This window comes from Paenibacillus cymbidii, assembly GCF_004764705.1.
GTDB classification, from domain to species: domain Bacteria; phylum Bacillota; class Bacilli; order Paenibacillales; family NBRC-103111; genus Paenibacillus_AN; species Paenibacillus_AN cymbidii.
The window spans coordinates 115,343-230,685 of the sequence record NZ_SHLX01000002.1; the positions used below are offsets into that span (position 1 = coordinate 115,343).

Annotated in this window: 86 protein-coding genes (2 of these 86 running past the window's edge); 23 read left to right on the top strand and 63 right to left on the bottom strand. The window is 60.8% G+C overall.

Translation table 11 applies throughout. The annotated features are described in order from the left end of the window. Positions 1 to 121, bottom strand: the 5' end (the start) of a protein-coding gene (gene ileS, locus EXY20_RS03850) for an isoleucine--tRNA ligase (RefSeq protein ID WP_135547860.1). The gene continues 2,963 nt to the left of window position 1, outside the view; only the first 121 of its 3,084 coding nucleotides appear in the window; the start codon lies at positions 119 to 121; the stop codon falls past the left edge of the window. A gap of 517 nt (positions 122 to 638) precedes the next feature. Between ileS and EXY20_RS03855 the strand changes: the two genes are divergently transcribed. Then, a complete protein-coding gene (locus EXY20_RS03855; protein ID WP_135547862.1) occupies positions 639 to 1,310 on the top strand; it encodes an SIMPL domain-containing protein in 672 nt (223 codons plus the stop codon). 16 nt (positions 1,311 to 1,326) lie between these two features. Here the strand turns inward: EXY20_RS03855 and EXY20_RS03860 are convergent, their stop codons facing one another. From EXY20_RS03860 to kdgD, 8 genes are all read right to left on the bottom strand, one after another. After that, the gene (locus EXY20_RS03860) at positions 1,327 to 2,319 is read right to left on the bottom strand and encodes a hypothetical protein (RefSeq protein ID WP_135547864.1); all 993 of its coding nucleotides are present in this window, start codon (positions 2,317 to 2,319) and stop codon (positions 1,327 to 1,329) included. 368 nt (positions 2,320 to 2,687) lie between these two features. Continuing rightward, positions 2,688 to 4,673: a hypothetical protein gene (locus EXY20_RS03865; protein ID WP_135547866.1), complete on the bottom strand. Its 1,986-nt coding sequence runs from the start codon at positions 4,671 to 4,673 to the stop codon at positions 2,688 to 2,690. A 111-nt stretch (positions 4,674 to 4,784) separates the two neighbouring features. Further along, complete coding sequence (locus EXY20_RS03870; RefSeq protein WP_167858968.1) at positions 4,785 to 5,474, bottom strand: FBP domain-containing protein; 690 nt, start codon at positions 5,472 to 5,474, stop codon at positions 4,785 to 4,787. A 247-nt stretch (positions 5,475 to 5,721) separates the two neighbouring features. Next, a complete protein-coding gene (locus tag EXY20_RS03875; protein WP_135547870.1) occupies positions 5,722 to 7,002 on the bottom strand; it encodes an MFS transporter in 1,281 nt (426 codons plus the stop codon). A gap of 117 nt (positions 7,003 to 7,119) precedes the next feature. Beyond that, positions 7,120 to 7,542, bottom strand: coding sequence for a MarR family winged helix-turn-helix transcriptional regulator (locus tag EXY20_RS03880; RefSeq protein WP_135547872.1), 423 nt, complete (start codon positions 7,540 to 7,542; stop codon positions 7,120 to 7,122). 95 nt (positions 7,543 to 7,637) lie between these two features. Beyond that, positions 7,638 to 8,093, bottom strand: a complete 456-nt coding sequence (locus EXY20_RS03885; protein ID WP_135547874.1) for an 8-oxo-dGTP diphosphatase — start codon at positions 8,091 to 8,093, stop codon at positions 7,638 to 7,640. A gap of 72 nt (positions 8,094 to 8,165) precedes the next feature. Beyond that, a complete protein-coding gene (locus tag EXY20_RS03890; RefSeq protein WP_135547876.1) occupies positions 8,166 to 9,506 on the bottom strand; it encodes an enolase C-terminal domain-like protein in 1,341 nt (446 codons plus the stop codon). Between the two features lie 27 nt (positions 9,507 to 9,533). Next, entirely contained in the window at positions 9,534 to 10,442 is a 909-nt protein-coding gene (kdgD, locus tag EXY20_RS03895) for a 5-dehydro-4-deoxyglucarate dehydratase (protein ID WP_135547878.1), read from the bottom strand. Between the two features lie 270 nt (positions 10,443 to 10,712). Between kdgD and EXY20_RS03900 the strand changes: the two genes are divergently transcribed. Further along, the gene (locus EXY20_RS03900) at positions 10,713 to 11,765 is read left to right on the top strand and encodes an AraC family transcriptional regulator (RefSeq protein WP_235885365.1); all 1,053 of its coding nucleotides are present in this window, start codon (positions 10,713 to 10,715) and stop codon (positions 11,763 to 11,765) included. Between the two features lie 4 nt (positions 11,766 to 11,769). On the opposite strand, the gene EXY20_RS03905 is transcribed toward EXY20_RS03900, so the two are convergent. The 3 genes from EXY20_RS03905 to EXY20_RS03915 all read right to left on the bottom strand — a co-directional run bounded on the left by EXY20_RS03905 (position 11,770) and on the right by EXY20_RS03915 (position 15,721). After that, a complete protein-coding gene (locus EXY20_RS03905) occupies positions 11,770 to 12,768 on the bottom strand; it encodes a mannonate dehydratase (RefSeq protein WP_135547882.1) in 999 nt (332 codons plus the stop codon). Positions 12,769 to 13,210: 442 nt separating this feature from the next. Continuing rightward, on the bottom strand, positions 13,211 to 14,047 hold the full coding sequence (locus EXY20_RS03910) for a sugar phosphate isomerase/epimerase family protein (protein ID WP_135547884.1): 837 nt from the start codon (positions 14,045 to 14,047) through the stop codon (positions 13,211 to 13,213). Positions 14,048 to 14,191: 144 nt separating this feature from the next. Beyond that, positions 14,192 to 15,721 (bottom strand): glutamate synthase-related protein, encoded by a 1,530-nt coding sequence (locus EXY20_RS03915; RefSeq protein WP_135548424.1) that lies wholly within the window; start codon positions 15,719 to 15,721, stop codon positions 14,192 to 14,194. Between the two features lie 287 nt (positions 15,722 to 16,008). Between EXY20_RS03915 and EXY20_RS03920 the strand changes: the two genes are divergently transcribed. The 7 genes from EXY20_RS03920 (at position 16,009) to EXY20_RS03950 (ending at position 25,937) form a co-directional block, all read left to right on the top strand. Beyond that, positions 16,009 to 16,962: an aldo/keto reductase gene (locus tag EXY20_RS03920; RefSeq protein WP_135547887.1), complete on the top strand. Its 954-nt coding sequence runs from the start codon at positions 16,009 to 16,011 to the stop codon at positions 16,960 to 16,962. Positions 16,963 to 17,536: 574 nt separating this feature from the next. Then, positions 17,537 to 19,231 (top strand): type 2 periplasmic-binding domain-containing protein, encoded by a 1,695-nt coding sequence (locus EXY20_RS03925; protein ID WP_135547889.1) that lies wholly within the window; start codon positions 17,537 to 17,539, stop codon positions 19,229 to 19,231. Positions 19,232 to 19,356: 125 nt separating this feature from the next. Beyond that, positions 19,357 to 20,262, top strand: coding sequence for an ABC transporter permease (locus tag EXY20_RS03930; RefSeq protein ID WP_407944889.1), 906 nt, complete (start codon positions 19,357 to 19,359; stop codon positions 20,260 to 20,262). Positions 20,263 to 20,275: 13 nt separating this feature from the next. Then, on the top strand, positions 20,276 to 21,169 hold the full coding sequence (locus EXY20_RS03935; protein ID WP_235885344.1) for a carbohydrate ABC transporter permease: 894 nt from the start codon (positions 20,276 to 20,278) through the stop codon (positions 21,167 to 21,169). 30 nt (positions 21,170 to 21,199) lie between these two features. Then, a complete protein-coding gene (locus EXY20_RS03940) occupies positions 21,200 to 21,946 on the top strand; it encodes an amidohydrolase family protein (protein WP_135547895.1) in 747 nt (248 codons plus the stop codon). A gap of 3 nt (positions 21,947 to 21,949) precedes the next feature. Then, positions 21,950 to 22,774, top strand: a complete 825-nt coding sequence (locus EXY20_RS03945; protein ID WP_135547897.1) for an amidohydrolase family protein — start codon at positions 21,950 to 21,952, stop codon at positions 22,772 to 22,774. A gap of 79 nt (positions 22,775 to 22,853) precedes the next feature. Continuing rightward, positions 22,854 to 25,937: a DUF4082 domain-containing protein gene (locus tag EXY20_RS03950; RefSeq protein ID WP_135547899.1), complete on the top strand. Its 3,084-nt coding sequence runs from the start codon at positions 22,854 to 22,856 to the stop codon at positions 25,935 to 25,937. Between the two features lie 269 nt (positions 25,938 to 26,206). Here EXY20_RS03950 and EXY20_RS03955 read toward each other — a convergent pair whose 3' ends face one another. The 3 genes from EXY20_RS03955 to EXY20_RS03965 form a co-directional block, all read right to left on the bottom strand. Next, positions 26,207 to 26,389, bottom strand: a complete 183-nt coding sequence (locus EXY20_RS03955; protein ID WP_135547901.1) for a hypothetical protein — start codon at positions 26,387 to 26,389, stop codon at positions 26,207 to 26,209. A gap of 156 nt (positions 26,390 to 26,545) precedes the next feature. After that, positions 26,546 to 27,490, bottom strand: coding sequence for an acetamidase/formamidase family protein (locus EXY20_RS03960; protein ID WP_135547903.1), 945 nt, complete (start codon positions 27,488 to 27,490; stop codon positions 26,546 to 26,548). A 17-nt stretch (positions 27,491 to 27,507) separates the two neighbouring features. Next, entirely contained in the window at positions 27,508 to 29,388 is a 1,881-nt protein-coding gene (locus EXY20_RS03965; protein ID WP_135547905.1) for a glycoside hydrolase family protein, read from the bottom strand. A 120-nt stretch (positions 29,389 to 29,508) separates the two neighbouring features. Between EXY20_RS03965 and EXY20_RS03970 the strand changes: the two genes are divergently transcribed. Then, a complete protein-coding gene (locus EXY20_RS03970) occupies positions 29,509 to 30,210 on the top strand; it encodes a PIG-L deacetylase family protein (RefSeq protein WP_135547907.1) in 702 nt (233 codons plus the stop codon). 17 nt (positions 30,211 to 30,227) lie between these two features. On the opposite strand, the gene EXY20_RS03975 is transcribed toward EXY20_RS03970, so the two are convergent. The 7 genes from EXY20_RS03975 to EXY20_RS04005 form a co-directional block, all read right to left on the bottom strand. After that, the gene (locus EXY20_RS03975) at positions 30,228 to 31,235 is read right to left on the bottom strand and encodes a zinc-dependent alcohol dehydrogenase (protein WP_167858969.1); all 1,008 of its coding nucleotides are present in this window, start codon (positions 31,233 to 31,235) and stop codon (positions 30,228 to 30,230) included. A 648-nt stretch (positions 31,236 to 31,883) separates the two neighbouring features. Next, entirely contained in the window at positions 31,884 to 33,557 is a 1,674-nt protein-coding gene (locus EXY20_RS03980; protein WP_135547911.1) for a response regulator transcription factor, read from the bottom strand. Continuing rightward, positions 33,535 to 35,304 carry a sensor histidine kinase gene (locus tag EXY20_RS03985; protein WP_135547913.1) on the bottom strand — a complete coding sequence of 590 codons (1,770 nt, stop codon included), beginning with the start codon at positions 35,302 to 35,304 and terminating at the stop codon, positions 33,535 to 33,537. The genes EXY20_RS03980 and EXY20_RS03985 overlap by 23 nt, the downstream gene beginning before the upstream one ends. A gap of 138 nt (positions 35,305 to 35,442) precedes the next feature. After that, entirely contained in the window at positions 35,443 to 37,218 is a 1,776-nt protein-coding gene (locus tag EXY20_RS03990) for a glycoside hydrolase family 2 protein (RefSeq protein WP_135547915.1), read from the bottom strand. Positions 37,219 to 37,263: 45 nt separating this feature from the next. Next, positions 37,264 to 38,121, bottom strand: a complete 858-nt coding sequence (locus EXY20_RS03995) for an amidohydrolase family protein (RefSeq protein ID WP_135547917.1) — start codon at positions 38,119 to 38,121, stop codon at positions 37,264 to 37,266. After that, positions 38,118 to 39,275, bottom strand: coding sequence for a mandelate racemase/muconate lactonizing enzyme family protein (locus EXY20_RS04000; protein WP_135547920.1), 1,158 nt, complete (start codon positions 39,273 to 39,275; stop codon positions 38,118 to 38,120). Before EXY20_RS04000 ends, EXY20_RS03995 begins: the two co-directional genes overlap by 4 nt. Positions 39,276 to 39,291: 16 nt before the next feature. Beyond that, positions 39,292 to 39,969 carry an RraA family protein gene (locus tag EXY20_RS04005; RefSeq protein ID WP_207671219.1) on the bottom strand — a complete coding sequence of 226 codons (678 nt, stop codon included), beginning with the start codon at positions 39,967 to 39,969 and terminating at the stop codon, positions 39,292 to 39,294. A gap of 208 nt (positions 39,970 to 40,177) precedes the next feature. Between EXY20_RS04005 and EXY20_RS04010 the strand changes: the two genes are divergently transcribed. Then, positions 40,178 to 41,032 carry an AraC family transcriptional regulator gene (locus tag EXY20_RS04010; protein ID WP_167858970.1) on the top strand — a complete coding sequence of 285 codons (855 nt, stop codon included), beginning with the start codon at positions 40,178 to 40,180 and terminating at the stop codon, positions 41,030 to 41,032. Positions 41,033 to 41,137: 105 nt separating this feature from the next. Here the strand turns inward: EXY20_RS04010 and EXY20_RS04015 are convergent, their stop codons facing one another. The 3 genes from EXY20_RS04015 to aroA all read right to left on the bottom strand — a co-directional run bounded on the left by EXY20_RS04015 (position 41,138) and on the right by aroA (position 44,981). Then, positions 41,138 to 42,316 carry a Gfo/Idh/MocA family protein gene (locus EXY20_RS04015; protein WP_135547924.1) on the bottom strand — a complete coding sequence of 393 codons (1,179 nt, stop codon included), beginning with the start codon at positions 42,314 to 42,316 and terminating at the stop codon, positions 41,138 to 41,140. Positions 42,317 to 42,544: 228 nt separating this feature from the next. Further along, entirely contained in the window at positions 42,545 to 43,603 is a 1,059-nt protein-coding gene (gene aroC / locus EXY20_RS04020; protein ID WP_135547926.1) for a chorismate synthase, read from the bottom strand. Positions 43,604 to 43,619: 16 nt separating this feature from the next. Then, positions 43,620 to 44,981, bottom strand: coding sequence for a 3-phosphoshikimate 1-carboxyvinyltransferase (aroA, locus tag EXY20_RS04025; RefSeq protein ID WP_135547928.1), 1,362 nt, complete (start codon positions 44,979 to 44,981; stop codon positions 43,620 to 43,622). 108 nt (positions 44,982 to 45,089) lie between these two features. On the opposite strand from aroA, the gene EXY20_RS04030 reads away from it, so the two are divergent. Further along, positions 45,090 to 45,998: a LysR family transcriptional regulator gene (locus EXY20_RS04030; RefSeq protein ID WP_135547930.1), complete on the top strand. Its 909-nt coding sequence runs from the start codon at positions 45,090 to 45,092 to the stop codon at positions 45,996 to 45,998. Positions 45,999 to 46,052: 54 nt separating this feature from the next. Here EXY20_RS04030 and EXY20_RS04035 read toward each other — a convergent pair whose 3' ends face one another. Continuing rightward, positions 46,053 to 48,560 carry a glycoside hydrolase family 38 N-terminal domain-containing protein gene (locus EXY20_RS04035; protein WP_135547932.1) on the bottom strand — a complete coding sequence of 836 codons (2,508 nt, stop codon included), beginning with the start codon at positions 48,558 to 48,560 and terminating at the stop codon, positions 46,053 to 46,055. 172 nt (positions 48,561 to 48,732) lie between these two features. On the opposite strand from EXY20_RS04035, the gene EXY20_RS04040 reads away from it, so the two are divergent. The 4 genes from EXY20_RS04040 to EXY20_RS04055 all read left to right on the top strand — a co-directional run bounded on the left by EXY20_RS04040 (position 48,733) and on the right by EXY20_RS04055 (position 52,379). Next, a complete protein-coding gene (locus EXY20_RS04040; protein WP_135547934.1) occupies positions 48,733 to 49,746 on the top strand; it encodes a MerR family transcriptional regulator in 1,014 nt (337 codons plus the stop codon). 87 nt (positions 49,747 to 49,833) lie between these two features. Next, positions 49,834 to 50,523, top strand: coding sequence for a class I SAM-dependent methyltransferase (locus EXY20_RS04045; protein WP_135547936.1), 690 nt, complete (start codon positions 49,834 to 49,836; stop codon positions 50,521 to 50,523). A gap of 43 nt (positions 50,524 to 50,566) precedes the next feature. Then, entirely contained in the window at positions 50,567 to 51,478 is a 912-nt protein-coding gene (locus EXY20_RS04050; protein WP_135547938.1) for a helix-turn-helix transcriptional regulator, read from the top strand. Positions 51,479 to 51,530: 52 nt separating this feature from the next. Then, on the top strand, positions 51,531 to 52,379 hold the full coding sequence (locus EXY20_RS04055) for a pentapeptide repeat-containing protein (RefSeq protein ID WP_135548429.1): 849 nt from the start codon (positions 51,531 to 51,533) through the stop codon (positions 52,377 to 52,379). Positions 52,380 to 53,101: 722 nt separating this feature from the next. Here the strand turns inward: EXY20_RS04055 and EXY20_RS04060 are convergent. The 6 genes from EXY20_RS04060 to EXY20_RS04085 all read right to left on the bottom strand — a co-directional run bounded on the left by EXY20_RS04060 (position 53,102) and on the right by EXY20_RS04085 (position 63,458). Continuing rightward, positions 53,102 to 54,976 carry an S-layer homology domain-containing protein gene (locus EXY20_RS04060; protein WP_135547940.1) on the bottom strand — a complete coding sequence of 625 codons (1,875 nt, stop codon included), beginning with the start codon at positions 54,974 to 54,976 and terminating at the stop codon, positions 53,102 to 53,104. An 83-nt stretch (positions 54,977 to 55,059) separates the two neighbouring features. Further along, entirely contained in the window at positions 55,060 to 59,658 is a 4,599-nt protein-coding gene (locus tag EXY20_RS04065; RefSeq protein ID WP_167858971.1) for a CBM96 family carbohydrate-binding protein, read from the bottom strand. Positions 59,659 to 59,812: 154 nt separating this feature from the next. Next, positions 59,813 to 60,706, bottom strand: coding sequence for a sugar phosphate isomerase/epimerase family protein (locus tag EXY20_RS04070; RefSeq protein WP_135547944.1), 894 nt, complete (start codon positions 60,704 to 60,706; stop codon positions 59,813 to 59,815). 14 nt (positions 60,707 to 60,720) lie between these two features. After that, entirely contained in the window at positions 60,721 to 61,764 is a 1,044-nt protein-coding gene (locus EXY20_RS04075) for a Gfo/Idh/MocA family protein (protein WP_135547946.1), read from the bottom strand. A gap of 46 nt (positions 61,765 to 61,810) precedes the next feature. Continuing rightward, a complete protein-coding gene (locus EXY20_RS04080; protein WP_135547948.1) occupies positions 61,811 to 62,629 on the bottom strand; it encodes a PIG-L deacetylase family protein in 819 nt (272 codons plus the stop codon). A gap of 19 nt (positions 62,630 to 62,648) precedes the next feature. Further along, entirely contained in the window at positions 62,649 to 63,458 is an 810-nt protein-coding gene (locus tag EXY20_RS04085; protein ID WP_135547950.1) for a M55 family metallopeptidase, read from the bottom strand. Positions 63,459 to 63,680: 222 nt separating this feature from the next. Between EXY20_RS04085 and EXY20_RS04090 the strand changes: the two genes are divergently transcribed. Then, positions 63,681 to 66,107: a helix-turn-helix domain-containing protein gene (locus tag EXY20_RS04090; protein WP_135547952.1), complete on the top strand. Its 2,427-nt coding sequence runs from the start codon at positions 63,681 to 63,683 to the stop codon at positions 66,105 to 66,107. Between the two features lie 708 nt (positions 66,108 to 66,815). Here the strand turns inward: EXY20_RS04090 and EXY20_RS04095 are convergent. The 7 genes from EXY20_RS04095 to EXY20_RS04125 all read right to left on the bottom strand — a co-directional run bounded on the left by EXY20_RS04095 (position 66,816) and on the right by EXY20_RS04125 (position 74,952). Then, positions 66,816 to 67,640, bottom strand: a complete 825-nt coding sequence (locus EXY20_RS04095) for a sugar phosphate isomerase/epimerase family protein (protein ID WP_135547953.1) — start codon at positions 67,638 to 67,640, stop codon at positions 66,816 to 66,818. Beyond that, positions 67,637 to 69,175 carry an ABC transporter substrate-binding protein gene (locus EXY20_RS04100; protein WP_167858972.1) on the bottom strand — a complete coding sequence of 513 codons (1,539 nt, stop codon included), beginning with the start codon at positions 69,173 to 69,175 and terminating at the stop codon, positions 67,637 to 67,639. Before EXY20_RS04100 ends, EXY20_RS04095 begins: the two co-directional genes overlap by 4 nt. Positions 69,176 to 69,276: 101 nt before the next feature. Continuing rightward, a complete protein-coding gene (locus tag EXY20_RS04105; RefSeq protein WP_135547957.1) occupies positions 69,277 to 70,512 on the bottom strand; it encodes an MFS transporter in 1,236 nt (411 codons plus the stop codon). Beyond that, positions 70,512 to 71,342, bottom strand: a complete 831-nt coding sequence (gene dat / locus EXY20_RS04110) for a D-amino-acid transaminase (RefSeq protein WP_135547959.1) — start codon at positions 71,340 to 71,342, stop codon at positions 70,512 to 70,514. Before dat ends, EXY20_RS04105 begins: the two co-directional genes overlap by 1 nt. A gap of 76 nt (positions 71,343 to 71,418) precedes the next feature. After that, positions 71,419 to 72,987, bottom strand: coding sequence for an ABC transporter substrate-binding protein (locus EXY20_RS04115; RefSeq protein WP_135547961.1), 1,569 nt, complete (start codon positions 72,985 to 72,987; stop codon positions 71,419 to 71,421). Positions 72,988 to 73,089: 102 nt separating this feature from the next. Beyond that, entirely contained in the window at positions 73,090 to 73,950 is an 861-nt protein-coding gene (locus EXY20_RS04120; protein WP_135547963.1) for a carbohydrate ABC transporter permease, read from the bottom strand. A 9-nt stretch (positions 73,951 to 73,959) separates the two neighbouring features. Continuing rightward, complete coding sequence (locus EXY20_RS04125) at positions 73,960 to 74,952, bottom strand: ABC transporter permease (protein ID WP_135547965.1); 993 nt, start codon at positions 74,950 to 74,952, stop codon at positions 73,960 to 73,962. Positions 74,953 to 75,286: 334 nt separating this feature from the next. Here EXY20_RS04125 and EXY20_RS04130 point away from each other — a divergent pair, with 334 nt between their 5' ends. From EXY20_RS04130 to EXY20_RS04155, 6 genes are all read left to right on the top strand, one after another. After that, positions 75,287 to 77,230, top strand: a complete 1,944-nt coding sequence (locus EXY20_RS04130) for an AAA family ATPase (RefSeq protein ID WP_135547967.1) — start codon at positions 75,287 to 75,289, stop codon at positions 77,228 to 77,230. Continuing rightward, the gene (locus EXY20_RS04135; protein WP_135547969.1) at positions 77,214 to 78,134 is read left to right on the top strand and encodes a hypothetical protein; all 921 of its coding nucleotides are present in this window, start codon (positions 77,214 to 77,216) and stop codon (positions 78,132 to 78,134) included. The genes EXY20_RS04130 and EXY20_RS04135 overlap by 17 nt, the downstream gene beginning before the upstream one ends. A gap of 76 nt (positions 78,135 to 78,210) precedes the next feature. Then, a complete protein-coding gene (locus tag EXY20_RS04140; protein WP_135547971.1) occupies positions 78,211 to 79,749 on the top strand; it encodes a sigma-70 family RNA polymerase sigma factor in 1,539 nt (512 codons plus the stop codon). A gap of 192 nt (positions 79,750 to 79,941) precedes the next feature. Then, positions 79,942 to 80,727: a LytTR family transcriptional regulator DNA-binding domain-containing protein gene (locus EXY20_RS04145; protein ID WP_235885345.1), complete on the top strand. Its 786-nt coding sequence runs from the start codon at positions 79,942 to 79,944 to the stop codon at positions 80,725 to 80,727. Positions 80,728 to 80,865: 138 nt separating this feature from the next. Then, the gene (locus EXY20_RS04150; protein ID WP_135547975.1) at positions 80,866 to 81,711 is read left to right on the top strand and encodes an ABC transporter ATP-binding protein; all 846 of its coding nucleotides are present in this window, start codon (positions 80,866 to 80,868) and stop codon (positions 81,709 to 81,711) included. Beyond that, entirely contained in the window at positions 81,708 to 82,415 is a 708-nt protein-coding gene (locus EXY20_RS04155; protein ID WP_135547977.1) for an ABC transporter permease, read from the top strand. The genes EXY20_RS04150 and EXY20_RS04155 overlap by 4 nt, the downstream gene beginning before the upstream one ends. A gap of 39 nt (positions 82,416 to 82,454) precedes the next feature. Here EXY20_RS04155 and EXY20_RS04160 read toward each other — a convergent pair whose 3' ends face one another. The 24 genes from EXY20_RS04160 to EXY20_RS04275 all read right to left on the bottom strand — a co-directional run. Then, positions 82,455 to 83,237, bottom strand: coding sequence for an alpha/beta fold hydrolase (locus EXY20_RS04160; protein ID WP_135547979.1), 783 nt, complete (start codon positions 83,235 to 83,237; stop codon positions 82,455 to 82,457). A gap of 551 nt (positions 83,238 to 83,788) precedes the next feature. Next, positions 83,789 to 84,658, bottom strand: coding sequence for a sugar phosphate isomerase/epimerase family protein (locus EXY20_RS04165; protein ID WP_135547981.1), 870 nt, complete (start codon positions 84,656 to 84,658; stop codon positions 83,789 to 83,791). A gap of 49 nt (positions 84,659 to 84,707) precedes the next feature. Then, complete coding sequence (locus tag EXY20_RS04170) at positions 84,708 to 86,024, bottom strand: SGNH/GDSL hydrolase family protein (RefSeq protein ID WP_135547984.1); 1,317 nt, start codon at positions 86,022 to 86,024, stop codon at positions 84,708 to 84,710. A gap of 167 nt (positions 86,025 to 86,191) precedes the next feature. After that, positions 86,192 to 86,803, bottom strand: coding sequence for a flavin reductase family protein (locus EXY20_RS04175; protein WP_135547986.1), 612 nt, complete (start codon positions 86,801 to 86,803; stop codon positions 86,192 to 86,194). Continuing rightward, positions 86,800 to 87,411, bottom strand: a complete 612-nt coding sequence (locus EXY20_RS04180) for an alpha/beta hydrolase (protein WP_135547988.1) — start codon at positions 87,409 to 87,411, stop codon at positions 86,800 to 86,802. The genes EXY20_RS04175 and EXY20_RS04180 overlap by 4 nt, the downstream gene beginning before the upstream one ends. Next, positions 87,408 to 88,358, bottom strand: a complete 951-nt coding sequence (locus EXY20_RS04185) for a ring-cleaving dioxygenase (RefSeq protein WP_135547990.1) — start codon at positions 88,356 to 88,358, stop codon at positions 87,408 to 87,410. Before EXY20_RS04185 ends, EXY20_RS04180 begins: the two co-directional genes overlap by 4 nt. 293 nt (positions 88,359 to 88,651) lie before the next feature. Further along, positions 88,652 to 89,335, bottom strand: coding sequence for a ribose-5-phosphate isomerase RpiA (gene rpiA, locus EXY20_RS04190; protein WP_135547992.1), 684 nt, complete (start codon positions 89,333 to 89,335; stop codon positions 88,652 to 88,654). Positions 89,336 to 89,388: 53 nt separating this feature from the next. Next, positions 89,389 to 89,835 (bottom strand): MarR family winged helix-turn-helix transcriptional regulator, encoded by a 447-nt coding sequence (locus tag EXY20_RS04195; RefSeq protein ID WP_135547994.1) that lies wholly within the window; start codon positions 89,833 to 89,835, stop codon positions 89,389 to 89,391. A 34-nt stretch (positions 89,836 to 89,869) separates the two neighbouring features. Further along, positions 89,870 to 90,640 carry an SDR family oxidoreductase gene (locus EXY20_RS04200; RefSeq protein ID WP_135547996.1) on the bottom strand — a complete coding sequence of 257 codons (771 nt, stop codon included), beginning with the start codon at positions 90,638 to 90,640 and terminating at the stop codon, positions 89,870 to 89,872. Between the two features lie 795 nt (positions 90,641 to 91,435). Further along, positions 91,436 to 94,114, bottom strand: a complete 2,679-nt coding sequence (locus EXY20_RS04205; RefSeq protein WP_135547998.1) for a GH116 family glycosyl-hydrolase — start codon at positions 94,112 to 94,114, stop codon at positions 91,436 to 91,438. Continuing rightward, positions 94,111 to 95,376, bottom strand: a complete 1,266-nt coding sequence (locus tag EXY20_RS04210; protein WP_135548000.1) for a sialidase family protein — start codon at positions 95,374 to 95,376, stop codon at positions 94,111 to 94,113. Before EXY20_RS04210 ends, EXY20_RS04205 begins: the two co-directional genes overlap by 4 nt. Before the next feature lie 15 nt (positions 95,377 to 95,391). Continuing rightward, a complete protein-coding gene (locus tag EXY20_RS04215) occupies positions 95,392 to 98,250 on the bottom strand; it encodes a golvesin C-terminal-like domain-containing protein (RefSeq protein ID WP_135548002.1) in 2,859 nt (952 codons plus the stop codon). A gap of 76 nt (positions 98,251 to 98,326) precedes the next feature. Further along, entirely contained in the window at positions 98,327 to 99,166 is an 840-nt protein-coding gene (locus tag EXY20_RS04220) for a carbohydrate ABC transporter permease (RefSeq protein ID WP_135548004.1), read from the bottom strand. A 5-nt stretch (positions 99,167 to 99,171) separates the two neighbouring features. Continuing rightward, a complete protein-coding gene (locus EXY20_RS04225; RefSeq protein WP_167858973.1) occupies positions 99,172 to 100,125 on the bottom strand; it encodes a carbohydrate ABC transporter permease in 954 nt (317 codons plus the stop codon). Positions 100,126 to 100,207: 82 nt separating this feature from the next. Continuing rightward, positions 100,208 to 101,626, bottom strand: coding sequence for an ABC transporter substrate-binding protein (locus EXY20_RS04230; protein ID WP_167858974.1), 1,419 nt, complete (start codon positions 101,624 to 101,626; stop codon positions 100,208 to 100,210). Between the two features lie 100 nt (positions 101,627 to 101,726). Next, positions 101,727 to 104,582 (bottom strand): sensor histidine kinase, encoded by a 2,856-nt coding sequence (locus tag EXY20_RS04235; protein ID WP_135548010.1) that lies wholly within the window; start codon positions 104,580 to 104,582, stop codon positions 101,727 to 101,729. Further along, entirely contained in the window at positions 104,579 to 105,901 is a 1,323-nt protein-coding gene (locus tag EXY20_RS04240) for a response regulator (RefSeq protein ID WP_167858975.1), read from the bottom strand. Before EXY20_RS04240 ends, EXY20_RS04235 begins: the two co-directional genes overlap by 4 nt. Before the next feature lie 713 nt (positions 105,902 to 106,614). Then, positions 106,615 to 108,207, bottom strand: a complete 1,593-nt coding sequence (locus EXY20_RS38775) for an alpha-amylase family protein (protein ID WP_167858976.1) — start codon at positions 108,205 to 108,207, stop codon at positions 106,615 to 106,617. Positions 108,208 to 108,308: 101 nt separating this feature from the next. Then, a complete protein-coding gene (locus tag EXY20_RS04250) occupies positions 108,309 to 109,922 on the bottom strand; it encodes an extracellular solute-binding protein (RefSeq protein WP_135548014.1) in 1,614 nt (537 codons plus the stop codon). A 40-nt stretch (positions 109,923 to 109,962) separates the two neighbouring features. Further along, positions 109,963 to 110,850 (bottom strand): carbohydrate ABC transporter permease, encoded by an 888-nt coding sequence (locus tag EXY20_RS04255; RefSeq protein ID WP_167858977.1) that lies wholly within the window; start codon positions 110,848 to 110,850, stop codon positions 109,963 to 109,965. Between the two features lie 15 nt (positions 110,851 to 110,865). Next, positions 110,866 to 111,816 carry an ABC transporter permease gene (locus tag EXY20_RS04260; RefSeq protein WP_135548018.1) on the bottom strand — a complete coding sequence of 317 codons (951 nt, stop codon included), beginning with the start codon at positions 111,814 to 111,816 and terminating at the stop codon, positions 110,866 to 110,868. 113 nt (positions 111,817 to 111,929) lie between these two features. Next, the gene (locus tag EXY20_RS04265; RefSeq protein WP_135548020.1) at positions 111,930 to 113,657 is read right to left on the bottom strand and encodes a cache domain-containing sensor histidine kinase; all 1,728 of its coding nucleotides are present in this window, start codon (positions 113,655 to 113,657) and stop codon (positions 111,930 to 111,932) included. Beyond that, entirely contained in the window at positions 113,654 to 114,442 is a 789-nt protein-coding gene (locus EXY20_RS04270; RefSeq protein ID WP_135548022.1) for a response regulator transcription factor, read from the bottom strand. The genes EXY20_RS04265 and EXY20_RS04270 overlap by 4 nt, the downstream gene beginning before the upstream one ends. 279 nt (positions 114,443 to 114,721) lie before the next feature. Next, on the bottom strand, positions 114,722 to 115,343 hold the 3' end of the coding sequence (locus EXY20_RS04275; protein WP_135548024.1) for a neutral/alkaline non-lysosomal ceramidase N-terminal domain-containing protein. It continues 725 nt past the right edge of the window; 622 of the gene's 1,347 nt are visible here — the last part of the coding sequence; its start codon lies beyond the right edge, outside the window; it ends in the stop codon at positions 114,722 to 114,724.

Here is a 115,343-nt window from a genome sequence, read left to right on the forward strand (position 1 = left end):
CGAAGTTCGGCCGCCCTTCGCGGTTCGCGATCGACTTGCGGAACGTATCGTCCCGCTTCCACTGCTCCAGAATGCGCAGCTCGCGCGTCCGCGCTTTTTCTTTGACATCCACTTTTCTCATCGTTACCCGACCTCCGCCTGCAATCTCATATTGGCAAAAAAACGCAAAAAATCCCGTCCCCTAAGGGACGAGATCCGATTCTCGCGCTACCACCCTCGTTCCGCATCCGTACCTGCCTCATGGCAGCACCTTGCGGCTTCTCGATTCGCGCACGCATGCGTGCGCGTCCCTTGTAACGGCGGGCTCCCGGGACAGCTTACTGCTTAGGGCGTGTGTGAAAACCCGCTCAGGTTCTCAAACATTCCCTGGTTCGGCTGTCCTTCTCGGAGAGGATATTCCGCTGCTGCCCGAACGTCGGCTTTCAGCTCCCGGGGCCGACTCTCTGGGGATCAAGCGATCAGCGTACTCGTTCTCGTCAACGAAGTTGTGCGATGCCATATGTAATCCATTATTACACCATTTCAAATCATTAGTCAACATCGCGGCTTCGCGGCCGCGGCCGACCGTCATGTTCGCGAACGAGGCACATACATTAGGCATATACACCGATTCAGCAAAAAGCGAAAGGAGCGCCGCCATGATGCAATCGCCGCTGCTGCAGCAACAACCGGCGTCCGCCCAGCGGACCGGCCATCCTTCCTTCATCGAAGTTACAGGCACCGGCACGCTTGCGGCAGAGCCGGATCGTGCCGTCATAACGCTCGGAGCCGTCACGGAAGGCATGATGCTGCAAAAAGTTCAGCTCGACAACGCCTCGATCATCGCCGCCGTGATCGGCGCCTTGATCGAAAAAGGAGTGCCGCGCAACCAAATCCAAACGAACGAGTTTCGCATCGACATCGTCTACGACTATGCGGACGGCAAACAGACGTTTCGCGGCTACAAAGTGACCCACCTGCTGCAAATTACGACCGACCGCGTCCGCGAAACCGGCCTGCTCGTCGACGCGGCGGTCGCCGCGGGCGCCAATACCGTAACCGGCATCCGCTTCCAGACCTCGCAGCCGGACGCTTACCTCGCCCGCGCGCTGGTACTTGCCGTGCGCAGCGCACAAGTGAAAGCACAGGCCATCGCCGGCGCGATCGGCGCCATCCTGCCTGCGGCTCCGAGCGAAGTGATCGAGCTGCCGCGGCCGGGCGAGCCGATCCCGTACCAGGCGGCCATGTTCAAAAGCGGAGGCGGCACGCCGATCGAGCCCGGCATGCTGACGATCGAAGCTTCGGTCAGGGTGCGGTACTCGCTCGCTTGAGCCGCGCGCGCCGCGGCTATTTCGGCGCCTTCTCCACCGTGCGGCGCAGCAGCACTTCGTTGTCGAGCACCAGATTGCTCGTCCAGATGAAGGAGCCTTTGCCGAATGCGCTGCGGTAATTGGTGTATTCTTTTTTGTTGTCGACGCCGACCGTTTGCTCGGAATAGGTGACGGCGTTCGGCCAGCGGGAATCGTCGAACGACGCGGCGTACCACCCGTCCGGCACGGCAAAATGCGCGGCATAACAATCCGTGCCGCATGCCGGAGGCGACGACGTTTGCGGCGAGAGACGCTGCTCCTTGCCGTCTTTCTCCTCCAACCGGAGCGAGTCCTTGCTCGTCAGCGGCGCGATGTAGAAAGTTTGCGCCTTCCACGAGGCATCCGTCGCGGTGCCGTCGCTGAAGACGGCCACGATGCCCGCGTCGCCCGGGGCAAACTTGCTTCCTTTGTTGTCCTCGGTGCCTTGCCCGAGATTTTCCTCCCAATCGACGCCGTGGATTGCATACGTCATCGGGTACTTGGCTTTGAACCGAACGATCGACGCGTTGAACGGCGTATACGGAACCGGGTCTTTGGCTACCGGCTTGCCGCCCACGTACAGCTCGAAGTAATTGTCGGCGTAAATATAACCGGTGATGACGACGCCGTCCGGGTCGATTTCGACGACCGGTACGTTGTCCAGGTTGACGTCGGTCAAGCTGCGGTTTTCAATCCGTGTGCACGGGTTGGACAAGTCCCCTGCACTGGTCATCCCGGTTGCGATTTTTGCCGGTACGACCCATTTGACGCCGTCCTCGGACGTCACTTCTCCGATCGCGCTGACGCGGCCGCCGGGGCAATCGAGCAGCCGTGGCGTCGTGACTGTGCCGAGCCCTTTGGAGAAGCTGACTCCCCCCGCGGCAGTCGAAGACGAAGACGGCTGCGCTGTCGACGTTGCGGCCGGAACCGCGTCGCTGCCGTTCGAGCAAGCAACAAGCAAGCCGAACAAGAGCAGCATCATTTTCCACATAAACGATTCACTCCCTTTACGATACGCTACGGCAATAACCATACCGCATGAAAAAGAAAATTTGGTGAAAACGCCCCCCGCTGCACAAAAAAAAGCCCCTGGTTGGGGCCTTCACTGCCGCTCCGAGGAAGCGTCTTTGCAAATAGGCCCTGTTTTATTGCCTATTTCCGCAAAAACGGCCAGCCGCGCCGAAATAGCCAGTGAAATCACTGGCTATTTCGGTCAAAACGCCTTATTCGGGGCCGATTGGAGCGAATAAGCCATGTTTTCACTGGCTATTTCCGACGAGTCGCCCCAAATCGGGCAAATAAGCCATTTTTCACTGGCTATTTTCGCTGCCCGGCCTGGCACGATGTCCCTAGCCGCCGCTACTCCGCCGTCACGTGGAACGTCTGCCGCCACACGATGCGTTCGCCGACCCGCAGCGTCGCATCAATCTGATGCGGCCCCGGCGCCAGCGTCCGCTCCGCATGGAGGCGCATCAGCGTCAGCGCGCCCGTCGCGTCGTTCGCGGGCAGCGCCAGCTGCTCCGCAAAAGCCGCGCCGCCGTCGCCGTTCTCCTCCAGCGACAAGCGCAGCGGCAGCCTGCTTTGCGCCCATGCCGTACGGTTAACCGCCTCGTACACGAAGGCGTTCAGCACCAGCTTCCCGCCTTTCGCTACCGTCGGCAGCGCTCCCAGCTCCACCCGGTACTGCGCCGCGACCAGGTCCGTATAGCTGGCGTTGGCATACTGCGCCAAGCCGAACAACTCGCGCGCGTCTTCCTTGTCCATGTACCACGCGGCGTCGTCATGGCGGGGAAGCTGCCGCAGCTGCTTCGTGCCGACCATCGTGCCGTGCCAGTAAAGATGCGCCTCGCGCGTGCCCGCCTGCAGCACGAAGGAGTAATCGTTTTGGCTGATCTCCACCGCTTCGACATACGGCAGCCGCTCCGATTTGAACCGCAGAATGGAGGCCAACAGAATCGAATCGAGAAACAGGCCGTCGCTGTCGCGATACCCGATGGCCGTGCCGTCAAACAGCGTCTCTTTGCCGTCCGCTGTACGTTCCATGCCCGCGTTATACATTTCGGCCTGCATGATCTGCAAGGCCGTGCCGGCGTCCTCGTCCCAAATGCGGTCCCCGCCGCCCGTCCATACCGCGAACCAGCCCGTCGTGCCGTCGACCGTCGCTTTAAGCCAAATCCTCGCTTCGCCGGGATCGGCCCAAGCCGCCGTCGCCTCTACCGTCCGGTTGCCGATCGTCGGCTCCGCGCCCGATTGCGCGAACGGCACGTCGGGATAGCGCTGCAGCGCCCTTTCATAGGCGAGATCGACCCGCCAATGCACCGGCCGGGCAGCGGACGGCTCGCCGTACAGCGGGTTGATCCATCCCGTGCCTTGCGGCGTGCGCACATGATACCACGGCCCGTTGTACCAAACCGGCGGAATGCCGCGATAGAAGCCGGCGGAAAGCGGTCCTTCCACTTTTTCGAATACCGTCGCCTTGCCGCCTTTCAACACGGCAGTTTCTTTCCTTGCGCTGTCCCAAATATCGGCCAGAAGCGGCGTTTCCGATTGCAGCTCGATCGTTTCGTCAACCGGCAGCAGCGGGAAGCCTCGGTCCTGCGTCCACGTCGGGCCGGATGCGGTCTGCACCTGGTAAGCCCGCCCGTATATCGTCGTGTACTCGCGGGCAACGGCGAAATCGCCGCCCGGCAGCATATCCTGCGCCGGCGACGCCACGCCCATGGCGCTCGCCAGACTGCCTTCATCCGGCAGCCAGTAATAATGGGCCTTCCGCTCCAATGGCTGCTCAGTGCCGATCTTGTTGACCGGAATGTGCGCCCACAGGTCGCCCATCCAGGTAGTATGAATTTGAATCCACGCCGGACGGTTCGGATCGTTCGTATAAAACCATTGCTTCTCCGCCCCCGTCACTTTCACTTCCTGCGGCGCCAATGCCGCAACGGGACCGCCGCTTTCGTCCGCGCGGCGATACAGCGGCGTTTCCTCCAGCAGCGTAATCGCGGAAGGCGGCGCGATGTCAATCTCCCATGGTTTCGGCCGAATCCAGCGCGGTCCGAACATCGTTTCGATTTCCCATGTCGCCTGTCCGATCGACCAGGAGCTTTGCGTGCGGATGACGCGCACCGTCTGCGGGGCGAACGCCCCTTCCGGCTCGTCCGCCGGCTGGTCGGGCGACGCATAATACGGCGTATTCGCAAGCAGCTCGATCGTGGCGGGGAAACGCAAGCCGTCCGGCTCGTAGTTGCCGACATAGAGCGGCTCTGCCGCAGCCTTTGTCGCAAACGCGCCACAGCAAACAATCGCCGTGCCGAGCGCAACCGCCGCCAGCGTCCACTTGTTGTTCATCTTCAGCACTTCCTCGCGTCCATTATGGCGTTGCTATCCGCCTCAATAGACGCTGTACATTGCCAAAAGTTGCATACCCGGCGCCTTCCCGGGCAACGGTCCGGCCCGGCTTCAGCCGATGTCAATCCATTTGGTGTTGGCCTGTTCCGCCAAATAGTCCAGATAGTCCGGTTCGGTCAACTGGCTGTTGCAAGCGGCGGCGTCCAGGCAAATGTAGTTGCCGACCGCCTTGAAGTAGTCGGCCGACGCCTGCGCCGGCGGCTTGCAGACGATCGAAAGGAAGCCGATCGCGTCCGGCGCTTGCGGCGTCTTGCAGATGGCGCATACGTGGTGGCTTTTGGCCGCCGAGAATGTGCCCATCATCCCGATCAACCGCCCGTTATGGCCATAGACAAGGTGGTACTTCGAAGTGGCGGTATCCGTCCACCCCCAGTAAGTCAAACTCCCGCCCGGCTGCACGTCCGCTTGCGGCAGCTTCAGCTTCTTCGCCTTCGGAAACAGCTTCTTCAGCAGCCCATCCGTCAGCGGCATCGCAGGCAGACGCAGCTGCTTAAGCCGCTCCTTGTAAGCGGCAAACGCTTCCGCTTCCGCGGCGCCGCGGAACGACAGCAGTTCGCGCTTCTGCGCGTCGTCCGCTCCCGACTCCGCCGCCAGCGCCGCCAAATCAAGCTCCGCCTGCGTTCGCAACGCTTCGATTACTTTGCGGTCGGCCGCGTGTTTGACTGCTTGGGCGATCTTGTCGACTTGTCGCCGCGCAATATTATAGTGATGATTGGCCAGAAATGGCTGTATGGTGTCCATGTGAATTTGCTCCTGTCTTGCGATAGTACGCATTTTTCAATTATTACCGCATTGGACCGCTCCTCAGGTCCAATCGGCATTGATTTTCACCGCTAGCGCCGGGCCTTCATCGCTGAGTTACATCGACCCATAAAATCATTATACCCCTACGCAGCCGCAAGCGCTCGAGCCAAAATGGTTGAAAACGGAACTCGCCGCCGCCTCTCAGGAGCGGTTAGCGTTTGTTTCATGCGCTGAGGCACTCGCCTTACCCTGCCGGTTGCAGCGGCAATTGCCGCTTGGCGATGCGAATCGCCATGACTGCGGCGAGAAGGCAGATCAGGCCGGCAATCCAGAATGCGGACGAATAGCTGCCGGTCGTATCGCGCAGCATTCCGGCCAAATAGGCGGCGGTAGAAGCGCCGATCTGGTGCGCGACGACGACCCAGCCGAACACCATGCCGGCTTTCTCCTTGCCGAATTCCTGCGCGGCAAGCTTCACCGTCGGCGGCACTGTCGCGATCCAGTCGAGCCCGTAGAACACCGAAAACACGAGCAGCGCCGTCGACCCGGCATCCACCGCGTACGGCAGAAACAAGAGCGACAGGCCGCGCAGGCCGTAATACCAGAAAAGCAGCTTGCGCGCGTCGAACCGGTCCGTCAGCCAGCCGGACATCGTCGTGCCGATCAGGTCGAACATCCCCATCAGCGCGAGCAACCCGGCGGCCACCACTTCCGTAATGCCGTGATCGCCGCAGAACGAAATCAGGTGCGTGCCGATCAATCCGTTGGTCGAAAAGCCGCAGAAAAAAAACGTGCCCGCCAGCAGCCAAAACGTACGATTCGTCAGCGCGCTGCGCAGCGTAAGCAGCGGAGTCGCAAACACGCTGCCGCGGAACGGCTCAGGCGGAGCGGCCTCTTGCGCCCCGTAGGCGGCGGCGCCAATGTCGTGCGGGTGATTGCGCATCCACACCGCCACGACGACAAGCGCAACGGCGATCGCGCCTACCGCGGCGTAGACCGCCGAATGCCAGCCGCTGCCCGTCGTCATGCGGGCAAACAGCGGCAGGAACAGCAGTTGGCCGGTAGCGGCGCTGGCCGTCAACAGGCCGACGACGAGTCCGCGGCGCTCCGCAAACCAACGGTTCGCCACGGTGACGCCAAGCACATTGGCCATCATGCCGGTAGCGAAGCCGGATACGACGCCCCACAGCAGCTCGAACTGCCACAGACGCGTCATGTGCGGCGTCAGCGCCAGGCTAGCAGCCAGCACGAGCAAAGACAGCACCAGTACCCGGCGAATGCCGAACTTGGCGAGAATCGCCGCCGAGAACGGGCCAACTGCCCCATACAGGAAAATGCCGAGCGAAATCACGCTGGAAATCGCGCTGCGGCTCCAGCCAAACTCCCGCTCGAACGGCAGGATGAGCACGCTGGGCATGGAGCGGATGCCGGCGGAGACGAGCAGCGTGACGAACGTCGCAAGCACGACGATCCATCCGTAGTGGAGCCTGGGCGATGCTTTCGTAGTGTTGGCCGAGTGGGACATGAAAGTTTCTCCTCTTCGTTAGTTGTACAAGCAAATAAACAACGGCGATCGGAAATCACACAACAACCGGCCGCAGACCGAACCCGATCTGTTTCCGCCTGCCGCATTCGTTCCGCGCTACCGCTCCAACCGTTCGCTTGCCTCCTCCAGCTCTCGCGAAAGCAGTGTCGACGCTTCGCCGCCCAACACTTCCTCGTAACGCTGCTTCAGCTTCTTCGAGGCGAGGCGAATCTGCTCCTCCAGGGCGATGCCCTTGTCCGTCGGATACACCAGCACCGACTTGCCCTGCACCTTGCGCTCCACCAGCTTCTTCCCTTCCAGCTTGTCAATGAATCGCGTCAGCGTGGACGCGGCGATGTACAGCTTCTCGGCCAGTTCCTTCTGCGCAATGCCGGGGCTGCCGTTCACGATGCGGATCAGATACCCGTACATCGGCGTCAGCCCGGTGCCGGCGAATTCTTCCTCCGCCATCTTCGTAATGTTCCGACTGAGCCGGTTCGTGGTGAAGAACAAACAGGTATGCAAAAAATCGTGCTCCATGTCCATTCCCTCCAACCTTTTAATTTGTATGTACAACTAATCCTAATCCAAGGATGGCGCGTTTGTCAACTGCCAGCACGCCATCTCCCTCGCCTTTATTGCCACTTCATCGTGTTGCCGCCTTCGACGTTCCAAATCCCGAACCCTTCGGAATGCGCCCTGTCGAAAAACATCGGCAGCCGCTGCCCGAACCCTTCCGCAAGCGGCAGCAACGCCAGTTCCTCCCTGTCCGTCCAGAACAGCTCGCCTTCGTCCGTCTGCTCCAGCAGCTCGCCGCTGAATACGGAAGTGCGGTAGCAGAAAACGATGTATTTGTCGCCGGTCCCGCCGTTGTGCCAATGCACGATGCCGCACAGCTCCAGCGCCGCAACCGTAAGCCCCGTCTCCTCTTTCACTTCCCGGACGGTGGAGTCGACGATGCTTTCTCCGTCCTCCACCTTCCCGCCCGGGAACGCAATCCCTTTCCACGACTTGACGCGGCGCTGCGCCAACACTTTGCCCGTCGTTTCGTCGCAGATCATGCACATGTTCGTCAATTCCGTCCTGGCCAACTCCGTCGCCTCCCGATTTCCGCATCTTCATGGATTCGACGGTTTTGGCATACTTCCTCCCCGCAAGCCCCTTTACCGAACCAAACAAGGCCGTTTCGGGTCAAACTTCCAGCCCGGCAGCAAATACTGCATGGCGACCGCGTCGTCCCTTGCGCCGAGCCCCATCGACAAATACAGCCGGTGCGCCTGCTCCAACTGCTCCATGTCAATGTCGATGCCCAGGCCCGGACGGTCCGGCACAGCGATGGCGCCGTCCGCGATGCGCAGCGGCTCCTTCGTCAGCCGCTGGCCGTCCTGCCAGATCCAGTGCGTATCGATCGCCGTGATCGTGCCCGGCGCGGCGGCCGCCGCCTGCGTAAACATCGCCAGCGAAATATCGAAATGGTTGTTCGAATGCGAGCCCCACGTCAAGCCGCGGTCGCTGCACATCTGGGCGACGCGCACGGAGCCCTGCAGCGTCCAGAAGTGCGGATCGGCCAGCGGAATATCGACCGCGTTCAGTTGGAACGCGTGCGCGAGCTGGCGCCAATCGCAGGCGATCATGTTCGTGGCGGTCGGCAAGTCGGTTGCGCGGCGGAACTCCGCCATGATCTCGCGGCCGGAATAGCCGTCTTCGGCGCCGCACGGATCTTCGGCGTAAGCAAGCACATCGCCCTTGTTTTTGCACAGGGCGATCGCCTCGCGCAGCGACCAGGCGCCGTTCGGATCGAGCGTGATGCGCGCCTGCGGAAACCGCCGCTTCAACAGCGCGGCGGCTTCCATCTCCGCTTCGCCGCCAAGCACGCCGCCCTTCAGCTTGAAATCGCGGAAGCCGTACCGCTCCTCCGCCGCTTCCGCGAGCCGCACGATCGCCTCCGGCGTCATCGCTTCCTCGTGGCGCAGACGCAGCCAGCCGTCCGACGCGCCGTCGCCGCTTTCGTAAGGCAAGTCGGTCAGGCGGCGGTCGCCGACGAAGAACAGATAGCCGAGCACGGGGACCGCTTGCCGCTGCTGCCCTTCGCCGAGCAGCGCGGCCACCGGCACGCCGAGGTGCTGGCCGAGCAAGTCGAGCAGCGCGGTTTCGACGGCCGTCTCCGCATGGATCGCCACGCGCTGGTCGAACGTCTGCTGCCCTCTGCCGCCGGCGTCGCGACCCGAGAACCGGCTCCGCATCTCGCCCAGCACCCGTCGATACGCGCCGATGGAACTCCCGACAACAAGCGGCTCCGCCTCCTCGAGCGTGCGCCGGATCGCCTCGCCGCCGGGCACCTCGCTGACGCCCGTCCGGCCGGCGCTGTCCTGCAGCACGACCACATTGCGGGTGAAATACGGTCCGTGCGCGCCGCTTAAATTGAGCAGCATGCTGTCATGGCCCGCTACCGGAATAACGCGCATGGCGCGTACGACCGGCGTGGCAGTTGGCTCGTTCTTCATCGCAAACTCCCCTTCCCCGTGCGGCGGTTACGGCCGCGGAAATTTATCCAGCGCATGCCGGATCACTTGCTCCAGCTGCTTGTAATGCTCCGTTTCCACTTCGATAAGAGGAGCGCGCACGGCTGCTCCCACAGGCAAGCCGACGATGTCCATGCCCGCCTTGATCAGCGAAACCGCGTACCCTTTCCGCTGCTTGCGGATGCGGTTGATCGGCAGCAGCACTTCCGCGTACAGCGTCTGCAGCAGCTCCCGGTCCCCGCCGCGCAAGGCGTTGAAATACAGCCGGGATACATGCGGCAAATAGTTGGACATCGCCGAAGAGTAGCACTCGAAGCCGAGTCCGGCATACGCCGGCATCGTAATTTCCGCGAACGGCATGCCGTTCATCCACTGCAGCCGCGAGCCGATCGTGCGGGTCAATTCGACGTTCAGCTCCATGTTGCCGAAGCCGTCCTTGAAGCCGACGATCTGCGGCAGCTCGCACAGCCGCTGCACCGTCGCCGGCTGGAACACCGCGTTGTCGCGCTGGTACAGGATGCTGGGCAGCCCGGCGCTTTCGACAATCGTGCGGTAGTAGCGGTACAACCCTTCCTGCTCGGGCGAAATCAGATACGGGGGCAAAATAAGCAATCCATCCGCCCCGTTAATACGGGCGAGGTCGGACAGCACGACCGCATGCTGCAGATTGCCTCCCGTTCCCGCATATACAGGCACGCGGCCGGCCGTTACGGAAACGGCCATCGCCACCATCTGCTCGTATTCGGCAACCGACAGCGACTGAAATTCGCCCGAACCCGCGCAGATAAAAATCGCATCCAGCCCGGAATCGAGCAGGAAGCGGATATTCGCTTCGAGCGCCCGCTCGTCGATGTTGTCGCTGCGGTCGAAAGGGGCGACCGGAAACCCGAGTATGCCCTGCACGCCTTGTTTGGCCATATCCTTCTGTTCCTGCCTTTCTGTTTGTTATAATGAAGCTAACTATCGATGCAAATCAACGTAGCGGACCCGGTGTCTGAGGTAACCTTCATTGCCGATTGGATCGGAGAGCGATCCAATGCGGTAATGAAGCTAACTATCGATGCAAATCAACGTAGCGGACCCGGTGTCTGAGGTAACTTTCATTGCCGATTGGATCGGAGATCGATCCAATGCGGTAATGAATCATCATGCTGTGTTTGCCGAGGGGAGGACGACGCCTTGCCGGATATGCCTAGGACGACAAACCAATCGCCAGCAACGCCCGCGCCGGAAGCCGCTGCCGACACGGCGGCAGAAGCCGCGGCAGCGGCCGGCCTGCCGAATACCGCCGTCATGCAGAAAAGCAACCTGTACCTGAACCGGTTCGCCACGCGGCTCGCCTATCCTCCCTCCGCCTTCAACGTCCGCTATTGGGGCGGCAGGCCGGGGCATCGCGGCAATGCGGAGCATTCGCACACGTTTCTCGAAATTTGTTATGTCGCCGGCGGCGAAGGCAGCTATCTGAACAATGGCGTCCGTTATCCGCTCAAGCAAGGCACATTGTACGCGGCCAGACCGGGCAGCCGCCACCGGTTCGAAAGCGTCGACGGCATGGTGCTGTGGTTCGTCGCCTTCGACATGGACCGGGAGAGTTCCTCCCCGGACAGCTGCCGCATGTACGAAAGCCTGTGCGAGCTGGAGCACCTGTTCCTTCCGAACGCGGGACAAACGGCGGTTGTCCACTTGTGGCAGTCGCTCGTGCTGCTGTCCGGCGACGCCGACGCGCCGCCCGATCCGGACGTGATCGCCCGAATCGCCCATTCGCTGCTTTATGCGGCGATCCGTTTTTTTGCCGAGCGTCACGGTTCCCTGCATCAGCGCCAATCGGGCGACAACATCCCGGCCGCCTCCGCCGCGCTGGCCAAAGCCGAGCGCTACATCCAGGAGCGCATGTCACGCAAGCTGACCCTGAAGGAAGTGGCGCAGGCGCTTTACTTGTCCGAGCGGCAGCTGTCGCGGACGATCGCCGAAGGACTCGGCCAGACGTTCCCCGTCTGGCTCCGCACCGAACGCGTCCGGCGCGCCGCCTATCTGCTCGCTTACACCGACCAGAGCATCAGCCGCATCGCCGAAGACACCGGCTTCGATACGATCAGCTACTTCAACCGCGTGTTCGTGCAGACGCTCGGCATCACGCCAGGCAAGTTCCGCAAGCAGGCGGGCTCGGACGAGCAGGACGCGCAGGCGGTCATGCAGCAATATTTGCACCTGCTGGTCGCGCGGCACAAAAAGCAGCCCTAGCTGCTTAGCCGGCGAACTCGTCCATCGCGGCGAACAGCCCTTTCAGGTAGCCGATCGAATACGACCAGCCGGCCCGATTGTTGCGCCAGCCGCCGTTCGGATGCGCCTCGCGGGGGTAACCTTCTTCCAGCTGCAGCATATGATCGGGATTGATGCAGCCGTCGAAACCGACTTTGCGCAGCGCGAGCAGGATTTTCGGCATATTCAGATCGCCGTCGTCCAGCATCGCTTCCTCGAAGGCCGCCGCCGTCGCCAGACTGCCCCGCACATTGCGCAGATGGACGAGGAAAATGCGGCCCTTCCGCCCGAACTGGTGAATTTCGTCGAGCACAAGCGCGCTGCCTCCCGCTTCCGCCCGCGTCCCGACGCAGTACACAAGACCGACCTGCCGGCTTGGGAACATGTCGATCACCCGATGCATGCCGATGCCGTCGAACGGCGTTCCCGGATGCGGCGTATCGGACGGGTGAATCGTCAGCTTCGTGCCGTACTGCTCCGCGATCGGCACGAGCTTCTCGTACACCGTGCGGAACTTGCCCCACCAGCGCTCCGTCTCCTCCAGGCTCGGCACGTTTCGCCCCGCCTGGTCGGCTGCCCGCTCGCCTCGTGCGATGGCGCCGCCGCGGTGAACGGCTTTGTAGATGTGCGTCGACTCGGGGATCACGTCCCCGGCAAAACGCAGCCGCGCGATCGGCATCCGCGCCTCGCCGAACACCTTCATCGCCGCGCAAACGTTGTCCAGCTCGCGTTCGGCCCCGTCGCTATCGTACATGAACGCGTGCGTCATGTCGGGCAGCGTGACCCGGTTGATGTCCATTCCCCACGAGCGGATCCGGGCGCGAAGCTTGAGCAGTCGGTCGAGGTCCGGATAGCCTTGTTCGTCGACGCCGGGAAACATCGATCCGATGACAAGGTCGAGGCAGTCGACGCCAAGCTGGCTCATCAGCTTCAAATCCTGCTCCGGTATATCGCAGGTCGTCACTTGTATGGCAATTTTCATCATGCGTACAGTTCCTCCTTTTGGATAGCTGCGACACAATTCCAGTATAAGGGGCACTGAAAGCGCCGTCTTTTTAAAATGACGCCGATCTTTTTCACTTTTTGTCACTCGAAACGGTCCCGCTGGTTTGCGAATGCTTAAGTGTATAAATACACTTAACATTCCGCAGTTGAGCTTTATTTCGGGTTTTACCGTCAGGCTTAATGCACAAATACATTTAAACATGTGAAAGCGAAAAAAATGAACCACTTTAAATGCATTAATGCATTTAAGCTTAGGCGGGAGCTGTTTCGAGAGGCGTGACTGGCCACTGATGGCGGGGCTCGCGACTGATACAAACTGGCTTCTGGCGCGCTCCCTTACCACAAATCCGCGGCAAAAAGCCGTCGCCATTGGCGACGGCTTCGTCCCTTGCGTTCTCCCGCGACGGCGCAACGTCACGCCGTCATTCGGCGGCGGCGCGGGCGCGGCCGTCCCGCACGAACTGCGCCGTTGCGGCCATTTGCGCCGCGTCGACCGCTTCGAGCGTGACGAACCCGCGCGGCTTCGTCTCCTCCAGCAGGCGCCAAAACTGCGCATAATCGAGCCCGCCCAAGCCGGCTGCCGTTTCGGCAATGCCGCCGTTCGGCTCGCGCCGCCAATCTTTCGCATGCGCGCTGACAATGCGCGGGCCCAGCAGCCGGAACGCTTCAGCGACGATTTCCCGCTGGTTGTCGACATTGCCCGCGCTCAGCAGGTTGCACGGATCGAGCACAACCCCGACGCACGACGACGGGAACCGTTCGATCGTTTCCGCCAGTTTGCCGGCCGTATCGATCAGGTGCGTTTGCGCCGCCTCGAGTCCGATCGTCACGCCCCACCGCTCCGCTTCCTCCACAAGCTCCTCCAGCGCACGGTCCAGCCGTTGCCAATGGCGCGCAAGCAGCGCCGGGTCGTCCGTCGCCGGCACGCCGACCTCCGTCGCCACCGTCGGCGCGCCGAAATGCCGCGCATGCCGCAGATGCTCCTTGAACCGGTCGACATTGTAGCGATACGTCGCGTCGTCCAGGTCGATCAGGCTCGCATAACAGCCAAGCACGGCGATGCCGACGCCGGCGCGGTCGAACGCGCCGCCTACTTCGTTCGCCAGCCCCGGGCTGAGCTTGCCGAGCGAAAAGTCGATGCCGTCGATCGCTTTGGCAAGCGCCAACTGCACGTAGTCAAATTTGCGGGAAGCGATTTGCGCGGCCAGTTCCTTTACGGGAAGCTTGCCGGCCAGATGGGCCAAAATACCGACAGTCATTGGGTTCACCTTTCATTCGCGCGGATTTGGTCTATTTGCCGCTGCCCGGCACGGCCCCGGTTTCCTTCGGCGGACAAGCGGGGACAAGCGGTTCCCTTCAGTATACCGGATTTTTGAAGGATGTTCCCTGCGCGTTGTTTAAATTCATACCGATTGGCGATCATGCGCGTACCCCTGGCTCCGCTGCGGGTAAGGGAACAACTCGTCCACGCGGACGCTGTGGCCGGTTTCGTTCGTGAAGACGACATGCTCGCGCCGGAACTGGCGCGGGCTTTCCAGGCCGCATGCCGCCGCAAGCGAAAACAGCCCTTCCCGCAGCTGCAAAATGTAGTTCATCACGCGCCACATTTTCTCCTCGGGGGCGAGCGCCGCCTGGAATTTGCTGTCGGTCGTCGTGATCCCGGTCGGGCATTTGCCGGTGTGGCACTGCATCGCCATGATGCAGCCATTCGCCATCATGAAGCCGCGCGCGGAATTGACGCAGTCCGCTCCCATCGCCAGCGCGATCGCGACTTTGTCCGGGGTCACAAGCTTGCCGGAAGCGAAAATGAGAAACCGCTCGCGCACGCCGAATTTGCGCGCCGTATCGTCCAGGATGAGCAGCGCGCTGTACAACGGCAGCCCCATTCCGTCCGCCATCGCTTTGAACGTGGCGCCGGAGCCGCCTTCCGACCCGTCGACCGTAATGAAGTCCGGGCAAATGTCAAGGTCGAGCATCGCCTGAAAAAAAGGCTCCAGCCGCTTCGGGTCGCCGACGACGATTTTGACGCCGACCGGCTTGCCGCCCTCCTCCTGCAGCGTGGCGATGAAGCGGAGCGCTTCCTCCGGATTGGTCAGAAACTCGAAGCGGTTCGGCGAGTTGACCGTCAGGCCGACCGGGACGAGGCGCGCCTTGGCGACCGGTTCGGTCACCTTGCTGCCTTCGAGATGGCCGCCGCGAATTTTGGCGCCCTGGTGGAACTTCAGTTCGAACGCCTTGATGTTCGCGATCGTTGCCTTCTGGCGGAACGCTTCGATCGAGAAACGGCCCGTTTCGTCGCGGAAGCCGAACAGGCCCGGGCCGATCTGCGCGATGACGTCGGCGTCGGACTCGAGATGCACGCCGGCCACGCCGCCTTCGCCGGTATTGATCCAGGAGCCGCCGGCCATGCGCGCGCCGTTGCCCGTCGACTGGATGTAGTTCTCCCCGACGGCGCCGAACGACGTGGCGGACGCGCCGAACATGCCTTTGAGCCGCCACGGGATGCGGCGGTCCGGTCCGACGACGATGGCGTCTTCGTCATGAAGCAGCCACGGTTTCACCTGCTCCTTGACGAACGCTTCCTTGCGGGTGAACAACCCTTCGTCGGTGATGACGTACTTCTGGCCGGGGAGCAGCGAGGCGTTGTCGACCTTCAGCTCGCTCGTCAGCTTGGGGAACATCGCGTTCGACAAATAGAAGCCGGGCTTCTCGTAATCGCGCCGGCCGCCGAACGAAATGAGGTCGGTCCGGTACTTGGCGGCGTACACGATGCCGATAAAGTCGGCGCGCGGGAACGGCCGGCCTTCCGTGTCATTGTCGAACCAGTACTGACGAAATTCCGGACCGAGCTTCTCGAGCAGGTAACGCAGCCAGCCGAGAAACGGGTGGGAACGGATGATCGAATGTTTTGGCCGTTTGGACAGGACGTACATGTAACCGAAAAAAAACGCCACGGGGAGAACGACGACAATGGCTACGATGGCAAGTACAATTTTCACCCACACTGGTTAAAGCCCTCCCGACTTCGTCAAGGTTGTTTGCGGCGCTTCGCCTACGGAGGCGCCGCTGCACCAGTAGTATACCATGAACTGCCAGAGGCATTCGATTGAATCTCGCTTGTGCGGTGCGTATCGCTTGAGCGTCTGACCGTACCTGATCTTTCGTGCTATAATTGGGGGCGACAAGCAAGTCGACTATAGAGCGAACGGGAGGCGTACGAATGCGATACCGCAATTTGGGGAAAAGCGGCCTGGAAGTGTCGGTGCTCGGGCTCGGAACGAATGCGTTCGGCGGACGCGCGGACAAGGAAACGTCGATTCGCGTGCTGCATCGCGCCGCGGACCTTGGCATCACGTTTTTCGACACCGCCAATATTTATACCGGCACCAAGTCGGAGGAAATTATCGGCGAAGCGTTCGAGGGCCGGCGGCACGAGGTTTTGCTGGCGACGAAAGCCGGCATCAGGCGGGGAGAGGGCCCGAACAGCAGGGGCGCCTCGCGGCAGCATATTTTGCGGGAAATCGAAGGCAGCCTGCGCCGGCTGCGGACGGACTACATCGACTTGTACCAGATCCACACGTTCGATCCGCAGACCCCGCTCGAGGAAACGCTGCGCGTGCTCGACGACCTGGTTACCGCAGGCAAGGTGCGCTACGTGGGCGCGTCGAACTATGCGGCGTGGCAAATGATGAAATCGCTCGCCGTCAGCGACAGCCGGCAGTTGGTCAAGTTCGTGTCCGTCCAGCCCGGCTATTCGCTGGTCGATCGCGGTGCGGAGCGGGAGCTCGTTCCGTTCTGCGTCGATCAGGGGATCGGGCTGATTCCGTATTTTCCGCTGGCAGGGGGCATCCTGACGGGCAAATACGCGGGCGGCGCCGTGCCAAGCGGCTCGCAGCTCGACCACAACCCGCGCTTCTCGCAGCGGATGAACGCCGCGCGGCTGGAAACGGGCGAATTTGTGGCCAAGCTGGCGGCAGAAATCGGCACAACCGCCACGGCGCTGTCGCTCGCCTGGCTCATGCGCCGTCCAGCCGTCAGCACCGTGATCGCCGGCGCCACCCGTGAAGCGCAAATCGACGACAACTTGCGGGCGGTCGACCTCGAACTGTCGGAAGACGTCGTGCGCGCGCTCGATGATGCAAGCAAAGAATTCGTTTATTCGCCGCCGTTCTGACACCGCTTTCCGCGGCAGCCGGCCCCCCGCACGCATGCGCGGGCCCGGCTGCCGCCCCTCTCATCCAATACCCCTTATTTGCCTGCTTCTTTTGTCCGCTATCCCCTTCGCTCAATCTCAAGCATCAACGACTTTAACTTTTATCCCATTTCTGGAAAAATTCCCCTTCGATGCAGCGACACCATTCAAGTGGTACGCTTCCAAACTCGATACAACCAACCGCCAACTTGAGCCAACGGGATAACCGACAGATACGAACTGACGCGACTTCTCACTCGTTCTCTCTCCCGGCACGTTCGCCGCCGCACCAGTTTGAGCCAACGGGATAACCGACAGACACGTGTTTCAGTTGACCACTTTAGACCTGACAAAATCGCCCTCGCCCCCCACGCCTCACCTCTCGCCCCGCTCCTCCCCGCGCCGCTCCCCCGGCAGCCCGTCCCGGCGCACATGCGCGAAACACGCAGAGTAACCGATTGTAACGTGGTAAGCAATTGAATCTTGTTGCAGGCGAAGCCGGCAACGTACACTGAAGCTGCGAGACGAAAACGCAAATCGAGGGGGCGTTTGCACAATGAACAAGTTTTGGCGCGGCACAGCCGCAACCGGCCTCGGCCTCGTGCTGGCCGTCACGGCCGCCTGCACCGCAAGCAAGAAGGACACGGCGACCAGCCCGTCGCCCACGGCGCCGCAGCAATCAAGCGCCGCTTCCGCCAGTCCCGCACCGTCGGGTGCGGCGAACAGCGGCAAGTACAACCCGCCGATCGAGCTGACAACGGTGCGGATGGTGCAGCCGAACCAGCATTTCGACGCCGGAGAAAATATCGACCGCAACGCGATCTACGACTACTACCTCGAGAAGCTCGGCATCAAGGTGGTCAACAAATGGACGGTCACCGGCGAATACAACTCGAAGGTGAAAATCGCGATTGCCGCCAACGACCTGCCCGACTTCCTGAAGGTGTCGGATGCCGACCTTCAGGAGTTGGTCAACAACAACATGGTCATGGACCTGACGCAGTTGTGGGACAAGTACGCCTCCGAGGATACGAAGCGGGAGTTCACCTACGACGGCGGCAAACAAATCAAATCGGGCACGTTCAACGGCAAAATGATGGCGATCCCGGAAACGCGCAACCCGTACAGCAAAACGATGTTCGTCTGGGTGCGCAAGGATTGGCTGAAGGAGCTGAACCTGCCGGAGCCAAAAACGATGAACGACCTGGTAGCCATTTCCGACGCGTTCTCGAAACGGGACACGAAGGGCAAAGGCAAAGCGTACGGCTTGTTCCTCGACAAGGACCTGGCCGACTACAAAGGCTTTTTCAACAGCTTCCACGCTTACCCCGGCATCTGGGTGAAGGACGCGTCGGGCAAGCTGACGTACGGCAGCCTCGATCCGCAAATGAAAGCGGCGCTGAAGCAGCTGCAGGACATGTTCAAGGCCGGGCAGATCGATCCCGAATTCGGCGTCAAGGATTTCGACAAGGCGGCGGAGCTGATCGCCAGCGACCGCATCGGCCTGATGTACGGCACGTTCGCCAACAGCCTCTCGCTCGCCGCCGGGGCGGTAAAGGACGGAAAAATTTTGCAGGATTGGGAAGCGTACATGATCCCGTCGATCGACGACAAACCCGCGCTGAACCCGGCGCTGCCAACCGTCAAGACGTACTACGTCGTGAACAAAAACGCCAAGCACCCGGAAGCGGTCATCAAGCTGCTGAACGAATGGACCGCCTCGGCCGTCAAGTCGACGGAGGAGAACAGCATCCTGCTGCTGGGCAAAGCGCGCAAGCCGAGCGACTTCTCCTACTACGAAATCAACCCGATCTTCGTGTTCTCGCAATACGCCAACGTGCTCAGCGGCGAGTTGATTCCCAAGGCGCTGAAAACCGGCGACCGCTCCGTGCTCGGCACCGATCTCGACCGCAACATCCGCTACGACTCGGTACTGGAGTTCAAGAAGGGCAACATTACCGAAAGCAGCTGGGTGCAGAATCTGATCGCCAAGGAAGACGGCACGCTGGCGAAGCTGAACGCCATTTACAAAAACAAGCTGTTCATGTACAACGAGTTTTACGGCGCGGCCACCCCGACCATGGGCGAAAAGATGAGCATCCTCGACGCCAAGGAATACGAAATGATCACGAAAATCATCATGGGCTCCGCATCGGTCGACAAGTATGACGATTTCGTCAAGGAATGGAAAAGTCTCGGCGGCGACAAAATCACCCAGGAAGTCAACGACTGGTACCAGAAAATGAAGTAACCGTTTGCGATTGCCATACGGAGGAGGTTCTGGCCAAGAACCTCCTTTTTGCAAACCGCTTCTGTCCGCGCCACCGTCCCATCTTGCGCCACAACGGCGGCCGCGCCGCTATCGCCACTGGAGGCATGACCATGCTGCTCAAGGAATGGAAAATAAACAAGCTGCTGCACCTGATGGTGCTGCCCAGCCTGATCTATGTGCTCATCTACAAATACGGCCCGATCGCGGGCATCGTCATCGCCTTCAAAAAGTATTATCCGGTCAAAGGCATCTGGCATTCGCCCTGGATCGGCTGGGACAATTTCCAGTACGTCCTGCTGCTGTCGGATACGCCGCGCGTCGTCGCCAATACGCTGGTTATCGCCTGCTGGAAAATCGTCTGCGGCCTGATCGCGCCAATCCTCACCGCGCTGCTGCTGAACGAGGTGCGCAAGTCGCTGTTTCGCCGCACGTTCCAGACGCTGGTGTATTTTCCCCACTTCCTGTCCTGGATCATTCTGAGCGGCATTCTGATCGAGCTGCTGTCTCCCAACGCGGGCATCGTCAACCATGTGCTGGGCTGGCTGGGGATCAAGCCGATTTTTTTCCTTGGCGACAATCGCTGGTTCAAGTTTACGCTGGTTGCCTCGGACGTCTGGAAGGAGTTCGGCTTCGGCACGATCGTGTACCTGGCGGCGCTGACGAACATCAACCCGAGTCTGTACGAAGCGGCCGAGGTCGACGGCGCGAACCGCTGGCGGCAGACGTGGCACATTACGCTGCCGGGTATGATTCCGATCGTCGTCCTGCTGGCCACGCTCAGCCTCGGCAACGTGCTGAACGCCGGCTTCGACCAGGTGTTCAACCTGTACAGCCCGGCCGTGTACGAATCCGGCGACATCATCGACACGTTCGTGTACCGGCTCGGCCTGCAGCAATACCAATACGGCGTCGCCACGGCCGTCGGCCTGTTCAAATCCGGCGTATCGCTCGTCCTGATCAGCATTTCGTATTATGCGGCTTACCGGTTTGCCAACTACAGAATTTTTTAGGCGGTGTGGCGTTTTGTTCAACTATCGCACGAGCACGAGCTACCGGATTTTTACGCTGGCCAACTATTTGTTCCTGACCGTTCTGGCGCTGAGCTGCGTTCTGCCGCTCATACACGTGCTGATGGTTTCGTTCAGCTCCGCCCAGGCGGTAGCCGCAGGCCGGGTCGGCTTATGGCCGATCGACTTCACCTGGGCTTCCTACGAAAGCGTTTTTGCCAAAAAAGCGTATTTGCTCGCGTTTCTCGTTTCGCTCAAACGGATTGCGCTCGGAGTGCCGATCAATATGCTGCTGGCGGTGACGCTGGCCTACGCGCTGTCGAAGGAGAGCCGGCAGTTCCGCTTCCGCACGTTTTACGCCTGGCTGTTCGTCGCCACCATCCTGTTCGAAGGCGGCCTCGTCCCCTACTACATCATCGTCAAACAAACCGGACTGATCAACTCGCTCTGGGCGCTGGTCATTCCGAATGCGCTTAACGTGTTTAACGTGATTTTGCTGCTTAACTTTTTCCGCAGCCTGCCGAAGGAACTGGAGGAGTCGGCGACCATCGACGGGGCCAATCACTGGACTGTGCTATGGCGTATTTTCGTGCCGATTTCGCTGCCGGGTCTGGCGACGATTTTGCTGTTTACGATCATTTCGCACTGGAACAGCTGGTTCGACGGTTTGATTTTCATGAATAATCCCGACGGCTACCCGCTGCAAACGTATTTGCAAACCCACGTCATTCAGAAAAACGCCAACATCAGCGAAATGAGCGAGGAAGAGCTGCGGCAATATTTCAGAATCAACGAACGCACCGCGCGGGCGGCGCAAATTTTTGTCGCTGCCTTGCCGATTCTGCTGATTTACCCGTTCCTGCAGAAGTATTTTATGAAGGGCATCGTGCTCGGCAGCGTCAAAGAATAAAATACGCGTTTAACGAAGGAGCATCCCGGCATGAACAAAATCGATGCGAACTGCACGATCGGCACGTGGGTCAACCAGGAGCTGGAGGTGAACGACGAAACGCAGTTTCTCGAAGCGCTCGACTACTACCGGATCGACCGCGCGATCGTCAGCCACGTCATGGCGCACACGTACGACCCGATCGTCGGCAACGAACGGCTGCTGAAGCTGGCGGCAGGCGACCGCCGGCTGATCCCTTGCCCGATTCTCGCCCCGCATTACAAGTATCATGCCGGCTGGCCGGCAATGGCGGAGCTGCTGCGCGTGCACGGGATCAAGTTCGCCCGGCTGGCGCCGAAGGAGCACGGCTACGCGCTGCACAGCCCGCATACCCGCGAAATGTTCGCGATCGCCGAACGGCTCGGCATTCATCTGCTGCTGGGCCACGCGGAAATCACCGACGCGGAAGGCATCGAGCTGCCCGGCTTCGAGCTGCTGCTGCGGCAATACCCCGGCGTCAACGTGATCGTGACCGGGACGAAGCACCGCCGCAAGCTGATGCTGTACGGCTACCTGGAGTCTTATCCGAACGTGTATGCGGAATTTTCGCTGTTCGACAATTGGCTTTCCTACCAGGAGGCGGTTGGGCTGTTCGGCTCGGAACGGCTCGTGTGGGGCTCCAACATGCCGTTCAACATGCCGGGCTCGGCCATTACCATGCTGTCCTATGCGAACATTTCCGCCGAAGACAAGGCGAACATCGCTTACCACAATATCGCAAGACTGATGGGAGAATAACCGATGCTGCTGAAAGATTACGCCGAAAACGGCCTGCCTTTTGCCGACATTCCCGTCATTGACGTGCATGGCCACCTGAGCGCCGCCGCCAATCCGTATATCCCGTACCCGAACGAGGAGGACCAGGCGGTACGGTTCCTCGAGACGCTCGACAGCGTCGGCGTCGATTACGCGATCGTGTCGATGCAGCGCGGCTTCGGCACGAACGAGCTGGATGCGAATCTCGACCTGGCGAAAATCATGACGCGCCACCCCCGTCTCCTCGGCTGGGTGACGTACATCCCGTTCCTGCCGCAGCCGAGCCTCGACATCGCCGACGCCTGTTATGCCGTCTCCGACCGTTTTGTCGGCATGAAAATTCATCCCGACGCCAACCGCTGCGCGATTGGCGGGCCGGAATACGCGCCGCTATGGGAATACGCCGATGCGCGGGGCCTGCGCGTGCTGACGCATACGTGGGGGCAAAGCCCTTACTCCAACCCCGAGCAACTGCACGACATTGCCCGCCGTTATCCGAACGTCGCCGTGCTGATCGGTCATTCCGGCGGCCGGGGCACGGCGATCGAAACGGCGATTGCGCTGGCGAACCGGTACGACAACCTATACCTGGATCTGACCGGCGCGTTTCTGTATTCGTCGTGGACGCTGGAACGGTTCGTGCGCAAGGCCGATCCGGATAAATTGCTGTTCTCGAGCGATGCCACCTACAACGACGTCACCTGGGAAATCGGCAATATCGCCTACGCCCGGGTGCCGGAAGAGGTCAAGGAGAAGGTGCTTGGCCTGAACGCCAAGCGGCTGCTCAAGGGGGTGATCCGCGATATGTAAATGAGGGCACGAAGTTCGCGCAGTCCGCACGGCTTGTTGTCCCGCTTTCGTTCCATCCATTTCATGAGGAGGTAATGTAATGGCAATCCGTATCCGCAACAAATGGTTAGCGTGCCTGCTGATCGCCAGCCTGCTGCTGGCGCTGGCCGGACCGGTCCGCTGGGGCTTCGGCGGCATCGCGCACGCCACCGGTACGCCGACTTACGTCTCCACCTTCGAATCGATCGGCCTGACCTGGAATCCCGGCGTGGTCAACCAGGCCGCTTATACCGCTTCGGTGCAGTACCGCCTGTACAACTTCAACGCCGCCTGGAGCGACGGCCTCGACTTGTCCTACGACCCGCGCACGACCGGCGGCCGCGACGCCGAGTTCAGGGGCAGCATCGTGGGCCTCAACCCCGGCACCAGCTATGAAATCAAGCTGACGCTGTCCGATCCGGAGACCACGACCGCGACGCTCGTCGCCACGACGATGAGCGAATATTTCCCCGTCGGCACGACCGTGACGCTGCCGGCCAGCTCCTCCTCGGAGCTGCTGATCACCTCGGGCGGCTCGCCCGGCGCCTACAAGCTGTACACGTTTGATCCCGAAGACGACACGGCGGTCATCGACGTCGACGGCGAAGCCGACACCTGCATCACGATCAGCGCGCCGTACGTCATCGTCCGCGGCGTTACGTGCACGGGCGCGAACAAGCACGGCATCTCGCTTGTCGCCGGCGCGCACCATGTCGTGCTCGAAGGCAACGACATCAGCGACTGGGGCTCGGAGCGTTCCGCCGGCACCGGTCTCGGCGCAGACTGGAACGCGGGCATTCACGCCGCCTACCTGCAGCCTACGATCAAGGATATCGTGATCCAGGGCAATACGATCCACGACCCGCGTTATACGGCGAACACCTGGGATAGCGGCCATCCGCTCGGCCCGAACGGCATCGCCTTCGAGCAGGACGGCGGCGGTCACAACATCATCCGCTACAACACGATTACCGGCAACGACACCCACTACTACAACGACAATATCAGCGGCGGCGAAAATTATTCATTCGGCGGCATGCCCGGCCCGGACTCGGACATTTACGGCAACCTGCTGACGCACAGCTACGACGACGCGATCGAAGCCGAAGGCGGCGGCCGCAACGTGCGCGTGTGGGGCAACTACATGGACAAAGTGGCGACCGGCGTGGCCAGCGCCGTCGTTTCGATCGGGCCGCAGTACATTTTCCGCAACGTGCAGAACACGACGCGAATGAAATACGCCGGCGGCGGACCGGACACCGACAGCGATCGCGGGCCGTTCGGAAAGTCCGGCAACGACCGGAGCGACCCGAGCATCGGCGGCGGCAAACGCTACTTTTTCCACAATACGACGCTGCAGGCGCCGCCGCCGGTGGGCTCGACTTACCCGCTCGGCGCCGGAGCGGGCATCAACGATGACGGCGGACCGCTGACCAACACCGTGTCGCGCAACAACATCTGGCATATTTGGAAAACGAACTGGAGCAGCATCTACGACTCGAACGCCAGCGTGACCAACGATTTTGACTACGACCTGTACAACGGCAACATCACCGCTTACACCGGCGCGGAAACGAACGGCATTCACGCCGCGCCGATTTACGCCAGCGGCAACGGCTACATCAGCGGCAGCGGCGGCGCGTACGCGCTCGATCCGACCAGCCCGGGCTACCATGCCGGCGTCGCGCTGAACAATTTCAACAGCGGCAGCAACGTGGATATGGGCGCACACCAGTCGGGCACCCCGGCGATGGTGTTCGGCGTTGCCGGCTTTAACGTCAACCGCGCGCCGCTCGTTTACGCCGGCGCCGGCACAACGACGGGAACGGAAGCCGGTCTGAACGGCATCGTTTACGACGACGGGCTCGGCTCGCCGGGCGGCACGCTCAGCTATGCGTGGACCCAGGTAAGCGGTCCGGGCACCGCCTCCTTCGTCGACGACGAGGCGGCAACCACGCTGGTGTCGTTTTCGGCCAACGGCACGTATGTGCTGCGGCTGACGGCAAGCGACGGCCTGCTCTCGGCGGCGAGCGATGTCACGATCGTCAAGGACAGCTCGCCGGCGACGCCGACACCGACGCCTACGCCGACACCGACGCCGACTCCGACACCTACGCCAACCCCGACGCCGATTCCGGGCGATCACATCTACACCAGCCAGCTGCCGGCCGGCTTCGACAATGACGCCCGTTACGAGCTGGGCACGAAATTCAAGTCCGCCGTCTCCGGCACCGTATACGGGGTGCGTATATACACGAACGCTATCGAGGGCGGCGACCACGCCGTGCGGCTGTGGAACGCAAACGGCACGTTGACGGCCGGTCCGTTCACGTGGACGATCGCGGCCGGCACGGCCGGCTGGCGGGAATTCGATCTGCGCGCGGAGAACATCACGATCAGCGCCGATACCGACTATATCGTCGCCGTTTCGAACAGCACGGACAAGATTTACGCCGCTTCGCCGGGCGGCTTCACCACGCCGATCGTCAACGGCAGTTTCATTACTTACACGACCAGCGGACTGTTCAACACGACGCTCGGCAACATGCCGAATACGTCGTTTAACGACGGCAACTATTTCCGCGACATCATCTTTGCGCCGGATCCGACGCCGTCGCCGACACCAACGCCCACGCCTACACCGACGCCCACGCCGACTCCGACACCGACGCCGATTCCGGGCGAGCATATTTTCACCGGCCAGACGCCGAGCCTGTACGATAACGACGGGCGTTACGAGCTCGGCACGAAGTTCAAGGCCAGCGTCTCGGGCACGCTCGCCGGCGTGCGCATTTACACGAACGCCAGCGAAGGCGGCGAGCATAAGGTGCGGCTGTGGACGGCGGCCGGCACGCTGGTCGACGGTCCGCGCACGTGGACGATTGCCGCGGGCACGGCCGGCTGGAAGGAATTCGCTCTGCCGAACATCGCGATCAGCGCGAATACGGACTACATCATCGCCGTCTCCAACAGTTCGGACAATTACTACGCCGCCACGCCGGGAGGCTTCTCCTCGCCAATCGTAAACGGCAGCCTGGTCACCTATGCCGGCAGCGGGCTGTTCAACACCACGCTCGGCAATATGCCGAACGCGTCGTTCAACGACGGCAACTATTTCCGAGACGTCATCTTCGTAGCGGATTAGGCACGCAAGCGCAAAACAGCGGGAAGAGGCAGGGCGAACCCTGCCTCTTCCCGCGTTTTGTTTGGCGGGGGGCGGGCCCGGGCGAACCGCGAGGGCTCGGAAGATGCCGCCAGGGGCGGTAGCGCGGGCAAGCGGAGACGCTGCGCGAGGCGGGAGAGGCGGGGGCGCGGGCCGCCCGGCAAGGCGAGTACCGAAATAAGCCATGTTTCATGGCCTATTTCGGAAAAAACGAGTGCCCGCGCCAAAATAACCAGTGATTTCACTGGCTATTAGGCCAAAATACCCGATTCCGGGTCAATTTCCGCAGAATAAGCCATGTTTTCACTGGCTATTTCCTTCGCAACACGCAAAGTATCGCTAATAGGCCATTTTTTATAGGCTATTTCCACGAGCCGGCCCACGAACCCGGCTACCAAGCGCCCCGTCTTTCTCCGCTCCCCCTCTTCCCTCACCTCCCCGCCTCCCTGCCTCCCCGCCTCCCTGCTGCCTTCTGCTTTCCTTGTCTGCTCTTCCGCCTTGCTCCCGGCCGCAAAAAAAAGACGGCCCCGTTTCGACCGTCGCTTGCTCCCGCTACAGGTACATCGCTCAGAAAGTCGTGCCCCCTGCGCCTATACCTCTCTGCGGGCGTCCGGCTCCGAGCCGGCAATCATCGCCAGCATCGATTTGCGCAGCTTGCACACCATCGTGTACATCGGGTTGTAAATGTTGCCCACCTCGTATTCCACGCACTGGCCGAGCAGCGCGCCGATTGCCACGTCGCCCAGGCCGTAGTCGTCGCGCAGCCAGCGCACCATTTCGCTGGTCGCATGTTTCACGGCCATCTCCAGCGGCTTGGCGTTGCCGATCGCAAACAGCCACGTATCGTCCTCGCCGCGCGGCCAACCGATCGACCGCCCCTTGATGACGCGCACCGTAAACGTGACGTCGAAGCTCGTTTCGACGCCCGTGCCGCTGATTTCTCCGTCCCCCTGCACCGCATGGCCGTCACCGAGAAAGAACAACGCGCCCGGTTCGAACACGGGCAAATAAGCGGTCGAACCCGCCGTAAACCGGCGGTAGTCCATGTTGCCGCCATGCTCGGCGGACGAAGCCGTGGCGATATGCTCGCGACGGGCCGGCGCCGTACCGAAGCAGCCGAGAAACGGCGCCAGCGGCAGCCGGAAGCCGCCCAGCTCGGGCGGGCAATCGGTCAGGCGTGTCGTCCCGCCGGCCAGATCGATGTCCCAGCCGACGATTTGCCTCGGCGCCATCGATGCGAACAACTCGGCTTCCAGCACCTGATGGTTGAGCACGTTGGCGGTCCAGCCGCTGTCCCGGTTCGGATACAGCCGGTCGAAACGAACGGCCAGCGTATCGCCCGGCTCGGCTTCTTCGACATGGAACGGGCCGGTCATCGGATTCGGCCGCACGCCCACGGCGCGAAGGTGTTTGTCGTCCCCGCGGGCGTCGATCGTCGACGTCACGACCGTGTCGCCGGAACGAATGCGACAGGCCGGCTCATGCGCGCCCATCGTATTGTAGAAGACGGTCGGGGCAAAATGGTGCGTACTCACAATGTTTCCCTCCTTGCTCATGATGGTTCGTTCGCGACGATCCAACTCTCCGCCGGTACGGTCAGGCCGTCCGGCGTATGCCGCAGGGCGATGGAGAAATTGGCGACAATCCGCGTGCCGTCGGCGAACGTCGTTTCCTGAACATTGCCATCCTCGGACACGAAGCGGTGATCCACCAGCTCCAGCTTGCCGATCCGGCGATGCAGCTTCGCCACCGGCAGCGCCAGATCGAGCGCCTGCCGCACCTCCGGGTCGTCCAGACGGAAACGGTACAACGCCGTTTCCGAGCCGTTCCCGGTCCAGGCATACATCGCGCCAAAAGGGAACACATCCGGCGGGCAACCCGTCAGCGCGTCCATGGCGGCCATAATTTTCGCCCTGCCGCCGGAGCGCTCGTACAGCTGGTCGGCCGGATTGCGGCCGTGCCAAGGATTGTTGTAGTTGTGCACCTCCCACCACGAATGGATCATGCTGTCGTGGTACACCAGCATCGTCAGCGGAATCGGCCAGAACGGCCAATGGCCGTACAGCGGCAGCGCCTTGACCGAACCGATGTCGTATTCGAGCGAATACGCATCGTTGAACGTTTCCGAGCTGACCGCGCGCGCTCCCGCCTGACCGGCCAGCAGCAGCCGCTTCAGCCACTCCCGGTCCTCCGAACGCGACAGCGGATACCCTCGATGGCCGGCGTGGTCAAGCGCGTAACATTCGCCGAGCGAAGCGCAAGTAATGACGTCAAAATGGTCCCAGGTCATGTCGGCGATATCGCCCCGTACCGCCTCCTCCTGCCAGGACGGCAGCGTCGAGTTGCAATTAACATACCATTGCTGGTCATCGATTTTCCACATTTTTATGATGCTGCCGTCCGCCTTTCGGCGATATCGCGCCCGCACCTCGTCAGTGCCGGTATCGAGCGCTTCGTTCACCCACGACCACGGGGCAACGTCGTAGCCGAGCCGTTCGATCGCCGCCACCGTCTCGCCGCTCATGCGAATCGGCGGCAGTCCGCCCATATGAATGTCGTGATGGAACATGTTGAACCGGGCCGGGTACACGAGCGCCCGGTCGAAGCCGCAGTCGCGCAGCTTGGCGCACTCCGCGGCGTAATCGAGTTCATCGTCCTGGCAGTAGCCAACAAAACACATCAGCGCGCCAAACAAGCGCTCCAGCATCGGGCGTGCGGCGATTTTGTCCTCCCAGCTGCGGAAGCGTCCCTGTTCGATCACCTTGCGGCGATACGCCTTGGCGATCGCGACGTGGCCGGCGTCGGTGCACGTCAGACGCACCTCCCGCGCATAACGCATGCTGCCGAGCGAAGAACGCTGCAAATTGGCCGCCCAGAACCGGCCGTCCGCCTCCTTGCCGATCCACCACAACGTATCGTCGCAGGTTTCCGCCGTCAGCAGCAAGCCCCCGTTTTGCCCGATATAGCCGATCAGCGGCATCGAGAAGCCGCCGTGTCCCGCTTCCGCCAGCCGCAGCTGCTGCGGCTTCCCCCGGCCGTCCCACAGCATGCCCTGCATGATGGGCAGCGCCAGCCGCAGCGGTTCGCCGGCAGGTACGAAGGCGCCGGGAAGCGCAATGACGCCGATCGCCGATGGCACATCTTCAGGCAATCGAATGTCGACTGCACGCTCCGAGAGCCGATATTCGTAACGCAGCTCATGCTCCCCTGCCCGATAGGCGATCGTCACCCCCTCCTCGCCGCGGGGCCAAGCCGCAACCGGAACGAGCGGCAGCAACGGCGTTTCTTTGCCCTCCGCGTCGTCCGCCAGGCCGTAAACCTGGGTGCGCGGGTCCAGCGTCCAGCGGGTGCCGCGTTGTCGGTCGATCAAGGCCAGGCCGCTGCCGTTGTCGCCGCAATAGAAATCGAACTGCTCATTCGCGAGATGAATCATCCGTCGTCTCCCCCAAGGCGCCTGCAATCGGGCGCCAACAATTTTATATTTTACATTTATACAATATATTGGTATTATTAATAATATATTCTATTTTCTTGACGAAAAGGAGCCTGTCTAATGAACATCCTGGCTATCGGCGCCCATCCGGACGATATCGAGCTGCAGTGCGCCGGCACACTGGCAAAATACGCCCGCCGGGGCGACCGCGTCACGATCGCCGTCGCAACCAACGGAGACAAGGGCAACTTCGACACCGAACCTGCCGAGCTGGCTGCCATTCGCGAGCGGGAGTTCCGCGCCTCGTGCGAAACGCTGGGCGCCGTTCCCGTCTGGATGGGTTATCCCGACGAGCTGCTGGACAATACGCTGGCGAACCGTCTCGCTTTTGTCGACCTGATCCGCAGCGTCGATCCGGACGTCATTTTCACTCACGGACCGAACGATTATCATCCCGATCACCGCTACACCCACCAGCTGGTGTGGGACGCCATCTCGCTCGCCGGCGTCGCCCGGGTGCAAACGTCGCTGCCGGCGACGACTCGCCAGTCGGCGCTGTATTGGATCGACAATCTTGGCGGTATCGGCTTCCATCCCACCGAACTCGTCGATATTACCGACAGCATCGCAATCAAAAAAACGGCGCTCGCCGAGCATGCCAGCCAAACCCGCATTTTCGCCGAGCTGCTGGCGGTCGACCTGCTCGACGTCGTTGAAACCGTCGGCAAATTCCGCGGGTACCAAGCCGGCTGCCGGTATGCGGAAGGCTTCGTCAAGGCGGAAGCGTGGTACCGCGGATTGGCCGCCCGCGTACTGCCGTAGCCGGGCGGGAGCGCCGCTCATTCGTGAACGATAATCATTTTGAAAGGTCGGCGGTGTCCGGCCACGCAGTCGTTCAGCTTGCGCGCCGCTTCGCGAAACGGGACGATGTCGGAGATCAGCGCGGCCAGGTTGATTTTGCCGGCCCGCACGAGATCGATGCTTCGCTCCCACAGCTGCGGCGCCGCAATACAGGTGACCAGACGCAGATCTTTGCCCACGACCGTGTCGGAGTCGATCGCCGCCCGCCCCGAGCCATGCAGCCCGTACAACACAACAGTGCCGCCTCGCGTCACATAGCGCATGCAGTCTTCCACCGCCGCCACGCTGCCGGACGCTTCGAATACGACGTCGAAGCGTTCCTCTCCCAGCTCCGAAGCCAGCCCGCCGGACGTATTGTCGATCGTCCGCGCAGCCCCGAGCCGCTTGCCGAGCGCCAGCCGCTCGGGATCCAGGCCTACCAGCGTCACCGCGATCGCGCCGCCGGCGAGCGCCAGCTGCGTAAACAACAAACCGGCCGGCCCCGGGCCGAAGACAAGCGCCCGCTTGCCGACCAGATCGCCTGCCCGTTGCGTGGCGCCCAAGGTGCAGGTCAGCGGTTCGAGCAGCGCGCCCGCTGTGTCGTCAAGCTCGTCCGGCAACGCATACAGATTGGACGGCCTGGCGACAACGAACTGGCCGTAGCCGCCGCTGCCGTAATTGGTGCCGATTTCGCCGCCGCCTTGGCACAAATAGGACTTGCCGCTCCGGCAAGCCGTGCAGCAGCCGCAGCCGACGATGGGGTCGACCGCAACGCGTTGCCCGACCTTCCAGCCGGCGACACGACTGCCTACGCTAGCGATCTCGCCGCTTATTTCGTGACCGGGCACCCATGGCGGCTTGGCGAACGACAGCCGCCCCGCGATCATATGAATATCGGTGCTGCACACGCCTGCCGCTTTCACCCGGACGACGACGTCGTCGTCCGTTGCGGGCGGCTCCGGCCAATGTTCGACCAGTTCGATCCTGCCGCCGGTTGTCCATGCCAACGCCTTGATCGCCTTCACCCCCTTGCAATGGTAACCTCCGCTGTCAGTATAAATTCGTCGGGATCGGGGCAACAAGATTCTTTTGCTTACCCGGTTACAATCCGTTACGTTGCCTGCACCGCTGCAGGGTAGGCTCGGCTCGATTGCGATGGGTGTTGCGAAATAAGCCATGTATTATTGCTTATTTCTTAATAAAAGAGGCATCTCCGCAAAATAGCCAGTGAAATCACTGGTTATTCGGCCAAAATACCCGATTTCGGGTCGATTTGACGCAAATAACCCATGTTTTCACTGGCTATTTTGGCTGCAGCGGCTGAAATCGCGCTAATAAGCCAGTTTTTATGGGCAATTTTCGCAACCGGGCCAGCGCACCAACCTCCACACGCCCCCACCATCCGCCAGTTCCCGCACTTCCCCCACTCATCAGCTACTGTCCGTCCGCACCAGCCTCCGCACGCCCCACCATCCGCCAGTTACCGCATTTCCACCACTCATTAGCTACTGTTCGTCCGCACCAGTCACCGCATTTCCACCACTCATCAGCCACTGTTCGTCCGCACCAGTCACCGCATTTCCACCACTCATCAACCACTGTTCGTCCGCACCAGTCACCGGCTCCCCCTCAGCCCCCTCGCACCTCCCCGAACCTCACATATCGCGATACTCCTGCGGCGTCACGCCGGTCTGGTGCTTGAACATGCGGATGAAGGAGAGGCGGGAGTCGTAGCCGACCATTTCGGAAATTTCGTACACTTTATGGGAAGAGTGCTTCAGCAGCTCTTTCGCCTTGTCGATCCGGCGCTTCTGGACGTATTCCGACAAGGCGATGCCGGTCGTCTTTTTGTACAGCCGCGACATGTAGGAGGGGTTGAGCTGCACCAGATCGGCGATCGTACGGATCGACAAATCGCGGATCAGGTTATGCTCGATGTAGTCGTCGATCCAACGAACGACGTCATGGTGGGAAGGCGGCTGCTCGTCTCCCCCGCCGGCAAAAATCACTTCCGCCATATGGGCAAAAAACTGCGTCATCCGCTCCCACGACAGGTCCGAATCGACGTGCGTCAGCTTGTTCAATTCGCCGACGACGAATCCGGTGCTCACACGGGGATGCAGATTGAGATAGGACAGAAACATCGAAGCGAGCGCATGGTACATCTCCAGCTTGTAGAAGCCGGCGGCGTTATGCGTCGCGCTGCCGGCCATCATGCTGCGGTACAACCGCTCGAACCGCTCGCGTTCGCCAAGCTCCAGGTAATAACGCAGCAGCGCCAGCTTCCTGGCATTGCCTGCATACGTTTTGCTCATCGCGGTTTGCGTCTGGGAGGGAGCGAGTCCGGCGACGAACCGGTCGACCAGCTTGACGGCTTCCCCCGCTCCCCAAACGCCGAGCAGCAACGAATGCAAGTGATGGAAAAGGGCAGGGAGCTCTCTCCAGGGAACGGCGGCATAGGAAAGCGCGACGGAAACCGGAAGCTTCAGCAAATCTCCGCACATCCGCTGCATCGTTTCGGCCGCAGCCAGAACGGCGGCGAACGGCCGGGCGTCCGCCTCCTCCCCGCTGCGGCCCTCCGCCTCCGCGAAAGCGGTGCGCTCCTCGCTTCGCTCCTGCATCAGCACAACCAGCTTCGACTCCTCGAACGGAAACGAAACGAGCTCGACCAGCGGCCGCAAGTGCTCCTCGGCAATGTTGCCCACGGCAAACTGCAGCAGCTTGCGGTCGCCCGGATCGTCATGCGGCCAATTGTCGATGCGGCCGATCATCACCCGCAGCGGGGCGTCTGCGCGCAAACGTACGTCCCATTCGCGCAGCTTGGCGCCGATCTCTTCGTCCGTGACGGTCCGATTGTGCTGCAGCAGCTCGACAAAATATTGCTGCAGCAGCATCGGCGCCATGCGCATCAAACGAACCTCGGAGGCGACGGCTTTGCGCTTGAGCTCGTATTCCTGCTCCAGCTCGGCAATGGCCTTGCCTACCGCGCGCAGGATCGTATCGTCCGATTCCGTTTTGAGAATGTATTCGAAGCCGCCGCCGGACAGCACCCGCCGGGCATAAGCAAAGTCGGCGTAGCTGGTCAAAAAAATGACCTTGCAGGACGGATAAAGCCGGCGGATGTCGTCCAGCAATTCCAGACCGTCCTTCTCCGGCATGCGGATATCGGTCAGCACAAGATTGAATTTGACCTGCTCCATCAAACGCAGCGCATCGGCGGCGGTGTACACCGCACGCACTTCCAGCTCCCATTCCGTGCGCGAGGCGAACAGTTCGACCAAGCCGTCGGCGATCAGGGGCAAGTCGTCAACGATCAGCAAACGATGCATGATGCATTCCCTCCTCCGATTGTCGTACGGCCAGCCGCACCTCCGAACGCAGCCCGCCAAGCTGCGAACGGGACAGGAAAATGCCGCAATCGTCGCCGAACATCAGCTGGATGCGGCGATGCACGTTGAACAGCCCGTTCGATGTTCCCGGATCGTCGGCCAAGCCGGCGAGCTTGCCCGACAGCTCGTCGATGGCCGCATCGGAAAGGGACTGGCCGTTGTCTTCGATCCAGATCGACAGATAACCGTCCTCCGCCTGGCTGTGCACCCACAATTCCCCCCGGGCCGCATGCGGTTCGAATGCGTGTTTGAACGAGTTTTCGATCAGCGGCTGCACGATCAGGCGCGGCACGGGAACATCCAGAAACGCGTCGTCCGGCGGCTGGAATTCGACCTCGATGCGCGAGCTGTAGCAGACGGCCTGGATATTAACGTAATTGCGCGCGTGTGTCATTTCTTCGGCAAGCGGAATCACAACGTTCGCGTGGCAGGTAATGAACTGAAAGTAGCTGCCCAAATAATCGGTGAACCGTTCGACCGTTGCGGCATTGCCGGAACGGATCAGACGCTTGAGAATAAAGAAGCAGTTATACAAAAAATGCGGATTGATCTGCGATTGCATCGCCTTCAGCTCGGAGCGCTGGTTGCGGATTTCCTTCTCGTATACCTCGTGGATCAAAATGTCCAGCCGCGACACCATGTGGTTGAAACCCAGGTACAAATAATGAAACTCGTCACTGCGGCCAACCGACGAGATGGGAACAAGCTCGCCGTTTTCCGCCTTGCGGAAAGCGATGACGAGCTTCTTGAGCGGCCGATGAATCATGCGGTAGAGCGAAGCGGAGAACGACAAAGTGACCAGCGTGGCCAGCAGCAAAATAATCCACACCAGCTTGCTGTATGTGCGCATCGTATCCGGAATGTTGGCTTCCGGCACGTAGACGAGCATCGCCGCCTGCAGCGCCGCCGACCTGCGGAAGGAAACCATATGGCGTTGCCCGCCCAGCGCGATCATCTTCACGACGGAGTCGAGCTTGCGCTCCCGCTCCTCGGCGATAAACGCGTCGATCAGCTCGGACGGCGGCCCGCCGTCCGCTCCGCTGACCGTCCACCCTTTGTTCAGATCGAACAGAACCGAGTTGCCCTGGTCGGGGCTGACGATATTTTGCATGCCGCCGATCAGCTTCTGCCGCGAAAGCTCGACCGCAATCACGAACACCGGCTCGCGATCGGCCGCCACGACGGCCGGATACCGCATGCTCATGAACAGCTGCCCGCCGACCGGCACGATGCGCATAATATCCGTATTGCCCGCCAACGCTTCATACTGCGCGGTCGGCACAGACGTATAGAAACGTTCGGTTTCGAGCATGCGATTGATTTTGGGCAGGAACACTTTCACTTCCTGAATGATATTGGAGGAGGACCTTAGCAGCTGCAGCCGGCGCTGGATATCGAGAATTTTGGTCGTGCGGCTGAAATAGTCCGTCGTCTCCACCATGTTGCCCGTCTCCAGCAAGTCCTGGTCGATGACGAATTCGAGCAGGCTTTTGGCGATCCGGTTCGTTTCGGCTTCGAGCGATTGCATGTAAAATTCGTCCCGGCTCGTGACCGATTTGGAAATTTCCTGATAGATGCTTTTTTTGCCCTGGCGGTTCATCCACAAGGTCATCAGAAACAGCGATAACAATATCCCGAGCAAAATGACGATCATCTTCCTGGAAATGGACCATTCGAACCGTTTCACGATACGAAGCCTCCCTCTCTTGTGGCGGAGGTGAAAACGTTTGCAGGCGCGGAACGGACGAAGGCCGGCAAGCCGCAATCAGCCCCGACCGACAGGCGCATGTCCTGCTTGTATCGTATGCCGCTGCCCCGAACGGCGTCAACCTTTATTTGGCTGCGGCGAAGCGTGAAACATCCGGGTTGCGGCGTCCAGGCTCAGCTTCGGCCGACGGTCGACGGTGACGAGTCCGAACGGTCCGAAAGGCGCGTTCCAGCTCTGTCCGTCCGTATTGTAAAAATCGCGGCGATGCCGGTAATCGGCCCACGCCCATATAATGCCGCCCTGAATGCCGGCATCGAGCGCCGCCTGCCACACCGTTTCGAGATAACGAGCCTGGTACGTTTCGGAAAAGCGGTCGTTGCCCTTCAGCCCGAGGATGCCGTGGTTGCCGAACTCGCCGAGCACGATCGGCTTGTCCGGGTACATGCTCCGCCGCTTGCGCAGCGCTTCCAGCGTCGGCGTATAAACGAGCTGCCCGAACTCGGCGATTTCCATCGCCTGCTGCGATTGCGAGAACACGCCGTAATACAGGTTGGGAAATACAACATCGGCTTCGTCGTTGGCCAGATGGCCGAGCGAGCTGGTCGTTACGAAGCCGACAAGCCGCGTCCCGTCCAGCTCGCGCGCGCGCCGCATCAACCGCCGCATCGCCTGGATACCGACTTCCTTGTTCGTTCCGCATTCGTTGCACATGCTCCAGATGACGACGCACGGATGGTTCCGGTCCCGGCGCACCATACATGCCAGCGCCTCCTCGGCCATGTCGACGACCTGGGGATAATACTCGCGCTCGTACCACTCCGACATCCACCAGTTGAGCGGCAGCTCGGCCATGTGCAGCAGACCGATTTCGTCCATGAGGTTCAGATGGGTCGGCGATTGCGGATAATGCGCGCGAATCAGGTTCGCCCCCGTGCGCTTGATGCGCAGCAATTCCTCGCGGATCGCGCTTTCCGGCGGCGTTGGCCCGAAGTCGCCGTATTCGTCGTACCGGTTGACCCCCTTGATCAGCAGCGGCTCCCCGTTGAGCAGCAGCTCCCGCCCGCTGACCTCGATCGTGCGAATGCCGAACCGTTCCTTCACGGCGTCCACGGCGGCGTGCGGCGCCTCCGGCTGCAGCAGCTGCGCCTGCAGCCCGTACAAGTGCGGATCGTCCAATCGCCACAGCCGCGGCTCGGCCAGCTCCAGACCGATCGGCACCGTCGCGCTTCCGCCCGGCGGGCACGATACCTCGGAGAAGGCTGAGCTTGCGCGTTCCCCGTCGGGAATATCGATGCGCACCCGACCGACGAACGGGGCGGAGCGGCGATTGACGATTTCCGCCTCGCAGAAGACAGCGGCCCGCTCTCCTCCCCGTTCCGGCGCACTGCGCACGCCAACGCCGGCGATGTAAACAAAATCGGTCGTTTCTACGACTACTTCCTGCAGCAGTCCGCCATACTGCACCCACTCGACGATCGGCGTGCCCGGCAGCCAGTCCTCGCGGGGGCGGTTGTCGACGCGAACGACGATTTCGGCGGCTGCCCCTTCCGGTACATAGGGATTCAGCTCGAATTCGAACGGCAAATAAGAGCCGATGTGCTCCCCCGCGAACCGGCCGTTTACCCATACCCGCGCTTGTCCGCTGACACTGCCGAAGAGGAGGCGGTGCAGCGCCCCCGGCCGCAGCCCGTCCGCCGCGAGCGTGGCCGCGTACCAGCCGATGCCTTCGAACCCGCGGAACGCCTCCTGGTAGCAGTCCCACGCCATCGGGCTTGCAACCGGCATCCAGCCCGACTTGTCGTGCCCCGGCGCAAACCATTCGCGCCGCTCGCCGATCCGGTTGTGATCGACCTGGAACAACCAGTTGTTCACATACGTCCTGCTTCTCTCCATCGTGCTCCCCCTTGTCGAATACCCGGGCGATTGCTCCGCCGGTTATCAGCCCCGCGCCAGACCGAGCAGCTCCGCCGTCGGGCGATGAATGATGCGCTCGATCGTCTCCTCCGGAATACGCGGCAGCCGCGTGCCTTCCGCCAGGGCGTTGATCCCGCGAAACGAAACGACCGTCTGCGACGTCGTAAAAAACGGAAAATCCGAGCCGAACAGCACCTTGTCGGCGATGCCGTACTCGATCGCGTGCATCATCGCGTTGTAAAATTGCCACGGCCGCGAGCCAAGCGCCGACATGTCGGCGTATACGTTCGGATGCTTGCGCACGAGCGCCGCACATTCCCCGTGCCACGGATGGCCGAGATGGGCGACGATCATCTTCAGCTGCGGGAACTCGCGCGCGATCGGGTCCAGCATTGCCGGCCGCGACGCATCGAGATAACCGCCCGAAACGAAGGACGTGCCCTGATGCCACAAAATCGGAATGCCCAGCTCGTTCGCCTTGGCGTACAGCGGGAAATATTTTTTGCGATCGGGGTAAAAATGCTGGTAAATCGGCGCCAGCTTCAAGCCGCGCAGCCCCAGCTCCTTCACCGCGCGCTCCAGCTTGCGGGGCGCGTCGCGATCGCGCGGATCGACGCTGGAGAAGCCGAACAGCTTGTCCGGATGCTCGCGTACGTAGGCCGCCACGTATTCGTCCGGGACAACGACGCCGCTCGCGCGGCAGTTGAACGCCAGCACAATCGCCCCGCCGCAGCCGCCGAACTGCCGCCAATGCTCGTCCGGCCGCACGATCAGCTCGTAGCCGTCGCCCCACGCCCGCCTCGCGTCGGCGAGAAACCCGCCGCCAACCTGCCCGTCCCCGAACAGATGCGTGTGGCAATCGAAAATGCGCCCGTCCGTCATAGTGTAATGACCTGCCGATCGATCGTGTAGCGTGCGACCACTTCCTCGTTCAGCTCGACCCCGAGCCCCGGCCCGGTCGGCACCGCAAGGCAGCCATCCGCGTCCAATACCAGCGGGCGCAGCGCCAAATCGCGGCTGAGCGGCGAATCGTTGGTGCAAAACTCCTGGAACACGGGCTGCTGCAAATACGCGTTCACATGCAGCGACGCCGCCGTCAGCAGATCGGACGTCCAGGCGTGCGGGATGAGCAGCTTGCCGCTCTGCTCCGCCAGCGAAACGAGCTTGCGCACCTCGGTAAAACCGCCAGCCCGGGAAATGTCCGGCTGGATAATATCGACGTCGCCCTGCTCGATCAGCTGCCTGAATTCGTGCAGTCCCGACAGCTGCTCGCCGCAGGCGATGCGCGTATCCGTCGCCTGCGCCAGCTTGCGGTAGCCGGCAAGATCGTCCGAACGAAGGGGCTCCTCGACAAAAAACAGCCGGTACGGCCGCAGCTCGCGAACGAGCTCGATCGCCAGCTTCACATCCGCCGTCCAGATGCCGTCGATCATCAGCCCCATGTCGTCGCCCGCTTCGAGCCGGGCCGCCTCCACAAGGGCGATCGCCTTGCGCGGTTCGGCGGTAACGACGCCCCAACCGAATTTGACCGCCTTGAAGCCGAGCGCGCGATAGTGGCGCACCGCCTCCTTCATGCCTTCCGGCGTATGGCGGAACAAGGTGCTGGCATACGCCGGTATGCGCGTGTGATTGCTGCCGCCGAGCATAACGCCGACCGGCTGCCCGCTTGCTTTGCCGATCAAGTCCCAGACCGCGATGTCGATCGCGCTCATCGCCTGCAAGGCGGCGCCGCGCCTTCCGTGATAGAAGCTGCTGCGATACATCCGGTTCCAGATTTTGTCGCATTCGTACGGGTTGCTGCCCAGAACCGCGTACTTCAGCCCTTCGGCCATGCCAGGAATATACTGCGGCGCGTCGAGCAGCGCCTTCATGACATGAGGGTGCGAATCGCAATCGGCGATGCCGGTCAAGCCTTCGTCCGTGCGCAGCTTCAGCAGCAGCACATACTTCGGCCCGCTCGAATCGCTCTCCGTTTCGCCGATCCCGTATTCCCGCGGGCTTTCCAGAATCAGCACTTCCATGGACGTTATTTTCACCGCGATTCCCAGCTCCTCACAATACCCCGTATTTCTCGTATACGTCGCGCAGCAGCTTGCCTTCGAGCAGCTCCCGGCGCGTGCGGTTTTCCCGCTCCGCCTTGTCCAGCGCCATATCCACTACCGTTTCGAACAGGCGGGCGGGAATGACCGCCACGCCGTCGCAATCGGCGAACACGACATCCTGCGGATGCACCGTTACCCCGCCTACCGCCACCGGACAGTCGTAGGCGATGACGAGTCCGCGTCCCCGCGAATCGACCGGCTTGATGCCGGTGCAATAGACGGGAAACCGCAGCTCGCCGATCCGTTTCGTATCGCGCACCAGGCCGTCGATGACCGCTCCTGCCGCGCCCCGCATTTGGGCCGCGGTGGACAACAGCTCGCCCCACAAGCCGTTGTTGACGGACTGGTTGGTGCCCGCCACGAGCACCTCGCCCGGCTTGATGCTGTCGATCGCGCGGATTTCCATCTCGTACGGCCGTTCGGCCATATGGTACACGTCGACCGACAGCAGCGTTTTGGCCCGGCCGACAAAATTGTCCGCCGCAAGCGGCAGCAGCGGCCGAATATTTTCGCGCATCGCCTGGTGCCGGCAGCCGAGCTCATCCAACGTGTCGCAGATGACCCCGGTGTACAATTTTTCCTTCATGAGCTGAAATCGTTCGTTCCCGCCGATTGTCCCGTCCGCCATCCCGGCTCTCTCCTTCCTGTCCCCTCCGCTTTCGTACCGGTGATCGTGCCGCTCCTCGCCGCACGCCAAACGGACCTGGTTTCAGTATGAAATTTCCGTTCCGGCGAAACAAGATTCATTTCGTGCCTGCGTTACAATCGGTTACCTGCTATTCCAATCGGGCGGCGGTTGTTTTAGTATGTGGGGCAACAGGAAAAGGAGGGGCGCCGTGAATATCCGCGTGACCAGTCGATTCGCCGGTCGGACGCTGCCGGTTTATTTGTACGATGCGGGGTATCAGAAGCTGCTGGAGGAAGAGTCGTGGCGCTGGCCGTTCTACCAGCTTGTGTGCTGCTACCAGGGGACCGGCGGCATCCGGCTCGGGGACGAGCGGCATGCGCTGAAGCCGGGTACGGTCGTGTTTCTCCCGCCCGGGACGGCCCACACGTACGAAGCCGGTCTCGCGCCATACTATTTGTCGTGGGTTTCCTTCCTCGGGCCGATCGCGTCGACGCTGCCCGCCTGTTACGGCGTGGCCGAACCGCTGCAGCCGGCGATCGTCGAAGACGTCCACCACCCGGACCTGCATCTGCGCATCATGTCCGTGCTGGAATATGCCGAGTGGGACGATTCCGCCGAACGGATTTCGGTGCTGCTGTACGGCATTTATACCGAATATCTGCTGCGGCTCGTGTCCCGCTCCGGCGGCAGGGAGGAACCGGCGGCCCGCCGGCATGTCCATGCGGCCGTTCAATGGATGCGGGAGCGCCTCCACCTGCCGGCCGATATCGGCGAGCTGGCCCGCTGCCTGAACCTGTCGCGTCAGCACGTGAACCGTTTGTTCCGGCAGCGTTACGGCACGACGACCAAGGACTTCTACCTCAAGTTGAAAATGCTGCAGGCGCAGAAGGATCTGATCCACTTCCCGGAAACGGACGTGCAAACGATCGCCGCCCGGCTCGGGTTCGTGAACGCCAGCCACTTCGCCCGCGTGTTCCGCCAGATGACCGGCGTCTCTCCTTCCCGGTTTCGGGAAGTGGACGACGGCAAACGGCGGCAGTTCGGCGCCGAGAGCGAGACATGACGACGCATCACGGCATGCAAGAAACAGCCGCCCGGATCGACACCTGTTCGATCAACGGGCGGCCGATAACCGCCATTCATGCGCAAAACTGGCGACGCCGGCGCGTTAACCCAACCGGATCTCCCGGCCCGGCAGCGCCCAGTCGAAGCCCAGCTCCGCCGGCAAGGCGGCTTGTTCATAGCAGGCGACCAATTGCCGGTTAAGCCCTTCGACATACGTGATCGTGTCGTTCAGTTGATACGGCTCGCCCCGCTTGACCAGCGCTTCCGGAAAATTGGCAATTTCGCTGCGCTGCATCGCCGCGATGCAACGCGTGTGCGACATCGCCGCCTCGATGCCGCAGAGCAGCGGCCCTTCGCCGCGGATGGCGGCAATCGTCGAACGAAGCTTCTGCTCGACCGGCGACAGCGGCAGCTCGTACACCCGGCGTTCGCCGTTATGGAACCGGGCGACGATCGGTACGCCGGTTTTCTCCGTCTCGTCGTACGTCAGCTCGGCGTGCTCGAATTCGTAGCGGAAGGTCGTGCCGACTTTCTCCCGCACGGCATGCGAGCCGTAGTATAGCAGCTCCACTCCGTCCTCCGTAAACGCCCGCACCGCCGCCGTATCGAAATTTTCGATCGCGTTCGCCCGATACAGTTCGGCCGTCACGCGGGCCGGCCGGGCGCTGCGGTCCGTTTCGCTCCCAAGGACATAAAACATGTTGTGCAAATAATGCGCCGTGGCGTTGCCGGCGACGCTGTCGTACACGGGATGGCCGCGGTCGTCCCGCATTTTGCCCGCCCAGCCTCTGCCGTAGTAGCGGGCGCCGCGCGGCCACAGCGCAATCGTCCGGAACCGCTTCGGTTTGCCGAACGCACCGCTGCGAATGTCGCGCTTGATCGCCTGGATGCCGTCGTTGAAGCTCCATTGATAGCCGATGGCCACCAGCTTGTTCGCGCGTTCGCGCGCCGCGAGCATGCGTTCGGCCTCCTCGAGCGTGGCGCAAAGCGGCTTCTCGCACAAAACGTGGCTTCCGTGCGCCAACGCCAGACAAGTCTGGTCGCAGTGAAATTGAATCGGCGACGCGATGACGGCCAGATCGGCCGCGGACGCCGCATAAAACTGCTCCAGCGACGCATAGAGCGGAATGCCGCGACGTCGCAGCTCGTGCACAAACTTGCTGGCTTCCGGATACGGATCGACCGCCCCGACCAGCGTGAACGCACCGGCGTCGCTTCCCGCAAGCAGCGGCTCGACATACGAGCCGCCATATCCGCCGATCCCGATCAATACAATATTCATCTTCGTTCCCCCGCCTCCGGCTATTCCACCTATTCCTAGCACCCTTAATTATAGGCGAACGAACGAGGATTACACGCAACTTTTTTCGAGCGTACGGAAATAGTCGTCGTCGTCGCAAATAACCCTTCAAAGAGCCAGTCACTCACGGCGCATATCTTCGCGAAAGTACAGGGAGATGCGCATATAGTCGAAAAATCATACAAAATGAGTGGCACCGGCACCCGATCGCTACCCCAACATCGCCGCGAGCCGTTTGTAGTGATCTTCCAGCACCAAACAAACCATCGCCTCGACTACCGGCACGATGCGCGGGCAAATGCACGGGTCGTGCCTGCCTTCGGTGCGGATTTCCCGCTCCTCCCCGTCCTCCGTCATCGTCCGCTGCGGCAACGAAATCGACGACGTCGGTTTCACGCATACGCGAAACACAATCTCCTGCCCCGTGCTGATTCCCCCGAGAATGCCGCCCGCATGATTGCTGCGAAACCCGCCGCTGTCCATCTCGTCGTTATGCTCGCTGCCGCGCATCGACGCCGCCGCGAAGCCGGCTCCGAACTCGATGCCCTTCACCGCGCCGATCGACAGCATCGCCTTGGCCAGCTCGGCGTCGAGCTTGTCGAACACGGGCTCGCCGAGCCCGGGAGCCACGCCGCGGACGCGGCATTCGACGATGCCGCCGCAGCTGTCGCCAAGCCGGGCCAGCCGCTCGATCAGGCGCACCATCTCGGCCGCCGCATCGGCATCGCAAGCGCGTACGGCATTGCCTTCGATGGCGGCTTCGTCGAACGTCCGGCACACAATGTCGCCGACTTGACGCGTATACGCCAGCACCTGCACGCCACGGCGCTCCAGCAGCTTGCGCGCCACGGCGCCGCCGGCCACCCGCGCCGCCGTCTCCCTTCCCGAAGCGCGGCCGCTGCCCCGATGGTCGCGATGGCCGTATTTTTGCCAATACGTATAATCCGCATGGCCCGGGCGAAACGCGCTCCGGATCCCGTCGTACGCCTGCGGCTGCATATCGTGATTGTGCAGCATCAGAAACAACGGCGTTCCGGTCGTGCGCCCTTCGAACACCCCCGACATAATATGAACGACATCATACTCCTTGCGGGGAGAAGTAACGGACGACTGCCCGGGCTTTCTCCGGTCCATCTGAACCTGAATGTACGCTTCGTCGATTTCGACGCCGGGCGTCACGCCGTCCACAATGACACCGATCGCCGCGCCGTGCGATTCGCCGAATGTGGCGATGCGGAAGCTTTCGCCAAATGCATTTCCTCCTGCCATCGTCAACGCCTCCTTCTCAGTCGATCCACCGAACGTCCACTCCGAGTGCCGCCAGCCGGTCCCAATAGTCCGGGCACGTTTTGGACACGCAGCCCGGGTCGGCAATCGTGATGCCCGGCACGCGAGATCCGATCAACGACAACGCCATCGCCATCCGGTGATCGTCATGCGAATCGAGCGGCGCCGGCTGCGGCTGACCGGGGTAAACGGTCATGCCGTCCTCGCGCTCGTCCACCCGGATTCCAAGCTTGCGCAGCTCCGCGCACATCGCCGCAATCCGGTCGCACTCATGCTCGCGAATATGGGCGGCACCGGTCAGCGTGATCGGCCCGTCGGCAAAAACAGCCAACGCCGCCATCGTCAGCGTCTGGTCCGACCAGCGCCGCATGCTGAGCGTGAAGCCGCCCCGCAGCCGGCTTGCCCCCCGCACCTCGGCAAAATCCGCACCGCACGCAACCTCGCAGCCCATACGCTGCAAGGCTTGCAGCACCTCCGCGTCGGGCTGGCTCGTGCGCCGGGCGTCGAGCCCTTCGATGCGAACGCGACCGGCCGTCAGCGCCGCCAATGCCCAGAAGTAGCCGCATGTCGATACGTCCGGCTCCAGCCGAAGCGACTGCGCACGGTAAGCGCCGACGGGCACAACGATCGTTCGCCCGTCCGGCGACACTTCCGGCGTTGCGCCGAACGAAGCCATCATCGCAAGCGTGATGCCAACGTAGTCACGCTGTACGACTTCGCCCGCGACGCCGATCGTTACCGGGCTCGCGGCGTAAGGCGCAGCGAGCAGCAGCCCGCTGATGAACTGGCTCGAAACGGAGCCGGGCAGCTCCAAGCGGCCGCCGGCCAATCCGTTCGCACGCAGCGTAAACGGCAACCTGCGCTCCTCCTGCCCGTAATCGAACCGGGCGCCGAGCTCCGTCAGCGCTGCGAGCAGCGGCGCAAGCGGCCTTTCGCTCAGCCGCCGGCTCCCCGCCAGCTCCCACTCGCCGGCGCTAACCGCCAGCACCGCGGGCAAGAAGCGGGCCAAGATCCCCGAAGCGCCCAAAAAGATCGCTCCCGCGCGGTTCGGCCATTTGCCGCCGCAGCCCGATACGACGGCCCGTTCCCCGCCCTGCGCAACTTCGACGCCGAGCCGGCGCAGCGCCTCGATGCACCAGTACGAATCGTCGCTGCGCAAGACGCCACCCAGCTCGCTTTCCCCTTCCGCCAAGGCGGCCATTAACAAGGCGCGGCTGGTCATGCTTTTACTGCCGGGGACGCGGATTGTCGCTTCGATTGCCGCTGCCGGCGGACCAACAACGACTGCCTGCTTCTCGTTATAAAGCGACCACGGGGACCGGGCTTGCCGGTCCGGTTGATGCGTGGACTGATTGGACATGCCTCCAACACTCCTTTTGCCATGAATCGTTTATCCCGATTATAATGAGCGTATTGAAATAAATGAAATTGGAATATTCGCATTCTGACATAGAGGTGATCTATACCTGTGGCCAACGCAAAAACAAATCCAACCAATCTGGAAACGTACCGGGTGTTTCTGCATACGGCGCGATGCGGCAATTTGACCCGGGCCGCCCAGGAGCTGCATCTTACGCAGCCGTCGGTAAGTTACGCGATCAAGCAACTGGAGGAAACGTTCGGCGTCAAGCTGTTTCACCGGCTGCCGAAGGGAGTGGAGCTGACGGAGGAAGGGAAGGCGCTGCACGGCTATGTCGAGCTGTCGTTTGCGGCGCTGGAAACCGCAAGCAAACATCTGCACAACCTGAAGCAGCTGAACGAGGGGGAACTGCGCATCGGAGCGAGCGATTCGCTGATCAAACAGCTGCTGCTGCCACAGTTGAACGCGTTTCACCGGGAATACCCGGGCATCCGCATCCGGCTGTCGCACGGCAAAACGCCAGAGCTGGCGCAGCGCCTGCGCGAGGGCGCCATCGATTGCGCCGTTGTCCATATGCCGCTGGACGATGCGCAGCTTGACGTGCTGCCGATCGCCGAATGGGCGACCTGCGTGGTTGTCGGCGAAGCGTATCGCGAGCTGGCACAGCAGCCGCAGCCGCTGACCGCCGGCGCGCTTGCGGCGCTGCCGCTCATCCTGCTGTCGCCCGGCAGCAGCACCCGGCAGTTCATCGAAGCGTGGTTCGCGGCGAAGGGCGTCGCGGTGAAGCCGGACATCGAGCTCGGCAGCGTCGATCTGCTGCTCGAATTCGCGCGAACGGGATACGGCGCGGCGTTCGTCAGCCGCGTCTTCACAGAGGAGGAGCTGCGCAGCGGCAAGCTGTTCGAGCTTGCCCTGCGCGATCCGCTCCCGCCGCAAACAATCGGCCTCGCCGTCAGGCAAGGCCGATCGTTGTCCGCGGCAGCGCAGCAATTCGTGCAGCTGTTCCGGCATTTGTAAGCCGCTGTTCCGTTCCGGCACTTGTAAGCCGCTGTTCCGGCTTCTGTAGCGCCGCTACCGCTCCAGCAGCCCGCCTTCGCGCAGCGTCCGGGCCTCCGTGTCGAGCAGCAATGTGCGGATCTCGAATCCGCCCAGCTCCACGCGCTGCTCGAGCCCGAGCGCCGGCACGCGGACCGTTGTGCCGCGCGCCTCGCCGGTCGGCTCGAACAAACGCAGCACGTACGCGTCGCCGCGCTCCGCCAGCTTCAGCGCCGTCAGCTGTACGACGCCGTCGTCGAGCTCTACGGCAGCTTGCGGCCGCTCGCCGCCGCCCTGCGGGAAAAACGACAACGCATAAGGCCGCTCCCCTTTTGCCAGCGCCTCGCGATCTACGGCGGCAAGCCGCTCCCCGGCCGAACCGCCGTTCAACCAGAACGTGTACAACCGCTCCCCTTGGTCGATACGCGGCGAGAACCGGTCCTGCCGCATGATCGGCCGGTTGCGAATCGGATGCGCGCAGTAACCGGGACTGCGGATGAGCGTCGGCCGCATGACGCCGTCCGCGCAGTCGGAGCCGTACACGCCGTCGTTGATGAGCGTCACCGCCATTCCGACCGCTCCGTCCTGCCCTTCCGCCGCAAGCGCGGTCCACTTCTGCGCGACCGCCTCCGCGCCGTCCGCCGGCAGCCGCTGCACCCCGTACGCCGTCTGGCCCCAATAACGCGAACCGTCCCCCATGACCAGCGTCGGAATCGACAGCTTGGCCATCTTGTCTTTTTCGTTCCAGAACAGACGCACCTGCACTTCGAGCTCGGTCCCCCGCTTCGGCAGCTTGTAGGTGACGACCGCCGCCGAGTCGCCGTAGGCAAGCAGCGCCTCGACCACGGTGCGCACATCCCCGTCCTCGATCACGCGCACGGCCGGCGGCCGCTTGCCGCGCAAGCCGGAGAACGCCGCCGCCCGAGCCGGGGACATCAACGCGAATCGGCCGATAATCGGGCCGAACCGGTCGGTATCCATCCGCCACGAATCTTCGTTGTCGGCCACGACCAGCGGTTGGAACGCTCCCGCGTCCGGCTGCAAATACGACACGCCGTTCACCGCGTACCCGTCGATCAACCCCGTCGCCGCATTGAGCTCAACCTCCAGCCCCGACTCATTGCGGAAACGCAGCTTGCCGTCCCGCTTGGCGAGGCGCGCCTGCGGTTTTTCCGGCAGCACCTCGATGCGGCAATCGAACCGGTTCATCGCCGACGGCGCAAGCTCCGCTTCGAACACGACGCGCTTGCGCCAGTCGAGGTTCAGGTTGCTGTGCTCTTTTTCCGCTTGCGAAGGCAGCCGGACACCGTCCCGGTATACGACCGGATTCGAGAACTGCTCCTCCCAGTTCTGGTCCGCCAGCATGAATTCGCATTCGAACGCGCCGCGCACCGGGAACGGATGCGGGTTGTAGACAAGAATCGGATACTCGCCGTCGCCGGCTTTCGGCTGGCCCGCCGCCAAGGCAAAAAACGCCCGCGCCTTCACCCGCGCCACCGCCTCCAAACCGTGATCGAGCAGCCGCAGCGAAGCTTCCTCCGCCGGCTGAATCGACGATCCGGGCAAAATGTCGTGGAACTCCCCCAGCATCAAATCGTGCGTCGCCTCTCGCAGCTCCACCTGCGGATAAACCATTAACCGCTGCATGGACGCGGCCGCCGCCATTTTTTCCGTCATGAAGAGCTCGTTCTCCAACTGGCGGTGCTTCATCTTCACACGAATCATCGAGGTGTAGCAGCCGACGAACCGCGGGTTGAGGTCGTCCGCATGCTCCGGCAGCGAATTGCCGCCCTTCGCCGCCAGCTCGGCGAAATACCGCTCCGGCGTCGAATGCGCAATCTCGACATCCCCGGTCTCCGCGATCAGCTTGCCGATCCGGTCGAGATCGAGACGCGACGGCCCGCCGCCGTGGTTGCCAACGCCCCAGAGCAGCAGCCCGAGCTCCTTGTCCGGATGCTCCTGCAGCCATTTCTCCACCTTCTTGTGCGCCGCTCCCAGCAGCGTGTTGTAGCCGCCGGCTATTTGATACGCTGTCACCTTCGAGCCGTCGAAGCCGACCCAGGCGAATTCCCGGGCGGGGCCGGCCAATCGCCCTTCCGGGCGAAGAAAAATATACGAATCGAAGCCGGCCTTCGCCATGATTTGCACCAGGCCGCGCGAATGGCCGAACGAATCGAAATTGATCGTCGTCGTCGGTTCGGCGCCGAATTTGTCGCGGAAATACGCCCGGCCGAGCACAATGTGCCTGACGATCGATTCGCCCGACGGCATGTTGCAATCCGGCTGCAAATACCAGCCGCCCATCATGTGCCAGCGCCCTTCCCGCACAAGCCGCTGAATGCGCGCGAACAAGGCCGGCTCGTACTCCTCCACCCAGCGGTACAGCAGCGCCTCGTTGTGGTTGAACACGAACCCTTCATATTCCTCGCAAAAATCGGCCGCCGCCCGGAACGTCGAAATCGCCGCCGCCGCTCCTTCTTCCCATTCCCACTGCCAGACCGGATCCAGGTGCGCGTTGCAAAGCAAATGCAGCTTTCTGCCCATCAAACAAACCGCCTTTCCATTGTCGGATGCCTTCCTCGCGAATCCCCTTCATTGTGGAGCGCAACGGGCGGGAAGTACATGCAGGGGAATCGCAACATTTTGCACGAAAATAACATGGGGCTTACATTCACGCCGCGTTACTGTTTACAATAGGGGGAGGCGGTGGAACGGCATGAATATCAACGAAGCGGCCAAACGGCTGAACGTTTCGAAGCGGACGATCCGCTTTTACGAGGAAAAAGGGCTGTTGTCCCCGCAGCGGGGCGAGGCCAATTCGTACCGCATCTACACGGAGCGGGAGCTGTGGCGGCTGCAAACCGTCATCGCGCTGCGGGAAATCGGACTCGGCGTGGAAGAAATCAGGCGGGCGCTCGGAAACGGAGAAGGGGCCGGCGACGACGGCGAACTGCTGCGGTATTTGGAAATCCAGCGCGCCCACCTGTTCGCGGCCTGGCTGGAATACAAGGAGCAGCTGAAAACGACGGAAGCCATGATCGACGCGGCGCGACGGGAGCGGACATTGCCGCTCGAGCGGCTTCACGCGCTGGCGGACGGGCTGAAGCGTTTGCGGGAAACGCGGAGCAGCTGGAAGGACGTGTGGGATTTCGACCGCCGGGCTTCCTCCCACGACGTGGAAACGGCGGCCGCGACCGGGCCGTACCCGCACTATGAAGCGACGCTCGATACGATCCATCGCTGGACCCGGCCGCACGAGGACGAAATCGGGCTCGATATCGGCACGGGAACCGGCAATTTGGCCGGCCGTTTTGCGGCGGGCGGCTGCAAGATGGCGGCGATCGACCAGTCGCGCGAAATGCTGACCAAGTGCCGGGAGAAGTTCCCGCAGCTGGAAACGAAGCTGGGCAACGCGATGGCGATTCCTTATCTGGACGGTCAATTCGACTTTGCCGTCTCCAGCTTCGCCCTGCACCATCTGACGGACGGGCAGAAGCTGCTGGCGCTGGCGGAAATACGCCGGGTGCTGGGGCCGCGCGGGCGCATCTGCATCGCCGACTTTATGCTCGGGGAAGAAGACGAGCCGCTTGCAGGTGGCGAAAGCCCGCACGAAGGCTTCATTCCGCCGCTGTCGCTGCTCGCGGACTGGCTGGAGGACGCCGGCTACGTGGCCAAATGGCAGCGTTTGTCCGGCCTGCTGCACATTGTTTACGCGGTGCCGATCCGGTAAAATCGTGCCAAAGAGGGGATTGACCTTCACGCGGCGTGACGGTGTACGTTTGGTCAGGCAAACGAAAACCGTCATGGAGGGAAAAACATGCCCAATCATCACCACATTTATCGGCACGAAGCGGAAAGGTACGACGCGCTGATTGTCAGACAGCCGGACTTGCTCGCGGAGATCCGCTCCATCTGCGACCCGGCCGGCAAAGACATCATTGACCTGGGGGCCGGGACGGGAAGATTGACCGTTCCGCTCGCCGGCGTGGCACGATCCATCGTCGCCACGGACGCTTCCGCCGCCATGCTGGAGGTTGCCGAAGCCAGGCTGAAGCGGCTCCCCCGGCGCAACTGGTCGACGGTCGTCGCCGACAACCGGGCCATTCCGCTGGACGACGGCAGCGCCGATCTGCTCGTATCCGGCTGGAGCATCAGCTATACGGCGGGCTCGGGCGAAGCCGATTGGGAACGCAATCTTGCGGCCACGATGGGCGAAATCGGGCGCGTGCTGCGTCCCGGCGGCACGGCGATCATTTTTGAAACGCTGGGCACCGGGGTTGAGACGCCAAGTCCGCCTCCGTTTTTAACCGGTTATTACGCGGCGCTGGAGCGCGACTACGGCTGCCGCCACCGCTGGATTCGCACCGACTATACGTTTGACGACGCTGCGCAGGCGGCGGAGCTGGCCGGATTTTTTTTCGGCGACGCCATCGCAGCGCAGATCGTTTCCCGCGGGTGGCGGACGCTGCCGGAGTGCGCCGGCGTATGGTGGTTCACCGTTTCGTAACGCGTTGCGGGTATGAAATTTTGCCCCGGGAGGAGCGCCATCCATGTCGATGCACGAAGTCCGGCAAAGCGGGCCGCAGCTGCAGAGCGCGGTTTGCGGCAGCATAACGATCGGCGACGCGCTGGTCGACATTATCGAAGTCAACGTGGAACACCCGCTCGGCACCCGAAGCTGTCCGCCGCATTCGCACACGTGGTACGAAAGCAATTTCGTCTGCGAAGGCGCGATGCGCACCGGTTTCTTCGGCGGGCCGCTGGAGGAAGCGAAGGCCGGCGACTTTTTCGTCATTCCGCCCGGCATGGAGCATGAGCACCGTTACGACCCGGTGCACCCGCACTCCGGCATTTACCTGCGCTGGATGGTAAGGCCGGTTCGGGAGAGCGGCGAGCGAGCCGCCCCCGGCGGGTTCAGCGCATTCGCGACGCTTAACTCGCTCAAAGATTGGCCGCCCGGCTGCTTGCGCGACGAACACGGGCTCGGCCGGCTGGTCCTGGGCCTGTTCGCCGGCGCCGCAGCCGGGCACTCGCCGCTGCGGCTGCAGCTCGCTTTTGCCGACTTCCTGCTTGCGCTGGCCGCCGTGCGGCAGCCGCCCGAGCAGCGCGCCCCCGCCGCCGGCAGCCATTCCGACGCGGCGCTGCTGCGCAAAATCGAGCTTTATCTAAACGACCGGCCGGGCCTGAAATGCAACGTGCACGAGCTGGCCGCATCGCTGCACATGAGCTACGGGCATCTGGCGCGCAAATACAAGCAATTGACGGGCGGCACCATTGTCGACCGGCTGACGAGCATCCGGCTCGAACGCTCCCGCGAGCTGCTGGAGCGCACCGACAAACCGATACGCGAAGTGGCGCAAGTGGCCGGATTTGCCAGCGAATTTTATTTCAGCCGCATCTTCAAGCGCCTGACAGGCGTCAGCCCGCGCGACTACCGCGAAGGGGCGGCGCGGGAGCGCTGACGGAAGCGAGGCGGCGGCCGCCATGAGCCATGAAAAGGAGAACAACCAACCGATGAATCCGCAACCGTACGACCGCTCCGGCCTGCGGGCCGACTGCGCCCGCTGCTTCGGGCTCTGCTGCGCGGCGCTGCCGTTCGCGCGCTCGGCCGACTTCGCGATCGATAAAGCGGCCGGGAAGCCCTGCCCGAATTTGTTGGCGGATTTTCGCTGCGGCATTCATGCCGGCTTGCGGGAGCAAGGCTTTCGCGGCTGCACCGTTTACGACTGCTTCGGCGCGGGGCAGCGGGTGTCGCAGTCGACCTACGGCGGCCGCAGCTGGCGCGAGGCGCCGGAAGCAGCCGCCGCCATGTTTGACGTTTTCCCGGCGGTACGGCACTTGCATGAGCTGCTGTGGTATATAGCCGAAGCGATGACGCTGCGGCAAGCGCAAACGATCCATGCGCAGCTCGCCGACGCGTTCGCCGAAACGGAGCGGCTCGCCCTTATGGACGCCGCAGCACTGCAGGCGCTGGACGTTGCGGCGCACCGGGCCGGCGTCAACGAGCTGCTGCTGCAAGCGAGCGAGCTTGTTCGCGCGGAAGCGCGGCAGCGGCCGCTCTCCCGCCCCGGGCGGCGGCGGTCCTTCGCGCGAGGCGCCGATCTGGTCGGCGCGAAGCTGCGCGGCGCGGACCTGCAGGGCGCCAACCTGCGCGGCGCGTATTTGATCGCCGCCGACTTGCGCGGCGCGGATCTGCGCGGCGCCGATCTGATCGGCGCCGATTGCCGCGACGCCGACCTGGGCGGCGCCGACCTGAGCGCAAGCCTCTTCCTGACGCCGATGCAGCTGCACGGGGCGCGCGGCGACGCCGCCACCAGGCTGCCGCCGGGCCTGGACCGGCCGGCGCATTGGCCTCTGAGCTGACGCCGATGAACGACGAAACGGGCCGGACGCCATCCCGCCAGGGAAGGTATCCGGCCCGCCGTTTGCCCCCTCTTCAGCCGTCTCATCCAAAATAGCCCATAAAAAGTGGCCTATTTGCCCCATTTCACCCTTATCATCCCAAATATCCAGTGAAATCATGGCCTATTCGCGCCAAATCGACCCGAACTCTGGCATTTTGGCCGAATAGCCAGTGAAATCACTGGCTATTTCGTTACAATCACCCGTTTTTTCCGAAATAGGCCATAAAACATGGCCTATTTCCAATGATCACCTTACTTGAGCGGACCAAACGGTGCCTTGAGCAGGCAGGAACCGTTAATCGCCAGCCTCCGAACATAGCCGGATTCAAAAGGACGCATTCCCGGCGGACCCCGACACCTTGACGTCTCTCCTCCTCAACCGTCTGCCCGCTACCTTCACCTGCTGCCTTCTGCCTGCCACCTCGCCAGCAACCTCCGACTATTACTTTCCAACCTGTCACCTCGCCTGCTACCTCCTGCCTCCTGCCCGCTACCTCCGCCTGCCACCTCGCCTGCTGCCGTCTGCCCGCTATCTTCACCTGCTGCCTTCTGCCTGCCACCTTGCCTGCTACCTCCGACTACTACTTTCTTCCTGCCACCTCACCAACAACCTCCGACTACTACCTATTCGTTTCGATATTGTCTTCCGCGTTGTCATCGTGTTACTTCCCCCTCCTACTTCTATCGCGCTCCCGCCGTCCGATACACCGCCGCCGCAGCAGCCGCGCGGGTAACCGGTCCGAGCGGATTCAGCACGCCGTCGCCCTCGCCCTCAATAACACCGCCGCGCACCAGGGCGGCGATGCTCTCGACCGCATAATCGGCCACGTCGCCGCGGTCGAAGAAACCGGCAAGATCGGCCGTGTCGCCGGCTGCGTCCAGCATCCCCGCCAGCCGCATCGCCCGCGCCGTCAGCACCATCATGTCCTGCCGCGACAGTTCGCTGTCCGGAGCGAACCGGTTGTCGCCGATGCCCTGGCTGACGCCCAGTTGTTTGGCGATGCCGATTTCGGCGGCATACGGCCGATCGGCCGGGATGTCGGCGAAGTTGGCGTCCTCCTCCGCGGACAACCCGAGGGCCAGCACAAGCGCCCCGACAAAATCGGCCCGCGTAATGTTCGCCGCCGGACGGAACATGCCTTCCGCCGTCCCTTCCATCGCTCCTTTGGAGGCGAGCGCCTCGACGGCCGCTTGCGCCCAAGGCGTGTCGCCGAGATCGCCGAACGTCGCATGCTCGTAAGCGACCGCATACTTGCTGAAGTGGGTCGTCGTAAACACGATGGCGCCCGTCTCTGCGTCGTACCTGGCGTTCGGCACTTTGACCGATTTGCCTTTGCCGTCGATGTACCAGATCGCAATAAAGTCCGTGCCGAAGTCGGGATCGTTCATCTCCGCCGCAGTCGGCGTATAACGGACGGACACCGTCACCGGCGCTTTCGGGTTGTTCCATTTGACCGCCTCGCCGTCCGCCGATACGTTCAGCTCGACGACCGGCCGGTCGCCGATTTTGTTCTTCAGCTTCGGATCGGTAACGTCGTCCGCGTCGACCAGCGCGATCGAAACGGCGACATTCGCGGCTCCGGCGAGATCGTTCTTTTTGAACATGTCGCCCGGCAAGCTCAAGCTGCCCATCGGTGTTTCGATCTGCACCTTTTCCTTGCTGCTGCCGGATGCGAAAACGGACGTCGGCAATTGGGGCGCATACGCTTTGGCGCCGGGCGCCTCGTCCAGACGGAAGGAGACGACAGTGTTGCCCTTGGCGTCCTTCGTCGCATGCTGCCGGGCTTCGTCGTAAGCTTGCCGCGAAATGGCGCCCACCGCCGTGCCGTCCGCCGATACGACCGGCGTTACCGCCACCGGCATCGGCGAGACGGACGGTGTTGGCGAATCCGTCGGCGTCGGCGAGACCGAAGGCGTTGCGCTTGGCTTCACGCTTGGCGTAGCCGAAACGATCGGCGTCGGCGAGACGTTCGGCGTTGGCGTCGGCGTAACGGCAGGCGTCGGCGTCGATGTCGGTGTCGGTGTCGGCGTCTCCGGCGTTTGCCGGGCCACGATCGTAATCGTCGCCTGGGCGCGCGTATTTTCGTTGATCGTGTCCATGTTGCCCGAGGACGAGTCGTACGCCAGCAACCCTTCCAGCGTTATGGCGGCGCTGCCCGGCTTCAGCGCCTGGAATGTCATTTCGGCGATATCGAGCGACGCCTTGACCGCCCCGGTGATCGTATTGTTCAACAGGGCGTAGGTGTTGCGAACGAGATGGCCCGATTTTGCTTCATGCGCTGCGCTCTGCGCGTAGCCGTTCTTGTAGGCGATGCCGACCAGTTGCAGCTCGGTTTCGTCATATTCGAGCGTATATTGCAGCGCATACAGGTCGGTCGCTTGCGTTCCGCGCACGGTTGCTTTAAACGTGCCGCCTTCCTCCGCGCTGCCCGGTCCGGCAGCAAGGTCGATCCGGTTGCCGGACGCGGCCCGGGCAGGCGCCGGCGCGCCGAATGCGGCCCCCAGCGCGCACAGGAGCAGAACCGGGACCAGCAGCGTCGCCAAAGCTTGTTTCATCGGCTTCATCCACCTTCCTATGTTGTAAAAAAGCGCCCGCCCGCGCCAAAAAGCAAACGGACAGGCGCTTTCCCGCATGCCTTCTATCCGGCGTGCAGAATCAGTTTGCCTACGTACACGATATCGAACAGATTGACGATGCCGTCCTTGTTCATATCGCACTGCGGCACGTAGCCCGCATCGGCCGACGTGAGCATGAACTGTGCCGCCACTGCGATCAAATCGGCGATGTTGATGGCGTGGTCATGATTGAGATCGGCATTGGCGACGACTACTTCCTTCGGCACGTCCGCCGACGTAGCGCCGATCGCGCCGTTGCTGTCGCTCAGCTTCGACTGGGCGGCAATCGCGAAGCTTGTTTTCGCGTCGACATCGGCGCGGGCCGCGAACGTCAGCCGCAGCAGCTTCAGATCGCCGTTCCTTGCGCCGCTGCCGAGCACGGCGCCGATCACCCGGACGTGGCCGCCTGCGCTGTCGTCGTCATAATCGACATAGCCCGCGCCGGCGGTTTCCCCGGCTGTCGCAAATTCGTCGTCCAGCGCGACATTCGTCAGCGCGAACCGCGCCGGATCGTAGGAAATGCCGAGATCGAAGCCTTTCAGGTTGACGGCGGCGCGGGCTTGCACGGTCAGGACGACCGGCTGGCCGGCCCGGACAAGCGCCTGATCCGCTTCGAGCGCAAGCGTTGCCGGTCCCGCTGGCGCCGGCTCGGAGGAGATCAGCAGCTCCGGCTTATGGGCCGACTCCTTGCTGGCGAACTGCACCGTTTTGTTCTCGCCGGTTTTGCCTTTCAGCGCCAGGGACACGATCGAATCGGTCAACGCCTTGCCCTGCACGTAGCCGGTGACGTCGAAATCGACGTACTTCGGCGTAACGTCCACAATCGCGCCGCTGAGCGCGTTCGGGCCGGCGGCCGGAGCGTTGCTGCCGGTAATCGCCGGCTCCTGCCAGCTGTTGTCGTCCACGCCGAACGCGTAAGCCATTGCCGCGCCGGCGGCGGAGCCGTATACGCGCAGCTTCGCGCTGCCGATGCGCGGGCTTTCTTTGGCGATCGTCATCGGGCTGTTCCAGGCCATCAGGCCGAAGTAGCCGTCGCCCGGCACCAGATTGCTCGCATCCACATAAGAGGCGGCTAGCTGGCCGTCCAGCCACACGCGGATAAGCACGCCCGCCGCCGTGTTGACGGCGCTCAGGGAGACGCGCCGCGTCGCGCTGCCGGACAAGTCAACGTTCGTCACCTGGGAGAAGGCGGTATCGCCGGCATCGTTGTTGCCTTGAATTTCTATTTTGCCTTCCTGCAGAATGACGAGGTAATTGTTGCGCCACGGCCCTTGCGTCTTCGGATCCTTGGCCCGCAGCACGAACGCCGGCCAGGCGCTCGCCGCACCCGCGTCCGTCGTCAGGTTGACGGCAAACGTCTGCTGCAAATATTTGTGCCCGTAATACCAGGCGCTGCCTTGCGTGCCGGTCAGCTGCAGACTGCCGTTCGCCGCATTCAGCACGGCGCCGTCCGACTTCTCCCAATGGGCGGTATCGCTAATCAACCCGTCGATATCCGCGTTGGCGGCGGCAATCGTCATCGGGCTGGCCCACGCCATCAGGCCGAAGTAGCCGTCGCCCGGCACCAGGTTGCTCGCATCGGTATATTCGGCCGCCAGTTGGCCGTTCACCCATACGCGGATGACGACGCCGGCCGCCGTATTGACCGCGCTCAAGCTCACCTGCTTCGTTCCGCTGCCGGACAAGTCAAAGTTCACCGTATGGGCAAAAGCAGTGTCGCCCGCATCGTTGTTGCCCTGGATTTCGATCGCATCCGCATGCAGCACGACCAAATAGTTGTTGCGCCACGGCCCTTCCGTCAACGGATCTTTGGCCCGCAGCACGAAAGAAGGCCAGGCGCCTGCCGCATCCAGGTCCGTCGTCAGGTTGAGCGCAAACGAGTCATTGCCGTACTTTTGCCCGTAATACCAGGCGGTCGCCTGAGGGCCGGACAACGTCAGCGAACCGTAGACGGTGTCAAGCACGGACCCGCTTGTTTTTTGCCAATGGGCCGTATCGCCGACGATTGCGTCAACATTGACGGACGAGCCGGTTCCCTGGCGCAGATCAAATTTCAAATAAGCCGCTTTGTTCGCGCCGGCGCCGCCCGCCGATACGAGCAGTTCTTCGCTGGCGCCGTAATTGGCCGTCGCGTTGCTTCCGTCCGCCACATAAGCATCGGCGGTCGCAGCGACGCGGATCGTCGTCGCCGGCCCGGCCGTTCCCGCCGGAGTCGGAGACGGCGTCGCCGTAGGAGTCGCCGTGGGCGTTGCGGTTGGCGTTGCCGTCGGCGTCGGCGTTGGGGTTGCCGATGGCGTTGCCGTCGGCGTCGGTGTCGGATTCGGCGTATAAACGAACGGGAAATCCGCCTTCAGGCCGACCGTCGACACGTCGATGTTGACGAAGCCGAGCGCCAGCGCCGGCGATCCGGAGCTCACCATATAGTCGTAGCCCGCCGGATTGACGAACAGCGGATCGGCCGTGAGCGAATGCTGGTCGTACTTGTTGCCGTCCAGCGTTTTCCAGTTGGCAAGCGTATCGTTGCCCGGAATGCTTTCGACGTTGTACACGTTGTTCTGATGGTGGAACACATTGTTGTCGACATTGCCGACCGTATAATAGCTCGTGTTGTAAAACTGCGGATAGAAGCGGTAAATGTTGCTGCCGATCGCCGATGCGAAAATATTGTTCGTAATCGCCATATCGCGCGTCGTCTCCATGCCGTCGCCGACGGAATCGTCGGAGATGACCATGTCGCGCGACGCATAGTTGTCGGCCACGATGTTGTTGGACACGACGTGATTCGGCCCTTTGAGCAGGAACGGATAAAACCCGTTGCTCAAATTCATGTTCGTGTTGTGATGAATGACGTTGTTGGTGATCGTGACGTTGTTCGAGCTGGCGTCGAGATAAATGCCGACGTCCGTGCCCGAGAAGCCGCCCACGCTGTCGTGCATGACGTTGTGATCGATCACGTTGCCGGGGCCCGTTCCCCAGGTATAAATCATCCCGCCGTCCTGGCCGTCGTGGAACAGATCGGAAACGTCGTTGTACTGGATCAGGTTGTTTTTGGCGTTAACGAAATCCAGGTGGTTTTCTTCCGTAATCAGCGTGCCGTTGACGACCGTGCTGCTTGCGATCAGCGATTTCAGGTACCGGTACGTGTTGCCGGTCACTTCGATGCCGCCGAACGGGAAGTTGCGCACCATGTTGTGCGTAATTTCATTGTCTCCGCTGGAGTTGAGCACGATGGCCGAGCTGTGCCCGACCAGTTGGCCGCCGTCCTCGACGAGGTTGTTCGAAATCGTATTGAACTTGCTGATATAAGACGCGGCGATGCTCGGAAACGACTCCTCGCTGACGTCCTTGCTTTTGACCCGGATGCCGAAATAACCGCTGCCGCGGACCCAGTTGCCGTAAATCGTATTGTGCTGGGCATAGTTGTTCAGGTGAATGCCGCTGAAGCCGGCGTTAAGCACCTTGCAGAACCGGATCGCATTGTATTCGGCGTTCTCCATGAAGATGAGCCCTTCCAGCGCGGAAGAAACGTCATACGGCAAATAGTCGGTAAAATCGGACAGGTTGAAGGTCAGCCCTTCGAATTGCAGATGGGATACGGGCGTTGCGCGCGACGATCCGACCAGTCCGAGCACGCGGGTCGTGCGCGGCGCGGTAATCACCTGATCGGCGATCGGCAGCGCCTTCGGCCAGTAATACAAATACCCGCTCGCCTCGTCCAGATAAAATTCGCCCGGCGCATCGAGGAAAGCTTTGGAGCCCTGGAGGAAATAGCGGTTGTTCGGCTCCACTTCGTATGCGGTTTCGTTCGCCAGCGTAATCGTGAGCGTCGTTTCGTCGACGCCGGCAATCGGAACCGTCGATTGCTTGAAGCTGGTGCCCGACCAGACGTACGCCTGCGCATGGCTGAATTCGAAGCCGGCAGGCAAGTCGCCGGCCTTGTACACGAACTTCGTTTTGGCCGATCCGGCCACCTTGGACTCCACCTTCAGGTAGCCCGTGTTCGGGAATCGCGCCTTGACGCTGCGCACGTTGTTTTCGGTCAGCGTCTGGAATTTCCAGTCGGTGCCGACATACGCCTTGTAGATGCTGCCGGAATCCGCGGTCCAGCCGGTGATGCGCTGGCCGCCGTTGATGACCGGCTCCTCGTTCGCATAGTTCCGGTAATAAATGTCGTGGCCGTTGTTGCCCGAATCGCGCTCGTCAAAAACAAGCGTGGCGCTCTGATCGTACTGCCCGCCTCGCAGGTACACGACGATATCGCCGCTCATCGTGCCCTTGGTCGCGCGAATGACGTCCCGCGCCTTCTGGATCGTGGCGAACGGAGCGGCCAGCGTGCCTGCATTGGCGTCGTTTCCCGTCGGCGACACGTAATATTCGGCCTGAACGGCCGCGTAAGCGCGATTCGCCGTCGGCAACACGCTCGCCAAATTAAAAATGGCCATCGCAGCGATCAGCATTACCGCCAGCCATGCCCGGCGCCTGCCCTTGCTTCCGCTTCCGCGACCGCCGTCCGGCCCCATGCCCGCCGCGCGCCGCATCCTCTTTGCCGCTCCCGGCCCGCCGCCGGTTTGCCCCGTTCCCGTACGGGCTCTTGGAGCCGCCTGACCTGTAACCGTTTCCATCTCGTTCCGCCCTTTCTGTCGCAAGTTGCCCGGCGCTTGGCCGGGCAGCATCATCTTGGCATATTCGCCGTGCGGAAAGGTATTGCAAAGATCGTGAAATCCTGCGTTTTTGCGCTTCGCGGACAAAAGTGCACAACTTGCTTCGTTGTGCAGTTCAGCCGTTGCGGAAGCGATTGACGAACGCGATGGCGCCGCGGATGTCCGTCTCCGGATCGTCGCCGACCTCGCGTTCGATCGTCAGGTAGCCGGTATAACCGATGTCCTGCAGCGCGGCAAAATAACCGCGGAAGTCGACCGCGCCTTCGCCGAGCGGCGTCTCCAGCGCCTGGCGTCCGCCGGGGCCGGAGCCCGGCTTCCCGTCGTCCTCGTGCGGCACGTATTCGAGCGAGCTGTACACCCGCAGCGGATTGCGTTTGTCGAAGCGAATGCCGTCCTTCACGTGCGTATGCACGATGTAATCCTTCAGCGTATACACGCCGAGCACCGGGTCGTCGCCCGTCACCATCACGAAGTTGGCCGGGTCGTAGTTGACCGCCACGCCGTGCGTGCCGAGCGAATCGAGAAAGCGCCGCAGCAGCGAAGCCGTTTCCGGCCCGGTTTCGATCGCGAACTTGGCGTTGAGGCTTGCGGCGTATTGCCCGAGCTCCTCGCAGGCGTCGTGCATCGCCGCATAATAGCGGCTGTTCGGGTCCTGCGGCACGACGCCGATATGCGTCGTGACGATGCCGGTGCCGAGCTCGACCGCCAGATCGAGGATGCGCTTCGACTTTTCGATTTTGCCCGCGTTGGCCCTCATGTCCTGGAAACCGTGCCCTTCGGTCAAATCGCCGCACAGCGCCGAAACCTCCAACCCCAGCGAAGCGATGTAGTCCCGCAGTTCCTTGCGGTCCGCCGGCGTCAGGTTCGCCGGGTCCATCTCGCCTTTCACCGCGTACAGCTGCACGCCGTCCGCACCGACCGCCTTCGCCTTCTTCAGCCCTTCGCGTACGTCGACGCGAAAGCTGTCCACCAGTACCCCCACCCGATTCGTCCATCCGTTTGCGGCCATGCGCCGTCCTCCCGTCACAATCGAAGTTCGCGGCCCGTACGGGCCGACTCGTAAATGCCGCACAGCATCTTCATCATTTCCACCCCGTCCTCCACCGGACAAAGCGTTTCCTTGCCGTTCAGGCAGCAGTCGAGAAAATGGTCGATCTGCGGCCCGTATCCCCGCAGCGCGTCGATTTGCGGCGTCAGGTTGAGCAGCGTGTCGTGCCGCTCCGTGGCGATGACCAGCTCCGGCTCGATTTCCGCGCCGCCCTTGTCGCCGTAGAGGCGAATCGACGTTTCGTCCTGCTTCGCATGCAGCGAGAAGCTGACGTCGACGTACAGGGAAGCGCCGTTCTCGAAGCGGATCAGCGCATTCGCGTAGTCCTCGACGGTGTTGACGGACGGATCGAAGTCCGCCGCCTTGTAGTACGACAGGTTGCGGATGTTGGCGCGGTTGCCGAGCTTGCGGTAAACGTTGCCGCTGACGCTGGCCGCCCGCGGTTTGCCCATCAAATACCAGAGCACGTCGATGATGTGCACGCCGAGATCGATCAGCGGACCGCCGCCCGCGCGCTCCGCGTCCGCAAACCAGCCGCCCGGGTTGCCGATGCGGCGCAAGGTGGACGCTTTGGCCGTGTAGATGCCGCCCAGGTCGCCGGCGTCGACAAACGACCGCAGCGTCCGCACCTTGGAGGTGAAGCGGCGCACGTAGCCGATCTGCACCAGCTTGCCCGTGCGCCGGACGGCGGCTTCGATCCGCTCCGCTTCCTCCACCGACTTGCACAGCGGCTTCTCGACCAGTACGTGTTTGCCCGCCTCCAGCGCCGCAATCGTCAGCTCGGCGTGGCTGTCGTTCCACGTGCAGACGCTCACCGCCTCCAGCGCCGGATCGGCGAGCATCTCGAGATAGTCCGTATAGACGCGCGATACGCCGTATTTGGCCCCCGCCGCCTGCGCCCGCGCTTCATTGATATCGCACAGCGCGTACAGTTCGGCTTGCGGATGCTCCGCATAATGCTGCGTATGATAGCTCGAAATCGAACCGAGCCCGATGACGCCGACTTTGATCGTTTTCATCCTGGTTCATTGCCTCCCGTTGCCGTTATTGCCGGTACATTCACATTCAGAATGGAAAATAAAACGACATCCTCTCCGCCGGCAAAGAACCGCCGTATTCGCTTACTTCGAACGCTTCCGCGCATTGTACGCGCGAGCCGCGTTCCTCGCCGTACCGCTCCACCAGCTGCTGCCGGAACCGCTCGGCCGTATGCCCGTCCCGCCTCCGCATCCGCTCCCCGAGCCATTCCAGCCGCTCCGCTTCGCCCGCAGGTACGCTGGACAACGTGCCCGACGTCCACGGCAGCCACTCGTACAGCTGCGAAGCGTGGCGATGCAGCATCTGCGTTTTGAGCGGCATGACGTCGTCGATGTCGACGACGACGCTCGGCTCGAATACCGCCGGCTTGCGGAAATCGTCGTGCATGTACAACACGATCGGCCGGTAATCGAGCGCCGGCGTCAGCGGGCAAATCGCCGGCACGATAATCGCGTACGCCGAATCCTGGACGAGCACGGCCGTGTTGCGGTGATCGGGGTGGTAATCGTTCGGGCGGTGCGTGAAGATCAGATCCGGCTTGTACACCCGGATCAGCTTGATGATCCGCTCCCGCGTGCGCAGATCGGTCTCCAGCTTGCCGTCGTCGATGTCGAGCACGCGCGATTCGATGCCCGCCACGGCGCAGGCGTCGGCCGCCTCGCGCCGGCGAATTTGCGCCAGCCGGTGGCCGCTCGCCTCATGATGCCCGGCGTTCCCGTTCGTCACGGAAACGAAAGCGACCTCGTGCCCAAGCTGCCGGTATTTGATGCCGATGCCGCCGGTGCGGAACTCGCAGTCGTCGGGATGCGCCCCGATCATCAACACGCGCAGCCGCTTGTCTGCCATATCGATTCCTCCTTGTTCCTCACGTGTACGTGTTCAGCAGCTCGATCAGGCAACGCTCGTTCTCGCGAATGAGCGTGTATGCCGGATTGGCGCCGACGCTGCGGTATTTCACCACTTTGCGGTAAGGCGGCCGCATGCCGATTGCGGCGAACGTCTCCGGCGCTTCGGCGAACCGGCGCAGCGCCTGCTCCGCTCCGGCCCGGATCAGCTCGCGCGCGCGCTCCGGATGCATGTGCCTCGCGCCGTTGTTTTTCTGCCGATAGCCTTCGGCGCTGCATTCGTCGCCGCTGCCCGGATTGATGCCGCGTTTGACGCTCACCGTCTCCACGCCCGGCGTCAGCGCCTGCGCCTCCTGGGCGAACGCTTCGTCGCCGGAGCCGAAGATCGTGCGGATGCCCATCGTTTCGCCGCACATCGTATACAACCCGTATTCGCCTACCGACAAGCCGTTGACCTCGTAGTCGAGCACGCTGAACATCCCGGTGTGCGCCATGTGCGCGCACGGCGTTCCCGCCTTGGCATGCTGGCCGACAAACGCCATAACGTCGTACGACTCGTCCATCATGAGCGGATACGGTCCGGGCCAGGGCCCGCGCAAGTAGCCCGCGCGCCGGTCGAGCAGCAGTTGGTTGATCCCGCCGTGCCCGTGTCCGTCGATAACGTCGATTTCCGTAGCGCCGGCCGCGCAGAAGCCTTCGATCGCCGCATTGACCTCCAGCGTCAGCAGTCGTTTCGCCTCGTCGTAATAGCGCCCCTCCGGGACGGCCCATTGATCGAAGCCAAGCACGCCGCACACGCCTTCTAGATCGGTCATCATGTATACCTTCATGCTTCCACCCCGCTTGCCGATTTGCCGACGCTTGCCTTCCGGCGTTGCCGCCGCCCGCGTCGCCCCCGCCGCGATCGTGCGGACGGTTCAGCATCACCATAGCCGCTTGCGGCCGCCCCGGTAAACTGCAAATGAGAAGCTTCCCTGCGTTTTGGCGGCACTGCCCGAGATTGCACAATAAGCCTCGGATTGCAGTGTTGCGGCGAATGGGCATCTGTTATAATGGTCAACACCAACGGTGGAAACGGGCGCGCGGCGGGACTGCGCCGCCGCATCCGCAGGGAGAAGGGGACGACGGACATGCGGACGATGAAGATGTATTTGGCGCGCAAATATTGGCTGAAGATGCTGCTGACCATTTTGCTGCTGCTGTTCCTGTTTCTCGCCGTTTCGTCGATCACCCAATATTACAATTCGAAGCGCACGCTGCTCGACATCCAGGACGAAGCGAACCGCAACGTGCTGAGCCAGGTCAATTACAACATCGAATATATGAACGAACTGGTCAAAAACCTGGCGATTTCGCTCTATTTTGACGCCGACTCCATCTCGCTGCTGAACAGCCCGCAAATCGACATTCTCGAACTGACCCCGAAGCTGAACCGGCTCGACAAAGTGGTCGCCTACTCCTCCTTCGTGCACTCCATCCAGATCTACAACAGCTTCAATCATTGCTACTACGCCACGCTGAGCAAACAATTTTGCACGGAGGACGGCATGGGCGGGCTGATGGACCGCTACCTGAGCCAGCATGCCTCGATCCCCAAGCTGCAGTTCGTGCCGATGTATGCCGATTCCGCCGGAGACACGAATCAGCCGATTCCGTTTTTCTCCGTTTTCCTTTACGACTCCAAGGACCCCCTGTACAAAAAAAGCAGCACGCTGGTCGTCAACGTCAAAACGGAATGGCTGTTTAACCACATCAACAACATCAACAAGCTGACCGCGCAGGCGGACAGCAGCATCGTGATCATGGATCGCAGCGGCGCGATTTTCCGGCCGGACGACCAGCCTGTCCCCGGGCAGCGGGAGCTCGGAATCATGCTCGGCCGGCATATCGCCGAAACCGGCAAACAAGCCGACTACTTCCTTCAGGGAAGCGGCAAAAACCGCAAAATCATCAGCTACATCTCTTCGGAAACGAACGGCTGGGTGATCGTCAACGTGCAGTCGTACGATTTTATCTTGCACAAGATGGCCAACATGCGCGCCACCGCGATCGTGCTCGTCATCGTTTTTTTGCTGCTGTCCGTCATCGTGTCTGTCGTGATTTCCCGCGAGCTGTACAAGCCGGTGGAGCGCACGCTCAAGCAGATCGACCCGGCGCTGGGGCGCCGCAGCCGGCCGCTGCCGCAAGGAACGGACGAATTCAGCTTCATCCGGGGCGAATTCCACCAGGCGATGGCCGATATCAGCCTGCTCCGGCAGGAGCAAGCCGCCGGCAAAACGATCATGCAGACGTTTTTCCTGCGCAAGCTGATCCTCGACAGCGCCACGATCACGGCGGCCGAGCGGGACAGCTTGCGCCAGACGTACGCGATCGAGGTCGATCTGGAGCGGCCGCTGCTGCTGTGCGTGCTGAAGATCGACGATTACGCCCGGTTCGAGCAGCTGCCGGCGGGCGACCAGCGGCTGCTGAAGTTCGCCGTGCTGAACATCACTCGCGAGACAGTAGCGGTCCGCTTCCGCAACGAAATCGTCGACATGCGCAACGATCACCTGGTCATGCTGGTCAACGCGCCGGCCGCCTCGGGAGAGGAATTCCGGCCGCTGGAGGAACTGCTTCGCGAAGCGCAGCGGCGGATCGAAGGCTATTACCGCCTGTCGTTTACCGTTGCCGTCAGCGATCCGATCGCGTTTTACGGCAGCATCGACGAGCATTACCGCAGCGCGCTGGATTGCGCCATGTACCGGCTCGTGCACGGCAAATCGGCGGTGATCGTACCGGCGATGGTCGCGTCCAACATGAGCAACGACGCGTTCCAGTTTCCGGCCGATACGGAAAAACATCTGACCGAAGGACTGCGGTCCGGCAACATGCCGCTGATCGAGGAGCAGCTCGGGTTGTTGTTCCGCTATTTGTCGCAGCTTAGCCATCCGAACATTTCGTACCTCGTGCTGCATGCCGTCGTCGTGACGAACAAAGTGATTCGCGAAATCAACGGCAACAGCGTTCGCCAGACGGCTGTCGACCTGATGGCGTTTCACCGCAGCATCGGCGAGCTGGAGACGCTCGAGGAGATTCGGGAGGCATTCGTCGGGCTGTTTCGCGACATTTGCGCCAAACGCAAGGAAGCTAGCGCGGAAGGAATCAACCCGATTCTGGTGGATACGATCAAGGATATTATCGAGGCGAATTACCCCGACATGAACCTGGGCCTGCAAAGTATTGCGACCACGGTGCAAATGTCGACCTCGCATGTGGGCAAAATTTTCCGGCTGCACGAATTGGTGTCGATCGCGGAGTATATCACCGAATTCCGGCTGCGGCAGGCGTTGAAGCTGCTGGAGGAGAACAAGCTGAGCGTGCAGGAAATTGCGGAGAAAGTCGGCTTCGGCAACCAAAGCTATTTCTTCAAATTATTCAAGATGCGCTTCGGCACCACGCCGCGGGAATACCGGGTGAAGCAGGCGATTCGCCAGCAGTAAGGGTGTGGGGTGCGAGGTTAGCAGCGCGGAGTAAGGCTGATTTCAGCCTTACAGCGGCGGGTTCGTGAGCGGTGAGCGGAATAAGGCTGATTTCAGCCTTAGAGCAGCGGGTTGGCGAGCGGTGAGCGGAATAAGGCTGATTTCAGCCTTACAGCGGCGGGTTCGCGAGCGGTGAGCGGAATAAGGCTGATTTCAGCCTTAGAGCAGCGGGTTGGCGAGCGGTGAGCGGAATAAGGCTGATTTCAGCCTTACAGCGGCGGGTTGGCGAGCGGTGAGCGGAATAAGGCTGATTTCAGCCTTAGAGCAGCGGGTTGGCGAGCGGTGAGCGGAATAAGGGTGGACTGCAGCGTCTCCGCGGGCCGTTTCTGCCTCGCCTGGACAGGGCGTGATTCAAAATAAGCCATTTTTTATGGCCTATTTCGTAAAAATGGGGTGCTCGCCAAGAAATAGCCAGTGAAATCACTGGTTATTTCGCGGAAAAGCTCGATTTCGGGGCTGTTTGGTTGCAATAGCCAGTGTTTTCACTGGCTATTTTCGTTACAGGGGGAGAAATCGGGCAAATAGGCCATTTTTTATTGGCTATTTCGCCGCTCCTCCGGTTTCCGCGCCCGCATCGGCCGCTCCTCACCGCACCGACGCCACCCGCTCCTCGCCGTACCCGCGCCACCCGCACCACCGGCCGCACCGGCGCCACCCGCACCGCGCCGCCTATTGCAGCGGCCGCGAGGCTCCATTGATCTCGCCGTACACGCGCGAGAGCGCGCTGCGCACGGAGGCGAGCGCCCACTCCACCTCCGCATACTGGTTGCCTTCGGCGTTGTATTCGATGCCCCAGTACCCGTCGTAGCCCGCGTCCAGCAGCATGCGGACGAGCGGCTCCGCCGCGCCGGGAGCGGACGTGCGGCCGTCGAAGTGGGTGTGGCACACCCACGGGGCGACAAGCCTGTCGCCGATGGCGGCGTCCTGCTTCCAGCGGTCGAGATGAAGCAGGATGCCGTACCCGGGATGCTCGACGGCCTCGGCGATGCGCTTCATGCTGGCGGGAACGAGCGACGGCCCCATATGGTTCTCCGGGCCGACGCGGTAGCCGTGGCCGTCGGCACGTTCGGCGTACTCGCGGTACAGGCGCACCGTGTAGTCGAACTGCTCCTCGCCCATCTCCATCGTCCCGTCCGTGCCGGTGTCGATGCGCACCGTGCGGGCGCCGAGCAGCTCGGCGGCGCGCAGATGGGCCCGAGCGTTCCGGGCCAGCGCCTCGCGCTTGTCCGGATCCGGGTCCCACAGATGGGCACCGTCCACCGCGTAGTTGACAACGGTCATTTCCTTCTCGTCCAGCGCCTCGCGGATGAGCCGCAAATACGACTCCTCCGGCGGCGCCCACAGCCCCTCCCTGCGCTCCGTGAACGTGCCGTTCCACAGATCGACCGTATCCAGGCGATAGCGGTACTTGACCGTCTCCAGGTAGCCAAAAATGTCCATTTTCCCCGCGAGCACGGTTTTGTTAAACGAATAGCCGCCAATCGACAGCTTCATGTCCGTCCCTCCTTGGCTTTATACCAGGCATCCAGCTGCCGCTGCGCTTCGGCCACGATGGCGTCGGCGCCGGCCGCCTTCAGCTTGGCGATAAACTCGTCGTATACAAGCTGCGCGTCGATCGATCCCGTATCCATCGCCGGGCAATACGCCTCGATGACCGTCGTGACGTTGGCGATGGCCGCCTGCACCGGCTCCGGGTTGAAGGTGAAGCCGAGCACGGGCGACGCTTTGGCCGATTCGTTCATCCTCAGCGTCATTTCCGCCACCGCCGGATTTTGCCCTTCGGTCGTATAGGCGTTGAACACGTTGCCGAATACCCAGTGATCGATCTTCTCCGCATAGCCGCTGCCGGGAATCGGCCTCACCGTCCCCGCCGAAACGCGGGTGTAATGTTTGCCTTCAATCCCGTAAGCCAGCAAATTGAACAGCTCCGGGTCGGTGTTGAGCAGATTGAGAAACATCATCGCGCGCTCCGGCTGCTTCGACTGCCGGGCGATCGACTGCATGGTGCCGATCACCTGCGACTTATTGACGTACGGCTCCGTAATCGGCACCGCCACCATCGCGTTGCCGCCGAACAGGTCGCCGAACATCTCCTCGCCGCCCGGCTTCAGCACGGCATGGTACTGCATCGCCACTTGCCCCGTTTTCGTCTGCGCCACGAACGACTTGATCGTGCCGATATCGGGCGGCACATAGCCGTGCACATACAGCTCGCGCATCCGCTTCAAATAAGTTTGGTAGGCAGGCAGCTCGTAAACGTTTACCGCTTTGGCCGGATGGGCGACGTCGATGCCGACCAGCGTGTCGGTCAAATATTCGAAGCCAAGCTCGATCGCCATCGAGCCGTACAGCCCGCCCTTGTCGAAAATGATCGGCGTCACCCCGGGTTCGCCTTGCCTGATCCGCTCCATGTACGGGTACATGTCCTCGAACGTTTTGATCCGGGCGACGTCGATCCGGTATTTGTCGACGAAGCGCTTCTGGATATAGAAGCCTTCCCGGTTCGTAATCGTCTGGTAGCCGGGAATCGCGTACAGCTTGCCTTCGATGCGGGCCGTGTCGAACAGCATCTTGGGCAGCGCTTTTTTGACATCGGCTCCGTACTTGTCCAGCAGTTCGTCGAGCGGCAGCAGCGCGCCCTTGGCATAAGCGGACATGTAGTTGAACAGCCAGCTGGCATCCCACAAAATGTCGACCGGCTCATTGGCGGCGAGCACGGTGTTCATCCTCTGCGCGTATTCGCTCATGGCCACGGGCTTGAGCCGGATCGTTGCGTTCAGCTTCGCCCGGGTATACCGGTTGACGGCCTCCTCCACCGCCGACTGGTCCTTCTGCAGCTCCCGCACCGGGTAGTACCACGTCAATTCCGCCGGCGCAAGCGCTGCGGGCGGAGACGGCCCGGCCGAGCCCGTTTCCGCACGATCCGCCACCGGTTCCCGACTTTCTCCGTTCTGGCACGCGCCAAGCAGAAGCGAAGCACACAACACCGCAGCCGCGCATCCGACCGGCCGTTTGTTGAAGGTAAGCATCGGCATGTTGCCTCCCCGCCATCCTTGTCCATGCTTTTATTATAATGGATTCGGGGAACGCGCAAGCAACAATATTGCCGGTGGCGCAGCGGCCGTAACGATTATTTTTGCGATGTTCCTTGCGGTCCTTGCGGTCCTTGCGGTCCTTGCGGTCCTTGCGCCGCTCGCGCCGCGCCTTCGGCCTTGACCAGCCGGTGTAAAAGCACGAAACCCGCCAGGCCGCCCAGCGCGATCGCCGCATTGACCCGGTACATCGCCGCCGCGCCCGCCGTTTCGTACAGCCAGCCGCCGAGCAGGCCGGCAAGCACGCCGGACAACCCGCCCCAGGTCAGCGCAAAAGCGGCTTGTCCCGAAGCCCGCAGCCGGTCCGGGACGAGCACCGCCGTCAGCATCGTGCCCAAATAAAAATAAGCGCCGAACGTCAGGCTGTGCAGCGCTTGGACGAACAGCACCTGCACGGCGCTCGTCGCCAGCGACAGGAGCAGCCAACGGACGGCGAACAGCCCGCAGACGACCGTCAGCCAGGCGGTCAAATAGCCGGTATCCCGCTTCGCGTATCGGTCCAGCAGCAGAAACACCGGCACCTCGAACACGGCGGCGCAGAACGAAGCCCAGCCCATCGCCACGGCGTCGCCTCCCAGGTCCTGCACGTACAGGGAAGCGAAAGCGGCGTGGATGGTGCTGGGCACCGACTGGAAAACGCCGAGCGCGATAAAAAACAGAAAGATCCGGTTGCCGAAAACGGAACCGAGCTGCCGGGCCGGCAAGGCGGCCGCGGTCCGTTCGCCGCGCCTGACGCCGGGGCCGGGCATCAAGACGGCGCACGCGAACGCCAGCGCCAGCAGCAGCGTATACGCGAGCCACAGCCGGTCCCAGCCGAACCGCTGCAGGGCGGCGCCGGTTCCAAGCGCAACGAACGCGTAGCCGAGCGAGCCCCAGAGGCGGAAAGCGCCGAACTTGTGCGGCGTGCCCGCAATCGCGTGCAGCGTCAGGCTGCTGCCCTGGGCGTACATCGGACTTTGGAAAAAGAAGAACAGCAGCATGACGGCATACAGCGGCGCAAACCCGGATATGCGAAACAGGCCTTGTGCCAGCGCGGCGTTCCCGACGAGCAGCCAGATGACGGTGGCGCGATGATTTTGCGTGCGGTCGGTCCAGTAGCCCCAAACCGGGTTGGCCGCGACCGAAACGAGCGGCCCGCCGGCCATCAGCAAGCCGATCTGCAGCTTGCCAATGCCTTGCCGGGCCAGGTAGATCGGTACAAACGCATATAACAGCGCAAACGAGCCATAGGTAAAAAAATGATACCCCTTCAGCAGCTGCAGCGAACCGCGCATCAGACCGGAAGCAGCCGCCCGAAAGCGCGCTGCAGCTCGCGCGTCAGCCGGCCGGGCTTGCCGTCGCCGATGCTCCGGCCATCGATCCGTACGATTGGCGTAATTTCCATCACCGTGCCGGAGAGAAACACTTCGTCCGCCCGCATAAGCGCGTCGACGCGGAACGGCTCCTCCACCGCCGGAATGCCGAGCGACTTCGCCAGCCGCAGCGTCACCTCGCGCGTGACGCCGCCGAGGATAAGACGGTTCGCCGGATGGGTATGCAGCGTGCCGTCCTTGACCATCAGCAAGTTGGCGGCGACGCATTCGGTAACGACGCCGTCCCGATGGAAAATGCAGTCGTCCGCGCCGCGGTCGAGCGCGGCCTGTTTGGCCAGCACGTTCGGCAGCAGGTTGAGCGTCTTCAGATCGCAGCGCAGCCAGCGGATGTCCGGCGCGGTCAGCGCCGAGATGCCGTCGCGAATCGACGCCAGCGGCCGTTCGAGCGTCGTGCAGTACGCGTACACGACCGGCCGGACGCCGGCGGGAAACGGATGCGATCGGGGAGCGGCGCCGCGCGTGATCTGGATGTAGGCGGTGCCGGTGTCGATTTGCTCCATGCCCGCTAGCTGCTCCAGCTCCTCCCGCAGCCGTTCGATCGGCCGCGGCAGCGCGATTCGCGTCTCCTGTGCGCTGCGCGCGAGCCGCGTCCAATGCGCTTCCGGCTCGAACATCCGGCCGCCGTAGATGCGGAACACCTCGTAAACCCCGTCGCCAAAATAATATCCGCGGTCTTCCGGCGACACCCGCGCTTCTTCGTTCGGAACGAAACGGTCATTCAACAGGATCATGCTGGTCTCCTCCCGCAATAACGCCCAGGAAGCCGGCTGCGGCTCCCTGAGCGCGTGCTCCGTCCGCAGACGGCCGTTATTTTTTGTTGTTCGCTTTGACCCATTCGTCAAGCTGCTTCTGAATTTCGGCGATGATCGTATCGATGCCGGCGGCGGTCAGCTTCTCGCGGAATTCGGCGAGCAGCTCGCCCTTGTCGATCGCGCCCGTGTTCAGCGCCGGCTGGTATTTGTCGTTGACCGTGCCGACGTTGGAAATTTGCGTATTGACCGGATCGGCGTTGAAGACGAAGCCGAGAATCGGCGACGCTTCGGCGGATTCGTTCAGCTTCTTCGTCTCCTCGAGCACCTTCAGCCCTTTTTCCTCCGGCTGCATGCCGTTGAACGTATTGCCGAACACCCAGTCGACGTTGGTGATGTAGCCGCTGTCCTTGATCAGCTTGACGGTGCCGTCGGCGTTCTTTGTATAATGCTTGCCTTCAATGCCAAGCGCCAGCAAGTGGTACAGCTCCTTGTTCGTGTTGACCAGGTTCAGGAACATCATCGCCCGTTCCTTGTTCTCCGACTTGGCGCTGATGGCGTTTAGCGTGCCGAGAATGTCGTCGGTCGTCACCTGCGGCTTGCCGGTAACGATGTATTGCACCGGATGACCGCCGTTGCGCGTTTCTTCCGTCGCCTCGCCGCCCGGGTTCAGGGCGCTGCTGAAGAGGGAAACGACCTTGCCCGTTTTCTTCACGTCGTTGATCGTTTTCAACGTCGGCGCGTCCTGGTTGATGTAGCCTTTCTTGTACCAGTCGCGAACCGTGTCAAGATAGGTGTCGTATTCCGGCACGAACGACATCTTCAGCACTTTGTACGGATCGGACTTCTTGATAACGGCGATGCCGCCGAGAACGGTGCGGTAGTCGTAATCGTTGATCATCGCGGAGAGCGGACCGCTCTTGTCGACGGCGAACGGAATGACGCCCGGACTGCCCGCTTTCACTTGCGCAAGGAACGGCTCCAGGTCCTTGGATTTCTTCACCTGGGCGGTGTCGAGGCCGTACTTCTGGACGTACTCCTTCTGCACAATGTAACCCGGGATCGTCGTCATCGTCTGGTAGTTCGGCACCGCATAGGTGACACCGCCAATTTTGACCCCTTCGCTCAAATATTTCGGCACCAGCGGCATGATGTCTTTGCCGTATTTGGCCAACAATTCGTCCAGCGGGGCGAACGCGCCTTTGGCCGTATTGGTGATATAGCTGAACGCCCAGCTGGACGTCCAGATAATATCGGCCTTTTCGCCCGAACCGACGACGGCGTTCATTTTATCGTTGTACTCGCCGGTAGGAATCGGCATCAGCTTGACCGTGGCGTTGATTTTGTCTTTGGCGATTTTGCTCACGGCGTCCTGCACCAGCTTGACATCCTTCGGCACTTCCGGATTCGGGTAGTACCAGATGAGCTCCACCGGCTTGCTTGTGTCGGCTCCGCTCGGCAGCGCGCTGGCTGCGGAAGCGCTCGGACTCGCCGCCTGTCCGCTTGCGGACGGGGACGGATCGGTTTTGCTGCCCGAGTTGCCCGACTTGGTCGAGCAGCCCGCCGTTGCGACGAGCAGCGAGCAGGCAACAAGCAGCGCCGCTTGGATCATTTTCGATTTGTACATGTGTGTTCAGCCCTCCATTTGGATCGTTCGTGTATATGGCATCGGAATCCGTTCCGCGCGATTCGCCTCCTTTCGCGGATTCCGCTTCACCCGGCGGGAACGTCAGTTTTTGACCGAGCCTACGGTGAGCCCGGAAACGAAGTAACGCTGGAAGAACGGAAAAACGAACATCATCGGGCCGGCCGCCAGCACGGCCATCGCCATCCGCGTCGACAGGCTCGGAAATTGCGACATGTCGATGAAGATAATGTTTTTGTTGATTTCGCTGGTCATGAAATTGATCGAATTCATGATCCGGTACAGCAGCAGCTGCAGCGGCACCAAGTCCTTGTTGTCGATGAACAGCAGCCCGAGCCACCAGTCGTTCCAATAGGAGAAAGAAATGAACAGCCCGATCGTCGCCAGCGCGGGCGTGGACAGCGGCAGCACGATCGTCGCGAACAGCCGGAACTCGCCGGCGCCGTCCATCTTGGCCGAATCGAACATTTCGCCGGGCAGCTTGTCGAGAAAGCCTTTCATGATCAGGATGTAGAACGGACTGATGAGTCCGGGCAAAATAAGCGCCGGCAGCGTGTCCTTCAGGTGCAAATATTGCGACACCATGATGTAGAACGGGACGAGCCCGCCGCTGAACAGCATCGGAATCACAATGTACACGGTGGTGAACTTGCGGAACGCGTAATCTTTGCGGGACAGGGTGAACGCGATCATCGCCGTGAACAGCAGGCCGGCCACAGTGCCGATAGCGGTAACCGCAATCGTCACCTCGTAGGCGTGCAACAGCTGCTGCGGCTGCTTGAAAATGATGTGGTACGCCTGGAAGCTGATTTCCCGCGGGATCAGCAGATAACCGTCGTTCAGCAGCGATTGTTCGCTGGACAACGAAATCGACACGATCAGCGCCAGCGGGAACACGAACGCAAGCGACAGGACGATAAAAAAAGCGTTGACGGCATGTTTCATGCGTTCCACCTACCAGAGCGAATTTTCGTCGTTGATTTTGCGAATAATGGCGTTGGCTCCGACTACCGTCAGGAAGCCGACCGTCGACTGGAACAGGCCGATCGCCGTCGACATGCCGGTGTCGTTGAGCCGCAGCAGCGAACGGTAAATGTACGTGTCGATCACGTCGGTCACCGCGTACAGGAAGCTGCTGTCGTTCGGAATGAAGTAGAACAGGCCGAAATCCGAGCGGAAAATGCCGCCGAGCGCCACAATGAACAAGATCAGCACAAGCGGCGTCAGCAGCGGGATCGTGATGTGGCGGATCATCTGCCATTTGGAAGCGCCGTCCATGCCGGCCGCTTCGTAGTAGCTCGGATCGATGCCGAGCAGCCCGGCGAAATAAATTAGCGTGGCGAAGCCGATCCCTTTCCATAGCTGGAACGAGGTCAGGATGAACGGCCAATATTGGGCCTCGAAATAAAACTGGATCGGCTGGTGGCCGAACAGCGCCAGCACCTTGTTGACGTAGCCGCTCGCATGCGTAATGCCGTCTCCGTAATCGAACAACGACAGCGCCACGTAGCTGACGGCGACGAACGAAAGAAAATAAGGCAGAAACAGAATCGTCTGGTGAATCTTGATCCAGCCGCGGCTGATTTCCTTGAACAGAATGGCCAGCGCAACGGCAATGACGGTCGTCAGCACGATGAACGTCAAGTTGTACAAAATCGTATTGCGCGTAATGACGAAAGCGTCCTGCGATGCGAAGAAGAAGCGGAAATTGCGGAAGCCTACCCACTCGCTGCCGAGGATGCCGCGGGTAAAATTGTATTTTTTGAACGCCAGCACGAGGCCCGGCAGCGGCGCGTACGCGAACAGGAACAGCAGCAGCATGGCCGGCAGCGACAGCGTCAGCAGTTCGCCGTTGCGGCGGAGCGTCCGCCACGCCCGTCCCGGGCGGCGGCGAGGGGCCGGCTGCGGGGCAGCGAGTTCGGCGTTATCGGCTTTTGCGGCGTTCATGGCAGTCGCCCTCCGCCGGCGTGTCGAATGTGGTCCGATTGAATCATGTCGTGTCTCTCCTTCGGCTCTGATTGACTCCGAGCGTAGCATGGCCGGCCGGCAGCGCCTATTGCAAAGTGAAGCATAAACTGCGATTTGGCCGCCAAACCGCCAAATGCCAGTAAATGTCCGATATCGCATGTTAGGCGCAGCGCAAAAAAACCGCGCCTGGCATGACCTGGCTGACGGCAGCACGGGGATTATTTTCAGGTAGGAAGATATACCCAAACATAGTAAAATGAACAGATACCAACTAGTGCAAGGCATACACAATGGAGAATAGCGAGGGGTCTGGATGGAGCTGATTTATGCTCATATCGGCAAATTTCGAAATTTTCGCAACCAATCGTTATCGTTCACGAACCGCTATCTCATTGACTTTGATCACAGAACGGGGTTTCTTGAAATCGAGGAACGCAGGAATCGGTTTAACCTGTTCCAGCACGAAGACAAGCTTACGGGATTGTCGGTGATCGTTGGCAAGAATGGCGCAGGCAAATCGAATATCCTGGATCTTCTCCATCAATCGATCTATCGGGAGTCGGAGAACCAATCTTATTTCCTCCTGTATCATTTGCGGGACAACCTGTTTCTGGCAGAGGGAGTCAACACATCATTGTTTAAGGCCAAATTTTCGGAGTACCCTTTCCAGAACAACACGTTCACGGTTCGCATCGAAATCCGCAATAAGCTACCTGTAAGCATCATTCCAATCGACAGCGATGATCAAGACGATGAAACAGGGGTACTCGCGGAAACAAAAAAAACGGTTATCTTGCAATATAAACGGGAGCTTGACTTCAACAATCGGTTCTTGCAGCCCGCCAGAAAAGAACGCAACTTAATGGAATTGGATAAATGGGACAACCCGATAAACTTATTCAACAGGAGCAGACTGTCGGGCGGCGTTTCCAATCAATTTCGTGCCATGCATCAATTTTTCAGAGAGCTTGGGCAGACCGAATATTTTGGGGCAGACGCTCGCCCCGAGGTTATGCTTCATCTGTCGGAGATAACGCAAACCGAAGCGGAAAGAACCTTCGTAGCGCCATCCATTCAAGCGATCGACAAAAAAACGAAACGAAAGTTATCCATTAAACAGCAATTTATTCTTCAAATGCTTTATCTATTAAATGTCTGCTATGCTTTCGAATTTATCGACAATACAGAGGAAGACTGGGAGAAGGTCCTCGTTGAGGAATACACGAACATCCCTGTCGACAAGAGCGGTGATGTCTTTGGCGATTATACCCGCTATTATTTGAAACTCTATCGCAAACTGGTCGAACAGATCGTAATCTTGTTGCGCTCCTACCCCGATTCCCGCAGCGATCATGATGATTTGAAACGTTATTTTGTTGACAGCGATTTTGGTACTATCTTTGGAGACTATTTGGAATTTATCTACGGGTCGCTAAACGCTATACCGGATTATTTTTTTCATAGCGAATGTGAAATGTATCTTTTCAGCAAAAGCTCCAAAACAATAGAGCAGGATCGGGACGGACACGGACATATCGCCTCGTTATGCGCGATTCTGGATCAATTCGAAGCCACTCCGTGCTTATGGATGGGCAATCTGTCCATTCAGGTTAAAAACCTGAGCGAAGGCGAGAAAAAAATCATTGATTTCATCAGCCGCTTCTATTGGGTCAATGAAGATCGGCAGTATAGCGGGATCATCCTGCTGCTCGATGAACCGGATCAATCCTTGCACCCCGAGTGGAGCAGAAGATTTTTGCATGACTTGCTCAAGCTCCTCCATTCATTGGAGTGGTTGGAGCACTATCAGATCATTCTCACCACCCACTCCCCATTCATGTTGTCCGATGTGAGCAAGGAGCATATCATCGCTTTGGAATCGGGCGAGGGTGGGATCAGCAGAGTGGTCGACTTAAGGAATCCTACATTTGCCAACCACATCCATACGATATTGTCCCAGGATTTTTTCATGAGCAGCACCGTAGGGGAATACGCCAAACAGAAGGTAAACGAGACGATTGCCTTTTTGAACCACAACAATCCGGAGGTTAGCGAGGAGAAGATAGCGTACCACGCAAACCTTATTCAACTGATTGGCGACGATCTGCTGAAGAGCAAGCTGGAAACGATAATGAGTCGTAAGAAGTGGACGAAACAAGCAAACCCGCGGCAAACCATCGAGCAGCAAATAAGGGATCTGCAGGAGCTGTTGAACATGTTGAAAGACGAGGATTCCCGGCATGATTCGAATCAATAACAGGGATTTGGACGCTTTGGCGAACCAGCATTGGAAGCATGTGGAGGAACATTTCCGCCATTATACAAACAAGGTGAAGTTTGGGGAAATTGCGGCGTTCTGCCGGCAGATCGAACCCGGATTTTCATTTGAAAATTTGATTAAGGCAAGGGCGGAAAAGCTGCAAGAACTGAAGGAAAACTATCCGGCTATCGTTCGGTTAAACAATTATCAATCATGCAGCGATAAGCTTCGCGCCGTGTATAACCACTCCTTCAGTCTGGCCGATAAAATGCTCGGTTCCAAGGGATACAATGCGATACAATTCGTTGAGCAGCTTGAAATAACCGTATGTCCTTATTGCAATCGCAATTACATCGATACCCGTTCCTATAAGAATGTGAAAAAAGCCGGCTGCCAGATCGACCACTTTTACGATAAATATACATTCCCGTTGTTCTCGTTGTGTTTCTATAATTTGATTCCCGTCTGCCCTTCATGCAACCACACCAAGCATACCAAACAGTTCTCTATTTCGCCTTATGACGAAACCATCGAAACAGACCTGGTGACGTTTGGCTGGGAGCCTCAAAATGGGGATTACCTGCAGTCGAAACGGGACATCAAGCTCACCTTTCAGTGCTGCAACGAGGAGATGGAGCAGCAGTTTGCCGAGCTTAAGCTTGAACTGCCTTACACGATGCACACGGATATTGCTTATGAGATTATAAAAAAGGTGCGCCTGTACGATCATTATAAAATGAGCGAGTATCAAGGCGATTATCCCGACTTGACCTGGAGCAAGGAGGAAACCGTACAAATTCTGTTCGGTTTATCGCCGGAAGCAACGGATCATCTCAAGCGGCCGCTATCCAAACTCACACGAGATATTCTGAGTATCGAAATGGATAAATGGCAGAAGTGATTGGACGTTCCATGTAACCTTCTGCCGCCCTACTGGCACCTTGCATATAGAATCTGCTGCAGAGGAGGTGCGAGCAGTGCAGATGTGGATCGAAAAAGCCCGACTGGGCGAACCGAACGCTTGGGAGCAGATCGTGCGCCATTTTGGCGGAATGGCTTTTTCCGTGGCGTATGCGAAGCTGGGCGACCGGCCGCTGGCGGAGGATGCGGTGCAGGAAGCGTTCGCGGCGGCTTACGCCGATCTGGGCAAGCTGCAACAGGCGGAAGCGTTCCCCGGATGGTTCAAGACCATTGTCGAACGACAATGCCATCGTCTTCTTCGCCGGAAGAAGCATGCGACGATCGCGTTGCATGATGCCAACATCACGGAAACCGAACCATACGATGTGGAGCGGATCGCGGAACGAAGGGAATGGTACCGAAAGCTTCATCAATCCGTAGAAGGATTATCCGGTCCATTAAAGCAGGCCGTCCACTTGTATTATTTTCAAGGCTATTCCATCAAGGAAGTATCCGGCTTTCTGAACGTCCCTCCTTCCGCGCTCAAGAAACGGCTGTTCGACGCCCGAACAAAGCTGCGATCCGCGCTGTTCGTTACCGACTCTGTATCCATGTTCAATGATATCGGCGAAGGAGGAGCATCGATGCTTCATATCGTAAACGGGGATCATGTCGGCGACAAGCTGAGGAAAGGAAACATTCGCGGCGATATTCTGGTCTGGAGGGAAGTGTACCCGGTAGGCCCGGTTTTTCTGGAAAGGGATGAGCCGGAGACATTCCGCAAGGACTATTTGGCGAGAACGTTTGGCATCCCGGCCGAAGAGTATGAGGCGGCATGCAAGTCGCAAGAGCAGGCGCTGCATCATTTTCACAAGTATGAGGAAGTGGTGTTGTGGTTCGAGCACGATCTGTTCGATCAGCTGATGCTGAGCCGGCTGCTGCACTGGTTCTCGGCGCAGCGGCTCGGCGATACCAAGCTCAGTCTGCTGTGTGTGGGCAGCTATCCGGGCATCGAATTGTTCAAAGGACTGGGGCAGCTGACACCGAAACAACTCGCGGGTTTGTCCGGCACATGGCGGCAGATCGGTCCGAAGGAACTCGAAACGGGCAAATCAATCTGGGAAGCCTACGCTTCTCCGGACATCGCGCGGCATGTGGAAATCACGCAGGAAGACACATCGGCCCTGCCTTATGCTCATGCGGCGCTTGAAGCGCACCTGGCTCGTCTCCCCTCCGCGATGAACGGTCTGGGGATCGTCGAGCAGACCACTCTGGAGCTCGTTCGGCATGGGGTGAATACGCCCCGGGCGTTGTTTGCGGAAATCGGGAATCGGATCAGCCTGCTCGGCATGGGAGATTTGGAATACTGGTATCGCCTGAGATGTATGTTGGAACAACCGCATGCGCTATTGGAAATGCAAGGAAGCTTTTCGTTGCCCGGCGATCCGGACCGATGCGTTGTTGCGTTAACGGAGCTTGGGAGGGAAGCCGCGGCGGGAGCAACGGACTGGGTAACGGTCAAAGGAATCGACGAGTGGTACGGCGGCTTACGGCTGCACGGCAATCCGACATGGCGCTGGGATGCCGCGAGCAAGCGGTTGGTTTATCGGGAATAGAGAGGACTAAACGGCATGCAATTTCAACCCGTGTATGAGAATGGCGAGTTATTTCTGCCGCAGATCGAATTGCCCATGGCCGCGAACCATTCGATTGGCATTATAACGGACCTGAAACGAAAGCAGCTTCTCATGAACCAGGTGGCGGATCATTCCCGGTATTATTTGTTTCGGGCCCAACAAGGCGAATATATGCGTTTGTCGGTGGAGGAGCTGATCGCGTTTCTGAACCGGGTAACGGAGCGGAACGAACAAGTCGCTTCGTTGCTGGACTATTTTGATTTAAAAGCCGAACGGAAAGTAAAAATCAAGGATCTCAGCGCATCGAAAAGAATGTATGTGACGTCGCTGCGCGTCTTTTTTGCGCATCAGCCTGCGCTGGTGCTGGAGGAGCCCTATTTTTACCTGGAAGAACAAGATCGTCGTCAATTTAAACGGATTCTGGATGACCTATCGCAAGAAAAGCAGCTTTTGATTTTAACCTCGAATTTGGAAGACGCCATTATTTCCTGCGATGCCATTTATCGTCTGAACGAGTTCGGCTTGCATCCACTGGATATTCGCGACCCGGAAGAGGAGCAGCCGGAAGGGCAGAAAGGGCAAGAAGCGCAAGAAGTGCAGGAACAAGATCAGGCCAATATCACCTTGCAGAAGATCGCTACGAAACGGAAGGATAAAGTGATTTTATTTAATCCGCCCGAAATCGATTATATCGAAAGCGTGGAAGGTTCGATCCTTGTTCATGTGGGTGGAGAACATTACGACTGTGCTTTGACGCTAACCGAGCTCGAGCAGCGATTGCTGAATTTCGGCTTCTTCCGGTGCCATCGTTCCTACATCGTGAATCTGCAAAAAGTAAGGGAGATCATCACCTGGACGAAAAATAGCTACAGCTTGCGATTGACGACAGGCAAAGACGCCGTAGTCCCGTTATCCCGCACCAAGCTGCAGGAATTAAAAGCGCTGCTAAACATTTGATTTTCGGGGAAAAGCCGCTCCAATCAAGTCCGTATCGGTACCGTTCAGGCGGAAATAGCTACATTTCGGCCGATTTTGATAGCCGGGAGCAGGTTATCTTTATATGCTTGAGGCATCCAGTCAAAGGATGTGGCGCCCATGGACGTAATCCAAGTAGAACGTATTCGCAAAAAATTTGGCAGCAACGACGCGTTGGCGGATGTATCGTTTTCGATTCCGAAAGGCGAAATTTTCGGCTTCCTCGGTCCGAGCGGTTCCGGAAAAACAACCTTGATCAAGATTTTAACGGCGCAATTGCAGCCGACGAGCGGTCAGGCAAACGTCTTTAACCAGCCGGCAGAAAGGATGCACCAGTCTGTCCAGAAGATGCGCTTCGGCATTTTGACGGATAATAGCGGCCTGTACGAACGATTGACGATAGAGGAAAACCTGGAGTTGTACCGCCAATTGTACGATCTTCCCGAGTCCGCAATCGACAAGGCGCTGCGATTCGTCAACCTGAGCGGCGAGCGCAAAAAGAAGGTTCAAGTCTTGTCGAAAGGGATGCGTCAACGTGCTCTGTTGGCATGCGCGATCATTCATGAGCCGGAATTGTTATTCCTGGATGAACCCACATCGGCGTTGGATCCCGTAAACTCGGCACAGATTTATAAAGGACTGCGCTACCTGAACGAAAAAGGGACCACGATTTTCCTGACCACGCATGATATGGCGGAGGCCGAGCTGTTGTGCAGCCGGGTAGCGATTCTGTATCGAGGGCAAATCCAAATCATCGGCTCGCCGAAGGAACTTAAAAAACAATATCGGGATAACGTCGTTTCGGTTGAATTGCGAAATGGGGAAACCTATGCGCTCCCGCTGGGAGAGGAAGCGGCGGATCGCATAGCCGACTGGATGAAACGGGGCTTGATCGATCGGTTGGAAACGAAAGAGCCGAGCCTGGGCGATATCTTCATTCAAATGACGGGAAGTGAGCTGGTATGAGCATCTCGTTAAAACGTATTCGGGCGATAGTTGTGAAGGATTACAAGGAGTTTTCCCGCAATTATTCGGTTTCCATCGTCGTGCTGTTTCCCCTGTTATTCGCCTTTCTTTCTCGAGGCTCCTCTCCTGCTTCGACTGAAATGGTAGGTATTTTGCTCAATTTTTCGTTTCCGATGTTGACGAGCCTGGTACAGGCCTGTTTGATTGCGGAAGAAAAGGAACGGAACACGTTGCGCTCCTTAATGATGACTCCGGCCACGACCATGGACGTGTTAATCGGGAAAAGCACGTTGGTTTTTATCATGTCGTCTGTTGTTCTGGCTATTGCTACTTCTATATTTGGCTATGAGCCGGCCAGTATAGGGGCATTTGCCGCAGCAATCATGCTTTCGATTGTGCTGTACACGGCAGCCGGAACGATCTGCGGTCTGTTTTCCAAAACACTGCTGGAAGCATCGTTATCCGTATTCCCTGTATTTATTGTATTCTCCATGGCTCCGTATGGAGCGATGCGAGCGAAAGACGTTCCGATTTTCAAAGTGCTGGACTATGCGCCAAGCAGTCAACTTGCGCATTTGCTGGATATACGTACAGGCTTTACGACGGGAGAGATAATAAAGCCCCTGCTCATTATTTTGGCGTGGACGGTTGGATTGACGATTGTGTCTGTGATGCTGTATCAACGGAGGTTAAAGGACGAGTAGCAACTGCTGATCGAACGAGCCGGCCGGAATCCGTTCGGATTACGATTTGAGAAACCGCAAGAGGATCGGCAGCATAACCTTGGCGCCGACCATGTGATTCTGGCCCGCCAGCTTCATAAATTCGGCGCCTGGCACGGCTTGCGCGAGCTTCATGGAAACATCGTGTATGCCGGCCGGGCTTTTTTCGCCCACGATGATTTGCGTTGGTACGGTAACTCGAGCAGCCCGTTCGAGCGGCGGCAGATCCTTCGTTAAGGCGATATCGTAGGCAAGAGTGGGCGCCAGCGCGACCATCGTTTTCCACCCCGGGAACAAGGGCAGCAGCCACACGAACATGCTTGGCATGCCGATGCCTTTCAGAAACGTTTTCATTGCCGCTTTGTTATTGCCTTCGTCGAGCTTTTGTTGCACCTGTTCGCTCAGCCTGCCGTAGGATGCGATTTCCTCCTCGTCGTGTACATAAGAAGGATCGTACATGACGACTTTGTTCACCTTGTCGCCGAGCCGCATGGCAGCTTCAAGCGCGAGTACGGCGCCCGAGGAGTGACCGTAAAGATTGGCTTTGCCGCCTGCCGCGTCAATCATGGCTTCAATATCTTCGACTTCCCGTTCTATCGCGTACGGCAGCTTGTTGCCGCTGTCGCCGCGCCCGCGTCGGTCGTAATGATAGACGGCGAATTCCTTGGCGAACGTCTTGGCATCGTTCAAGACCGGTTTAAAAGATCGGAAGCAGCTCGCTCCGGTAATGTAAATAAGGGCGGGACCGCTGCCATAAACATCATACGCTAACGTAGTGCCGTCCTTGGATAGTGTCGTTTTCATTTCGATTCTCCCCGGGTTCGATTGGCGATTCCATGATATAGACGAATCGGCAGCCGGGAAATCATCGGTCCACATTTGGTTAAAACGCGAACCTTGACTGTTGTCTTCCCCGATTGGGCTCGCGTTGGCGGGACAGGTTGCCAATCGATTCGCGCCATCCCCCCATCCGCCGACTAACACCTTGCAAGAAAGGCCATGTTTTATTGCCTATTTCGCCAAAAACGGGCCGTCCACACGAAATAGCTAGTGTTTTCACTGGCTATTTCGCTTGAAGTGCCTATTTGAAGGCGATCTAGGGCAAATAACCAGTGTTTTCACTGGCTATTGCAGGCGGGCCGGGTGATCTGGGGCAAATAGGCCATGTTTTATTGGCTATTTTGGTTGCCGAGCAATCAATCGGGCCACTCGGAGGGCGGTTCGCCAGGATCTGCTCCTTGCGGCAGCGCGCGAGTACGCTCGTTCACGAAGTAGCGAAGCGGGAGAAGCTTATCGCAGCATAAACCGCCCGCACAGCGGAAAAAGCTGCTGCGGGGCGGCCCTGTGCCTTGCGTTTAAATGCCAACGTCGCGCATGACGGCGCGGATGTAGGCAACGTCTTGCTGCGCGTACCATTCCCGGTCGCCGGGGCGCGGCGCTTCGATGCAGATCGGGCCGGCGTAGCCGACCGCTTTCAGGCGCTGCAGGAACTGGCGGTGGTTGATTTCACCTTCGGCCAGCGCCGTGGGAAAACGGGTGCCGCCGGGGAAGGCGATGGAGTTTTTCAAATGTACGTAATACAGCCGATCGCGGACAAGGTCGATCGTGTCTTCCAACGAATCGTGCGGCTCAAAATAAACCAGGTTGCCGTAGTCGAGATTGACGCCAACCGCCGGGCTGCCGATCGCTTCGATCAGCTTCAGCGTCGCCGCGGGCATATCGTGAAGATACAGCATGTGTGTTTCGAACGCAATCCGGAAGCCGCGCGACGAGACGGTCTCAGCGATTGCGCGGAAACCTTCGGCGGCCCAGCTCCAATGCTCCGGCCCGGCGGCGAATGAGCCGTGCAGCGCGTATTGATTCAGCGGAATGCTGCCGACCCGGTTGCGCAGGATGCCGCCAATGGCGTTGCATACGGTCAACGGGAACCGATCGGCGGCGAGCCGGTAAAAGTCGCACAGCCATTCCACTTCGGTCGCCCTTGCACCGGCGTCCGGGTTCATGAGGGAAATGCCGGGACCGCCAAACACGACTTGCTTCAGCCCCGATTGACGCACCGCCTGTTCGATCCGGTCCAGATACTGTTCGCTCGGCTCCTCCTGGCGCATGTTGCGGCAGCGGAACTCGATGCCGTCGAAACCCCAGTCGACGGCCTTGCGGCAAGCCTCGTCCAGCGATTGCCCTTGTTCGCAATAGTTGATATGCATGATGAGCGGTAGTGTCATGACGATTGCAAGCCTCCTAGTTATGGTGCCGCCCGACAGGTGCGGCGATTCAGTCGATCGATTGAATGACGGCCGCCAGCGTGTCGCCCATCTGGCAATGCCCGGCGCGATTCGGATGAACCCAGTCGCTGGGCCGCTCCACCAGTTTGGGGACGTATTTGCTCACCGATTCATTAACGACCGAAAACCCGTGCTCCGGATCGACGACCAGCAGCAGCGGGCAGATGCGAATGCCTTGCTCGCGCGCCTCGTCGTTGTCCCAGCGCCGCAGCATGGCGCGGGCGACCTGCTGCATATTGCGCCGATGCCGCGCTTCGGAGCGGTTGCAGCCTCCGCTTCGCCCCCAAGCATCTTGCCCGGCTCCCGTCAGCGGCAGATTAAGAATGATGCGGACTTCGGGATCGTGCCGCTTGACGCTGTCCACCAGCAACTGGATATGGTGCAGGAAGGAGTCCAGGCCGTCCTCCGCCCGCTCCAGCGGCATAAATTCGTTCGAGCCGAACAGAATCGAAACGATATCCGGCTGCGGTACGCCAAACCGCCGCAAATAGCGGCCAAAGTCGAATTCCCATTCCGGCTGCGGCTCCATCGCCCGCCATCGCTCGCCGTCCCATTCCCGCAGCGGGGCATCGCCCAGCTCCGGGTCGCAAGCGATGTCGCCGACATTCGGAGCGAGCGGATATCCGTCTTCGCCGAACGTGTACGGCAAGTTCGGGTCGCCCTGCTGCCGCGCCGCCAACTGGTACCCGTCATAAGCATATCCGGTCGGGTCGACGCTGACAATATGCTTCCAGAATGACGTATTGCCCCAATAGGTCGCTTCCGGCTTGCCGGCGGGGAACAGAAACGGCGAATCGCCGTCGCTTGCCGCTCCGGTACGGTGGTTGTACATCTCCGCCGTCCAGCCGCCGCGTCCTTCACGCTTGACCTCGCCGCCGTCGTAAGTGCGCGTCCCGACGGTGCGCACGTAATGCAGCGTCTGCCGGGCGTGGCCGATGTAGTCGCCGTTGCGGGTTATGCTGTCGCCGATGCCGAGCAGCTTCGTTTCCTCTTTGTCCTCCAGCGGCACGATGACGATCTGCGTCGTTTTCTCCGCCACGAGCGCGAACCGGCGGTCGAATACCTGCAGCCGCAGCGGAAATTCCCCTGCCGCGGCCGCGCCCGCGTCGAACGGCTGCGCGGCATTGCCTGGCTCCAGCCGCCAAAAATCGCGAAACTGCCTGCCGTAGGCGCAAATGATATTGACGTGCTCGTCCGGCGCCAGGTCGATCACGGCATTGCGGTAGTACAGATTGAACTGTTCGATCCGCTCCCCGTCCCCTGCCAGCATGAACAACCGTTCCGGCAGCACGATGCGGTCCTCCATTTCGCTCAAGCTCCTTTCATGCCATAATCGGTTTCATCTTGACACATGAGGAGTAAAAAAGGAATTGCAAATCCGGACAAAAGTTGCAATTTCGTTCTTTTTCGCCGGAATGCGTAATTTGCATCGCGTGAACTCTTGACATGAGGAGGGGTCCGGTTGTCGAAGCGTTACGGCCGCTCCATGGCGAACACGTTGCCGAGCGTCGCGTAGTTATCGCCCGCCAGTCGGCTGACCGGCGCAAGCATTCGCTCGTCGATCCGGCCGCGATCCAGCAGCGCTTCATCGACATGGAACAGTACGACCCGGGCAATGAGCAAATCGCAGCTCGCCCCGTTTCCGCTGCCGCCCAGTTCGAACGCATGTTCCAGCACGCATTCCATGCGAATTTTCGCTTCGCGAATGCCGGGCACGCCGACCGCCATGCCGGCGACCGGCGTCAGCCCGGCGAACGCGACTTCGCTTTCGTCCGGCGGCAAACCCGCCGCCGTTCGATTGGCCGCCGCGACGTTCGACTCGTCGACGACGTGAATGACCAGCTCGCGCCGGGCGAGCGCGTTGCGCGCCGTATCTTTGCGTCGGCCGCCCGCCGTCCGCTGCACCGACACGGACAGCAGCGGCGGCGCGCTCGCCACAACGGAGAAGAAGCTGAACGGCGCCGCGTTCAGCACGCCGTCCGCCGACAGCGTGGTCACCAGCGCGATCGGCCGCGGCACGACGCTGCCGATCAGCAGCTTGTAGTTGTCCCGGTCGGCTTGCATTTTCGGATCGATGGCGATCATAGGGCAAGCTTGCTCCGGAACCAGGCCGCCGCCGCGTCGGCTTCGGTCGCGGTCAACTGATGGCCGCGCTGCTCCCAATGTACGGCGACGTCGGCTCCCGCGCCGGCGAGCAGCGTTTCCAGCTCGGCCGTTTCGGCCGGCGGGCAGATCGGATCGTTCGTCCCGGCGCCGATGAACACCGGCGTTCCCGTCAAATCGGGCAGCGTCAGGCCGCGCTGCGGCACCATCGGGTGATGCAGAATCGCCCCCCGGAACGCGTCCTTGTAACGAAACAGCATGCTTCCCGCGATGTTGGCGCCGTTGGAGTAGCCGACGGCAACGAAGCGGCTTCGGTCAGCCCCGTACCTTGCAGCGGCATCGTTCAGAAAATCGTACGTTTCTTCGGTGCGGAACGCCAGATCCTCGAGATCGAACACCCCCTCCGCCAGCCGGCGGAAAAAGCGCGGCATGCCGTTTTCCAGCACGTTCCCCCGCACGCTCAAAACCGACGCCCCCGGCGAAAGTCGTTTCGCCAGCGGAATCAAATCTCGTTCTGTCCCGCCGGTCCCGTGAAAGAGGACCAGCGTAGGAGCGGACGGGTCCGCTCCTTGTTCCCAGATGTGCCTCATGGCCGTTTCCCCTCCAATTCCCTGACTTCGATCGGCAGCAAATTCGCTTCGATCTGCGCGCGTTTCGGCTCGTACCAGGCGGGCAGCATCAGTTTCCTGCCCAGCGCGTCAATCGCTTCGTCATTGGCGAAGCCGGGCGGATCGGTAGCGATTTCGAACAAAATGCCGCCGCCTTCGCGGAAGTAGATCGCATGGAAATATTGGCGGTCGATGATTTGCGTCGGATGGTTGCCGGACTCGGCGACCGTTTGCTGCCAAAGCGCGTGCTCTTCGAAATCTTTGGCCCGCCAGGCGATATGGTGCACCGTGCCCGCTCCTCCGTCGCCGCGCGGCATGTCGGCTGTTGGCACATCGATCAGGTTGCCGATATCGCCGAAGGCGCGGAATCGCGTGTAGCCGGCCTCTTCGCCGATTTTGGTCAGCCCGAGCACCTGCTGCAGCACATCAGCCGTACGTGCCGCATTCGTGCTGAACAGAATGGCGCCGCCGAAGCCTTTGATCGCTTTGTCCGCAGGGATTCCGCCGAACGACCAAACGCTGTTCGCCCCCGCTTCCCGTTCGACCAGTTCCAGCCGCAAGCCTTCATTATCTTCGAATTGCAAATATTGTTCGCCGAACCGGCTCGTTTGCTCCGTCTTGATGCCGAACCCGGCCAACCGCTCCGCCCAAAAGGCAAGCGCTCCTTCAGGCACGACATACGTTGTGACGCCTACTTGCCCGCCGCCGACCCGGCCTTTGCGCGACCCCGGCCATGGAAAAAACGTAATGATCGTACCCGGACTGCCCGTCTGGTCGCCAAAGTACAGATGGTACACTTCCGGGGCGTCGAAGTTGATCGTTTTTTTCACGAGCCGCAAGCCGAGCACGCCGGCGTAAAAATCGACGTTATCCTGCGGATTTCTCGCGAATGCGGTGATATGATGAATCCCTGCCGTTTGCAAAGTCATATGAATCGCTCCTTTGGATGGTTTTATTTGATAATATCTCAAATTTGAGATATTGGGCCTGACGGGACGAAGCTTGTTGCGAGATGTTGTCTGTGGCTCTACTTTTTGCTGCTGCGCTTGCCTACCCTTTTCCTCTCACCCGAGCGTCCACTTTGCCCGCCTCCTTTTACAATTTATATTTGATTTAATTATCTTAAATTAAAGATATATGATAACGAGCGGTTTGTCAAGCGTCTCCTTACGAGGACGACTTCGTTCCCGCTTCGTTCCGTAATTTGCGCCCGATCTGCCGCTTATATGCGCGATTGGCGCGTCCACTCCCGTACCGTGCCGTTGTCGTAACCGACGATGACGCGGCTTGCCAACCCGACGAACAGTCCGTTCTCCACGACGCCCGGAATGTGATTCAACTGCGCCGCGAGCCGCTCCGGGTCGGCGATTGCGCCGAATGCGCAGTCGGCCACATAGTTGCCGTTGTCGGTGCGAAACGGTACACCTCCTTGCCAACGCAGCTCCGGCCGGCAGCCCAGTGCGTCCAACTGCCTCATTGTCGCTTCGTTGCCGAACGGAACGATTTCGACCGGCAGCGGAAAAGCGCCCAGCCGCTTCACCAGCTTGCCCGCATCCACGATTACGATCATGCGCTCGCTGGCCGCCGCAACAATTTTTTCCCGCAGCAAGGCTCCGCCGCCGCCTTTGATCAGCCGCAGCTCGGGGTCGACTTCATCCGCGCCATCAATCGTCAGGTCCAGGCTCCCATCCAATTCCGCAAACGCCACGAGCGGAATTCCTTCCGCCGCGGCCAGCCGTTCCGACGCAAGCGACGTCGCAATCGCCCGAATGCGAAGCCCGCCGCGCACCAGCGCGCCGATGCGGCGAATCGCATATGTGGCGGTTGTGCCCGTCCCAAGCCCGATCGTCATGCCGTCCTCGACCAGTTGCACGGCACGTTCTGCCGCCAGCTGCTTCGCCTCCATCGCCGCCCCATCCTTTCGTCTGACGCCGGACCCGCCGGATTTTTTCTCGGCCGCTATACGCCGGTGCCAAGTTTCTTCAACAACTCGGTCGCCGCCTGCTTCTCTTCCGTGCTGAGCCCGTGCACGATGCTGTGAATAACCTCCGCATGCTCCGGGAAAATGCGCCCGAACAACGCGTCCCCTTCCGCCGTCGCCTCGACGTTGATGATCCGCCTGTCTTCGCCGCTCGGCACGCGCTTCAGCAGCCCTTTCTGCTCCAGCTTGTCGATGTTGTACGTCATGCCGCCGCTTGTCGCCAGCAGCTTCTCCCCGATCTGCTGGATCGGGATGCTGCGCTTCGTCGACACCACTTCGAGAATCATGAACTCCGAAGCGGACAAGCCGTATTGCTTCATATCCTTGGTCGCCTTGTCCATCAGCGTCTTGTACGCCTTCGACAGCACCACGAACAGCTTCAGCGAAACTTGCCGCTCGTGGTCCAGTTCGCTCCTGCCTGTCATCGCTCCATCAGCTCCATGAAACCGTGTTCGCCTCTTACTCGACCAGCATGCGGTCGACCGATTTACCGAGCATCTTGCCGATGAACCCCGGCATGAACCGGCTCATGAACCGAAGCTGACTGCTCTGGCCCGGCAAAATGTCGTACCTGTCCCGCTGCATCCCTTTCACCGCTGCGGCTACCATATCCTCCACTTTCATCGCCCTGGAGCCTTTCATGCTTTCGGCCTCGAAGGAGTCGAGCAGCGGCGTTTCCGTCAGCGGAGGAGCGAGTTCGAACACTTTGACGCGGGTGTTCTTGAGCTGGAAGCGCAGCGACTGCGTGTAGGAGTGTACGCCGGCCTTGGCAGCGCAATAAACGGGCGTGATCGGCAGCGGGACGAAGGCGAGTCCGGAGGAAACGTTTACAATTGCGGCGGCGGCCTGCTGCTTCAGGTGGGGAAGAAACTGTCCGACCATCCGGATCGTGCCGCTCAAATTGGTGTCGATTTCCCGGGTCAACGCTTGCGGATCGCTTTCGTTGTGGAGATTGATGCCGAGCATGATGCCGGCGTTGTTAACCAGGACATTCAAGTGCGGAAATTGTGCGGTTGCCTGCTCGTACAGCTCGCGAATGGCCGCCGGGTCGCTGACGTCGCTTTGGATCGTATGCAGCTGCGGCAGCTTCTTCTTGGCGGCGTCGAGCTTGGCCCGGTCGCGGCCGGTGACGATCACCGTATTTCCGAGCCGGAGCAGCTGCGCGGCAAGCTCGAAGCCGATGCCCGACGCGCCGCCGGTGATGAGGATGGTGTTGCCGGTCATGTTCATCGCGTGACGACTCCTTTTCCTGACGCTATTCTCTCCATATTATGCAACAAGGGCCGGGTAAAGAAAAGCTTGCAAAAAAGCGAGGCTTGCCTGCCGGTTGCCGCGAAAATAGGCCATAAAAAATGGCCTATTGGCTGCTTTTTATCCGGTTGGTGGAAAATAGCCAGCGAAAACACTGGTTATTGTGACCAAACCGCGCCCAAACCGACCTTTTCAGCAAAATAGCCAGTGATTTCACTGGTTATTTTGTTGCATGCATCCATTTATGAGGGAATAGCCAATGAAACATGGCTTATTTTTTCGAAGATGCTCTCCAGCCGGGTCCGCGCGACCGATTCGAACCAGATTCTCCTCCCCCCGCCGAAAACCAAACAAGATCGCCTGATTCCCGTCCGGATCGGTCGAATCGGTCAAAAGAGAAAGGCAGTCTAGTTTCTGCGACGCTGGCGTAACGAAGACGAGTTGCGATATAGGCGACGAACGCGATTGGTAACGTGCCGTAAATGCAATCCGAGGTGATATTGTGATGTAGGCGGATGGTGCGAGGTAGACGAATGACGTGAGGTAGACGAATGACGTGAGGTAGACGAATGACGTGAGGTAGACGAATGACGTGAGGTAGACGAATGACGTGAGGTAGACGAATGATGCGATCTCTGCGAGTAGTGCGATGCAGGCAAGCGATGCGAGGACTGCAATATGCACAAGTTTTTCCATTTGCAGCCCTGCCGTGGCGGCGGAGGCGGGAGCGCGCGTATGCAAGATGCGCCTCGGCCCCCACTCCCGCCGGCCAGCCTACCGGCCGCCCGCGCTCCGCACGCGCAGCGTTTCCCCGGCCCGAATCGAGGCCGGCTCGGCAAACAGCAGCGTGCGCCCTTCGAGCCGGCAACCCGGACGCGCGCCGGCCAACTCGGCCGACCACTCGCAAGCCGGGCTCACGCCCGCAGCATCGGCCGACGCGGAGTCGGCCGCCGTCTGCCCCCACACGTTCGACTCGATGCCGCCGAGCCGAATCGCGCCGTACTGCACGTCGATTCGCAGCCCGTCCCCATCCGTCTGCCACTCTCCCCAGGCGCCGCCGCAGCACCAAAACATGCGGCAGCTGTGCCGGCTCCCGTTCGGCGCAATCGTCATGACGCCGCGCCCGGCGTCGTAACGAAAGCCGCCGAACGCATGCAGCAGCGCGTACGAAGACATCGCCCGCGCGTAGTGGTTGCCGAATTCGCATTCGGCCCACGGGTTGCGCTTCTCGCCGTCGTACCGGTCGCGTACGGCCCGCACGACGGAGAGCGCTTCGTCGATCCGTCCCTCATAAACCAAATGGCTCGCCAACTGGTATTCAAGACCGGTCCAGCACTCGGAATGATACGGAATCGGCCGCTCCGGCTTCCGTCCCTCTTCCCACCTGCACAACGCGACGCCCCACTCGTCGTCCAGCGCATACACGCGCCAGGCGTTGACGAGGTCGCCCGCGCGGACGAAGTTGCGCTCGTAAACGGCGTCCAACGCGCTGCGCACGTGGTCCCGGTCGAGCAAATAACCTAGCCCCAGCATGTGCGCGTACCACTGACCGACGACCTGATCGACGTAACAGCCGTCGCCGAAAGCAAAAAACCGTTTCCCCGGAAACCGCTCCCCATACCCCTCGCTGCGTTCGACGTAAAACGCGCCGTTGAACAGCCGCTCGTCCACGTAGCGTCCCCCGTTCGCCGCCATCCGCTCGTACGCCTCCGCCTCGCCTTCGCCGTCGCCGACGATGCGGACGATCATCGCGGCGCAGCGGAGCGCCAGCAAGTATTGGCTCGTGAGCGCAGGATTCGGCCCGACCATCTCCTTGTCGAGCGTGTTGTGCTGCGCGCCTGTCAGCACACCCGAGCGGTCCGGGTCCCAGCGGTCGGCATTGTCCGCCGACCAGGCGTAAGCGAGCGAATGCCGCACGAGCGGCCAAATCTCCTGCAGCCACTCCAGATCGCCGGTCAGCAAGTAGTGCTTATAGACGCGCGACACAAACGTCAGTTGCCCGTCGGTGGCGGCGTAATACTCGTCCCACTTGCGCGCCGCCGCATCGTCGCGGCCGAGCGGGAGCATGAGGCGGAAACGCATTTTGCCGCCGGGCTGCAGGTTGTAGCGGTAGTTCAGCTCGATCATCGAACGGTCCAGCGCGGGAAACAACCACGGCAGCGACTGGGCGTAATTCCACACGTGCGTGCAGGAGCCTTCGCAGGCTCCCTCCGTACAATGCGAACCTTCGAAGCCGTAAAAGGAACCGTCCTCAAGCCGCAGGCAAGTGGTCGATTTCAAAGTGGCGAGGTTGGCCGAAACGGCCTCCAATACGCTGTCAGGCACCGTCGAAGCGAACAGACTGTCGCGAAACCGTTTCGTGTCGCCATACAGCCGGGGCAAATGGGCGAACACGTAAGCGGCGGCAGCGACGGAGTCGGCGTACTGGCTCGCATAGTATGTCCTCCACTTGTTCCGCAACGGATCCGGCATGCCGTCTTCGGCGAGGATCGGGTTCCAATACTGCACGAAGTTCGGGAAGCTCCAGGCGATGCAGAAGCTGAACGCCGTCTCCTCTCCGGGCTGCAGCGTGCGGTGTGCGCACAGCGCCCCCGTGCTGCGGATGTGCAGCAGCGGATTGATGTCGGTATGCGTATGCGGCTCGTCGTACGTTCGGTCGGTCAACCGCCCCGGAGTCGTAAACTCGTCCCAGAACTGCTCCAACGGATTTTCGAACCTATCCGTACGTTTCCAGCACGTCTGCCAACTGACGTCCGGCTGATCGGTCGCCACGGTCACGTCACCATACTCCGACGCGTCTCCGGCGTAAGCTTGCGACGAGAAGCGGATGCCGGTCAAACCGGGCCCGCGCACTAGCTCATTGACCGCCTGCACCTGATGCGGATTGGCGATGCAAGCGGCAAGGCCGATATCCAGCGCCGCAGCGGAAACGTTCCGAACGCGGTAACGGAAAATGGCGCACGGAATCGACGAATCGCGATCATTAAGCGGGATGAACGGATTAAATGCTTCGAGCGTCACCGCCAGCAAGTCCGAATCGTCCTCGAACGCCACCTCGGCGATCGGGAACGTGCCGGTAAACGCGGTCCGGCGAAAATGCGGCATCGCCGGCGCGTTCTCGCGATTCGAACCGTGGCCGACGTAATAGGAAGGCGCCCCCTTGTTCGCGGCGTTGTACGAACCGAGCCAGTCGCCCTGCAGCAGACGGGCCAGCACCGGCCGGCCGCCCCGCTCCGCCTTGATCGCGAAGAAGGAAGCCGCGTTCGTGCTGCCGTTCTTGTTCGGACGGTTAAAAATTTCCCAATCGATCAGCATGCCGTTGCCGGCCAGACCAATGCTGCCGGTGCCGATGCCGCCGAGCGGGAACGAAATTTCCTTCGTCTTTGCGCCGCGATATTCGAACTTCTTGTCCATGGCGTGCAGCCGGTCCGCAGCGTGCGGTCCCTTGATCATCGCGCCGCGTCCCCTTCCAGGCCGAGTCGCTCGTCCGTTACGTATTTGCCGAGCAGGTAGTATTTGCGGTCCGGGTACCACAGCACTCGCCGGCCCTTGTAGTCCGTCATGCTCGGATACGTCGCGATTTCCGCGGTGCCCTTCGGCCCGATCGGCACGCCATCCGTGTCGAGCAATTGCTTCGGCTCGCCGAATACGAGCGGCTGGCGCGCCGCCGGATCGAACGTGCCAACCGCAAGAAACGCCGGTCGCCGGTTGTGCAGCACGTCGCCCGGCCCGTAGTTGCCGAGACGGCCGTCGTTGTTGTGGAACACGAGCACGTAACGACCGCCGCCCAGCGCGTACAGCGGGCAGGAAGCGATCGGCTGCTTGATCGGCTCGCCGCCGTCCCGGTAGCGCAGCACGTCCGGCTTCGTCCACGTATCGCCGTCGTCGGCGGAAACGCTGTACCAGATATGGCCGGTGAACGTGCGCATCGCGCTGAACAGCCGGCCGTCCGGCAGCAGCACGACGCTCGGCTCCTGGGCGACGGACAGCGACGGCATCCCGGGATACGCGACCTCGAGGCCGTCGTTGTCCTTCGGCAGCCAGGTCAGGCGCAGCTCGCGCGGATCCGGCCCTTCGTCGATATTGTCGAAACGGACGAACAACGCGCGCGACTCCTTGCTGTACCAGCCGGGCGGCGGCTCGGCCGCGACCAGCGGGCTCGCCCACTGCGTACAGCCGGCGATCCAACGGCCGCGTGCGTCGCGAACCGGTTTCTGCCACACGATCCAGTTGCGCGGATACGCCGGGTCCGGATGGTCATACCGATTGCGCGGCATCGGAACGATACCGCCGTCCGTCCAGGTGTGCCCGTCGTTGTCGGAATAGACGCAGCCCATCGCGCCGCACGTCTGCGTATCGAAGTCGTACAAACCGATATCCTTGGTGTAAAAAATATAGATGCGGCCCTGCGCCGATACGACCGGGAAGCCCCAGCTCGCCTGGTTGCCCCGCTGTCCCCGCAGGGAACCGGCGACATACGCCGGCTCCGTCCAGTTCACATTGTCGCCGCTGCGCGCCACGACGAGATGATTGTCGCCGCTGCCCTCAACGGAGCTCTGCGTCCACAGCGCGAGCAAATCGCCGCCCGGCGTTTCGAATACGAGGAAATGTTCGTTGTCGCCCGTATATTCGTCTTCGCGCGGAATGAACACCACGATGTCGGGACCGCTTCGCCGCCACTCTTCCATTGCCATGTCCTTTTTTCGATCCGGCATCGTACCCGCCCCTCCCTATCTCACTTCAACGTTGTCGAACGCGGCTTTGATCCTGTACCCGTACACCCCGATCATGCCGGCCGCAAGCGAGCCGTCCGTCGCTTGCGCTTGCAGCACGCCGTTCACATAGCCTTTCAGGCTCGTGCCGCCCGCTTCGAGCTTCAGCGTATATTCCGTGCCCGCGGTAATGGCGGATGCGGCGCCGGCGGCAAGAACCGTCGTCGCGCCGCCCACCGTTTTGCTCAAAATCCAGGCGCCGGTAAACCCGCTGTAATAAAACGTATATTTGTTGTTCATATCCGTATAGCGGGCATACACGCCAAACGCCTTGTCGCCGGTGTAAAACACGGCCGGCTTCGCCACGACTTGCACGGTGTAGTCCGTCCAATCGGCCCCGCCCGTCACCGCCTTGCGGTTCGTGCCGCTCGAATCGTCGACCTGGTAGCGCTTGCTGCCGTCCGTGATGACGCTGAAGCTCGCATCGGCGTTCCAGCCGTCGGCAACGCCGTCCTCGAAATCGTCGATGAACGGCCGCCGCTCCGCCACGTTGTCGAACGACGCCTTGATTTTGAACCCGTATACGCCGATTTTCCCAGCCGTCAGCGCGCTGTCCGTCGCCTGCGCCTGCAGCACGCCGTTCACGTAGCCTTTGAGGCTCGTGCCGTCAACGACCAGCTTCACGTTATATTCCGTCCCCGCAGCGATCGTATAGGCGGAGCCCGTGGCAAGAATCGTATTCGTGCCGCCCGCCGTCTTGCTCAAAATCCAGGCGCCGCTGTAGCCGCTGTAATAGAACGCGTATTTGTTGTTCGCGTCGGCATAACGGGCGTACACGCCGAACGCCTTATCGGCCGCGTAGAACGTTGTCGGCTTGACCGTCGCCTGCACCGCATAATTCGTCCAGGCCGCATCGCCGGCAACGGACTTGTTGTTGGTGCCGTTCGGATTGTCAACCTGGTACCGCTTGCTGCCGTCCGTAATCACGCTGTAGCCCGCATCGGCCGTCCAGCCGTCGGCGACGCCGTCCTCGAAGTTGTCCGCAAACACGTATTCGACCGCCGCCGGCGTCTTGCGCACGAACTTGACGGCGTCGGCTCTGACGGTTTTGCCGTCGCCGGTACCCGCATCGACTTTGACATAGCCGCCGGTTCCTGCCGCCAGAGCGGCCGTCGCGATTTTCTGCCAATGGTTGGACGGAGTCGTTTGATCGACCGTAACCGAAGTATTCGTTCCCGCGCTGTCATGGACGACATAACGAGCCTGAGCCGTACTGCTCGGATCGCCGGCAAATTTCCACACATAAATGTCGTAATCGCCCGCGAGCGCAATCGTCGGCGTAAAAGTCGCATATTGCGCTGCGCTTTGCGAGTGGTTCCAGCGCGAGGTGCCGCCATAAGCGCCGCCGATGGCGGAGTCCGCCCACGAAGCGCCGGTTTCCGCATAGCCCGCCCCGCCGTTGTCGACGATCACTTCGTCATTTACGATCACGTTCGTCATGGCCAGGGAGTGCTTGCCTTGATCGTTCGTAATGCCGAGCCCGATCGCATAGGTGCCGCCCGCCTTGTACAGCGTCGTGGTCGGCGTCACGTCCAACGTCAGCGTAACGGTCTGACCGGGGGCGAAGCTTGGGATCAGCCTGTCTTCGGCCCGGATCGCGGTCAGGTCATAACCCAGGTTGTCAACAAAACCGATCGGCCACAGGTGCACATTGGTGAACGTTGTTGCCGACGTATTGGTCGCTTTCAGCGTGACGGTTTGCGTTACGCCGTGCGCCATTTCCGCAGGAGCGACGACTTCCGCCTTGATCCGGTTGGCGACCTTGGCGCCGTCGTAATTGCCGCTCTCCAGCTTGCCGCTCATCGTGCCGTAATCGTACATCTCGTCGGAGAAGACGACGCGGTCGCCGAGCCCCTTCGGCTGATTGCCGACCACCCGACTGCCGCTTGCGTCGCGCAGCTCGATCAAATGATGATCGTCGAAGGTGGATGAATTCTCGAACGCGCTGAACACGGTCCAGCGGCCTTGCGAGCGCACTTTGCCCACCAGCTCCGGGTGCCGGCTCGAATGCTCCGTCATCCAGATATGCTTCATCGTTCCCGCCGATTCCAGCATGGCCCGCATCCCGCTCAGGCTGCCGGCATAGCCGTGATAGGAGGCGCCGTCCGCATAATCCATCGCGCCGTCGGCCGCCAGCGCCGGCAGCATTTTGTCGCTGGCAGGCGCCAGCACCTGTGCATCGGGGTCAATCGCCTTGGCTGTCTGGTAAAAGTGTTTCATGTATTGCCCGATCGTTTTGTAGCCGCCGACGATGTTGCCCTGGCCGTTGGTGTCGGCTTCGTTGATGATTTCGTACGCCTTGACCTTGCCCTTCAGTTTGGTGACGAGCGCGCTCGCCATGTCGCGGTAATCCTGCCAGTCGTTCGGCGGAAATTCCCAATGCGGATGATTCGTATCGAACGGCTGCGGACCCGGGTACGGATCGCCGAGCCCGTTCGGATTGCCGGGATTGGACAACCCGCCGTGCGGACCGTCGGCGATGTTGTTGATTTTGCCGGGATGCGCCCAGTCGGGCGTTCCCTGCAGCACCAGCATCGAATCGATGCCGTAATACTGCAGGTTGTCGACCATATCGCTCAATTGGTTGAGCGAAGCCGTGTAGTCGGCATTGCCCCCGCCCACCGTTACGCCCGGATTCGTATTGTTGATATTGAAGCGAAAATCGGTCCGCGAAGCGAGATCCTGCCAGTTGATCCATTCCCGGTTCATGTTGAAGCCGGAAACGGCCATCAGCTTGTGCGCCGTATCCATAACCGATTCCGACACAAAGTCGCCCGTCCGCACGTACTGGGCCTGAAAGCCGTTCTGCTCGGTCATGATATATTGCGGCCCGGCCCCGCTTTCGAACGCGTTCCAGGCGGCGTCCGTCCAGCTAGGGCTTGCCGGGCCGGCGTCACCCTTTGATCCCCGCCGATACGGTGCCTTCGAGCATATAGCGTTGACCGACAAAAAACAGCGCCAGCACCGGCAGCAGGAACAGCAGCGAACCGGCCGCCGTCACCTCCTGGATGATCAACTCGATATTCCCGTCGACGGTGTAGCCGATATTGCTGAGCGCGGCTGCCAGCGTGTATTTTTTTTCCGAGAGGAACATGAACGGCGTAATCGAATCGCCCCACCGCTCCTGGAAATTGATCATCGTCACCGTAATCATCGCCGGCACGGACAGCGGCAGGAAGATGCGCCAGTAGGTGCCGAAGATCGAGCAGCCGTCGATGCGCGCGGCCTCTTCAAGCTCCTTCGGAATCGCCGAAAAAAACTGCCGGTACAGGAAAATCGACAGCGCCGAGCCGCCGATGCCCCACATGATCCAGAACGGCACGAACGAGTTCAGCAACCCGAACTTGTGCAGCAGGATGTAGAGCGGAATTTGCGTCACGATCGACGGCAGCATCATTGTCGACAGCACGATCATGAACAGCGGCTTGCGCCCCGGCGCCTGGAGGCGCGAGAACGCGTAACCGACAAGCCCGCTCGTAAACGTGGAGAACGCGACGGAGACGACGACGACCAGCGCCGAGTTGCCCAAATAGCGCCAGAAGGCGATCATGGTGGTCGCGAACCGGTAATTTTGCCACTCGAACGAGTTCGGCAGCAGCGTCGGCAGCGACGACCACGGATGCAGCGAGCTGGACAGCGCCGTCAGCAGCGGGAACAGAAAAAACAACGCGAGCGCGATCCGGACGACGGCCAGCGCCACGCGCGCCCGGATGCCGGAACCTGCGGCTTGCATACGAATCACTCCTGTTCTGTTTCGTAATGGACCCACAGCCGGCTGGTAGCGAAAACGACGACCGTAAGCAAAATGATGACGACGAACATCACCCACAGCAAAGCCATGCCGTAAGCGTAGCGCTGGAACGCGAACACTTGCTGGAACGCGTGCACGACGTACAGGTAGTTCGGCCGGATCGGCGGATGCAGCAGCTCGCTGCCGCTCAGCAGAATCGGCAGCAGGTACAGCTGCAAGCCATGGATCGTGCCCATCACGACATTGTAGAAAATGACCGGCGTCATCATCGGCAAGGTGATGTGGCGAAATTTGCGCAGCCCGCCCGCACCGTCCATCGCCGCCGCTTCGTACAAGTCGCCGGAGATGCCCTTGAGCCCGGCGAGGTTGATCAGAATGCCGCTTCCGGCTCCCCACAGCAGCACGATCAGCAGCGAACCCGTCGCATAATCGTACCCTAGCCAGTTGACGGACCGCAGCCCGAGCGCATGCAGCCAAACGTTCAGAATGCCGTTCTGTCCGGCATAAATCAGCTTCCAGATGAGCCCGACGGAAACGACCGGCACGATCGAAGGCAAATAATACATCGCCCGGAACATCCCGACGAGCCGTTCCTTGCGGTTCAGCGCCATCGCCAGCAGCAGGCCGAACAACGTGTTCAGCGGCACGTAGATCGCCGTGATCAGCAGCGTTCGTCCAAGCGCGTACATCGCGTCCGTATCGCGGAACACGCTGGAGTAATTTTGCCAGCCGACGAACCTCAGGTTGTGGATGTTGAAGCCGACGTAATTGGTGAAGCTGAGGTACAGGCCGTATAGCAGCGGATACAGGCCGAACGCAAGAAACACGAGAAACCAGGGCGAGATGAACAGGTAAAAAGCGAGATGACGGCGCGTTTTTTCGGTCAAACGGGGTTTGACGCCGGAAGCGGACGCCTGCACGGCGGCTTCGGAAGCGTTCATCGTATGGGTCCACTCCTTCGGAAACGAAGAGGGAGTCTTGCGACTCCGCTCCCGTCCTCTCTGTTCGCCGAATGCCGGCCGGTTATTTGCCGGATGCTGCCGCATTTTTCGCTTCGGCGATAATGATATTGCTGTCCTTCGTAATGTTGGCCGCCGCTTCGTCGAGCGACGACTTGTCGAAGTAGTACGGATTCAGGTGCTTCGACAAAATCGTGCCGGCGTTCAGCAGGAAAGGATTGATTTCCAGATACTTGTCGCCGTACTTAAGTTCTTCCTGCAGAGCCGCATACGTCTGTTTGTCGAAATTGGTCGCCTGCGGCATCGCTGCCATCAGGTGCTTCAAGGCCGGCACGCCGTTGCCGGTTTTGGCCCGATCCTCCGCCGGTTTGCTGCCGAAGTACCATTCGAACACTTTCCACGCTTCCTCCGGATGTTTGCTCGCCTTGTTGATGATCGCTCCCGTTGCGGATCCCGTCGGCGATACTCGTTGACCGCCTTCGGCGACCGGCGCCGGAATCATCACGTAGTCGTCGAGATGCGTCTTCGTGTTGTCGTTCGTCCGGATGCGGCTGGAGAACCAGTACCCGCGCTGGATCATCGCGGCTTTGCCGTTCAGGAACAGATCGACGTCGGCGACGCCCTTGTCGAAGTTGTTGACGCTGTTCGGCCCGTAATTGCCTTTGACCGCGTCGCCCCACAGCTTCAGCGCTTCCTTGGCCGCCGGCTTGGTGAAATCGATTTGGCCGTAATCGTCGGTGCTCAGCTTTACGCCCTTGCTCAGCGTGTAATCCATGATGCTGCTGAGGTCGGCCTCCAGCAGGTTCGGCTTCACGAGCCCGTACTGGGTCACGTTGTCGCCGCTCTTGATCGTCATCTTCTTCGCCAGATCGAACAGCTGGTTCCACGTCATCGGCGTTTTGGCATCCGGCTCGGGCACGCCCGCCGCCGCAAACAGCTTCTTGTTGTACCAGATCGAGAAGTCGGGCGACCAATCTTTCGGGAAGCCGTAAATCGGCCCTTTGCCGACATTTTTGCCGTCGAACCGGTACACGTCGGCCACCGGCAGTATATCGTCCGCCTTCAGCAGCGTGCTCTTCTGGAAGTACGGCGACAGGTCGAGCGCCACGCCCTTGATGACGAACGACGGCAGCTCCTGCACGCCGTTGACGCGGATAATGTCGGGCGCTTCGCCGGTGGCGATTTGCGCCGCAAGCTTCGTCGCCGTGACGTCCTCGCGCACGATCTTGATCGTCGGATTGGCGGCTTCGAAGGCGGCGATGTCGTCTTTGGAAATTTCCGATTCGACCAGCGAGATGCGGATCGTTACCGTTTTGTCGCTTTGCGGCGCTGCGGAAGCGGCGGGCGAACCGGACGGCGCGGCCGACGCCTTGGCCGAAGGCGAGGAGCTTGCGGCGGTCTTGCCGCCGGAGTCGGAGCCGCATGCGGCGGCCAGGCTTGCCGTGAGCAGGAGCAGCACGGCGGTGGACGATGTCTTTTTCAAGAAGAATGACCCTCCCTGTGATTGAGATGGTTTTATTATAGCTTCGCCCGGAAACGCCCCTCCACGGGTCAAAGCGACGATTTCTATGGCATCGAGCGGGTCATGCCGGTTCGTCCGGCAGCAAGGGCACGACAAGCCGCACCGTCGTGCCGGCCATCGGCTTGCTTTCGATCGTCATCGCCGCCCCGTCTTCGTGGAACAAGCGCAGCCGCATGCAAACATTGCGCAGCCCGAGGCCGTTCCGCGCGTCCGCTTCCGCTTCCGCCTCTTCCGCAAGGGAGCGCGCCGCGTTCGCCAGCTGCTGACGGGTCATGCCGACGCCGTTGTCCCGCACCTCGATCGTCATCGCCCCGCCGTCCGCTTCCGCCCGCGCTTCGATCCGCAGCAAGCCGCCTTCGTCGAACCCGGCAAACGCGTATTTGAGCGAATTTTCGACGATCGGCTGCAGGATGAATTTCAGCACCCGGCGGCGCAGCAGCGGCTCCGGTGCGTCGACCTCGAAGCGGAAGCTGTGGCCGAGCCGGATTTGCTGGATCGCCACATAGTTGCGCACGTGATGCAGCTCCTGCTCCAGCGTGACGGTGTCGCCTTTCATGTTTACGCTGTACCGCAGCAGTTCGGCCAGCGCCGTGACGACGACGCCGATTTCCGGCTGGCCGCTTGCCCGGCTGCGCATGTTGATCGTTTCCAGCGTGTTGTACAAAAAGTGCGGGTTGATCTGCGCCTGCAGCATGTGCAGCTCGGCGCGCGTCTTGGAGTGGACGAGCCGGGCTTCCCGCTCCTTGTTCGCCGCCTGCTCCTCCAGCATGCGCATGTTGTCGCTGACGGCGCGCTCGAGCTGGCCGGCCATGCGGTTGTAGCTGTGGATGATTTGCCCGATCTCGTTGCCCGGTTCGCCCCGCTGCCGCGACCTGCGGCCAAAATCGCCCGCGCCGGCCAGCAGCATCGTTTCCTGCAGCTCGTTCAGCGGCCTGACGATCAGCGAGGTCAGCAGCGTCGCCAGCAGCAGCGTGCCGAGGAAGACCGTCAGCACCATGATGACGAACCGGCTGTAGTAGTCGTTGTTCTGCCTGAGCAGCTCGGCGTTGGTGAAGCGCACGTCCAGCGCGAGCGCAAGCGGCGGCACCTGCGTCGACCAGGCGGCCGGCTTGCGGCCGTCCGCATCCCCCCATGCGGCGGCGTTCGAGTCGTACATGCGTTTGCCCGACGGGTCCGCGATGCGGAAGGCGGTTTCCGGGTCGGCCAAGTCGGCGAACGCCGGATCCTTCGGCACGATGACGATGTAATTCGGATTGACCTTCTCCCCCTGCTCCGCTTCGCGGTACATTCGTTTGACCAGGGCGAACGTCGTTTTGCCAAAAACGTCCTTGAACTCGGGAATGACGTAAGCCTCCTCCTGATCGCGCAGCAGCGAACGCGGCAAGGAAAACAGATCCGAGTTGTTGAAAAAAATCGAGGCGTACACGCTGTGGCCGATATCGTCCAGCAGCACAAAATAAGCGACCTCGTTCAGGCCGGGAAACATCGCGATATCGGCGGCGGACAAGGCCGGCTGGGCGGCGGTGCCCATAACCGCGTCGCGCTGGCGCTGCTGCAAATAGCGCTGCAGCTGCTCGTTCACGGCGAGCCGGTTCGTCAGGATGCGCCAGCCGTCAAAATCGGTGCGGACCGCCGCCTGCAGAAACCGCCCCGTCTCTTCGTTCGAAACGGCGATCTGGCGGTCGACGGAAGACTTCAGCATCCGGTTGTACAGCGCGCCGTCGGAAATCGCCGGCAAAATAACCGCCAGCGCGAACAGCAAAATCAGGTTGGTGCGGGTCGAGAAGCGGTTGACGCCATGGACGTAATCGTGCGGAGAAATGGTTTCCAGCCTCGTTTCGTCGCGGCCGGCCTGTTTGTTCAGCGCTGCGGCGATTTTGCGGAACGGGCGGAAGATGCGTTTCGAATAAGCGACGCTGACGACGAACGTAATGACGAACGTCGTGGCGGAAAGCAGGGCGAACAGCAGCGTGATCGTCGCGTCCGCGCCGTGCGAGCCGGTTCGTTTGCGGGCGAACAGCAGCGTTTCGGGATAAGGGGTGAGCGGTTTCGAACGAACGATGTAGCGGCTGCCGTCGAAGTCGAAATCGGCGGCTTCCGTCATGCCGCGGACCAGCTCCGCGGACACGCTTGCGCCGGCCGACCAGAGCGGCTTGCGGCTGTCGTTCATCAGCGCAAACGAATAGTCGGCGTCGTAGTCGTCCGGCAGGGCGGCATCGAGGAACCGTTCGGCAAGCACGAGCACGATCAGCACGCCGTTCGCGTTCCCGTTGGAAATAATCAGCTTGCCCGCAAGCGTCCGGTTCATGTCGGCAAGCTCCCGGCTGACGACGGGATCGCGCCCCGGGCCGTCGGTCCGGCTGCGTTCGGTCAGTTCCGCGGCATCGATCCACTCCAGCCGGTCATGGCTTCTGACGTACAGGGACGACAGCGAGGAGCTTTCCAGCGCATCCAGCCGCAGCTTCTCGAGCACCACCGGCCGCTCTTCGCCGGCATGCAGCGCAAGGGCGGACTGGTTGCTGTCGGAGCCGATCATGTACACCGCCTCGACGCCTTGGTCCGCCAAGGCCAGCGTGCGGAAACGGGCGGCGAGCTCGGCCAGTCCTTCCGCCGCCACCGCCGGCTGGCGGAGATTCATGTTGTCGAGGAAATAGTCGCTGAACGCCGGCGTCTGCAGCACCTGCATGAGCCGGTGGGCGTTGTTCAGCCGCGACATGGCATTGCGGTAGAAGGTGTCCATCACCCGGGCTTCGCGTTTCGTCTCCACTTGCGCCGACAAGCTGCGCAAATAGGCGAAGCCGATGTAGCCGAGCACGGCCTGCGTCGCGAGCGTCAACGCCAGCGACAGCAGCACGATGCGCAGCCGGAACGGACCGATGCCGCCGAACAGCCGCGGGAATGCCGGCCGGCCGCTCATTGCGGGCTCCGGTTGCGGAATTCCGCGGGAGTGAGGCCCGTATGCTTCTTGAACACTTCGGTGAAATACGACGGATCCGAGTAGCCGACCAGTTCGACAATGTCGTAGATTTTGTAGCGCAGATCGGTCAGCAGCTCCATCGCCTTGCCCATGCGCACGCCGGTCACATATTGCAGGTACGATTCGCCCGTTTCGCGGAACAGGGCGCTGAGATGGCCGGGCGTCACATATAGCGCCTGCGCCGCCTCCTTAAGCGTCAGGCTGCGATGGTAATTGGCTTCGATGTAGCGCTTGGCGGCGGCGAGCAGCGCGTTTTCCTTGCGCGGCGCCGGCGATGCGGCTTGTTCGGGCGCCTCGTGCGGCGCGCGCCCCGGGGCCCTGTCGCCAGGCGCTTCCGTCGGGCCGGCGGCGAGCAACGCGTCCCCCTCCGCGCGGCCGGCCAGCAGCCGGTCGGCGGCCGCCGCCGACTTGTGCAGCCCGGTCGCCTGCTCCACGGGGAAGCCGATGCCGACCGATACGGTCGACCGGAAAAGCCCCATGAACCGGGCCAGCTGCTCCTTGACCGCCTCCGCAGCCCGTTCGGCGTCGTCCGGCCGCAGCGCTAGCAGGCGGCAGACGGCCGTATGCTTGTCCACGACGTGGTAGCCCGCGCCGCCGCCGTCCCACAAGTCCGTCAGGATGTTGTCGAGCGCAAAAGCGAACAGCCGCAGCTCCTTGTCGGAGACGGGCGCTTTCGCCAGCGTCAGCCGATCCAGCTCCAGCGTCAGCGCAGCGTACGGCCCGGCCCCGGCTTCGAGCAGCAGCTCGCCTTCGGCGCAGCCCGTCTCGAACTCGTCCGCGTCCAGCTCCGCGGCAAACAGCCGCTGCAGGAACTCGTCGCGCAGCAGCTTCGCAAGCAGGTAGCCTTTGCGCTCCAGCGCCGCCTTGCGCTGCTCCTCCTGCTTGCCGGCATCGAGCTTGGCCGTCAGCCGGCGAAACGTATCGGCCAACGCGGCGAAGGACGTCGGCTTCAGCAAATAGTCGGCCGCCCCGTTTTGCAGCGCCTTCTTCGCATAGTCGAAGTCGTTGTAGCCCGACAGCACGACCACCTGCACGTACGGGTGGCGCCGGCGGAGCTGCTCCATCAATTCCACGCCGTCCATAAACGGCATGCGGATATCCGTCAGCACGATGTCCACCGGATGCGCGGACACATACTGCAGCGCGTCCAGGCCGTGCGCGAACTTTCCTTCCGGTACGATCCCCAGCGTTTCCCATGCAAACGCTGCCAGGCCGTCGCGAATTTCTACCTCGTCATCGACAATAATCAAGTGATACATGGTGCGCCCCCCATTCGTTCCTCCGTCGGCATGCTGGAGCGAAACTGTCCCTAGCATAGCCGACGTTGCCGGCACCTCGCAACGGGGGACGGGGAAAAAGTTGGCGGAGCGGCGGCAGCGGGGCGTTGCCGGAGGTCGCCGGCCGGCCGTTCCCGGGCCGGCGGCGGCGAGTTGAGCAAGTTTATCCGGCGCACGGAGACGAATGGCGTCGGCGGCTAACAGTTCGTACTGCGCTTATTGGGCCGATTTGGGTTTGCGTAACACGCTAACGGTTTCCAGCGTCGCTATTGGCAGAAAAACGGCCAAAATTGGCGTTAAAGTCGCAAACAAGCTCACCTGAAACCGTTAACGCCAGAAAACCGCAAAAAATGGGCAAATAAGCTCATCTGGAACCGTTAGCGCGTAGAAGGTAGGGAGGGGAGGTGGTCAGGTTAAGCGACCGCAGCGTGCAGCGCAACCTGCCGGTTGCTCCGCTCAAGGGTAGGGGCGATGTTGGTTGGCTTGAACAACAACGTTCCGTACGCGTGCCATTCCGAGCCAACATTCGTGTCACGTGAGCGTTTCCTTGCTTCATCGTTCGGCTGCGAACGAAATAGGCCATAAAAATGGCCTATTCGCAGGTTTCAGCCTTTACGAAAAGAAATAGCCAGTGAAATCACTGGCTATTTGGGATGATAAGGGCGAAATGGGGCAAATAGGCCATTTTTTATGGCCTATTCTTGGAGGAGGCCCGCTTCGCGCTTGTAACGCAGCGCCAGCTCCACCTTCTCGACGACGATGTCCTTGCCCGGCAGGAACGGCAGCCGTTTCACCGCGCCGATGCCGATCCGGTTCGCCCCGAGCTTGCACAGTCCCGGCGCAACCGGCGCCGTCACCCGCAGCAAACGCTGCTCCGGGTTCACCTCGTATACGCCGCTGCCGCCCGAAGCCGGCTGCGGCGCCGGCGAAAACAGCTGCGGGTCTTTCCACTCGTAATCGTACGATTCGACCTCGCAGGTTACGCCATTGACGCATAACGCCAGTCGGTCTCCCGGCCGCGCCCCGTACAATACGACAGCAAGCTCGACGCCGACCGCCTCCTCGCGGCACGCGGCCACGTCGTCGCATACGGACAGCGCCAGCTCGAGCCGCCGCCCGTCATTCGCCAGCGCTGCCGGCAGCGGCGCGCCGTCGTTGCGGTTGAAGTAGCCTTCCGCCCACGGATAGCCGCCCCGCCGTTCGACCGCAAACTGTTTGTCCTTCCGCCGCAGCGTCTCCATACTGCCCGCCTCCAGATAAGCTTGCCGCTGTGAGGGCGGTCCGCCCTGGTAGCGCAAGGAACCGTTGCGCGCGTACACCTCCGCCGTGGCGCTGGCCCAGTTGAACGTTTGCACGCCGTCCGCCCCTTGCTGCAGCCAATTGCCGAAAACGCCGCGAAAAAATTCGATTGGCGGATGTCGGTAGCCGTCGGTGGCATGATGGTCGTCGAGACACGGATAAAGCTTGATGGAAGTGCCCTCAGTCAAACGGCGGAAGGCGGCGATATCGACGTCGATCGTGCGTGAGCCGAGCGAAAAAAAGTCGACCAGCCGCCGCTCCGCCCATTCGGCCACGTCGAGGCCGTCGATGCGGCAACCTGCAGGATTCTCCGGCACCTTGGCCGCCAGCAGCAGCGGCCGGCCTTGCGCCGCTTCGACTTCCAGCAGCATGCGCCGCACCATGTCCACGAACGCGGTCGCATGCTCCCGGCACTCCCATTGCCGACCAACCGGCAAACAAGGCACATGGCGGGAAAAGTCGAGCTGGATGCCGTCGATGGCGTACTGCTCGGCAATACCGCGCAAGTACGCCAGTTTATACGCGCGGAGATCGGAGGAAGCCAAATTCCACAACCCTTGCCACCACCAGCTCTTCACCACCCAGTCGGGATGCTCGGCTTTCAGGCGCGATTGTTCCTCCATTCCGAGCCCAAGTCCGCCCGGGCCAAAATCCACTTCGCTGATCCGATGGTTCCAAATATTTTCCAACCCTCGTTTGCCGGCTTCATCCAGCAGCACGGCGACGATGTCGATGCCTTGCTCCTTCCACTTGCGAATGCCGGCATTGGCCATCACCCCTTCCAGGGGAATACATTCCCCGATATCCCAAATGATGCTGTCGATCTGGCTCCCGCGCTCGTCGGCAAAATGGAACGTAAAAGCGAGCAATTTGTCGATGTCGTGGCCGTACAGCTCCGTCATTTCGCCCAGCACGTCGAATTGCACGATCATTCTTCTGCGCCGGTTCGCGGCATCCGCATGGCTCGAAACGGCTTGAACAACATTCATGTTTTCCCCCCCCTCGACCGGCAGATCGCCGCCCATGCCCACACCCGCGCCGCTCCTCACTGCTCATGGACGCATACGGGAAGCGATCCGCTCGATTGTCGTTATTTTTTGAGCAACGCGTCGTATTTCGTTTGCGCTTCCGCCATTACTTTATCTCCGCCAAGCTGCTTCCATTCCTCAACATACTTGTCGAACTCGCCGAGCGGACGTTTGTCGGTAATAAAGTCGACCAGATTTTTTTTGGCGAACTGCTCCAGACGGTCCTGGTACTCTGCCAGCACGGGCCGCTGGATCGGGAACAGGATATCGTATTTGCCGCTGGCTTTCGATTCCGTCTCCTTGCGCAAGGTCATGTACTTGCTTTTGGTCATATAAGGAGCCAGCAGGTTGTAATCGTAATCCTGGGGCGCGCTGAAGTAGGAAATGCCGAACTTGATCCGCTCCTCCTCCTTGTCGTATGGCGGAATCCATTCGATATCGCCGTTCGTTTTTTGGTAGGTTTTGTTCAGTTCGCCATAGCGCAGCTTTTCGTACAGGCTCATATCGAAGCCGCTCGCTTCGGTGAGCTGGAGGTATTTGATCATTCTTTCCGGCTCTTTCTCCATTTTCTTGGAAAATAACAAGCCGGTCGAGATTACCGGATTTGTCTGGCTGATGCCAAATTCGCCCTTCGGCCCCTTCGGTCCGCTGGTGATCGCCCATTTGGCGTTCGGATTTTTGGCCACCAGCTTGTCGTAATAAACGCCTGCGGAGAAAGCTTCCGCCGGGATGAAAGCCCACCAGGAGTTCCAAACGATACCGACTTTTTCGGACAGCACCTTGTCGTCGACATTGGTCCCCTTGTTGATCACAAACTCCGGATCGATCAACCCCTCCTTATACCATCGGTTTAACACGGTCAGCGCCTCCTTGGCCGCCGGCTCGACTTCGCCCCGCACCACTTTCCCGTCTTTCTCCGTAAAAATGCCGGGATACAAACCAAAAGCGCCGAATACCGGGCTGAAAAAGTCCGACACCTTGTCGAGCTTGCCTGTCATGCCGTACGTATCCTTCTTGCCGTTGCTGTCCGGGTCGTCGTTGCGGAACTTGAGCATGGCCGCTTCCACTTCCTCGAGCGTCTCCGGCACTTTTGCGATGCCGACCTTATCCAGCCAATCCTGGCGGATGCCGAAGACGTTGCGCTTCGATCCGAGCGTCCACAGCACCGGCAGAGAATAATTTTTGCCGGCTCGCATCGTGTATTTGAACGGATTGTCGCCAAGCTCGCCTTTTAACCACTGCATGTACTTGGGGGCATATTGCTCCAGCAGCGCCGGCGGAAGCTCCGCCAGGACGCCCTGGTCGACAAGCTTGTCGTAGTTGATAAAATCGAGCCCCTCGAACGTATCCGGAAAGTCGCCGGAGGCGATGCCAAGCTGGATATTTTGCAAGTACGTCTCGTTTTTTCGCGGCACGATTTCAATGTCGACGTTGAACTTCTCTTTCAGCAAATTGAGCGCATACCCGTTCGGCACGACTTTCTCCGGCGTCGTCGAGAATAGCTTCAGCTTCAGCTTCAGCTTCTGCTCCGGCGCTTTGGTCGGCGCTGACGCGGATGCGCCCGGCGACGCCAACGGGCTTGCGCCGCCCTCGTTCTTGCTGCTGCAGCCCGCGATCGCCGCGACCAGCGCGACGGAGCCGAGCATACCGGCGACGAGACTTGTTTTCTTTTGCAAAACGGACACCCTTTCTTTATATGTGTGGTTGGTTGCCGGGTCACCCTTTGACGGCGCCCAGCATGATGCCTTTGACAAAATGCTTCTGCACGAACGGATACGCGATCAGCATCGGAATGAGCGAACACATGATCATTGTCGCCTGCAGCTGCCGGCCGGTAAACTTCGACGGTTCCCCCATCCGGTACAAGGCGGCGTTCAGGTCCTCGACGTTGTTCTCGACGATGATGCGGCGCAGGACAACCTGCAGCACCTGTTTGGCCGGGTCGGAAATGTAGATCATGCTGTCGAACCAGGCATTCCAGTGGGACACGGCTACCCACAGGGCCACGGTTGCGAGCACCGGCTTCGACAAAGGCAGCACAATCGTGCGGAAAATGAGGCCATACCCGGCGCCGTCGATTTTGGCCGATTCCTCCAGGCTGTCCGGCAGCGAGCGGAAAAAGTTGCGCATGATGAACACGTTGAACGCGCCGATCACGCCCGGAATGACAAGTGCCCAGAGCGTGTTGTACAGATGCATGTTTTTGATCAGCAAATAGTTCGGAATCAGCCCGCCGTTGAACAGCATCGTAAACAAAATAAGCGTCGTGAACAGCCGGTTCCAGGGCAATCCCCGCTTCGAGAGCGGGTAAGCCGTGAGCGCCGTGAACAGTACGCTGAGCAGGACGCCGAGCGCCGTTCGCACGACCGTGTTGCCGTATCCGACCCACAGCTGTTTGTACTGCACGACGAGGCCGTAGCTGGCAAATGTCACTTTCGACGGCACGAGCAGCATGCCGGTCGAATATGCGGAAGCATCGTCGCTGAGCGACAGCGCCACCTGGTTCCAGAACGGATACAGCGTCGCTGCCGCAACGGCGGCGAGCGCCAGCAGCAGCAGCGCGTCAAACGCTTTTTCCCCGGCCGTCTTCCGGATCGTTCCCACAGGCATCCCCCTCGCCTACCATAACGTATGCTCCTTGCCGCCAATCCACTTGACGGCGTAGTTGGTGGCGACGACGAGCGCCAAAGCGACGGCCGACTTGAACAGTCCGATCGCGGTCGAGTAGCTGTACTCCATTTCGGTGAGCCCTTTGCGGTAAGCGTACGTGTCGATAATGTCGGACACGTCGTACACCTTCGGATTGTACAGGTTGAAAATCTGGTCGAACCCGGCGTCGAGAATATGCGACATCCGCAGGATGAGCATGATGACGATGACCGGCGCCAGCATCGGCAGCGTAATCGACAAGGCGCGCCGCAGCCGTCCGGCTCCGTCGATGATCGCCGCCTCGTACAGTTGGTGGTCGATGCCCGCAATGGCCGCAAAATAAATGATCGACCCCCAGCCGAACGATTGGAAAATGTCGGTGGCGACCAGCACGCTGCGGAAGTAGCGTTCGTCGGCCAGCATAAGCACCGGATCGCCGCCGAACTGCCGGATGACCCAGTTGACCGGCCCGTCGAACGAAAAGAAGCTGATCACGATGCCGCCGAGCACGATCCACGAAATGAAGTGCGGCAAGTAGGAAACCGTTTGCACGACTTTTTTGAAGCGGGCCCACGCCACTTCGTTCAGCAGCAGGGCGAACACAATCGGCGCCGGAAAGCCGAACAGCAGCTTGTAGAAGCTGATCAGCACCGTATTGCGGATGACGACGTAGAAGTGCGGATCGGCGAACGCCCGGTCGAATTGCTTGAAGCCGGACCAGCCGCTGCCGAGAATGCCTTGCGTGATTTTAAAATCCTTGAATGCCACGACAACCCCGTACATCGGCAAATAGTGAAACAGCAGAAAATAAAGCATTCCGGGAACCAGCATCAAGAGCAGGGTGCGGTATTCGTTTCGTCTCTTGCGCCGAACGGTCGCGATGCCGGTCTTTCCGCGAAGGTGCGGCGCGGTGCTTTCCATTTGCGTGTCCCCTCCCTAACGCTAGTGCAAGGCGGCGGCCAGGCGCCTATGCCCTCACTATAACAAGCGGTCCCGGGCGGGTAAGCATCAGATTTTCGCCAAATCTATCAGTTTTATGTCCAGTCCGTCTCGGGCGGCTCGTGTCGGTATTGCGGGAAACGGATGCGCATCCGCGTGCCCGCGCCAAGCTCCGAAAGGATCGTAATGCCGTAAGGCTCGCCAAAAAACAGCCGAATGCGCTCGTGTACGTTCTTCAGCCCGTAGCCTTCGGTTTGCTCGGTCAGCAGACGGTCACGCAGCGCAGGCGCGATGCCCGGCCCGTTGTCCGCGATGTCGAACACGACCGTGTCGCCTTCAAGCTTCCCTTCGATCGTCAGCTTGCCTCGGCCTTCCGCGATCAGGTCGATGCCGTGTTCGATCGCGTTCTCCACAATCGGCTGCAGCACGAGATTGAGCATATCGCAGGTGTATAACCGGTCGTCGACCGCCAGCGACACATCGAAGCTGTGGTCGTGCATGACCAGTTGGATGTCGAGATAGGAGCGGATGTTGTCGATTTCGTTGCGGATCGGGATCACGTTGGAGCCTTTGTTCAAGGCCGTGCGGTAAAAGCGCGACAAGGCGTTCACGATGCTGCCGATGTCGTCGGCGTCGCGCATGACCGCTTTCCAGTGGATGATCGACAGTGTGTTGTACAGGAAATGCGGGTTGATCTGCGACTGCAGCGCCTTGAGCTCCGCTTCCTTCTGCGTGATGCGGTTCTGGTAAGTCTCGCGGATCAGCTCGTTGATCCGGTTCAGCATGCGGCCGAACCGGTTCGTCAGCTCGCCGATCTCGTCCTTGGCCGTGCTGAACGCAACGACCTGCAAGTCGCCGTTCTCGACCTGCATCATCTTCTTGTTCAGATGGCGGATCGGCTTCAGCAGCGTGCGCGAAAAAATCCAGACGAGCACGAGCAGCGCCAGCAGGCAGATCACCACGACGACGACCGTCGCCTTGACGATGGCGCCCGCGTCCCGGGCCATCCGCTCGACCGGAATATAGACGGTCAGCGTCCAGCCAGCCAGTGCGATTGGCTTGCGTACGATGAAATAGGACGTGCCGTCCACGTTCGCCATGCCGTCCCTTGGCGTCGCGATCCGTTCGGGGGCGGGCGGCGACGCTATGCCCGGCGCGTTGCGGTTCGCGAACACGATGCGCTGCTTTTCGTCGGCGACAACGACGCCGTACCGTTCGAGGTTGCTTGCCCCCAGCTCGCCCAAAACCTGCGCCTGGTTCAGCCGGATGTACAGCACCGCCGTATTCTTGTTGACGAACAGATCGGGAAACGCCCGGGCAAGCTCGATGGACTGCGGCGTAAACGACCATACCGTTTTTTTCGCCGCGATTGCTTGGTCCGGCCACGCCTCCTCCCGAACCCGCTCCAGGTCCATCATGTAGGAACCGAATTCGGGCAATCCTTGCGAATAAACGGACATCTGCTCGATTTCCGGGTTCAAGTTGATCACCGTGGCGAAATAAGGCTCGAGTATGCCGCGGATATCTTCCGACATGACGCTCAGATCGAGATAACGGTTGGCGAAAATGCGGTGGAAGCCCGGGTTGGCGACAACCGACTTGACGATTTCGTCGTAACGGGCCAGCCGGGCGTTCAGATTCTCCGCCATCGACAGCGTCGTCGCCTGCAGCGACTGCTCCGCCTGCATGCGCAAAAAAAGCCTGGACTGATGAAACGAGTACAAGCCGAGCGTCAGCAGCGGGATGAGAATGACGACGAGATACGTAAGCACCAGCTTCCACCGGAACCGCATGTTGTGAAAAGCGCGCAGCCCCGCGTTCACAGGCCGTCCCCCTCGCGGTATTTGGCCGGCGTCGTGCCGTAATGCTGACGGAACAACGAGCCGAAATACGAAAAGTTCGGATAGCCGACTTCGGTGGCAATGTCGACAATTTTCATGTTCGTGCGGCGCAGCAGCTCGCACGCCTTGTCCAGCCGGTAGGCGGTGACGTATTTGACGAAGCTTGTGCCGGTTTCCTTCTTGAACAGCCGGCTCAAGTAATTCGGCGACAAGTACACTTGCTCCGCCAGCGTCTCCAACGCCATGTCCAGGCGGTAGTCGCGGTGTATGCGCCGCAGCACCTCTTCGATCGCCTTGCGGGCGGTCTCCTTGTCGATCGCCGGGTCTTCGTCCGCACTGGCCCCGGGACGTTCGGCGCGCCTTATGCGCGTTTCCGCCACGGCGGCGCTCCGCTCCGCTTCGCACTGCCCAATCACGCGCTTCATGACGTCGGCGAACTCGCCCGGCTCGACCGGCTTGAGCAAATAATGCTCCACCTGCAGCGGCAATGCCCGTCTCGCATAATCAAATTCGACGAATGCGCTCAGGATGACGATTTTCACCGCGCTGCCGGATTCACGCACTTTGGCGGCCAGTTGGAGGCCGTCCATGAACGGCATTTTGATGTCGGTCAGTACGATGTCGACCGGCGAACGCTGCAGGAGCGCGAGCGCCTTTTCGCCGTTGGCGGCTTCCTCGACATGAAGCGGCAGCCCGTATTTTCGCACCAGGAACCGGATTCCGTCCCGTTCGATTTTTTCGTCGTCGACGACCAGCATGGTCAACATGCCGCATCCTCCCCCATGTTCACGATGACCTTTTTGACTTACGACAAAGTATTAAGAATGTCACGGGAGAAGTCAATCTCTTTTTCGGCATTGAAATAGGCCATGTTTTATTGCCTATTTCGCCAAAAACGGCGTGCAGCACAAAAATAGCCAGTGAAAACACTGGCTATTCCGTAGAAATGTTCGATTTTGGCGCTGTTAGGCCACGATAGCCAGTGAAATCACTGGCTATTTCCCGTGAAACAAGCCACAAAGGGCAAATAGACCATTTTTTATGGCCTATTTCTGTGTCAAGAGCAGCGCTTTGGCGATTTGGCCCACGATGATGTCCTCGATCTCCGGGACGAACGGGCCGCGCAAATCGAAGAAATAGTTGCTCTCCGCCTCGTATCCGCCCTCTTCAAGCATTTGCCGCGTCGGCACATAGCTGAATACGCCGTTCGTATAGCCGAGCACGATCATCCGGCCATTGCCGAACAGCCGCTTGATCAGCAGCGAATATTGCGTTGACACTTCACCTTCCAGCGCAATGATTGTCGTGTCCGCGTCAAGCTGCCACACGCCGATGTATAGCGGCAACGTTTCCCGGCTTGTGCCGTTCGCGATCGCTTGTTGCGTCCGTTTGGCCGCAGCGCGATGGAACGCCCCCAGTCCCGGATCGTCGGCCATACGCTCGTAAACGGCTGCCGGCGTGCGCTCCGTGTACAAGGTCGGGTCGAGCAGCAGCGAATGAAACCGGCACGCAACCGGGGCGAACTCCCCTTGCCGCATCAGCGCCAACACATCGTCCGCCAAATATTCGCCCGCCTCCTTCGTCTGCGCCGGGTCGCACGAGATGAACCGGTCCTGCTCCGCGCTGTGCAGCGGCTTCAATTCGCCTGCGCAGCCCTGAAGAAACATC

Excerpts from the sequence above, each read along its gene's own strand:
- EXY20_RS03855 (WP_135547862.1), top strand. The coding sequence starts at position 639 with ATGATGCAATCGCCGCTGCTGCAGCAACAACCGGCGTCCGCCCAGCGG.
- EXY20_RS03860 (WP_135547864.1), bottom strand. The coding sequence starts at position 2,319 with ATGTGGAAAATGATGCTGCTCTTGTTCGGCTTGCTTGTTGCTTGCTCG.
- EXY20_RS03865 (WP_135547866.1), bottom strand. The coding sequence starts at position 4,673 with ATGAACAACAAGTGGACGCTGGCGGCGGTTGCGCTCGGCACGGCGATT.
- EXY20_RS03870 (WP_167858968.1), bottom strand. The coding sequence starts at position 5,474 with ATGGACACCATACAGCCATTTCTGGCCAATCATCACTATAATATTGCG.
- EXY20_RS03875 (WP_135547870.1), bottom strand. The coding sequence starts at position 7,002 with ATGTCCCACTCGGCCAACACTACGAAAGCATCGCCCAGGCTCCACTAC.
- EXY20_RS03880 (WP_135547872.1), bottom strand. The coding sequence starts at position 7,542 with ATGGAGCACGATTTTTTGCATACCTGTTTGTTCTTCACCACGAACCGG.
- EXY20_RS03890 (WP_135547876.1), bottom strand. The coding sequence starts at position 9,506 with ATGAAGAACGAGCCAACTGCCACGCCGGTCGTACGCGCCATGCGCGTT.
- kdgD (WP_135547878.1), bottom strand. The coding sequence starts at position 10,442 with ATGGCCAAACAAGGCGTGCAGGGCATACTCGGGTTTCCGGTCGCCCCT.
- EXY20_RS03900 (WP_235885365.1), top strand. The coding sequence starts at position 10,713 with ATGCCTAGGACGACAAACCAATCGCCAGCAACGCCCGCGCCGGAAGCC.
- EXY20_RS03905 (WP_135547882.1), bottom strand. The coding sequence starts at position 12,768 with ATGATGAAAATTGCCATACAAGTGACGACCTGCGATATACCGGAGCAG.
- EXY20_RS03910 (WP_135547884.1), bottom strand. The coding sequence starts at position 14,047 with ATGACTGTCGGTATTTTGGCCCATCTGGCCGGCAAGCTTCCCGTAAAG.
- EXY20_RS03915 (WP_135548424.1), bottom strand. The coding sequence starts at position 15,721 with ATGTACGTCCTGTCCAAACGGCCAAAACATTCGATCATCCGTTCCCAC.
- EXY20_RS03920 (WP_135547887.1), top strand. The coding sequence starts at position 16,009 with ATGCGATACCGCAATTTGGGGAAAAGCGGCCTGGAAGTGTCGGTGCTC.
- EXY20_RS03925 (WP_135547889.1), top strand. The coding sequence starts at position 17,537 with ATGAACAAGTTTTGGCGCGGCACAGCCGCAACCGGCCTCGGCCTCGTG.
- EXY20_RS03930 (WP_407944889.1), top strand. The coding sequence starts at position 19,357 with ATGACCATGCTGCTCAAGGAATGGAAAATAAACAAGCTGCTGCACCTG.
- EXY20_RS03940 (WP_135547895.1), top strand. The coding sequence starts at position 21,200 with ATGAACAAAATCGATGCGAACTGCACGATCGGCACGTGGGTCAACCAG.
- EXY20_RS03945 (WP_135547897.1), top strand. The coding sequence starts at position 21,950 with ATGCTGCTGAAAGATTACGCCGAAAACGGCCTGCCTTTTGCCGACATT.
- EXY20_RS03950 (WP_135547899.1), top strand. The coding sequence starts at position 22,854 with ATGGCAATCCGTATCCGCAACAAATGGTTAGCGTGCCTGCTGATCGCC.
- EXY20_RS03965 (WP_135547905.1), bottom strand. The coding sequence starts at position 29,388 with ATGATTCATCTCGCGAATGAGCAGTTCGATTTCTATTGCGGCGACAAC.
- EXY20_RS03970 (WP_135547907.1), top strand. The coding sequence starts at position 29,509 with ATGAACATCCTGGCTATCGGCGCCCATCCGGACGATATCGAGCTGCAG.
- EXY20_RS03980 (WP_135547911.1), bottom strand. The coding sequence starts at position 33,557 with ATGCATCGTTTGCTGATCGTTGACGACTTGCCCCTGATCGCCGACGGC.
- EXY20_RS03990 (WP_135547915.1), bottom strand. The coding sequence starts at position 37,218 with ATGGAGAGAAGCAGGACGTATGTGAACAACTGGTTGTTCCAGGTCGAT.
- EXY20_RS03995 (WP_135547917.1), bottom strand. The coding sequence starts at position 38,121 with ATGACGGACGGGCGCATTTTCGATTGCCACACGCATCTGTTCGGGGAC.
- EXY20_RS04005 (WP_207671219.1), bottom strand. The coding sequence starts at position 39,969 with ATGGCGGACGGGACAATCGGCGGGAACGAACGATTTCAGCTCATGAAG.
- EXY20_RS04015 (WP_135547924.1), bottom strand. The coding sequence starts at position 42,316 with ATGAATATTGTATTGATCGGGATCGGCGGATATGGCGGCTCGTATGTC.
- aroC (WP_135547926.1), bottom strand. The coding sequence starts at position 43,603 with ATGGCAGGAGGAAATGCATTTGGCGAAAGCTTCCGCATCGCCACATTC.
- aroA (WP_135547928.1), bottom strand. The coding sequence starts at position 44,981 with ATGTCCAATCAGTCCACGCATCAACCGGACCGGCAAGCCCGGTCCCCG.
- EXY20_RS04035 (WP_135547932.1), bottom strand. The coding sequence starts at position 48,560 with ATGGGCAGAAAGCTGCATTTGCTTTGCAACGCGCACCTGGATCCGGTC.
- EXY20_RS04040 (WP_135547934.1), top strand. The coding sequence starts at position 48,733 with ATGAATATCAACGAAGCGGCCAAACGGCTGAACGTTTCGAAGCGGACG.
- EXY20_RS04045 (WP_135547936.1), top strand. The coding sequence starts at position 49,834 with ATGCCCAATCATCACCACATTTATCGGCACGAAGCGGAAAGGTACGAC.
- EXY20_RS04050 (WP_135547938.1), top strand. The coding sequence starts at position 50,567 with ATGTCGATGCACGAAGTCCGGCAAAGCGGGCCGCAGCTGCAGAGCGCG.
- EXY20_RS04055 (WP_135548429.1), top strand. The coding sequence starts at position 51,531 with ATGAATCCGCAACCGTACGACCGCTCCGGCCTGCGGGCCGACTGCGCC.
- EXY20_RS04060 (WP_135547940.1), bottom strand. The coding sequence starts at position 54,976 with ATGAAACAAGCTTTGGCGACGCTGCTGGTCCCGGTTCTGCTCCTGTGC.
- EXY20_RS04065 (WP_167858971.1), bottom strand. The coding sequence starts at position 59,658 with ATGGAAACGGTTACAGGTCAGGCGGCTCCAAGAGCCCGTACGGGAACG.
- EXY20_RS04070 (WP_135547944.1), bottom strand. The coding sequence starts at position 60,706 with ATGGCCGCAAACGGATGGACGAATCGGGTGGGGGTACTGGTGGACAGC.
- EXY20_RS04075 (WP_135547946.1), bottom strand. The coding sequence starts at position 61,764 with ATGAAAACGATCAAAGTCGGCGTCATCGGGCTCGGTTCGATTTCGAGC.
- EXY20_RS04080 (WP_135547948.1), bottom strand. The coding sequence starts at position 62,629 with ATGGCAGACAAGCGGCTGCGCGTGTTGATGATCGGGGCGCATCCCGAC.
- EXY20_RS04085 (WP_135547950.1), bottom strand. The coding sequence starts at position 63,458 with ATGAAGGTATACATGATGACCGATCTAGAAGGCGTGTGCGGCGTGCTT.
- EXY20_RS04090 (WP_135547952.1), top strand. The coding sequence starts at position 63,681 with ATGGTCAACACCAACGGTGGAAACGGGCGCGCGGCGGGACTGCGCCGC.
- EXY20_RS04095 (WP_135547953.1), bottom strand. The coding sequence starts at position 67,640 with ATGAAGCTGTCGATTGGCGGCTATTCGTTTAACAAAACCGTGCTCGCG.
- EXY20_RS04100 (WP_167858972.1), bottom strand. The coding sequence starts at position 69,175 with ATGCTTACCTTCAACAAACGGCCGGTCGGATGCGCGGCTGCGGTGTTG.
- EXY20_RS04105 (WP_135547957.1), bottom strand. The coding sequence starts at position 70,512 with ATGCGCGGTTCGCTGCAGCTGCTGAAGGGGTATCATTTTTTTACCTAT.
- dat (WP_135547959.1), bottom strand. The coding sequence starts at position 71,342 with ATGATCCTGTTGAATGACCGTTTCGTTCCGAACGAAGAAGCGCGGGTG.
- EXY20_RS04115 (WP_135547961.1), bottom strand. The coding sequence starts at position 72,987 with ATGTACAAATCGAAAATGATCCAAGCGGCGCTGCTTGTTGCCTGCTCG.
- EXY20_RS04120 (WP_135547963.1), bottom strand. The coding sequence starts at position 73,950 with ATGAAACATGCCGTCAACGCTTTTTTTATCGTCCTGTCGCTTGCGTTC.
- EXY20_RS04125 (WP_135547965.1), bottom strand. The coding sequence starts at position 74,952 with ATGAACGCCGCAAAAGCCGATAACGCCGAACTCGCTGCCCCGCAGCCG.
- EXY20_RS04130 (WP_135547967.1), top strand. The coding sequence starts at position 75,287 with ATGGAGCTGATTTATGCTCATATCGGCAAATTTCGAAATTTTCGCAAC.
- EXY20_RS04135 (WP_135547969.1), top strand. The coding sequence starts at position 77,214 with ATGATTCGAATCAATAACAGGGATTTGGACGCTTTGGCGAACCAGCAT.
- EXY20_RS04145 (WP_235885345.1), top strand. The coding sequence starts at position 79,942 with ATGCGTTTGTCGGTGGAGGAGCTGATCGCGTTTCTGAACCGGGTAACG.
- EXY20_RS04150 (WP_135547975.1), top strand. The coding sequence starts at position 80,866 with ATGGACGTAATCCAAGTAGAACGTATTCGCAAAAAATTTGGCAGCAAC.
- EXY20_RS04155 (WP_135547977.1), top strand. The coding sequence starts at position 81,708 with ATGAGCATCTCGTTAAAACGTATTCGGGCGATAGTTGTGAAGGATTAC.
- EXY20_RS04160 (WP_135547979.1), bottom strand. The coding sequence starts at position 83,237 with ATGAAAACGACACTATCCAAGGACGGCACTACGTTAGCGTATGATGTT.
- EXY20_RS04165 (WP_135547981.1), bottom strand. The coding sequence starts at position 84,658 with ATGACACTACCGCTCATCATGCATATCAACTATTGCGAACAAGGGCAA.
- EXY20_RS04170 (WP_135547984.1), bottom strand. The coding sequence starts at position 86,024 with ATGGAGGACCGCATCGTGCTGCCGGAACGGTTGTTCATGCTGGCAGGG.
- EXY20_RS04175 (WP_135547986.1), bottom strand. The coding sequence starts at position 86,803 with ATGATCGCCATCGATCCGAAAATGCAAGCCGACCGGGACAACTACAAG.
- EXY20_RS04180 (WP_135547988.1), bottom strand. The coding sequence starts at position 87,411 with ATGAGGCACATCTGGGAACAAGGAGCGGACCCGTCCGCTCCTACGCTG.
- EXY20_RS04185 (WP_135547990.1), bottom strand. The coding sequence starts at position 88,358 with ATGACTTTGCAAACGGCAGGGATTCATCATATCACCGCATTCGCGAGA.
- rpiA (WP_135547992.1), bottom strand. The coding sequence starts at position 89,335 with ATGGAGGCGAAGCAGCTGGCGGCAGAACGTGCCGTGCAACTGGTCGAG.
- EXY20_RS04195 (WP_135547994.1), bottom strand. The coding sequence starts at position 89,835 with ATGACAGGCAGGAGCGAACTGGACCACGAGCGGCAAGTTTCGCTGAAG.
- EXY20_RS04200 (WP_135547996.1), bottom strand. The coding sequence starts at position 90,640 with ATGAACATGACCGGCAACACCATCCTCATCACCGGCGGCGCGTCGGGC.
- EXY20_RS04205 (WP_135547998.1), bottom strand. The coding sequence starts at position 94,114 with ATGATCAAGGGACCGCACGCTGCGGACCGGCTGCACGCCATGGACAAG.
- EXY20_RS04210 (WP_135548000.1), bottom strand. The coding sequence starts at position 95,376 with ATGCCGGATCGAAAAAAGGACATGGCAATGGAAGAGTGGCGGCGAAGC.
- EXY20_RS04215 (WP_135548002.1), bottom strand. The coding sequence starts at position 98,250 with ATGACCGAGCAGAACGGCTTTCAGGCCCAGTACGTGCGGACGGGCGAC.
- EXY20_RS04220 (WP_135548004.1), bottom strand. The coding sequence starts at position 99,166 with ATGCAAGCCGCAGGTTCCGGCATCCGGGCGCGCGTGGCGCTGGCCGTC.
- EXY20_RS04225 (WP_167858973.1), bottom strand. The coding sequence starts at position 100,125 with ATGAACGCTTCCGAAGCCGCCGTGCAGGCGTCCGCTTCCGGCGTCAAA.
- EXY20_RS04235 (WP_135548010.1), bottom strand. The coding sequence starts at position 104,582 with ATGAGCGGCCGGCCGGCATTCCCGCGGCTGTTCGGCGGCATCGGTCCG.
- EXY20_RS04240 (WP_167858975.1), bottom strand. The coding sequence starts at position 105,901 with ATGTATCACTTGATTATTGTCGATGACGAGGTAGAAATTCGCGACGGC.
- EXY20_RS38775 (WP_167858976.1), bottom strand. The coding sequence starts at position 108,207 with ATGAATGTTGTTCAAGCCGTTTCGAGCCATGCGGATGCCGCGAACCGG.
- EXY20_RS04260 (WP_135548018.1), bottom strand. The coding sequence starts at position 111,816 with ATGGAAAGCACCGCGCCGCACCTTCGCGGAAAGACCGGCATCGCGACC.
- EXY20_RS04270 (WP_135548022.1), bottom strand. The coding sequence starts at position 114,442 with ATGTTGACCATGCTGGTCGTCGACGACGAAAAAATCGAACGGGACGGA.